Raw genomic sequence first — 108,786 nt, 5'->3', positions numbered from 1 at the left:
AAGGACGCCCGACGGGCGCCGCGAAGCGGACCGAGCGAAGCGAGGGTCCTTGACGGCGGGGGGCGGCCGGCTAAGCGCGGCCGCCACCGCAACCCAGCTCACCGGCCACCCTGCGACCTCGACCCAGGAAACCTGCACCCTCGGCGCAGCAACCCCGCAACCTCGGCGCAGCAACCCGCGCACTTTGTGCCAGCAACCCTGCAACCTCGGCGCCGGAACCCTGCGACTTCGGCGGGGGTCACATGCGGGCCATGCGGGCGTGGGCGACCGCCTCGGCCTCCTCCGGCGAGAGCTCCTGGTCGCCGGCCCAGCCGGCGACGGACTTGGCGTAGGTCCGGGCCTCGTTGCGGCCGCGGATGGAGGTGAGCACGACCCCGTCCCCCGCGTCGTCCAGCAGCGCGAGCGACCACGACAGGCGTCCGCCCATCTCGTCGAAGGCGTCGTACCGTACGACGGCCAGGTGCCGCAGCGCGCCGGCCGCCTCGGCCCGGAGGGCGGCGACCTCGCGGCGCAGGCCGGCGGCGTCGGCGGGGAGGTCGTGCCCCACCTCCGCCGAGGTACGACGGCCGTTGCGCAGGGCCACGGCGAGGGCCGCGGCGGCCAGCAGGAGAGCGAGGAGCGCGAGGACGACGGCCATGGGTCCGACGGTAGTCAACGAGACGCCGCCGAGCGCGGCCACGCGCCGCCACTACGCTGGGCGCATGGTCCGTATCGCGTACCAGGGGGAACCCGGCGCCAACTCGCACATCGTGTGCAAGCAGCACTACCCGGAGGCGGAAGCCGTGGCGTGCGCGTCGTTCGAGGACGTGTTCGCGGCGGTGAGCAGCGGGGACTGCGACCTGGCGCTGATCCCGATCGACAACTCGATCGCGGGACGGGTGGCCGACATCCACCACTTCCTGCCCGACTCGGGCCTGCACATCATCGCCGAGCACTTCCTGCGCATCCAGTTCCACCTCATGGTGAACCCGGGGGCGACGGTCGACACGCTGCGCACCGTGCACAGCCACGTCCACGCGCTGGGTCAGTGCCGCAAGATCATCCGCGAGCTCGGCCTGACGCCGATCATCTCCGGCGACACGGCCGGGGCCGCGCGCGAGGTCGCCGAGGCGGCCGACCCGACGCAGGCCGCGATCGCGCCGCCGCTGGCCGCGGAGATCTACGGGCTCGAGATCCTGCGTGAGGACGTCGAGGACGAGGACCACAACACGACGCGGTTCGTGCTGCTCTCGCCGGAGTTCATCCAGGCCCCCCAGGGCAACGGTCCGGTCGTGACGAGCTTCGTCTTCAACGTCCGCAACCTCCCGGCCGCGCTCTACAAGGCGCTCGGCGGGTTCGCGACCAACGGCATCAACATGACCAAGCTCGAGAGCTACATGGTGGGCGGGCACTTCGCCGCGACCCAGTTCCTCGCCGAGGTCGACGGCCACCCCGACGACCCCGGTCTCAAGCGGGCGCTCGAGGAGCTGACCTTCTTCACGACCGACATCAAGGTTCTCGGGGTCTACCCGGCCGACCCCACCCGAGGCTGACCGGGCGGTCGGGCCACGCCGCCTAGGGTGGGGCCATGGCGAGCCCAGCGAGAGCCGGAGCCGACAGCGAGGTCGGGCGGCTGCGCACCGTCCTGCTCCACCGGCCCGGACCCGAGCTCGAGCGGCTCACCCCCCAGAACCACGACCGGCTGCTGTTCGACGGCATCCCCTGGGTGGGCCAGGCGCAGGACGAGCACGACGCCTTCGCCGCGGCGCTGCGCGAGCGCGACGTCGAGGTGCTCTACCTGACCGAGCTGCTCACCCAGACCCTCCAGTACGACGACGCGCGGGCCGCGATCGTCGAGACCACCCTCGCCGGCCGCAACGCCCGCGACCTCGGCGACGCGGTCCGCGACCACCTGCGGGGACTGTTCCTCGACGCGGCTCCCGAGGACCTGACCCGGCTGCTGACGGCCGGGGTGCGCAACGACGAGGTGCGCGCGGGGATCCGCGGGACGCTCGTCACCTCGCTGCTGGCGCCGGACGGCTTCCTCCTCGACCCGCTGCCCAACCTGCTCTTCACCCGCGACTCCTCGGTGTGGCTGCGCGACCGGGTCGCGGTGACCTCGCTGGCTACCGAGGCCCGGCGGCGCGAGGCCCACCTGACCGGGCTGATCTACCGCCACCACCCGCGCTTCGCGGGCGCCGGCCTGCTCCACGGCCACGACCGCGAGCCGGTCGAGGGCGGCGACGTGCTCCAGCTGGCGCCGGGGGTGCTCGCCGTCGGCGTCGGTGAGCGGACCACCGCGGCGGGCGCGGAGCGGTTGGCCCGCGAGGCGTTCGCGGCGGGGGTGGCGACCACGCTGCTCGCCGTACCGATCCCGCGCGAGCGCGCCACCATGCACCTCGACACGGTCTGCACGATGGTCGACGTCGACCGGGTGGTGATGTACCCCCACGTCGCCGACACCCTCACCGCCCATGCGATCACCGAGGCCGAGCCGGGCACGGGCGTGCTGCGGGTGGCCCCGCCCGAGCCCTTCCTGGTGGCCGCGGCCGCGGCGATGGGGATCGACGTCCTGCACCGGATCGAGACCGGGCTCGACCCGGTCACCGCCGAGCGCGAGCAGTGGGACGACGGCAACAACACGCTCGCCCTCGCACCCCGCCTGGCGGTCGCCTACGAGCGCAACGACGCGACCAACGCGTGCCTGGAGGCGGCCGGCATCGAGGTGATCCGGATCGCCGGGTCGGAGATCGGATCGGGGCGCGGCGGACCGCGCTGCCTGAGCTGTCCAGTGGTGCGCGACCCGCTCGTCGTACCGGGGGGATAACGCGACTTACCGGGACACGTTGTTGCAAGTAGGTCTCCCCAGCCGCCGCCGATCACACTAAGGTCGACGGGACGGCCGAGCGAAAGGGTCAGCATGGCAACGTTCTTCGAGCACTTCTCCCCCCAGGAGATCGCGCGGATCAGCGCGACCGGTCGGCGGGTGAAGCTCCCCGAGGGCTGGTCGCCGATCTGGGAGGACACCCCGGCCGACAAGGCCTACGTCCTCCTGTCGGGCACGGTGTCGGTCCGTCGAGACGGCGCGGAGATCGCTCAGCTCGGCCCCGGCGACATCGTCGGCGAGGCCGCGATCGTCGGCAAGAAGCTGCGCAGCGCGACCATCGTGGCGCTCACGCCGCTCGACACGATCCACCTGACGGACGAGACCCTGCGCGAGCTGGACGCCGAGTGGCCGGCGTTCCACGAGGCGCTCGTCGAGGTCGCGCAGTCGCGCCTCGGCAACGCGGGCTGATCGTCTCGTGACCTCGACGCCTGACCCCGCCGGCGACGGCGGGGTCATCGGCGCGCTCGAGGACCACCTCCTCGGCGAGCGTCCCGCGCTGACCCAGCAGGAGGTCGCGGCCCAGGCCGGCGTACCGCTGGAGACGGCGAACGAGCTGTGGCACCTGCTCGGCTTCGCGCACGTGCCGGACGACGAGGCGGCGTTCACCAGCGCCGACGTCCGCGCGCTCCAGCTGACCAACGACCTGATCCGGCTCGGCGTGCTGAGCCAGGAGCGCCAGGACGGCCTGGTCCGGACCTGGGGCCGCAGCTTCGCCCGGCTGGCCGACTGGCAGGTCGCGCTCCTCGCGTCGGTCGCCGAGGACCTGGGTGCGGACCCGACCGAGGGCCTGCTCGCGGTCTCCGACGAGGTGATGCCGCGGGTCGAGGAGCTCCAGAGCTACGTCTGGCGCCGGCACCTGCTCAGCGCCGCCGCGCGCCTGCTCGCCGAGCGGTCGTCGGGACCGTCCGTGCCGCTGGCGGTGTGCTTCGTCGACATCGTCGGCTACACCTCGCGCTCGCGGACCCTGTCCGATCGCGAGCTGGTCGGCTGGCTGGAGTCCTTCGAGTCCACCGTGCTCGGCCTCACCGTCGACCGCGGCGGCCGGATCATCAAGAACATCGGCGACGAGCTGCTCATCGTCGCCGACTCCGCCGAGGCGCTGACCGAGGTCGCCCTCGAGCTCACCCGCCGCGGCGCCGACCCCGAGGACCCGTTCCCCGCGGTCCGCGCCGGCCTCGCGTACGGCGACGTGGTCACCCGTCTCGGCGACGTCTTCGGCCCCGTCGTCAACATCGCCGCCCGGCTCACCTCGGTGGCCCGGCCGAGCACCGTGCTGGTCGACCTCGGCGCCTACGAGGCGCTGACCGGCCGCGCGGACGACTCCGCCGACAAGGCCGAGGACACCGAGGACGCCGACGAGCACGCCGGGACCGGCGCGTACCGGTTCCGGCGGCTGCGCCGGGTCTCGGTCAAGGGCTACTCCCGGCTCAAGGTCTGGGCGGTGCAGCCCCGCGACTGACCCGCCGCGCGGGGTGCCGGGTCAGCGGATGGTGACCTGGCGGTTGGCCAGCCCGTTGCGGGCCGAGCGCTGCTCGGTGGTCAGGTCGGAGGTGTCGGCGAGGGCCGCGTCGAGCTTGGCCTTGAACGCGGCGGCCGGCTGCTCGAGGGCCTCGGCGCCGGTGCCGACGGGGAGGTCCCAGACCGGGGCGAGCAGGCCGTGGGCGCGGAACATGCCGACGAAGCGGGCCTCGGGGACGATCACGTCGTCGCCGGTCACGTGCAGGCGGGCGAGGGCGTCGAGGAGGGCGTCCTCGGGCTCGGGCATCACCCAGCGCAGGTGCTCCTTGGCGCCCATCCGGGTCCAGTACGCCGCGGTGACCTCGGTCAGCCGGGCGGTCGGGGCGGCGGCGCCGTCGGCCTGCTCCAGGGCCTGGGCGAGCTCGGAGCTCGGGTCCATGTCGGAGACCCAGTAGTCGAAGCCCTCGTGCACCTCGACCGCGAGGTCGCCGTCGGCGACGAGGTCCTGGAGGCGAGGGCCGGCTCCCGGCGGGTCGGTCAGGCCGACCATGCCGGCGCCGGGCTCGGCGGCGAGCGCCTCGAGCAGGACGGCGCCGAGGTCGCGGGCCGGGTCGCCGAAGCCGTGCTGGACCTGGAGGCCGAGCCAGACCTCGCCGCTGTCGCGGACGAGCGCGGGCGCCGCCATCGGCAGCAGGGTGCAGAGCTTGACCACGCGGTCGGCGTGCTCACCGGTGAGGGTCAGGGGCGCGGTCGCGGCGGGGACCAGCTCGCGCAGCGCGACGATGTCGCACTCCGACGGGAGCCCCTCGAACGGGCGCTTGACGAAGATCTGGGCACCGCCGGGCGCGCCGTGGCACGCCTTGTAGCGCTTGCCCGAGCCGCAGGGGCAGGGCTGCCGCGGGCCGACCTCGCCGGCCGGGGTCTCGGACGCGGACTTGGTGCGGTTCTTCTTCGCCATGCGGCAGAAACTACTGGTCGGGCCCGAACCGCTCGTCCAGCAGGTCGAGCATCAGGCGCGGCCGGTCGCTGATGACCGCCTTGACGCCGAGGTCGAGGCAGCGCTGGAGGTCCTTCTCCTTGTTGACCGTCCAGACGTGGACGTCGCGCCCGCTGCGGGCGATCGAGTCGGCGACCCGGGGGTGGTCGCGCAGCATCTTGATGCCGGGGCCCACGATCCAGTCGCGGCCGACCACGCGCTTGAGCATCGGCCAGTAGTTGGGCTTGTCGACCAGCTGCACGAGGCGGACCTCGGGGGCCAGCCGCTCCACCCGCTGGAGCGCCGTGAACGAGAAGCTCATCACCCGCACCGGCGCGCCCTCGCGGTCCCAGCCGAAGTCGCGGAGCATCTCGACCAGCCGCTTCTCGACCAGGCCGCCGAAGCGGGTCGGGTGCTTGGTCTCGATCGCGACCTCCACCCGGCGGTCGTAGTCGGCGACCGTCTCGAGCAGCTTGCGCAGGGTGAGCACCCCGCGCAGCGCCTCGTCCTCCTCGGCCGCCTCGTCGTCGAGGTCGGCCCAGGGGTTCTTCCAGGCGGCGAAGTCGAGCTCGGAGAGCTCGGCGAGGTCCATCGTCGAGACGAGCCCCTTGGTGGCCGCCGTACGCCGCAGGTCGCGGTCGTGCACGCACACCAGGTGGCCGTCGGCGGTGAGCCGCACGTCGCACTCCAAGCCGCCGGCGCCGGTGTCGAGCGCCTTGAGGTACGCGCCGAGGGTGTGCTCGGCGAGCTCGTGACTGGCGCCGCGATGGGCGACCACCTGTGGTCGGTGGGTGGGCACAGGACAAGTCTGGCAGGGCCCCCGCGGCGTGCGTCTCAGGGTCGGGATCCGGGACCGACCAGGGGCGTTCCCCGATGTCCGGAGGCCGCGCACCGGGCACCGTGGAGGCATGAGCAACTACGACAGCTACCCGAACCGTCCGGCCTCCTCGACCCGCCGGCTGACCCGCCGCCAGGACAACAAGATGGTGGCCGGCGTCTGCTCCGGCATCGCCGACCACTTCGGCGTCGACCCGACCCTGGTCCGGATCCTGCTGGTCGCGGCCGTCGTCTTCGGCTTCGGCACCGGGATCATCCTCTACCTCGCCGCGTGGTGGCTGATGCCGGAGGCCTGAGCCCACCGGTACGGCCCTACGCTGGCGCCGTGCCCGACCTCGTCACCCGACTGAGCGCCGCCGGCTGCGTCTTCGCCGAGGACGAGGCCGCGCTGCTGGAGGCGGCCGCCCGCTCCCCCGAGGAGCTCGAGGCGCTGACCCTGCGGCGGATCGCCGGCGAGCCCCTGGAGCAGGTCGTCGGCTGGGTCGCCTTCGACGGCGGCCGGGTCGCGCTCGACGCGGGCGTGTTCGTGCCGCGGCAGCGCACGGCGTACCTGGTCGAGCTGGCGGCGCAGCGGCTGACGCCCGCGAGCACGGTCGTCGACCTGTGCTGCGGCAGCGGCGCCCTGGGCCTGGCCCTCGCCCGGCGGCACCCCGGCCTGACCGTGGTCGCGGCGGACGTCGATCCGGTGGCGGTCGCGTGCGCGGCCCGCAACCTGGCCGCGGTCGGCGGGACCGCCGTGGCCGGCGACCTCGATGCCCCGCTCCCGGACGCACTGCGCGGCCGGGTCGACGTCATCGTCGCCAACGTCCCCTACGTGCCGACCGACGCGGTCGCGCTCATGCCGCCCGAGTCCCGCGACCACGAGCCGCGGGGCACCGTCGACGGCGGCGCCGACGGACTGGACCTCCTGCGCCGGGTCGCGGCGCTCGCGCCGGCCTGGCTGCGCCCGGGCGGCACGGTGCTCTCCGAGGTCGCCGAGGGCGCCCAGGCCGAGACCGCCCGGACGGCGTACGCCGCGGCGGGCCTCGACGCCCGGGTCGACCACGACCCGGAGCGCGAGGCGACCGTCGTCAGCGGGCGGTGGCCCGGCGGAGCAACGCCCCGTCGAGGCTGAACCGGCCCGCCCCGATCGCACCGATCGCCAGCACCACCGCGGCGATCACCATCACGAGCTCACCGCCGCCCTCGGTGACGAAGATGCCCGCGTCCCGGTGCGCGAAGTACCAGGCGCCGGCCATGTCGAGGGCGACGAGCAGCGCCGCGACCGGCGTGAGCAGCCCGACGATCAGCAGCGCGCCGCCACCGACCTCGACGAACGCCGCGAACGTCGCCGCCGCCCGCGCCGCGGGCACGCCCATGTCGTCGAAGCTCGCGGCGGTGCCGGCGAGGGTGTACTCGTCGAGCTTCTGCCAGCCGTGCGCGATGAGGACGACGCCGACGAGGAGCCGTGCCGCGAGCAGCGCGGAGTCCTGGGCGAGCGCGGGCAGGGGATGGAGGAGACGCTTCATGAGAGACCTTTCCGGGGCCGTGTCGGCCCGGTCCGAGAACAGGTTGCCGCGTCAACCTCATCAGCCGAACCTCAACGGAGCCCCTGCCAAAGCCTCAGAGGAACCTGAGAATCGCGCTCAGCCCTCGTCGTCGCGCAGGAAGCGCGGCGCGAGCCCCGCGCCGACGCCGGCGAGGTGCTCGACCAGCTCGTCCGCGTCGACCTCGACGAGGCCGGAGCGCCAGGCGAGGACGGTCTCGACGAAGCCGCCGATGCCCAGCAGCACGCTGATCCGCAGGCCGGTCTCGTCGGCGTCGGGGCGCAGGTAGGGGCGGGCGAGGTCGATGAGCAGGTCGACCGAGAGCTGGATCGTCTCGCGCCGGCGCTGCTCCAGGATGGCGCTGCCGGCGTGGTCGCCGAAGACGATCTGGGCGCGGTGCGGCTCGTCGCCGATGTGGTGGACGACGGCCGCGAGCGCCGCTCGGAGCTGGACCAGCGGGGCGTCGTCGACGTGGGGGGCGATGGCGCCGAGCATCATGGCGAGGGTCTCGTCGCGGACCTGGTCCCAGATGGCCGCGAGCAGGGCGTCGCGGTCGGCGAAGCTCTCGTAGAAGTACCGGTCGGTGAGCCCGGCGCGCGCGCACACCCCGCGCATGGTGACCGCGGCCCAGCCGCTCTCCTGCCAGATCTCCTGGGCCGCGACGAGCAGCGCCTCGTGGCGCTCGGCGCGGCGCTGCTCGGCCGACTTGCCGCCGTAGCGACGGCGGGGCGCGGCGCTGGTCGCGGCACTCTTCGCCCGGGCGGCATCCATACGAACATCTTGACGGCACCCGCCCTCAGAATGCAATGTGAGGGCATGCGCCTTCACAATGATGTGAGCACCGGGCGCGGCTCCCTGCGCAGCCGGCTCGCCGCCGACCTGACGTCGGTGACGCTGCGGCCGCTCACCGCGGTGATCCCGATGAACCCCACGGGCATCCGCTTCTCGCGCCGGCTCGTGGCGAGCAGCCTGTGGGCGTTCGGCCCGCCGCTGCGCGGCAGCCGGGTGGTGCGGGTCGAGCACGCCCAGCTCGCGCCGGCCGGGCCCACGGCGCGGGGCGAGTGGGTCCGGGCGCCGCGCGCCGAGCGCGACGACGCGGTCGTCCTCTACGTGCATGGCAGCGCCTACACGATCTGCTCCGCGCGCACCCACCGCGGCATCACCACCCGGCTCTCCGCGCGCACCGGGCTGCCGGTGTTCGCGTGCGACTACCGGCTCGCCCCCTCGCACCGCTTCCCGAGCGCGGCGGACGACGTCCGCGCGGCGTACGAGTGGCTGCTCGGCGAGGGCCACGACCCGGCCCGGATCGTGCTCGCCGGCGACTCGGCCGGCGGCCACCTGTGCGTCGACCTCGCGCTCGAGCTGATCCGCGAGGGGCGTCCGGCCCCGGCCGCGCTGGTCGCCTTCTCCCCCGTGCTCGACCTGACCATGTCGCTGGCCGCCGCGCGCGAGCGGATGCGCCGCGACCCGATGATCTCCGCGGCCAAGGCGGCCCGGATGCTCGACCTCTACCTCGCCGGGCACGACCCGCAGGCGCCCCGGCTGCGGTTCTCGTTCGACGGCGCCGACCGGTTCCCGCCGACCCTGGTCCAGGCCGGCGCCCGGGAGATGCTCGCCGCCGACGCGATCGAGCTGGCCCGCGGCCTGACCACCGCCGGCGCCGACTGCCGGCTGGAGGTCTGGCCCGACCAGATGCACGTCTTCCAGGCGCTGCCGCGCGTCGTACCGGAGGCCGAGCAGGCGCTCGACGCCGCCGCGGCCTTCGTCGACGAGCAGCTCGAGATCCAGCGCCGGCGCGGCGCCCTGACCCTCGTTCCCCCCACGATCTCCCAGGAGGCCTGACATGGCCCGACGTACCAAGGACGCCGACGCCGTCGTCACCGGCGCCGGCAGCGGCATCGGCCGGGCGTTCGCCCGCGAGCTCGCCCGCCGCGGCGGCCGCGTGGTGTGCGCCGACATCGACGAGGCCGGGCTCAAGGAGACGGTCGCCGCCATCGAGTCGGCCGGCGGCCGGGCGCTCGCCGTCGACTGCGACGTCGCGGACGTCGCCCAGGTCCAGCGGGTCCACGACACCGCGCTCGACTGGCTCGACGGCCCACCCCGGATCGTCGTCAACAACGCGGGCATCGGCGCCGGCGGCCGGGTCGTCGGCGACGCCGCGCTGAGCGACTGGCAGCGGACCATCGGCATCAACCTCTGGGGCGTCATCCACGGCTGCCACGTGTTCGTGCCGACGCTGCGCACCGCGGGCCGGGGCGGCGTCATCAACGTCGCCTCCGCGGCCGGCTTCACCGCCGCCCCGCGGATGGGCGCCTACAACGTCAGCAAGGCCGGGGTGGTCAGCCTGTCCGAGACGCTCGCCGCCGAGCTCGCGGGCGCCGGTGTCGCGGTCACCGTGCTGTGCCCGACGTTCGTCAAGACCAACATCTTCGACGGCGACCTGATCGACCCCGGCGCGGCGGGCCTGGCCCGCAAGATCGCCGGGATCGCGGGCTTCTCCGCCGACCGGGTCGCCCGCACGACCCTCGACGCCCACGACAAGGGACGCCTGTACGTCGTCCCGCAGCTCGATGCGCAGCTCCTCTGGCGCACCAAGCGCCTGCTCCCCGCCCCCTACACCCGCGTCGCCGGCCTGCTCGGCCGCTTCGCCCCCGACCCCGAGGAAGGTACCGACCGATGAGTACCACGACCTTCGACTTCGACCAGATGCTGCAGACCATCAAGGACAAGCAGTGGTCCCTCGCCGACATCGACTGGGACGCCCCCGGCGCCGAGACGATGACCGACGCGCTGCGCGCCAAGATGCAGCCGTTCATGGCCGACCTGGTGTGGATCGAGCACGTCGGTGCGCGCGGCTTCGCCTCGCTCGCCAAGAAGGCGCCGACCCCGACCATCAAGCGGATCTACGAGTACTTCCACGCCGAGGAGCAGAAGCACGCCAACGCCGAGCTCGCGCTGATGAAGCGCTGGGGCATGCTCGACGCCGAGGGCAACCCGCCGGAGCCCAACGTCAACGTCAAGCTCGCGATCAAGGTGCTCGACGACTACGGCGACACGATCCCGCTGACCGGTCTGGCCACGCTGATCCCCCTCCTGGAGTGCGCGCTCGACGGCGCGCTCGTGAAGTTCCTCCTCGAGGAGGTGACCGACCCGGTCTGCCACGAGGTCTTCCGGCACATCAACTCCGACGAGGCCCGGCACATCACCGTCGACTTCCAGGTGCTCGAGCTGATCGGTGCGGGGCCGCTGCACAAGCTGATCATCGAGTCGGCCGCGCTGCTGCAGCCTCAGGTGATCATCGGCCTGATCGTCGTGTTCACCCCGCTCATCAACAAGATGCGCGACAACATCGTGGCGATGGGCCTGCCGGAGCAGAAGCTCTACAACGCGGTGAAGAGGTTCGCCACGATCGGCTCGCGCGGGCCGCACACGGCGCGCATCCCGGCGTACCACGTGCTCAAGGCGCAGGCCGGGATGATCATCGACCGCACCTCGCCGTACCACCGGCTGCTGGCGGACCCGATGGTCAGGCTCACCTCGCTGGTCCCGGCCAAGGTGCTCGGCCGGCCGCAGGCCTGGGTGGACGAGCTGACCCACGAGCCGATCGCCTCATGAGCCGGTACGACGGCGAGGTGCTGCGCGGCACCGCCTGGCGAGGTCGCGCGTTCACCGGCCAGAGCGTCGCCGTGATCGCCCCCGGCCGCGAGGCGGCGCTGATCGTGCCCGAGGTGGTGCGCACGGCGCGCGCGGTCAAGGTGTTCCAGGAGGAGCCCGACTGGCTGCTCCCGGTCCCCCTCCCGCTGCCGCGCGTCCTGACCCGGCCTGCCGCCCGGCTCAGCCTGCGCCTCCAGGTCCGCGACCCGTGGACCCGTCGCCGGCTCACCCCGGACGCCCGCTTCAACCGGCACCGCCCGCGGGTCGACGGCCGCTACTACGCGGCCCTCCAGGAGCCCCACTGCACCCTGATCTCGTGGCCCGTCTATGCCCTGGTGCCCGGCGGGATCCGCAGTGCCGAAGGCATCGAGCACCACGTCGACTGCATCATCCTCGGCGAGTCCGCCGCCCAGCGACAGGACCTCTGCGCATGACCGTGCTCCCCCAGCCCGACCACGAGGTCGTCATCATCGGCGGCGGCTTCTCCGGCATCGGCGCCGCGATCCTGCTCTCCCGGGCGGGCTTCGACGACTACCTGCTGCTCGAGGCCGGCGACGGCCTCGGCGGCGCCTGGCACTGGAACACCTATCCGGGCGTGGCCGTCGACATCCCGTCGTTCAGCTACCAGTTCTCGTTCGAGCAGGTCGCCGGCTGGTCCCGGGTCTATGCGCCGGGGCGCGAGCTCAAGGCCTACGCCGAGCACTGCGTCGACAAGTACGACGTGCGCCGCCGTACCCGCCTGCGCACCACCGTCACCGCCGCGACCTTCGACGACGAGGCGCACCTGTGGCGCCTCGACCTCGCCGACGGCGCCCCCGTCACGGCCCGCCACGTGGTCAGCGCGACCGGCGTCCTCACCCAGCCCAAGACCCCCGAGATCGACGGACTGGCCGACTTCGCCGGCACCGTCATGCACACCGCGCGCTGGGACCACGCCGTCGACCTGACCGGCCGCCGGGTCGCGGTGATCGGCACCGGCGCCTCGGCCGTGCAGGCGATCCCCCACATCGCGGAGCAGGCGGCCCACCTGACGGTCTTCCAGCGCACGCCGATCTGGTGCCTGCCCAAGCCCGACGTACCGCTGCCGGGCCTGGCCCGCGCCGCGCTGCGCGCCGTCCCGGGCGCCCGCCGGGCGACCCGGCTGGCCAGCCAGACGTTCGTCGAGGCGACCTTCCCGGTCGCCGCGCACTTCGCCGGGCTGGTCCCGGTCGCGTCCGTCGGCGAGCGGATCGGCCACGCCTACCTGCGCCAGGCCGTGCGCGACCCGGAGGTCCGGGCCCGGCTGACACCGGCCTACGCGCTGGGCTGCAAGCGGCCGAGCTTCTCCAACGCCTACCTCCCGACGTTCAACCGGGCGGACGTGACGCTGGAGACCGCGGGCATCGCCACCATCACGCCCGACGGCGTCCGCACGGCCGAGGGCGTCGAGCACGCCGCCGACGTCCTGGTGCTGGCGACGGGCTTCAAGGTGTTCGAGAAGGGCAACATGCCGCCGTTCAGCGTGCGCGGCGCCGAGGGGGCCGACCTGGAGAAGTGGTGGGAGGAGAACCGCTTCCAGGCCTACCAGGGCGTGAGCGTGCCGCACTTCCCCAACTTCTTCACGATCCTGGGGCCCTACGGCTACAACGGCTCGTCGTACTTCAACCTGATCGAGACGCAGAGCGCGCACATCGTGCGGGCACTGCGCCAGGCCCGCAAGGTCGGCGCGACCCGGGTCGAGGTGACCGAGGCCGCCAACGCGCGCTACTTCGCGAGCGCGCTGGGGCGGCGCCGGCACCAGGTGTTCTTCCAGGACTCGTGCGGGCTGGCCAACAGCTACTACTTCGACGACAACGGCGACGTGCCCTTCCGGGCGGCGACGACGCTGGAGACGATGTGGGCGGCGAAGCGGTACCCGCTCGACGCCTACGCGTTCACCGGCTGAGCGCGGCCTCGACCGTGACCTCGTCGAGCATCGCGGTGAGCCCGTCCTTGTCGGCCCTCCGCCCGCTCACGGAGACCTCCAACGACGCCTTGCCCTGCTTGTCCGGGAGCCAGCGGAAGAAGTTGAAGCGGGTGCGGCCCTCGCTGTCGCTGAAGGTGAAGTAGAGCGCATCGGGCGTCGTCTGGTAGACGTCCACGTCCTTGAGGTCGGGCGACTCCGTGACCTGCTTGGCCTTGAGCGCGACCTGCTCGGCCAGCGTGTTGGTCGGCTCGAGGACGCGGGCCCGCAGGCTGTAGCCGCCACGCACCGGTTCGTCCGGCGGTCGCCACAGGACCTGGGCGCGCTGGTCGACCTGATCGGCGGCCAGGAGCCCGGCGGCACTGCCGTCGGGGGCGAAGCCGTAGGCGGCCCAGCCCTGAGGCACCGGGTAGGTCCACACCACGCCGTTGGACCGGACCTGGTGGGTGTCGTAGGCGCGGTTCGCGTCGACCACCAGCGCCGGGTACGTGATGTCGGCGGCCGGTGTGGCACGGCCCGACGGCTCGCCCCCGTCACCGCGGACCACCCGGGTCGCTCCGTAGGCGACCACGAAGGCCACCACGAGCACGAGCAGGGCGAGGAGCAGGGGCCGGAGCCACCCGCCGCGGCGTCCGGGCGCGGGCTCGGGCGCCGACTCGACCGGATCCGTCGGCGGGGGCGGCGGGGGCAGCGGGGCACCCAGCGCCTTGGTGGTGAGGTCGCTCGCGGACCGCAGCCCGCCCAGGAACGTCGGTACGTCGGGCCAGCGGTCGTCCGGGTCGAGCTGGAGCGCGCGGAGCAGCGGGCCGTCGTACGCCGCCGGGACGTCCGCGATCCGGGAGGGCGCGGGCGGCAGCTCGGGAGTGGCGAGCGCACCGATCCCGCCCTCGCGGACGAGGTGCCCGGTGAGCAGGTGGTAGCCGACCGCGCCGAGCGCGTGGACGTCGGCACGCAGGTCGAGCCCGACACCGGTTGCCTGCTCGGGCGCCATGTAGCTCGGGGTTCCGACCACCTGGGTCAGGCCGCTCGCGTGGAGCATCGCCTTGGCGACCCCGAGGTCGGCGACGAGCACCCGCTCGCCGCCGTCGGGGGTGGAGCGCAGGAGCAGGTTCTGGGGCTTGATGTCGCGGTGGATGACGCCGTGCCGGTGCAGGACGGCGACGCCCTCGCCGGCCTGGCCGAGCAGGTCGACCATGCGCTCGGGCGCGACGGGGCCGTCGGCGAGCAGGTCGGCGAGCGAGCCGCGGTCGGCGTACGACATGACGAAGTAGGGCGTCCCGTCGACCGCGCCGATGTCGTAGACCCGGACGACGTGGTCGCTGTCGGCCCGGCGCAGGATGCGCGCCTCCTCGAGGAAGCGGTCGCAGACGTCGGTGCGCTGCGCCCAGTTGTCGGCGAGCGCCTTGACCGCGACGGGCGAGTCCAGCTCGTCGTCGTGGTAGAGCCAGACGGTCGCGAAACCACCGGCTCCGATCCGGTCGATGCGGCGGAGCCTCCCGAGTCTTTCCGGCAGGGACACGGTGCGTATTGTGCCCGAGAGGTCAGGATTCACTCGGGGAGGCAGGCCATGGACGAGGCGATCGATCTCGACGAGCTCGCGCTGCGCGCCGCGGGCGGCGACGCCGCCGCGCTCGAGGACCTGCTCTCCGCCATCCAGCCGCGGGTACGCCGGATCTGCGGGCGGATGCTCCTCCACCCCCAGGACGCCGAGGAGGCCACCCAGGACGCGCTGCTCCTGGTCGCCACCAAGATCGGGACGTTCGCGGGCCGCAGCCGGTTCACGACCTGGCTCCACGCGGTCGCGTCCAACAGCGCCCGCTCCACCTACCGCTCGCTCAAGCGCCGGGCCCACGAGCACAGCGTCGACGAACTACCGGTCCACGCCGACCCGCGGACCACGAGCGTCATCGCCGGCAGCCGGCTCGACCTGCTCGAAGCGCTCGAGGTGCTCGCCTCGACCCGGCCCGAGCTGGTCGAGCCCCTGGTGCTGCGCGACATCCAGGAGCTCGACTACAACGAGATCGCCCAGCTCCTCGACACCCCGCTGGGCACGATCAAGTCGCGGATCCACCACGCCCGGCAGGCCGTACGGCCGCTGCTGCGGGTCGACGAGGGCTGAGCATCCCGGGCCCGGCCGGCGAGCGCCCTAGCGCGAGCCGCCGAGGACGCCGACGCCGCGCGCCGTGCCCTGCTCGGTACAGCTCCCGCCCAGGTCGCAGGTGCGGACCGTGGTCGTCTGCGCGCCGTCGGGCCCGGACACGCTGAGCACGACGAGCTCGTCGTCGGACAGCATCGCCACGTCGAAGACGTCGTCGGGCAGCGGCACCTCGGCGACCTGGCGGCCGGTCGCGGGGTCGAGGACCTTGGCCCAGGTCGGCAGCCCCTCGCCCACGGTGTCGTGGCCGATGGTGACCAGACGCTTGCCGCTCGGCGCGTACGGCGACCCGCTCGGCAGCGCGCCGGGGCACTCCTTCCAGGGCGTGGCGTCCTCGTCGGCGGCGCCGCCGAGCACGCAGTCCTCGCCGAGACCGACGCGGAGGCCGACGTACTGCGTGCGGTCGGGGGAGAACCGGGCGTCGAGGAGGTTGCGGCCGACGATGGCGAGGTCGTCGCCGTCGGGCGTGGAGCGGTAGTACGTCGTCCCGCTCGGCGACCAGCCGGTGATCACGTGGGCACCGTCGGCGCCGTCGAAGAGCGCCGTGCCGTCGGGGTTCCCGGCGTCGGGCGCCGGCGGCACGCGGGTCGACCGGCCGCTGCCGAGGTCGGTGATCGCGTAGCCCTCGCCGCGCGGGCCGAGACCGACGTGCCGGGTGCCGTCGTCGCTGATGTCGCCCAGGCCCTCGACCTCGGCGAGGACGACGACCCGGCCGTCGCGGTCGACGCGCAGCACCCGCGGTGAGGAGTCCGCCGCGTCGGGCACGTCCTGGACGATCCAGTGGTCGCCGACCCGCTCGACGCCGGTGACGAAGTCGACGCCGGTGAGCGGGACGACGGTGTCGCCGTCGTGCAGCTCGTCGGAGGTCATCCAGAGCGGCCCCGGCGCGGGTGCGGGCGGGGGCGCCGACGTGGCGGCGGGGTCGCGGGACGCGGGCGGGGCCGAGCCTCCGGCATCGAGCGCCACGCCGACGCCGGCTACGGCACCGACGACCGCGGCGACCGAGACCGCGGCGAGCATCCGCCGGTCCATCAGCTGCCCCCGAGCACGAGGTTGCCCTGGGCCTCGACCTGCGGCGTGCAGCGCCCGGTCGTCACGAGGCAGCGGCTCAGCGCGACCTCGGCGGTGTCGTCGCGGCCGGTGACGGTGTAGACGGTCGTGTCGTCGCCGCCCCAGGCCGCACCCGAGCGGTAGCCGCCCGGGTCGATCCGGTGGAGCACCTTACCGGTCGCGGGGTCGCGCACCTGGAGCTCGGACGGCGCCGGGCCGTCCCCGACCGTGGTCTCGGTGAGGAGCAGCTCCCCCGAGGGCGCGTACGGCGAGCGCGAGGCCGCGCCTGTCGAGCACTCCGCCCACCACGAGCCGGTGTCGGCGAGGGCACCGCCGGTGAGGCAGCTGCCGACCGGCGTGGTCGGCCCGGTGTCCGGGTTGGGCCGGCTCTCGACCGCGAACCGGCCGTCCGCGGAGACCGACCGCACCTCGCCGCCCGGCGTGCCCAGCTCGCGCGGGGTCCACGGGTCGGCGGCGGTGAGCGGGTGCGTCGTACCGTCGGCGAGGACGGCGACCTGCCAGGTGCGGCTCCCGTCGCCGTAGGCGAGGCGCTCGCCCGCGGGGTCGAGGTGCCAGGGCCCGCGCAACGGCCCGATCTTGGAGGTCGCGCCGCCGGGGGTGAGGTAGAGCGCGGTCTGCTCGTCCTCGTGGTCGCCGTAGTAGACGACGAGGTAGCCGCCCTGGGCCCGCTCCAGCGAGAACACCAGGTCGGCGTCGATGCCGGGCACGGCGACCTCGGTGTCGCCGTCGTGGATCGTGCCGTGCAGGAAGTAGAACGGGCCGCTGCTCGCCGCGGGCTCGGTGGTCCCGGTGGGCCCGGTGGGGTCGGGGGTCGGGTCCGTCCGGCGCTCCCCCGGGCCGTCGGTGGCGGTGTCGGTGCCGGTGCCGGTGCCGACCGCGTAGGCCACACCGCCCGCGGACCCGAGGGTGGCGGCGAGGGCGAGGGAGACGACGGTCAAGCGGTTCATGAGAGGCACCTTGTCGATGGACGATCCTGCCCTATGGGATGCCGCGGGAGCCCGATCGGTTCACTCGGCGCGCAGGTGCGTCGTCGCGCCGTCCCAGCGCCGGCGCAGCCAGCGGTCGTGCGAGGCGACGACGACCGTGCCGGGGCTCGCGCCGATGGCCTCCTCCAGCTCGCCGACGAGGGCGAGCGAGAGGTGGTTGGTGGGCTCGTCGAGGAGGAGCAGGTCGGGCTCGGTGGCGACCGCGATCGCCAGGGCGAGCCGGCGGCGCTGACCGACCGAGAGCAGGACGACGGGCTTCGGGTGCTCGCGCGGGTGGAGCAGGCCGAGGCTCCGTAGCGGCCGGCGTGCGGCGAGCTCGGGCCCGACCGCCGCGTCGTAGACGGCGCGCGCGGGGGCGGTGAGGTCGGGGAAGACCGGGTCCTGGGTGAGCTCGGCGATGCGGTGCGCGCCGACCTGGACGGTGCCGCCGGCCGGCCGGATCCGGCCGGACAGGACGCCGAGCAGGGTGGACTTGCCGGTGCCGTTGGCGCCGGTGACGAGCAGGTGCTCGCCGGACTCGACGTCGAGCCGGTCCAGGTGCAGCCGGCCGGGGACGGTGAGGTCGCGGACGGTGACGACGCGCCCGCCCGTCGTACCGGCGCCGGTGAGGCCGGTGGCCAGCCGCAGAGGTGCGGGCGGCTTGCGGACCTGGTGGCGCTCGGCCTCGTCGAGCCGCCGCTCGGCGTCGCGCTTGCGCCGGGCCACGGCGCGGTCGACGTTGGCGCCCTTGAAGGCGTGGATGAACTTGTCGTTGTCCCGCGGGCCCCGGCCGGGCGCGATGCTGCGCTGGTCGACCCGGGTCGCCTCGCGGAGCCGGTCGAGCTCCTCCTGCTGGGCCGCGTAGGTCTCCTCCCACCGGCGCCGGGCGGCGGCGCGCGCCTCGGCGTACGCCGTCCAGCCGCCGCCGTAGCGGCGCCCACCCCGGCCGTCGGTGCCCATGCCGACCGGGTCGAGGTCGACGAGGTCCGTGCAGACCTCGTCGAGGAAGACCCGGTCGTGGCTGGTCAGCAGGACGACGCCCGGCAGGTCGCGCAGGAAGGCGACGAGCAGCGCCACCGCGTCGTCGTCGAGGTGGTTGGTCGGCTCGTCGAGCAGCAGGCACTGCGGCCGCCGGGTCATCAACGTCGCCAGTGCCAGCCGGGTGCGCTGGCCGCCGGAGAGGCTGCCGACCCGGCGGTCCTGGTCGAGGTGGTCGAGGCCGAGCTGCTCGGCGGCGAGCAGTGCGCGGCGGTCGGCGTCCCAGGCGTCGTGGGCCAGGGCCAGGTCGAGCGCGGCGGCGTACTGCTCGGCGACGGCGGGGTCGTCGAGCCGGTCGGCCAGAGCCTCGACCGCGGCGACCGCGTCGCGCAGCGGGCGCAGCGCCGTGGCGAGCACGTCGGCGATCGTGGCGCTGTCGGCGAACGGCGGCTCCTGGGTGAGGAACGCCAGGTCGTCGGGCCGCTCGATGCTGCCGGTGACGTGCGCGGTCGTGGGCAGCAGACCGCTCACCGCGCGCAGCAGCGTCGACTTGCCGGCGCCGTTCTCGCCGATCAGGCCGATCCGCCGGCCGGGCTGGGCGACGAGGTCGATCCCGTCGAGCACGGTACGACGGCCGAACGTGACTCCCAGGTCGCGGACGACGACCGGGGCGAGCGAGGAGGTGGGGGATGCGGACATGACGGGGCGCCTTCGGACGGAGGGACCCACCGGGCTGGTGCCGCGGACGTGGGCCGGGTCAGGCGTCGATCAGCATGATGCGCCCAGCCTACGAGAGCCCGGTCGCCGGCGCCACCGGATATCCGGTGGCCCCGCCCCGTCGTCCGCCGCTACGGTCGGCCTCATGACCCGGCCCGCGCCGAGGACGCCTCGTGGCGTGGCTCGGAATCCCGACCCACGCCGGTAGCACCTGACGCTGCCGGGCCCGAGGCGCACTCGGCCTGCTCCTGCTTTGTCATCACCAAGGAGCAAGGAGAAACCGGGTGTCCGACACCTTCACCTGCGTGCGTTGCGGCCTCGTCGTCGTCACGCTCGCCCCCGACGACGTACGACGCAACCACTGCCCCAGCTGCCTCAGCTCACGGCACACGATCGACCAGGCCGACGGCGGCGCGTCCGACTGCGACGGCCGGATGGCGCCGCTGTCGATCGCCGTGCAGCGCGACGGTTCCTGGTCGCTCGTGCACCGCTGCACGCGCTGCCGCGAGCTCGCGCTGCACCCGACCGCACCGGACGACAACCAGCTCATCCTGATGCGGCTGGCCGTGCGTCCGCTCGCGGAGCCGCCGTTCCCCCTCGACGTCTTCAGCACCCTCTAGGGGGAGGGAAGCCGAGGAGGAGGACGCCGGTCCGGCGTACCCAGCGGCGCAAGGACGTGCGCCACCGCACCGGCGCCGGTACCGGCGACGCGTTCCGCTGCGTCGGCTGCCGGCTCAGCGTCCCGGTCGTCGCGCCCGGCACGGCGCACCGCAACCACTGCCCGAGCTGCCTGGTCAGTCGTCACGTCGACGGCGGGGTCCCGGGCGACCGCTCGTCCTCGTGCGGCGGGCGGATGGTCGCGGTGAGCCTGTCGGCACGGCCGGACGGCGAGTGGCTGCTCGTGCACCAGTGCACGGGCTGCGGCACGCTCAAGCTCAACCGGGTCGCGGGCGACGACAACGCGCTGGCCCTGGTCCGGCTCGCGGTACGTCCGCTGGCCGACCAGGGGCTGGGGCTGCGGGCGCTCCGGGCGCTGTGAGCGGCTGAGCGTCCTAGCGGTCGGTGGTGGCGAGCTTGGCGGCGAGACCGACGAACGCGACCGAGAAGGTCCGCTGCATCCAGCGCACCACCGCCGGCCGCTCGATCACGTGCCGGCGTGCGGCCGCGGCGAACCAGCCGTAGGCCGCGAACACGACGAACGTCATCACCATGAACACCCCCGACAGGCCGAGCATGTGCACGAGTGCGTTGTCGGAGCCGGGCGTGACGAACTGCGGCAGGAAGGCGAAGAAGAACAGCGTCAGCTTGGGGTTGAGCAGGTTGGCGAGGACGGCACTGAGGATGACCCGCCCGGTGCCGGCCTCGCTCTCCGCGTCGCTGTCGGCGGTGAGCAGCCCGGTGTCGCGCCAGGTCGCCCAGGCCATGTAGAGCAGGTAGGCGATACCGAGCACCTTGAGCACCTGGAACGCCGTCCCGCTCGCCTGGAGCAGCGCCGCGGCGCCGGTCACCGCCGCGGCGAGGTGGGGGACGATGCCGAGGGTGCAGCCGAACGCGGTCACCATCGCGAGCCGGCGACCGCCGCGCAGGCCGGCGGCGATGCTGAGCAGGGCGCCCGTACCGGGCGTGGCGACGATGACCAGGGCGGTCAGCAGGAACGTGGTGCTCATCAGATCTCCCCCAGGATGCGGGCGCGGGCGGTGTCGTACTCGTCGCGGCTGATCAGGTCACGGGCGAGCAGGGAGTCGAGCTCGGCGAGCCGGTCGGCGGCGCTCGCTCCGGCGGCCGGCGCGCCGGTCGCGACGGCGCTCGGCGCCACGACGGGCGCCTTGGCCCAGTCGATCTCCCACTCGTGGGTCTCGGGGTCGACGAGCACCGGGAGGTCACCGCCGTAGAGGAGCGGGATCCGGATCTCCGGGATCACCAGGCGGCTCTCGACGTCGAACGCCGCGACGTCGCGGCCCTCGATCCGCATGCGCACGTTGACCAGCGGCTGCTCGTTGACCCGCACGTTGGTCTGCTCGAACGACAGCACCTTGCCCCGGGCCGGGCGACCCCGGCGGCTCAGCCGGTAGCTGCGCTGCCGGTTGAGGTAGCGGCCCCGGCCCAGGAGCAGACCGATCACCACGTCGAGCGCGGTGACCCCGATACCGGTCGGCAGCAGCCAGCCGGTGCCGGGCTCGGAGGGGTCCATGACCAGGCCCATGATCAGGAAGATCGGGCCCACGACGCCGCACAGGAGCATGAAGAGGACCGGCGGCAGGACGCTGCCCACCAGCGACGGCGGCCGCGGCTGGTCCTGGGGAGTGACCGTCATGGGGTCAGCGTAGGGCGCGTGCGGCTCCCGGCGCCGCCACGTTACGGTCAGGCCCGTGTCCACCGTCGAGGCCCTGGAGCGGCACCAGGTCGCGATCTACCTCGGCGGCCTGGGCGCCGGCGCCGCCGTCGGCCTGGCCTGGCCGGACGCCGCGGGCCCGCTCGAGCGGGCGATCTACCCGGCGCTGGGCGCGCTGCTCTACGCGACCTTCCTGCAGGTGCCGTTCACCAAGGTGGCGGCGGCGTTCCGGGACGGGCGCTTCCTCGGCACGGTGCTCGCGGTCAACTTCGTGGTCGTCCCGCTCGTCGTCGCCGGCCTCACCGCGGTGGTCTCGCTGGAGCGGGCGGTGCTGCTGGGCGTGCTGCTCACCCTGCTCACGCCGTGCATCGACTACGTGATCGTGTTCTCCGGCCTGGCCGGCGGCGACAGCCGGCGCCTGGTCGCGGCGGCACCGCTGCTGATGCTGGCGCAGGTGCTGGCGCTCCCCCTGCTGCTGTGGCTGTTCGTCGGACCCGAGCTCGCCGACGTCGTCGAGGCGGGGCCGTTCCTCGAGGCGTTCGGGTTGCTCGTCGTGCTGCCGCTCGCGCTCGCGTGGGCGACCGAGGCGCTCCCTGCCGGAGCCGCGGTGAGCCGCGCGGCGAGCGCCGCGATGGTGCCGCTCATGGCGCTCACCCTGCTCGTCGTGGTCGGCAGCCAGGTCCCCGCCCTCGACGGCCGGTACGACGACATCGCCGCCGTCGTCCCCGTCTACGCGGCGTTCCTCGTCGTGATGGCGCTCGTCGGCGTCGCCGCGGTCCGGCTCTCCGGCCTGGACGTCGCCGGCGGGCGGGCGCTCGTGTTCAGCGGCGCGACACGCAACTCGCTCGTCGTGCTGCCGCTCGCGCTCGCCCTCCCCGCGGCGTACGCCGTCACGCCCGCGGTCGTCGTCACCCAGACCCTGGTCGAGCTGGTCGGGATGCTCGTCTACGTGCGGGTGGTGCCCCGGCTCGTCAGCGAGCCGGGAACACCTCGGCGTTGACCTCGCGGACCCAGGCCGCCTTGACCGCGCGCCACTCCTCGTCGTCGTGGCCCCGGCGCCAGTAGGGCGAGCAGGACAGCTTGTCCTCGGCGACGATGGCCTCGCCGAGCAGCACCCGGCGCACGGCCCGCGTCGACGCGGCCTCACCGTGCACGAAGGCGCTCACCGTGCCGGCCGGCCGGGGCAGCGCGGCGACGGCCTCGGCGAGCAGACCGGCCACCGCGTCGTCGCCGGTCCGGCCCGCGCGGTGCACCCAGTGCACCTCGAGCGCGCCCGGCGAGCTGATCGCGATCTCGTCTTCGGTGTCCTCGACCTCGGCCACCACGACCACGGGCCGGCCCGCGGGGACCGCCTCGGCGCACGCGGCAATGGCCGGCAGGGCGCTCTCGTCGCCGACGAAGAGATAGCTGTCGGCGTCGGCGTGGGGCCGGTAGCCGCCGCCCGGTCCGCGCAGCTGGAGCCGGTCGCCGGGCTGGGCGTGGAGCGCCCAGCGCCCGGCGTAGCCGACCTCGCCGTGGGTGGCGATGTCGAGCGTCAGCTCGCCGCGCTCGGCGTCCCAGCGGCGCACGGTGATCCGGCGCGCGAAGGGGCGCTGCGCCCGGGGCAGGTCGCGGGTCGCGTCGTCCTCGAAGGGCACCGGGTAGGGCGCGTCCTCAGGCAGGAAGAAGCAGTTGACGTACTCGTCGGCGTCACCGGTGGAGGTGAGCCCCTCGAGCCCCGCTCCCCCGAGCACCACCCGCACCAGGTGGGCGCTGAGCCGCTCGGTCGAGATGACCTCTCCGTACATGCATCGCTCCTTGCTCGATCCTGTTCCTTAGGTGACCCTAACTCAGCGGGGGTGACGCTCATTCCGCCGGCGTCGGATCCACCACCCGCGGGAGCACCTCGACCCAGGTGAGCCGGCGGCCCTCGACCTCGGCGACGCGCAGGACGGCGTCCGGCAGCTCGACGCTGTCGTCGACCTCGGCCAGGCGGCCGAGCCGGGCGATGACGTAGCCCGCGACCGTCTCGTAGTCGCCGTCGGGGACGACGACCCCGGTCTCGTCCGCGAAGTCCTCGATGGTGAGCCCGCCGGAGACCACCACGGCACCGGAGGGGCCGCCGCGGCCGCCGCCAGGAAGGGTGCGCGGGTCGGGCTCCTCGTCGTACTCGTCGCGGATGTCGCCGACGATCTCCTCGACCAGGTCCTCGAGCGTGACGATGCCGTCGGTGCCGCCGAACTCGTCGACGACGATCGCGACGTGCGCGCCCTCGTTGCGCAGCAGCACCACCGTCGGCAGCACCGCGTTGGTGCCCGGCAGGTGCAGCACCTCGCGCTGGACGTCGGCCACGGTCCGCCCGGCCGGGTGCTCGCCCAGCAGGTCGCGGACGTGGACGAAGCCCGTCACGTCGTCGAAGTTCTCGCCGATCACGGGATAGCGCGAGTACGGCTGGTCGGCGACCCAGGTCGCCGCCTCGGCCAGCGGCAGCGCCCCGGCCACGAAGACCACGTCGCCGCGGGGACGCATGACCTCCTTGAGGTTGCTGCGCGTCGCCGCGAACACGTCGGAGAGGATCTGCCGCTCCTCGTCGGCCAGACCCTCGTGGCTGGTGACGATGTCGCGCAGCTCCTCGCGCGAGACCTCCTCGGAGGTCGCGTTCGGGTCACCGCCGAGCAGCCGCACCAGCGCGTTGGTCGAGACCGACAGCAGCCAGATCACCGGCCGCATGAGCGTCGCGAACCGGTCGAGCACCGGTCCGGTCAGCATCGCCACGCCGGCCGCGCGCTGCAGCGCCAGGCGCTTGGGCACCAGCTCGCCCAGCACCAGCGACAGGTACGCGATGACCAGCGTCATCACGATGAGCGCCGCCGTGTCCGCCGAGTCGGCACCCATACCGAGGTCGACGAAGTACGGCGCCACGTCGGGCGCGAGGGTCGAGCCGCCGTACGCGGCGGAGAGGAAGCCGGCGACGGTCACGCCGATCTGGACCGCCGACAGGAACCGGTTGGGATCGCGGGCGATCGCCGCCACGCGGGCACCGCGGCCGCCGCGCTTCTCGAGCTGGTTGACCTGGGTGTCGCGCAGCGAGACCAGGGCCAGCTCGGTGGCGGCGAAGACGCCGCCGACGAGCACGAACAGCACCACCAGTGCGAGGTTCAAGTAGGTCTGTGAGTCGATCACGCCCGTTCACCTCCCCACAGACGCAGAGGTGAACGGAATCGACTTCGTGGTTCGTCCATGCGCAGATCCTAGAAGAACCGCACCAAGCGCGCGCTACCCGCGGCGGCGCTCGCCCTAGGCCTGGGTGCGCAGGTAGCGCCCGAAGTGCGGCACCGTGAACGCGATCCGGCCCCGCTCGCCCGAGTAGATGAGCCCCTTCTTGAGCAGCGAGTCCCGCGCGGGCGAGAGCGACTGGGGCTTCTTGCCCAGGACCGCGGCGACGTCCGCGGTGGCGACCGAGCCGACCGGGTCCTCGACGCCGTCGTCGGAGGCGGCGACCGCGGCATCGGCCATCGCCCGCAGGTAGTCGCGCTCGGCGGGGGTCGCCCGCTCGTAGCGCGAGCCGAAGAAGCCGACCGCCAGCTCGGTCTCGGCCTCGGGTCCGGCCACCGCGACGTCGTCGCCGGTGATCGGGGTGCGCGGGGCGAGGTCCCACACGGAGCGGCCGTAGGCCTGGATGAAGTACGGGTAGCCGCGGGTCGCGTCGTACATCGCGGCGAGGGCGTCGGCGGTGAACTCGGCGTCCTCCTCGGCAGCGGGGGCGACGAGCGCGCGGTCGGCGGCCTCCCGGGAGAGCCGGTCGATGCGCTGGTACGAGAACAGCCGCTCGGAGTAGGACTTGCTCGCCGACAGGACCGCCGGCAGGTGCGGCAGACCGGCCCCGACGACGATCACGGGCAGCCCGTTCTGGCTCAGCTCGTGGCAGGCCGCGCAGAGCGCCGAGACGTCATCGGCGCCCAGGTCCTGCATCTCGTCGATGAACACCGCGACGCCCTTGCCGACGTCCGCCGCGAGCCCACCGACGTCGGTGAGCAGCTCGACGAGGTCGATCTCGACGTCCCCCGAGTCCGCCCGGCCCCGGACGACGGGCGCGTTGATCCCCGGCGACCACTTGTCGCGCAGCTTGGCGTCGGTACCCGCCTCGCGCTGCGCGAAGGAGCGGATCACGCCGAGCACGTAGTCGGCCTCGGCCGGCTCGGGGTGCCCGAGCTCGCGCACCGCCTGGTGCAGCGCCGAGGAGAGCGGACGCCGCAGTGACTGGTCGGGCCGCGCCTCCAGCTTGCCCGTGCCCCAGCCCTTGCGGACCGCGGCCGAGCGCAGCGCGTTGAGCAGCACCGTCTTGCCGACCCCGCGCAGCCCGGTCAGCACCAGCGACCGCTCCGGCCGCCCGCGCGCCACCCGCTCCAGCACCACGTCGAACGCCGTGAGCTGCTCGTCGCGACCGGCCAGCTCGGGCGGGCGCTGCCCGGCGCCGGGGGCATACGGGTTGCGGATCGGGTCCATGATGCGACGCTATCGGCGTCTCTAGCGGTTCCCCTAGATTCGCCTAGCGTGTCGGATCGACTGCTCCCGCGGTGAGCGCCGCCAGGCGCGCCCCGACGTGCGCGGCGAAGGCCTCGTCGCCGTCCCAGAGCTCGACGATCTCGCGCTCCTCGGCGTCGGCGTCCCGGATCCGGGTCAGCCAGTCGACCAGCACCGCCGTGCCCTCGGGGGTGCGCTCGAACGTCGTGGCACCGAGCGTGTCGGGGGTGAGCTGGTCGGTGTCGCCGGTGAGGATCTCGGCGAGGCCGAGGGCGGTCACGTCGTACAGGTACTCGTCCTCGGCCGGGTCCTCACCGAGGAAGCCCTCCGTACGCAGCGCGGCGACCAGCTCGTCGGCCGTCACCGCCGCCCGGCCCGCGGCCAGCTCGCGGACGGCGTTGAGCACGTCCAGCCCGTTGTCGCTCTCCAGCGCCTTCACTCCCCAGGAACCCATGGGCGCAGGGTAGCCGCGGGCCGTCAGCTCTCCCAGGCGACCTCGCGGACCGTGCGCTCGGGGCCGAACTTGAGGCACAGGACCTGGTCCGAGTGCTCGGCGTCCAGGGTCAGGTCGAGCAGCTCGGCCGGGTCGCCGCTCGCGCGGAAGCGGGCCTCGGCTCGGCGGAGCAGGCCGTCGGGGTCCAGGTCCGGAGCCAGGTCCGGGTCGAGGTGGGCCGCGACGAAGCCCGGGAGCTCGGCGAGCAGGAGCGGATCCGCCGCCACCTCGGCGGTGACGTCGAGCCAGAAGGTGCGCCCGGTGGCCGCGACCCCGTCGTCACGGGGCCACTCTGGCGCGCCGACCGCGCACCAGCAGCGACCCGGCAACCAGGCAGCCCGCGCCGAGGGCGACGAGCCACGGCGGGACCGGCGTACCGGTGGCGGGGAGGGTGCGGGCCGAGCCCGCGCTCGACGCGGCCGGCGCGGTTGCACGGACCGGCGCGGCTGCGCGGACCAGGGCGGCCCGGTCGGCACCCGTGGCCGGCGCCCCCACTCCTGCGCCGGCCACGGTGCCGCCCTCCCGGTCCCGGCACGCCTTCGTCGCCGCCTGCCCCGGGACGACGATGAAGTCCTCCACCCACGCAGGGACCACCTCGACGACCCGTTCGGGGGTGATCACGAGCTCGACCTGCGAGTCCGGGACCACCGTCCAGCCCTCCCCCTCGGGCGCCGTGGCGCTCGCCGCGGACGTGCTCTCGACGACCGGTACGCCGGCGCGGGTCGCGCCCGTCGCGGCGTACCCCTCCGGGACCGGTACGCCGTCGACCAGCCACACCGTCTCCGACCCCTCCGGTACGGCGTACTCCCGCTCGGTCGTCGGCACCGAGCGCTCCCAGCGCCACCCCGGCTCGGTCACCGCCGGCTCCGTCTCGGTGACGGCGGGGTGCTCGATGCTCGTGTAGACGGGCGGGATCTCGGGACGGCCGCACCCCCGTCCCCCATCGGCGGAGGTCGCGGCACCCGCGGCAGCGGCGGAGGGAGCGACGCTCACGACCGCCACCAGGGCGATCGAGGCAAGGGTGAGCTGCCGCAGGTGCATGGCGAGACCTTCGCGAGAGGGGGTACGGCCGTTCCCGAGCGGCCCGATGCACCCTCAACGCGACGGCTCCGGAGCGGTCACTGCCCCGCGCCCGAATCAGGACGAAGTCCCGGACGCCCTCGTCCGTTCGGCCCATCCGTCGGATCCACCGCCTACGCTGGGCCCGTGCCCGAGCTGCCCGAGGTGGAGGCGCTGGCCCTGGACCTGCGGGGCCGGCTCGACGGCCGCGCCATCACCCGCGTCCACGTCGCCGCCTTCAGCGCGCTCAAGACCTACGATCCCCCGCTGTCCGCCGTCGAGGGGACGCTCGTCGACGACGTCCGGCGCCACGGCAAGTTCCTCGACATCGAGGCCAGCGGCCTGCACCTCGTGCTCCACCTCGCCCGCGCCGGCTGGGTGCGCTGGAAGGACGAGGTCCCCGCGCTGCCCCCGCGTCCCAGCACCAAGTCCACGCTCGCGGTCCGGATCGTCCTCGACGAGCAGGACGGCGTCTCCCCCGGCCTCGACATCACCGAGGCCGGCACCAAGAAGTCCCTCGCGCTCTACCTGGTCCGCGACCCCCTCGACGTCCCCGGCATCGCCAGCCTGGGCCCCGACCCGCTGACCGACGACTTCACGCCCGAGCGCCTCGCCGGCATCCTCGCCGACGCCGGCCGCAAGCAGCTCAAGGGCGTCCTGCGCCACCAGGGCACCATCGCCGGGATCGGCAACGCCTACTCCGACGAGATCCTCCACGCCGCCCGGATGTCGCCCTTCAAGCCCTCCGACAGCCTCACCGACGACGAGCTCGCCACGCTCTACGCCGCCGTCCGCGACACCCTCGGTGACGCGGTCGAGCGCTCCCGCGGACTCGCCGCCAGCGAGCTCAAGAAGGAGAAGAAGTCGAACCTCGCGGTCCACGGCCAGACCGGCAAGCCCTGCCCGGTCTGCGGTGACATCGTGCGCGAGGTGTCGTTCGCGGACTCCAGCCTGCAGTACTGCCCGACCTGTCAGACGGGCGGCAAGCCGCTCGCCGACCGGCGCATGAGCAAGCTGCTCAAGTAGGGCCGCACCCGCGCGGGGCGCGCCGGCCGCGGCGGTCCCGCCGCGGGCTGGCGCACCAGCACCACCGCCGCGAGCACGAGCGCGCCGCCCGCGACCTGCACCGCGGTGAGCAGCTCGCCGAACATCACGGCGGCGCTCACCACGGTCACGACCGGCTCGAGGATCGACAGGATGGCGGCGGTGGACGGCCCGACCCGGGCCATGCCGGCGAAGAACAGCAGCACCGCGCCGACCGTGCTGACCAGGGCGATGGCGACGAGCCAGAGCCAGCCGGTGGCGGTGAAGTCGAGCGAGGTGCCGCCACGCACACCGCCCACCCCGACCAGCGCGAGCGTGGCGCCGGAGCAGATGACGGCGGCCAGCGCGACCGGTGGGGCGCCGTCGGTGAAGCGGTCGCCGACCACGATGTAGCCGGTGTAGGTCAGGGCCGCGCCGAGCGCGAGCAGGGCGCCACGAGGGTCGAGGCCGCCGGACGCCGCTCCGGCGCCCACCAGGACCAGGCCGATCCCGGCGAGGGCGACCGTGAGGGCCGCGACCCGGCGCCGGGAGACGCGCTCGCGGCCGGTGAGGACGGCGACGAGCATGACCAGGGCCGGGTAGATGTAGAGGATCAGCGCGACGAGCGAGGCGTCGAGGTGGCGCAGCGCGGAGAAGTAGAAGCTCGCCTGGACGGCGTACCCGAAGACGCCCATGCCGAGCCCGACCAGGGCCGCGCGCCGGGTGAGCCGGCGCAGCGCACCGGTGGCGCCCGCGACGGCGAGGAGGACGACGGCCGCGAGGCCGAAGCGGACCACGAGCAGACCCTCGACCGACACGCCCTCGGCGTACGCCGACTTGGCGAACACCGCCATCAGCCCGAAGCCGACGGCGGACAGCAAGCAGGAGAGGCGACCCACGGATCCATGGTCCAGCGCCGAACTGTTCAGGTCCATCACGGCTTCATGCACACGATTGTTCGGATAATCTGAACAGATGCTCGACCTGCACCGCCTCCGGCTGCTCCGCGAGGTGCACGGGCGCGGCACGGTCCACGCGGCCGCCCGCGCGCTCGGCTACTCCCCCAGCGCGGTCTCCCAGCAGCTCGCCGTGCTCGAGCGCGAGGCCGGCACCGCGCTCCTCGAGCGCACCGGCCGCAACGTCCGGCTCACCGAGGCCGGCCAGGTGCTGGTCCGGCACGCGATCGCGCTGCTCGAGGGCGTCGAGGCGGCCGAGGCCGACCTCGCCACCGTCGCCGCCGGCCGCGCGGCGGGCGTCGTCCGGGTCTCGGCGTTCCAGTCGGCCACCCTCAGCCTGGTGGCGCCCGCGGTCCGCGCGCTCGCGGCGAGCGACCCCGACATCCGGGTCGAGGTGGTCGAGGCCGAGGTCGAGCAGGCGGTACCGGCCCTGCGCCTGCACCAGTACGACCTCGCCATCGGCGACGAGTACGACGACCTGCCCCGCCCCGTCCACACCGACCTGCACCGCGAGCGCCTGCTGCGCGAGCGCCTACGCGTCGTCCTCCCCGCGGACCACCCCGAGGCCGGCTCCACCGAGGTCCGCCTCGACCGGCTCGCCGGGCTGGTGTGGGCCGGCTGCCAACCGGGGACCGGCCACCGCGCGATGCAGCTGCGCGCCTGCCGCCAGTACGGCGGCTTCGAGCCCGACCTGCGCTACAGCTCGGACGACTTCCTCATCCAGCTCGAGATGGTCCGGGTCGCGGGGGCGGGCGCGCTGCTGCCGGACCTGGTCCTCGACGAGCGCGGCGCCGGGCTCGCCGTACGGGCGCTGGCGGGGGCGCCGCTGGGCCGCGAGGTCTACCTGATCACCCGCCGGACCCGGACGCCCGCCGTCGCGGCGGTCGCGGCGGCGCTGCACGCGGTCACCGCACGGCTGTCCGCGCTCTCTAAGGTGGACCCATGATCCCTTCGGTCGAGATCGACGGCGTGCCCGACCCGCTGCCCACGGACCTCGTGGTGCTCGACGTGCGCGAGGACGACGAGTGGGCGGCCGGCCACATCGACGGCGCCGTCCACATCCCGCTGATGGAGCTGCCCGCGCGCCTGGGCGAGTTCGTCGAGCTCGAGGCGCCGCAGACGCTGGTCGTGTGCAAGGCCGGCGGTCGTTCGGCCCGCGCGGTGGCGTACCTCGCCCAGCAGGGCTACGACGTGGTGAACCTCGTCGACGGGATGATGGGCTGGGAGCGGGCCGGGCGGGCGATGGTCGCCGACACCGGTCAGCCGCCGCAGGTCCTCTGAGTCGCACCTCGCACCAGCAAGTCCCGCACTTCGTGGGAAAAACCAGACCGGCCGGCGCGCTCCCCGAGGGGAACGGCCGGCCGGACCGGGTCTGCTCAGGACGCGGACGTCGGCAGGTCGGAGAGCAGGCTCTCGAGCTCGGCCGGGTCGGTCGGCAGGTTCGACAGGAGGTCGGACGGCAGCTCCGTCGGCAGGTCCGTCGGGAGATCCGTCGGCAGGTCCGTCGGGAGGTCCGTCGGCAGGTCGGACGGGAGGTCCGGCGTCGGGACGTCGATGGAGTCGGAGCAGGTCTCGGACTCGTACTTCGAGTACGCCTCGACCTTCTTCTCGTCGTCCTTCGAGATCTTGTCCTTGAACGGGTCGGCGCCGTCCTCGGACTCGAACGCCTTCTTGACGTCGTCGCTGTCGATCTTCTTGATCGCGTCGAGCTGGATCTCGAAGCCCTCGCGGGCGTCGTCCGGGATGCCCTTGGGCGTGCCGACCTCTTCGACCTTCTTGGCCTGCTCCTTGAACAGGTCGAGGATCTTGTCGTAGTCCTTGTCCTCGAAGGCCTTGAGGAAGTCGGTGTTGGCGGTGTCACCCTTGACCGCCTTGCAGTAGTCCTTGACGGAGGCGTCGCTCGGGGCGCCGCCACCACAGGCGGTCAGCGAGAGGGCCAGCAGGACGGCGGCGCCGGCGGTGGCCAGCGGGCGCTTGGGGAGAAGCATGATGTCGATTTCCTTCCGTTGGAGCTCGGTCTGGGGGGTGGCCGTGTGGCGGAGGATCAGCTGCCGGAGAGCGCTTCCGCGCACGTGGTGCCGACGTACTTGGTGAACGTCTCGATGTTGTCCTCGTCGTCCTTCGAGACGCCGGGGACCGAGCTCTCGCCGTCCTTGTCGCCGAACGCCTTCTTGGCGTCCTTGTAGTCCAGGTCGGTGATCGCGTCGACCATGGCCTCGAAGCCCTTGCGCTCGTCCTTGCCGATGCCCTTGGGCGTACCGGTGTCGCCCAGGTCGCCGTAGGCCTCCTGGATCTTCTTCCACTCGCCCTCGTTGGGCTCGTCACCCTTGACCGCGGTGGTCGCGGTGACGATGTCCTTGAAGCCGTCGCAGAAGTCGTCCTTCGACGCATCGGTCGGGTAGCTGCCGCCGCAGGCGGTCAGCGTCAGGCCCATCAGGACCGCGGCGCCGGCAGCAGCCAGCGGGCGCTTGATGGAGGTCATGTCGATTCCTTTCCTAGGGTTGCGGCACCTACACGTGCCGCGCGCAGGGCGCTTCCGAGCCTGGCGACCCGAGGGACACCCTGCCCTGTCGCGCTCAGACTATTCACAGCAAAGGCGAACTCCGGATAGCCGGTCCATGACGCGCGAGGGTCCGCGGATGCGGTCAGGACGTCCAGCACGACGCTGCAGGGACGTCGACGAGGCGGGCCAGGCGGCCGACGTACTGGGTGCGGGTGATCTCGCGCACACCTAGACCAGTCAGGTGCCGGGTGGCCCACTGGACGTCGATCAGCCGGCGGCCCGCGGCGCCGTCGGCGTCCCCGGACAGCGCCGCGACCAGGCCGACCAGCGCGACCTTGGAGGCGTCGGTGACGTGGTGGAACATCGACTCCCCGGCGAACAGGCCGCCGACGGCGACGCCGTACAGGCCGCCGACGAGGCGATCGTCCTGCCACGCCTCGACCGAGTGCGCCCAGCCCAGGCGGTGCAGATCGCCGTACGCACGGGCGATGCGGCGATCGATCCACCCGTGCGGGCGCGCCGGGTCGGCGCACGCGGCGACGACCTCGTCGAAGGCGGTGTCGATCCGGATCTCGAAGTCGCGCACGGAGCGGCGCAGCGAGCGCGAGACCCGCAGGCCGTCGAGGGGCAGCACGCCGCGGAAGGCCGGGCACCACCAGCCGACCGAGCGGCCCTCGGGCATCGGGAAGAGCCCCGTGCGGTACGCCGCCAGGAGGGTCCCCGGCGCCAGGTCGGCGCCGATCGCGACGAGGTCGCTGGGGTCGTGGGTGCCCTCGCCGGGGTCGTCCGGCTGGTCCAGACCGCCGGGGTCGAGGACGGGGAGCGCGGCGAGCTCGGCCCGGCTCGGGAAGGCCCAGGGGGACGCGGGCGGCTCGATCGGCAGCATCAAGGCGGTCCTCAGCCCGCCTCGTCGGGGCAGACCCGGCGCAGGTAGGCGTCGTACGCCTCGACCTTCGCCACCTCCGCCTCGCTCAGCCCCGCACGGACCAGGTCCGTTCCGTCGCGCTCGGCCGCCCGGAGCTCGTCTGGTCCGATGCGGTCGAGCTCGCGGAGCGTGAGCCACAGCCCGTCGCGCGTCGCCGCCGGGATGCCGGCCGGCGTACCCGTGGCACGGTAGTCCGCCGCGATGGAGTGGAGCACCCCGGCCAGGCGCGCCCAGTCCCGCGCCGCGTAGGCCGCGTCGAACTCCTTCTCGCGCTCGAGCGAGGTGACGGCGCAGAACTCCGCCACCGGTGCACCGGTCGGCAGGTCGCCGGACGGCCCGGACGGCGTGGAGAGGGCCGGTGAGACCTCGTCCCGGGCACGGGCCCCGTCGCCGCCGGAGCAGCCGCCGAGCGCCGTCGCCGCCAGCACGCCCCACGGCAGGACCGCCGCGACGGACCGGCTGCGCGGGCAGGAGGAGGGAGAGCGCATGGACCGAATCCTAGGATTCACGTATGGCACCGCGTCTCAAGCCGTCCGGACTCACCAAGGGCCTCGCTGTCGAGGCCGCCCGCCAGCTCGCGCCGCGCGCGGTCCAGATGGCGCCCGGGCTGACGCAGTCGTTCGTGCGCGAGGCGCTGCAGCGGGCGATCCAGGGGGTCGGGCCGCTGCCGCCGGCGGCGGCCGCGGCCGAGGAGCAGCTGCGCGAGCAGCGGGGCAATGTGGACAAGGCGATCCGCGAGGTGATCGAGAACCACGTGGCGTACGCCGGCGTCGAGGGCATGGCGACCAACCTCGGCGGGCTGATCACCGCGACGATCGTGGCGCCGGCGAGCATCGCCGGGCTGGCGCTCATCCAGTGCCGGATGGTGGCGGGTATCGCGCACCTGCGCGGGCACGACCTGGACGACCCGCGGGTGCGCAACGCGATCCTGGTCTGCATCCTCGGGGAGGACGTCGTGCGGACGATGGTGAAGAGGCAGCAGATCCCGGCGCCGCCGATGGCGATCGCGACCGCGCCCCACCACGACCCGACGCTCGACCGCACCGTGTCGACGGTGCTGGCCGGCGAGCTGGTCGGTCGGGTGGTCGGCAAGCGGATGGTGACCACGATCGGCAAGCGGGTCCCGCTGGTCGGTGGTGCGGTCGGCGGGGTGGCCGACGCGTGGAGCACCTGGCGGGTGGGGCGCTACGCCGGGCGCGAGTTCTTGCCGCGCGCGGCGCGGTAGGCGCCGAGGGCCTTGCGGCCCGGGGGGCTGCCCTCGAGCCGGTTGACCGTCCACTCCATCGAGCGGAGCAGGCGCGGCGTCCGGGCCCGGACCAGGTCGCGGCGGGCCTCCTCGAGCTTGGCGCGGAGCCGCTCGTTCTCGGTCTCGGTCTTGGCGTTCTCGACGAGCAGCGCCTTGATCGCGTCGACCGCGGCGGCGGCGACCTGACGCTCCGGAGGGGCGTCCGGGTCGACCCAGCGGCGGGTGGGTACGTCGGCGCCGCGGAGGTCGGCAAGGTCGCCCACGACGTCGTACCCGCGCTCGGTGAGCTCGGCGATCCAGGAGTCGGCGAGGGCGTGGACCCACGGGTACTGGTCGGGCGGCAGGCCCAGGCGTGCGGACTTGGTGCGCTTCGACAGCGTCTGGTGGGCGAGCAGCTCGCGGACCAGCGGTCGGTAGTGCTGGGGCGGGAGGTCGCGGGCGGCGACCCGGTTGATCCGGCGCAGCAGCGCCGACTCCGGTACGCCGAGGCTCGGGTTGGCCCGCTCGGTGGTGAGCTCGAGGTCGAGCCGGTCGAGGTCGAAGGCCTCGCTGAAGCGGCGCCAGAGCAGGTCCGGCGGACCGCCGGCCGGCGGCACGGTGACCAGGTGCACCCGCTCGGGCGGCAGGTCGGCACCCCAGCGGGCGAGGATGTCGGGGATCTCCTGGACGCCCCAGAACCACGCACCGACCCGGTGCCCGCGGTCCGGGTCCTGGATGAGCTCGAGGAAGCGGCCGAAGCTGAAGCCGGCGCGGTGCTTGACGTTCTCCTGCCACTCGGCGGGGATCTGGCGGACCAGGTCGCGCACCGAGACGATCAGGTGGACCTCGGTACCGCCGTCGCTGGTGTCGCCGCCGGGGCGGTGGCCGAGCGAGGCGAGCGCGCGGGCGACCTGGGTGCGGGACGCCGTCGCGAGGATCTCGTGGCTGATGATCGAGGTGCCGTCGTGCTCGCGCACCTGCTGGGCGAGCCGGTCCCAGGAGCCGACGGCCTCACCCTCGAGCCCGCCCCAGCGCAGCCGCATGAGGTCGAGCGCGGCCAGGAAGTGGGCGTCGAAGCGGTCGGCCGGATAGCTCACGCCCTGCTTGAGCAGGCGCGGCCGGTTCTGGAACAGCACGTCCTGGAGGTACGACGTACCGGTCTTCGGCGTACCGACGTGCAGCAGGACCCGCCGACTCACCCTTCCTCCTGCACCGGCGCCGTCACGGGGTCGAGGAGCAGCCCCAGCGCCAGGGAGAGCACCTCGGCGTCGACCGGGAACACCCCGTCCGCCCCGAGGGGACGCGGCAGCAGCTGGTCGAGATCGCCGAGCACAGGGTAGCCAGCCGCGGCGATCTCGTGGCGAGTGCGCTCCGCCTCAGAGCTCAGCCAGCCGGACCAGCGCGGCGCGACGGTCGGCGCGGGGCCGCCCTGCCCGGCCAGCCGGAGGGCGAGCGTGTCGTGGAGCAGACCCGGCCGCGCCTCGGCCGACACGAGCAGGCCGAGCGGCTCGCCGACGCGGCGGACGAGGTCGACCGCGTGGGCGCCGAGGTGCGGAGGTCCGGCGATGGCGCGGACGCCGAGCTCGTCGGCCAGCAGCGCGGGATCGAGGACGACGCGGACGTTGTCGGCGCCGTACTTGTGGGCGGCGGAACGGGCCATCCGGGCCAGGTCGGCGCGCGGCGGCAGGTGCCCCGCACCGGCGAACGAGCGCAGGAAGTGGCGCCAGGTCACGCCGCCCTGGTCGAACGAGCGCGCGGTCCAGGCCTGGGCGAGGACGGCGCCGAGGTCGTCGGCCAGCAGGTACGCCGTCGGCCGGCGTCCGCCCGGACGGTGCCCGTGGGCGACCAGCTCGGCGCGGACGGCGTCGGCACGCCACTGCATGCCGACGATGACGAACGAGCGCACCCACGGACGGCGTACCGCCCGGGCGCGGTCGATGAAGGACCGCTCGGGCACCGGCGCACCCGCGGTCGCGGCGACGTCGTCGGCGATGAGGGCCGAGGCCACGCGGAGCAGCTCGTCGTCGGAGAGCGTGTCGGGGTCGACCGGGCGCGGTCCGAAGCGCTCGTCGTCGACACCGGCGATCGGGAGGTCGCTGCGGCCGCGGCCGGAGACGCCGGCCGCGAGGACGCGCTCGGCGACGGTCGCGGGGACCGTGCGTCCGGCCGCGTCGGCGTGCACGTTGAGCCGGCGCAGCAGCGCGAGCTGCTGCGCTCCGGGCAACCGGTCGGCGAAGGCCTCGCCGTCGCCGTCGTCGCGTGCCGCCCAGTCCTGCCACGGGGTCGTGGCGCCACCGCGCAGCGCGGCCGCCCACCCCCAGGCCCGCCCCCGTCCGCTCATGCGGTCAACCGTAAGGGTGGGGGGCGAATCGCCCTCAGGCGGGCGTGCCGCCGAGAGCCCGGACCACGGCTGACGGGCTCGGCCGGCCGAGCTGACCGGCCATCCACACGCTGGTGGCGACGACCGCGTCGAGGTCGACACCGTGCTCGATCCCGAGCCCGGTGAGGAACCAGACGAGGTCCTCGGTGGCGAGGTTGCCGGTCGCGCTCTTGGCGTAGGGGCAGCCGCCGAGGCCGCCCGCCGAGGCGTCGAAGGTCGTGATCCCCGCCTGCAGGCCCGCGTGGACGTTGGTGAGCGCCTGGCCGTAGGTGTCGTGGAAGTGCAGCGCGAGCCGGTCCGGGCCGATCCCGGCGGCACCGAACGCCGCGACGAGCGCGCGCACGTGACCGGCGGTGGCGACCCCGATGGTGTCGCCGAGGCTGAGCTGGCCGACGCCGAGGTCGAGGAGGCGCCGGCCGACGGCGACGACCTGCTCGACGGGGACCGCGCCCTCCCACGGGTCGCCGAAGCACATGGAGACGTAGCCGCGGACGTCCATCCCGGCCGCGAGCGCGGCGGCGATCGTCGGCTCGAACATCTCGAACTGGGACTCGAGGGTGCGGTTGAGGTTCTTGCTCGCGAAGGTCTCGGTCGCCGAGGCGAAGACCGCGACGTGGCGCAGGCCCAGCTCGACGGCCCGGTCGAGACCGCGCTGGTTGGGTACGAGGACGGGCAGCTGGCGGGCGGCGTCACCGAGCTCGGCGGTCAGGCCGGTCATCAGCTCGGCGGCGTCGGCGAGCTGGGGCACCCACTTCGGGTGCACGAAGCTCGTCGCCTCGACGATCGGCAGACCGGCGCCGAGGAGCCGGCGAACGAACTCCGCCTTGACCTCGGTCGGGACGCTCGTCTTCTCGTTCTGCAGGCCGTCGCGGGCGCCGACCTCGTAGATCGTCACCTTCGGGGGCAGTCCCGGCTCGGGGACGACCATCGGCAGCGCGGTCACTCGGCAGCCTCCTCGACGACGAACAGCTCGGCACCGAGGGCGACCTGCTGGCCGGTGGCGGCCGAGACGCTGGTGACGACGCCGGCGTAGGGCGCCTTGAGGGCGAGCTCCATCTTCATCGCCTCGACCACGCCGAGGACGTCGCCCTCGGCGACCTGCTGACCCTCGGCGACGCGTACGTCGAGCACGGTGCCGGGCATCGGCGCGACGACGGTGCCGTCGCCGGCGGCGGCACCGTGGTCGGCGCTGGCGTCGGGGCGCACGAACACGAAGCGCTGGCCCTGGCGGACCAGCTCGACCTCGTGCGCGCTCACCCGGGCGATGGTCCCCTCGGGGACGCGCGCGACCGGCGTGGCGGGCTCGTCGAGCTCGACGACCGGGACGGCGGCGGGCGCCCCCATCCGGAAGCCGTCGCCGGCGAACGGGCCCGATGCGGCCGTGTTGGCGTCGAGCCAGAGCCGCGCCGCGATCGCCCGGGCGGGGGCCGGGTCGGGCCGGGTCAGCTCGGTGCGGTCGAGCCAAGCGGTGTCGATGCCGCCGGGCTCGGCGAACTCCGGGCCGGCCGCGAGCGCGCGCAGGAAGCCGGTGTTGGTGGTGAGCCCGAGGATCGCGGTGTCGTCGAGCGCGGCGACGAGCGCGCGGCGCGCGGCGGTGCGGTCGCGGCCCGAGACGATGACCTTGCCGAGCATCGGGTCGTACGACGTGCTCACGACCTGGCCGCTCTCGAGCGCGTGGTCGACCCGCGCGTGCTCGGGCCAGTGGACGAGCGCGGCGGTGCCGGCCTGCGGCAGGAACCCGCCGAAGGCGTCCTCGGCATAGATCCGCACCTCGATCGCGTGGTCGTAGAACCGCAGCCCGGACTGGTCGAACGGCACCGGCTCCCCCGCGGCCACGGCGAGCTGGAGCGCGACGAGGTCGACGCCCGCGTGGATCTCGGAGACCGGGTGCTCGACCTGGAGGCGGGTGTTCATCTCCAGGAAGTAGAAGTCGCCGGTGCTCGCGTCGAGGAGGTACTCGATCGTGCCCGCGTTCTGGTAGCCCACCGAGGCCGACAGCGCGACCGCGGAGTCGTGGATCCGGGCGCGCAGGTCGTCGTCGAGCGCCGGGGCGGGCGCCTCCTCGATGACCTTCTGGTGGCGGCGCTGCACCGAGCACTCGCGGGTGCCCAGGTGGACGACGGCGCCGTGCTGGTCGCCGAGCACCTGCACCTCGATGTGGCGGCCGCGCTCGACGTACTTCTCGATGAGGATGGTGTCGTCGCCGAAGGCGCTCGCCGCCTCGCGCTTGGCCGCGGCGATCCCGGCCTCGAGGTCGGCCGCCGCGCGGACCACGCGCATGCCCTTGCCGCCGCCGCCGGCGGCGGCCTTGACCAGCACCGGGTAGGCGAAGGTGGCCGGGTCCTCGTCGAGCCCGTACGACGGCACGACCGGCACGCCCGCCGCGACGGCGAGGTCGCGGGCGGCGTCCTTGCGGCCCATCTGCTCGATCACCCGGGGCGTCGGGCCGACCCAGGCGATGCCCGCGCCGGTGACGGCCTCGGCGAAGCCGGCGTTCTCGGACAGGAAGCCGTAGCCGGGGTGGATCGCGTCGGCGCCCGCCTCCTTGGCGGCAGCGAGCACCGCGTCGGCGTCGAGGTAGGACGGGATGCGGATCGCGACGTCGGCGTCGCCCACGTGGAGCGCGTCGGCGTCGATGTCGGTGTGGATCGCGACGGTGCGGATGCCGAGGTCGCGGCAGGTGCGGAACACGCGGCGGGCGATCTCGCCGCGGTTGGCCATGAGGAGCGTGGTGATCATCGGTGACTCACATCCGGAAGATGCCGTAGTTGGGGTCGGGCGTGGGCACCGTCGAGACGACGTCGAGCGCCATGCCGAGCACCCGGCGGGTGTCGGCGGGGTCGATCACGCCGTCGTCCCAGAGCCGGGCGCTGGCGTAGTACGGCGAGCCCTGCCGCTCGTACTGCTCCTTGATCGGCGCCTTGAACTCCTCGTCGTCCTCGCGGCCGGCGACGGTGGCGAGCACGCCGGCGGCCTGGTCGCCGCCCATCACGGAGATCCGGGAGTTGGGCCACATCCACAGGAAGCGCGGGTCGTAGGCGCGGCCGCACATGCCGTAGTTGCCGGCGCCGAAGGAGCCGCCGATGACGACGGTGAGCTTGGGCACGACGGAGCAGGCGACCGCGGTGACGAGCTTGGCGCCGTCGCGGGCGATGCCGCGGTTCTCGTACTCGCGGCCGACCATGAAGCCGGAGATGTTCTGCAGGAACAGCAGCGGGATGCCGCGCTGGTTGCACAGCTCGACGAAGTGGGCGCCCTTGAGCGCGGACTCGCTGAACAGGACGCCGTTGTTGGCGACGATGCCGACCCGGTGACCGTGGATGCGGGCGAAGCCGCACACCAGCGTCTCGCCGTAGAGCTGCTTGAACTCCTGGAACCGGCTGCCGTCGACGAGGCGGCGGACGACCTCGCGCACGTCGTACGGCGTGCGGGTGCTGGTGGGCACGACGTCGTAGAGCGACTCGGGGGGCTCGAGCGGGTCCTCGACCGGCGCGAGGTCGGTGGCGCGCGGCTGGTCGGGCAGCGTGGCGACGATGCCGCGCAGGATGCGCAGCGCGTGGGCGTCGTCGTCGGCGAGGTGGTCGACGACACCGCTCTTGCGGGCGTGGACGTCGCCGCCGCCGAGGTCCTCGGCACTGACGACCTCACCGGTCGCGGCCTTCACCAGCGGCGGGCCGCCGAGGAAGATCGTGCCCTGGTTCTTGACGATGACCGTCTCGTCGGACATCGCCGGGACGTAGGCGCCGCCGGCGGTGCACGAGCCCATCACCGCGGCGAGCTGCGGGATGCCGCGCGCGGACATGTTGGCCTGGTTGAAGAAGATCCGGCCGAAGTGCTCCTTGTCGGGGAACACCTCGTCCTGCATCGGCAGGAAGGCGCCGCCGGAGTCGACGAGGTAGACGCAGGGCAGCCGGTTCTCGGCGGCGACGGTCTGGGCACGCAGGTGCTTCTTGACCGTCATCGGGTAGTAGGTGCCGCCCTTGACCGTCGCGTCGTTGGCGACGACCAGGGTGTTGCGGCCCTCGACCCGGCCGATGCCGGCCACGACACCGGCGGCGGGGACGGCGTGGTCGTCGCCCTCACCCTTGCCGTACATGCCGTACGCCGCCAGCGGCGCGAGCTCGAGGAAGGGGCTGCCGGGGTCGAGCAGGCCGTCGACCCGGTCGCGGACCAGCAGCTTGCCGCGGTCGGTGTGCTTGGTGCGCGCGGCCTCGCTGCCACCCTGGCGCACCCGCGCCAGGCGGTCGCGGAGGTCGGCAGCGAGGTCCCGGAGGGTGGGCTCGGCGTTGTCGGACACGCGCCCCAGGTTAATGATCGTTAACCTGGGGCGCAAGAGCCGCGCTTCCGGTCGTGATGTCAGCGGAGCCGCAGGAGGGCTCCGGGGCCGAACAAGGGGCCCACGACGTAGACATGATCGCTCAGGTCGACGCCGCCGGGAAGGATGAGCTTTCCGGCAGCGAGCTCACGGATCCGCGGGTGGTGTCCGGGACGGCGGACCAGGAACAGGCCGCCCTCCTCCGCGCCGGGCAGACCGAGCTCGAAGCCGAGCCAGCTCTTCTTGGACAGCTCCAGCGCGTAGATCCCCCGTGGGCCGGCCGCCAGGTCGGTGATCGAGGTCAGGCCGTCGGCGTACCGCTTGCAGGCGCCCTTCCACGGGTGGGCGGGGTCGCAGGTGGCGTTGGTCGTGCCGGGCTTGATCCGCCAGATCTGCGAGGTGCCCGGGGTGGCCGGGAAGCCGCGCAGCTCACCGACGTACCAGTAGCCGTCGGCCCCGACCGTCACCGACGTGGCGACCGCCTCGGACAGGATCGGCGTACCGGCGGGCGGCAGCGGGCCACCCTCCTCGGGCGGGACGTCGGGCAGCCCCGCGGGCACCGGCACCAGGCGCGGCAGGAGCCGGGCCACCGTGCGGATCTTGCCGGTCCGCGGCCACACCCGCAGCAGGTCGTTGCCGGCGGCGTCGGAGACCAGCACCGTGCCGTCGCGCAGCGCGACCACCCCGAACGGGTTGCTGTCCTCGGGGAAGCCCTCCTGGTCCGACGGGTCAGGGTCGGTGGCCTGGTAGGCGCCGATGTCGGCCACCGGCTTCGGTGCCGCCCAGCCCGGGCGCCACATGAAGAGCGTCGCCCCGGGCGCCGGATCGGCGGCGGACGCCCGGGCCCGGCCCTGCAGCGGGGCTGCGGAGCGCTCGGCCGGCGGCGGCCCGGAGGCGCCCGTCAGCAGGTAGATGGTGCCGTGTCGCCCCCGGGCGATCGCGGGCGGGAAGTCGGTCGGGAGGTTGCCCAGCCTGATCACCCGGGCCGGCTTGTGCCGGCGCTCGATGACCAGGCTGAAGTCGCCGTTCGTCTCGCTGACCAAGGTGCGGCCGTGGCCCAGCGCGTCGATACCCCGAGGGCCGTTCAGCGGCGTGATGGTGCGCAGTGCGTGCCCGGTGGCGCGGGCGCCACCGGCGGACCCACCGGTGTCGCCCGCCAGGGCCGGCGTGGTCGCCGTGGCGAGGGCGACGGCGATCACCCCGATCCCTATCCGGGCCGTGATCTTCCACATGTCGTCTCCTAGGTGGTTGCGGTGCGATTCACATGCCCCCGACCCGTCCTAGCAGCGCCCGCTGACCGGGTCATGACCAAACTGGGCGATACTCGGGCGCATGCGGAGCCCCCACGCAGCCCTCCTCGCCGTCCTGCTCTCGGTGACCCTCGCCGCCTGCGGCGGTACCGACAGCACTCCCGAGGCGAAGGCCACCGCGGAGTCCCCCTCGCCGGCTCCCCCGGCCGCGGCCCTCTCCGACGTCGACGGCGTGGCCGCCCAGTCCGGCTTCGCGATGGGCGCCGACGTCGCCTCGTTCTGCACCGCGATGCAGGACGCCGACGACACCGTCGACGGCGCCCGGCCCGGCAACACCGGCGACTGGCAGGAGGTGCTCACCGCGCTCGACAAGATCTACGAGGTCGGCGTCCCCGAGGACTTCCCCCCGGCCGCCCTCACCGAGCTCGACACCCTCGACCGCCTGGTCCGGCAGAGCAAGACCGTCGACCAGCTCGCCAAGGCCGCCAAGAAGGAGCAGGTCGGCACCAGCTCGATCGACGACTACCTCACGTCCGCCTGCACCGGGTGATCCCGCGGACGCCACCTCGGCCGTGCCCTAACCTTCGGGGGTGACCGAGACCAGCCGCCGGGAGCAGATCCTGGCCACCGCGGCCGAGATGTTCGCCGCCCGCGGGTTCCACGGCGTCTCCGTCGCCGACCTCGGCGCCGCCTGCGGCATCTCCGGCCCGGCGCTCTACAAGCACTTCTCGTCCAAGCAGGCGATGCTCGCCGAGATGCTGACCTCGATCAGCGAGCACCTGCTCTCCGTCGGCCAGGAGCGCGTGCGGGCCGGCGCCGGCGACCCGGCCGCGGCCCTGCGCGGGCTCGTCGACTGGCACGTGGAGTTCGCGCTGTCGCACCGGCCGCTGATCGTCGTCCAGGACCGGGACTGGGAGTCCCTGCCCGCCGACGCCCGCGAGCAGGTACGCCGCCTCCAGCGCTCCTACATCACCCTCTGGGCCGACCAGCTCCGCACGCTGCGCCCCGACCTCGACCGGGCCAGCGCCCACGCTGCCGCCCAGGCCGCCTTCGGGCTGCTCAACTCCACGCCCCGGGCCGGCCACGCGATCCCCGACGGGGCGCTGCGGGACCTGCTGGCGTCGATGGCGCTGGCCGCGCTCGACGTACCGGCGGCCTGAGGGGGGCACTCGCCGCTCCCGGCTCCCGCTTCCCGAGGTGCGGGGGCGCGCGGCGTACGGGGAGGTACGGGCGCGGCCCCCGCGCGGAGCGGTCCGGACCGGAATTTAGGGGACACCGCCCGGACCTGCGGCAGCCGGCGATCGAGCGCGGGAGAGCGCAACTCGGGCCGGCCACCCTCCGGGACAGGAGACACCGCAGCGGGCCGATTCTTACGGGCGCGGCCGGAGAAATCGGGTCAGAAGCCGGGCTCGGTGCGCTCCAGGATCGGGGCGAGGTCGAGGCCGGCCGGCATCGTGCCGAAGGCGCTGCCCCAGTCGCGGGCCAGGCGGGTCGCGCAGAACGCGTCGGCGACGGCGGTCGGGGCGTAGCGGATGAGGAGGCCGGCCTGGAAGACGACGGCGATCTGCTCGACCAGGCGGCGGGCGCGCAGCTCGATGTCGTCGAACTGGGTGAGCTCCTTCTTGAGCGAGGTGACCGCGTCGTCGTAGCGGGCGTCGGTGCCGAGGGCGAGCTCGGCCTCGCCGAAGAAGGCGTCGAGGGACTCGGGCTCGCGGCCGATGGCGCGCAGGGCGTCGAGGGCGGCGACATTGCCGGAGCCCTCCCAGATGGAGAGCAGGGGGAGCTCGCGGTAGATGCGGGCCAGGTCGAAGTCCTCGATGTAGCCGTTGCCGCCGAGGCACTCGAGGGCCTCGTTGGCCAGGACCGGGCCACGCTTGCAGACGTAGTACTTCGTCGCGGCGAGCGCGAGGCGGCGCAGGGCGCCCTCGCCGGCGTCGCCGTGGATCGCGCGGTCGTTGGCGCCGGCCAGGCGCATCATGGCGGTGGTGGCGGCCTCGGACTCGACGGCCAGGTCGGCCAGGACGTTGCGCATGAGCGGCTGGTCGATGAGGAGCTTGCCGAAGGCGGCGCGGTGCCGGGCGTGGTGGGCGGCCTGGACGAGGGCGCTGCGCATGCCGGAGGCGCTGCCGATCACGCAGTCGAGGCGGGTCATGTTGACCATCTCGACGATCGTCTTGACGCCCTTGCCCTCCTCGCCGACGAGCCAGCCGACGGCGTTGTCGTACTCGATCTCGGACGAGGCGTTGGACTTGTTGCCGAGCTTGTCCTTGAGCCGCAGGAAGCGGATCGGGTTGGCCTCGCCGCCGGGCAGCACGCGCGGCAGCAGGAAGCAGGACAGGCCGCCCGGCGCCTGGGCGAGGGTGAGGAACATGTCGGACATCGGCGCCGAGGTGAACCACTTGTGGCCCACGATCCGGTAGGTCCCGTCGGGCTGCGGGGTCGCGGTCGTGGTGTTCGCCCGGACGTCGGAGCCGCCCTGCTTCTCGGTCATCGACATGCCGGCGATGAGACCGCGCTTGGTCGCGGGATCGCGCAGGCCGAAGTCGTACTCGCGGTTGGTCAGCAGCGGCTCGAAGCGGGCCGCGAGCTCGGGGTTGGCGCGCAGCGCCGGGACGACGGCGTAGGTCATCGAGATCGGGCAGCCGTGGCCCGCGTCGACGTTCCAGGCGTAGAACTTCGCCGCGCGCGCGACGTGGGCGCCGGGCCGGTCGTCGGCCCACGGGGCGGCGTGGATGCCGTGACCGACGGCGGTCTCCATCAGCCGGTGGTACGCCGGCACGTACTCCACCTCGTCGACCCGCCGCCCGTAGCGGTCATGGGTGTGCAGCCGCGGCGGGACGCGCTCGGCGAGCCGGCCGAGGTCGATCGCCTCGGCGGTGCCGGCCAGCCGGCCGACCGTGCGGATCTCGTCGAGGGCCCAGCCGGCGCCCTCGCGCTCGACGCCCTCGAGCAGCGCGGGGTCCGCGGCGGTGTCGTGACCGACCAGCGGGGGGACCTGGTTGAACACCTCGTGCGTCGCCATGGGATCGATATTACGATTTGCTCCACAACCGTGTCTAGATGTGTAGCATGACCGACGTGGAGGAAGCGCTCGCGCCGCTGTCGGCCCGCTCGGTGATGCTGAGCATGCTGCTCGGCTCGCACCCGGACCGGATGTCGGCCGCCGAGCTGGTCCGCGCCGGCGAGCACTTCGGCATCCCGGCGGCGACCAGCCGGGTCGCGCTGACCCGCGCCGTCGCCGCGGGCGACCTCCAGCGCGACGCCGGCGACTACGTGCTGGGCGAGCGGCTGGCCGCGCGCCAGCGCCGCCAGGACGAGGCGGTGCTCGACGCCGAGACCGGCTGGGACGGCACCTGGGAGATGGCGGTCGTCGTGGTCGCCGGACGCACCGGCGCCGAGCGGGCGGCGCTGCGGGACCGGCTGGCGTCGTACCGGCTGGCGGAGCTGCGCGAGGGCGTCTGGACCCGGCCGGCCAACCTGCGCCGACCGACGGAGTACGCCGACGAGGAGGTGCTGAGCACCTTCGCGGTCCGCCCGGACGAGGACGCCGCCGCGCTGGCCGCGCGCTTGTGGGACCTCGACTCCTGGGCGCACCAGGGACGCGCCCTGCTGACCCGCCTCGCGGCGACCACGGACCCGGCCCTGCGGCTCGCGGTCGCGGCGCACGTCGTCCGGCAGCTGGCGGCGGACCCGCTGCTGCCGGCCGCGCTGCTGCCCGGCGACTGGCCGGCGGCGGCGATGCGGACGGCGTACGCCGGCTATCAGGACGAGCTGCGCTCGCTGTCGGTCGGCGTCGGCGCGGCGTCCGGCGTGCGCTGACGCGGCGTCAGCAGCTCCCAGAGCGGCCCGAAGATGAACCAGAGGCCGACCAGGGTCCACGGCGGGCGGATCCACGCGATCAGACCGGCGTCCTGGCTGTCGTCGGCGACGAGCAGGACCAGCCCGAGCATGACCACCGAGGCGATGACCGCGGCGAGGACGACGCGGAACCACTCGCGCCACAGGTAGGCCATCCGCTCGGGTCCGTGCTTGGCGATCTTGACCGGCGCCGGTCCGCCGGCGAAGCGGTGCGCGAAACGGACGTCGGCCCAGCGCACGATCGCGGGGCCGAAGGCGAGGGAGAAGCCGAGGTAGAGCCCGGCGATCCCGTGCGTCGTACCGGCCTCGGCGCCGCGGTGCAGGTCGACCGCGACGGCGCCGACGAGCAGCGCGTCGAGGACCGGGATGAGCGCGAGCGTGATCGTGCTGGCCCGGCGCCGGCGGAAAAGGTAGCGCAGCGCGAGCCCGAGCCCGAGCAGCACCCAGAGACCGATCTCGGAGGCGGCGATGAAGGCGGCGACGAACACACGACGGACCGTAGCACAGTCGTGCTAATATCCGACTGTGCCGCGGACGATCGATCATGAGGCGCGGCGCGCCCGCATCGGCGAGGCCGTGTGGCGCCTGGTGCTGCGCGAGGGCGTCGGCGCCGTCTCGCTGCGCTCGGTGGCCGCCGAGGCCGACCTGGTGCTCGGCTCGCTGCGGCACAGCTTCCCGACCAAGGCCGAGCTCCTGGCCTTCGCGATGAGCCTGGCCCACGAGCGCGCCGCCGCCCGCGTCGCCCGCCACGGCACCGAGCCCGACCCGCGCCGCCGCGTCGACGGTGCCCTCCACGAGCTGCTCCCCCTCGACGACGAGCGCACCGTCGAGATGCGCGTCCACCTCGCCCTCATGGCCGAGGGCCCCCGGCACACCGAGCTGACCGAGCTCTCCGATGCCGCCCACGACGCCATTGCCGGGCTGTGCCTCAGCTGCGTCCACGAGCTGCGCGCCGCGGGCCTCGTCGCTGAGCGGCGCGACCTCGACCGCGAGGCGCTGACCCTGCACGCACTGGTCGACGGGCTCGCGCTCCACGCCATGCAGGACGCGGGGCGCCGGGCGGGCGTCGTACGGGCGCTGGGGGAGCACCTGGACGCGTTGGCCGACTAGCGGGCGCCGTAGCGGTAGGAGAAGGTGATCGGCTGCGGCCGATCCGCCTTGTCCTGGCGGCGGCCGGTCGTCTGGCCGGTCCGCACGATCCGCTCGAACTTCCGGTACGCCCACTCGCGGTAGACGATCAGCCCCGCACCCCGGACGCCGAGGTGCTGCTGGCCGGCCAGGCCGCGCGGCGGCAGGAGGATCTCGGGCAGCGTTCCCGACCAGCCCCGCTCGGTCAGGCCGTCGTGCACACCGGCGGCGGTCTCGTCCCGCGCGATCAGGCCCGTGAGGTGGAAGGCCTTGGGGTCGAGCAGCTTGAGCGGGCTCATCATCACCAGGCCCAGGAGGAATCCGACATCGCGCAGCGCCGCGGCCACGTCGGGATCCTCGATCTCGTCGCCGAGCAGGACGTCGTGCAGCGCGCGCCGGTCGAGGTGCCGGACGCGTGCGGCGACCGCCGTGTCGGAGGCGTGGGCCTGGAGGTGGCCCAGCGCCCCGCAGAAGCACTTGCGGTCGGCGTCCATCGGCGCCACGTCCGCATGGGCGGAGCGCTGGTTGATGGTGGGGAACCACTGACCGGACAAGGGCAGGTGCGCGATCTCGCCGCCCATGGAGTGACCGCCGGAGAGCAGCCGGCTCTCGACGAAGCCGAGGCGCGTCCCCGGCCGTCCGGCGACCCGCTCGGCCGCGAGCAGGACGACGCCCGCGCTGATCACGCCGCCGAGGTGCAGGGTCAGCGAGAGACCCTCGCGGTAGCCGGGCCCGGACTCGTCCCCCTGGCTCTCGCGTGGGCGCTGGAGGCCGAGCGCGGTCAGCTCGCGGGAGCGGTCGTGCGCGGTCGCGAGCGCGTGGACGTGACCGTCGTTGATGACGTGGACCCGCTCGACCGGCGCCGACAGCGCCTCGGCGAACGCCCGTGCGAGCGGCTTGGTCCGCCGCGCGTTGCGCCAGTCGGCGTGCATCGACTGCCCGGCGGGCCGGCCGCTCTGGCGCAGCGGGCTCGGCAGCACGACGGCGATGCCGATGAGGTCGACCGGGCCGCTGCGCCCCCGCCCTCGGGTCCGGGTCGCGAGGAGGCGCCGGACCAGGACCTGGACGTGCTCCAGCAGGTCGGACGGCGCAAGCGCGCGGAGGTTGCTCACCTCCCGCCCCTGGACGCTGTGCACGACATTGCCGTGCGGATCGATCAGGGCCGCGTGCGAGGTCTGGCTCCGGATGGCGACGACCAGCGCGTACCCGAACGCCGACCCCAGCACCCGCGCCGGACCGGCGTCGAGGAGGCGATCGGTCCGCAGCGCCGCGAGGTGGTGGTCGAGGGTGCGCAGGCTGACCTCGGCCACGCTCGCGAACTGCTCACGCGTGAGGTAGGTCGGCGCGGTCGCCACCGCGGCATGAAGGATCCGGACCCGCGAGTCGACCGCACGTTTGTCCACAAAGTCCTCTCGAACAATCGATGGAAAGAACGGAAATTACTGCACCTAAAACTCCTTCACAACGGGAGATGCTGCCTCCGATTTCGCTGGACCCGACTTTCTCCGGCACAGCACGCTGGGACCCGCAAGAACACCTGGAAATGAACGGAGAAAGCACATGAAGAAGTCCATCGTCGCCACCGCTTTGACGGGGGTGGTGGCCCTGGGAGTCTGCGCGACGTCGGCGCCCGCGGCTCAGGCCGCGCCCGCGCCGGCGTCCGTGACCGCCTCGGCGTCCGCGCCGGTCGCCGGCCTCGGCCAGACCGGCGGGCTCGCGACGCTCGTCCTGGCGCAGCCGGCGCAGCGTCCGGCACCGGTGACGTCCGTGCCGGGCCGGCTCAAGGCCAACCCGGCGGCCGCGCTGATCGGGTACGCGGTGTACCTGATCGTCCGGTTCGGTATCCCGTGGCTGGTGCGCTACGCGTCCGACGTGCTGACCAAGGTGATGGCCAGCCAGTTCATCCGCACCCAGGTCTGCCGTGAGCTTCGCAAGAAGCACAACGGCTGGGGCTGGAGCGGGTACTGCCGGGGCACGTAGACCGGACCAGATCGGTGCGAAGGAACCTCCGGGTGGGGCGTGGCTTTGTCGAAGGGGCTCACGTCCGACCCGGAGGTTCCAGGTCCGACGATATTCCCTGACGGCCTAGAGCAGGCCCTCAGGCAGCTCGGCGCCCGCCTCGAACAACGGCACCAGCCGCTGGGCCCGCAGCGCGGCCTCGACCACGAGCTCGACGTCGTCCGCGAGGTCGGCGGTGGTCGGGGTCGCGGTCGCGGTGGTCGCGGTGCCGGAGACGGCGGCGACCGTGCGGGCGTGGAGGGCGGCGAGCAGCGCTTCGCGGTCGAGGCCGCGCAGGGCGAAGAGCACCAGCGGATCGGCGTCGAGGAGCCAGCCGGTCTGGATGAGCAGGGCCAGGGCGTGGGCGCAGGGTGCGAGGTAGTGCGGGCAGGTGCAGGTGGCGACCAGCTCGCCGCCGTAGGGCAGCAGCTCGACGCCGACCTCCTCGGCGTGCTCGACGAGGTCGTGCGGGAGGTTGCCGGCGAGCAGCTCGGCGACCCGGCCGGACTCCGCGGCGACCACCTCGACCAGGGCGGCGCGGGTCTCGTCGTCGAGGGTGGGTACGGCGACCTCGACGGTCCACGCGTCATCCCCCTCGCGTACGGCGGCCAGCAGGCTGCCGCTGTCGACGCTGATGCCGCCCACGTCACCACGGCGGGCGGCGGCGCGTCCGGGGCGCAGCTCGGCCTCGGAGTAGGCGGCCTCCTCGACCGCCCGCTGCCACGCCTTGCCCCACCACGAGCGGATGCCGCGCGAGGGTTGGGTCTGGCGGGCGAAGGTGGTACGCATCAGTCGCCCGCCTCGTCCGCGGCCGCGGCTTCCTCGCGCTGCTGGCGGCGCAGGGTGACCAGGTCGCGCAGCTCCTCGTTGCTGAGCTCGGTGAGAGCCGCGTCGCCGCGGGCCAGGACGGCGTCGGCGAGCTGGCGCTTGCGGTCGAGCAGCTGGGCGACGCGCTCCTCGATGGTGCCGCGGGTGACCATCCGGTGCACCTGGACCGGGCGGGTCTGGCCGATCCGGTAGGCCCGGTCGGTCGCCTGCTCCTCGACGGCCGGGTTCCACCAGCGGTCGACATGGATGACGTGGTCGGCGCGGGTCAGGTTGAGGCCGGTGCCGCCGGCCTTGAGCGAGAGCAGGAAGACCGGGACGGCGCCGTCCTGGAAGCGGCGCACCATCTCCTCGCGCCGGCCGACCGGCGTACCGCCGTGGAGGAACTGGTGCGGCACCCCGATCGCGGTGAGGTGCTGCTCGATCAGGCGGGCCATGGCGACGTACTGGGTGAAGACGAGGACCGCGCCGTCCTCGGAGAGGACGGTGGCGACCAGCTCGTCGAGGAGCTCGAGCTTCTCGGAGCGACCGGTCAGCCGGACCGCGCCGGACTGCTTGAGGAACTGCGCCGGGTGGTTGCAGATCTGCTTGAGGCCGGTGAGCAGCGCGAGGACCAGGCCGCGGCGGGTCTCCTCGTCGGCGCGCTCGATGCGCTCCATGGTGTCCTTGACGAACGCCTCGTAGAGGACGACCTGCTCGCGGGTCAGCCCCAGCAGGTGGTCGGTCTCGGTCTTGGGGGGCAGCTCGGGCGCGATGCCCGGGTCGGACTTGCGCCGGCGCAGCAGGAAGGGGCCGATCAGGTCGGCGAACTGGCGCGCCTTGGTCGGCTCGGTCCCGGACTCGATCGGCGCGCCCCACACCCGGCGGAACGCCTGGCGGCTGCCGAGCAGGCCCGGCACGCACCAGTCGAGGATCGACCAGAGCTCGGTGAGGTCGTTCTCGACGGGGGTACCGGTGAGCGCGACCCGGGCCCGGTCCGGGAGCTGGCGCAGGGCGCGGGCGGTCGACGTACGGGAGTTCTTGACGTGCTGGGCCTCGTCCGCGACGACCAGGTCCCAGGCGACCCCGGCCAGGGTGGCGACGTCGCGGCGCAGGGTGCCGTAGGTGGTGAGCACGAACCCGCCGCCGTCCTGGACGTCGTCGAGGTCGCGGGCGCCTCCGTGGAAGCGCCGGACCGGTACGCCGGGCGCGAACCGCTCGATCTCGGCCTCCCAATTGCCGAGCAGGCTCGCCGGGCACACGACGAGCGTCGCGCCGTCGCGGGTGGCGGTCTGGGCGCGGCGGTGGAGGTGGAGCGCGATGAGGGTGATCGTCTTGCCCAGGCCCATGTCGTCGGCCAGGCAGGCGCCGAGACCGAGGCCGGTGAGGTCGGCGAGCCAGGTGAGGCCGTGGCGCTGGTAGTCGCGCAGGGTCGCCGCCAGGCCCGCGGGCTCGGGCAGCGGGTCCCGGGTCGCCGCGGCCAGGATCTGCTCGCGGACCCGGAGCAGGCTCGCGCCCACGATCACCTCGGCCGAGGCGGGCTCACCGGGGCTCGCCGTGGTGGTGGCGGCGGTGGTCGCCGGTACCTCGGTGACCCCGGTCAGGGCGGCGGCGAGCGCCTGGGCACCGGTCGCCTTGCGGATGAGGCGCTTGCGGGCGCGCTGGGCCGTCGTCGGGTCGACCACCGTCCAGGCTCCGCGGAGCTTGATGATCGGGCTCGCCGCGTGGGCCAGCTCAGACATCTCCGCCTCGCTGAGCGCCTCCCCGTGCAGCGCGACCTGCCACGAGAACGAGAACAGTCCCGCCGCCGAGAACGGGCTCTCCTGCAGCGGCAGCTCCGCGCCCCGTCCGCCGCCGTCCTGGTCCCCCTCGGTCCGCCGGTCGAGGACGGCCCGCGTGGTCAGCTCGGGGCCGAGCGCCCGCGGCCAGTGCACATCGACGCGTACTTCGCGCAGCGCCCCGACGTGGTCGAGCAGGCTCACGATGTCGGCACCGTCGAGCACCAGCTGGTCGGGGACCGCGAGCGCCAGCAGCCGGTCGAGCACCGGCCAGGCGTCGGCGGCCGCGCGCAGCGCGATGCTGGCGTGGATCCGTGCCCGGCTCCCGAACCCGTGGTCGGCCGGACCCCCGGTCCACAGCAGCGCCGCGTCGCAGACGTGGAGCGGGTCGCGCTCGTCGTGGACCTGGAGCACGATCCGGACCGCGCCCGCGATCAGCTCCTCCTCGTCGGCCTCGACCCGCAGCGAGATGCTCACCAGCTCGGGCAGCACCGGGTCGCCGCCGTCGCGGCCCGGGTGCGACCGGACCCGGTCGGCGAGCCGGCGCCGGACCCGGTCGGCGAAGTCCTCGGGAGTACGCGCCACCGGCGCGGGCGGCGGAGCCGGCGCCGCCCGCGGCAGCGTGGCGGCCACCGCGTCGAGCACCTGGCGGACCAGGACGACGGCGTCGGCGGGCGGCAGCCCGTCGTACGCGCGGGCGTGGGCGAGCCGCTCGACCGCGTCGGTGTCGCGCTCGTCGAGTCCGTCGACGCGCCAGGTCGCTGCGGGACCGGCCGCGATCTTGCCGGCCGCGACCAGGCGCAGCCCCAGGAGCGCCGCTCCGCCGAGCAGCGCGACGCTGGGATGGACCGGCTCCGCGCCCGCCGCAGGGGCCTGGCTCCGGCTGCGGCTCCGGCTCAGGACCGGGAGCGCGGCGGCCATGGGCAGCGCGACCCGGCGGCTTCCGGCGACGTCCGTGAACTCGATGGTCGTCGGCTCGCCGTCCCTGACCTGCAGGGTCGCTGGTCCGGTGACGGGAACGAAGCTCACATGGGGACGCTAACGGCCGGCGCCGACACGGAGTTCCCCGCGTCGGTGTTCCGGCCCTCGCCGGCGCTCGCGGCCGCTCAGCAGGCCGCTGGGCAGCCGGTCAGCAGGCCGGTCAGTAGGCCGGTCGGGCGAGCGCCCGGCCGCGTCGCCGGGCGAGCAGCACGCCGCCGAGGAGCAGGATGCCGCCGCCCGAGGCCAGGACCGCCGACCACCAGGTCGGGTGCTCCACGGCCAGGACCGCGCTGGCCAGCGGCGCGATCACGACCGGGGTGGCGAGGGCGAGGAGGGCGAAGCCGGAGTGGTTCGAGACCGCGGCGGCCAGCGCCCAGCCGAGCGCCAGGACGCCGGCGAAGCCGACGGTCCACCAGACGTCGGACTCGCGGTAGGCGCCGGTGACCGCGAACCAGCCGAACTCACCGGACCCGCCGCCGTCCGGACCGCCCGCACCGCCCGCACCCGGGAACAGCCCGCCGCCGAGCCCGCCGAAGAACTCCCCGATCATCCGCAGCGCCAGCATCATGAGCAGCATCCCGGCGTAGGCCACCAGGCCGACCACACCCACGGCGACCCCCGAGATCGCCCGGCTGGGCAGCACCCAGCCGAGGATGGTCACGGCGACGACGAAGACGCCGACCGCGGCGCCCATCACGACCGGGGCGTTCGCGTCGCTCACGTTGTCGGCGACCAGGTCCTCGAAGCCGAGGGCGTAGAGGATCCCCAGGCCGGCGATCGCGGTCACCACGAAGGCGGCCCGGCGGCTGATCACATAGCCGATCGCGGCGAGGACGACGACCACGGCGCCGATCAGGTACCCGATCCCGTGGCCCTTGCTGTCGATGCCGACGTCGAGCATGAGGGCGACGCCGAGGATGCCGGCCACGCCGGGCCAGGTCACCAGGTCCGTCCGGGCGCGGCTGCCCTCACGGCGGCCGGCCGTGGTGGCGCCGACGAGCGCGATGAGCAGCAGGACCGCGGTGGCGCCGAGGCCGACGCCGAAGTTGGACCAGTCGAGCTCGCCGTCGGACCGGCTCCGGACCCGGGCGATGACCACGGCCGCGCCGAGCAGACCGGCGCCGACGGCGGCGAACGCGCCGGTCGCGCCGGTACGTCCGGCCTTGGCCGCGGCGGCCGGGTCGGCGGGTCCGGGCGCGTCGAGGGCGGCGCCGGGCGGGGCCGGCGGGCCGCCGTACCCCTGGCCGCCGGGCAGGTGCTCCGGCGCGGTCGCGACCACCGTGCCGCCCGGGGGCGGCGCGGGTTCCGGGGCGGGATCGCGCGGGCGCCGTACGGTCTGGTCGGGCTGCGGACCGTCGCCCGGCTGGTCCGGAGTGTCCGGGGTGCCGGTCGCGGAAGCGTCGTCGGTCATGTTCGGACTGTAGGACCGATCACGACCCGATCGCGGGAGGTGAGCGCCTCAGGCGCGGATCCGTCCGGTGATCGGCGGGAGGTCCGCGAGCGTGACGATCCCGGGCTCGGCGGCCACCACGAAGGGCACCGCGTTGGTCACCGGCAGCGCCGTGTAGATCATGCCGAGGCCCATGTAGCCGGGCTCCGTCCAGTCCTTCGGGGGCAGGCACTGCACGACCGTGCGCATGTTGGGCCGGCCGAACACCTGGATCACGTGGCCGTGGGCCAGGGGCTTCGGCGGGTCGACGTGGCTGCCCATCGTCCAGTTGAACCCGACGCTGACCACGTTGCGCTCCCCCACCCAGCCGCGGTGGTAGCCCATCACGCCGGCCACCGTGCCCTCCGGGATCGTCATGAACCCGAGGTCGGAGTCGCCGGTGGCGGCCGTGAACGTGACGTCGAAGGTCATCCGGTCAAGCGTCGCGCCCATCGCGTCGGCCATCATCGCCGCGGACTCGGCGAAGACCTCGCTCTCGCGGCGGACCGACTCGGCCAGGCCGGGCGTCGCCGGGTCCAGGGAGAAGCCCATCGCGATCTGCGTCCCCGCCGACTCGTACGTCGAGCAGTCGACCGACTCGGTGATGCGCACCTCGTCCACGTGATCGCACGAGCCGCTCAGGGCCATCCCGATCAGGTTGGTCATCCCGGGGTGGGCGCCGCTGCCGAAGATCGAGGCACCCCCGCGGGCGCAGGCCTCCTCGATCCGGGCGCGGTCGGCGGGCGTCTGCTTGGCGCCGGTGATCCAGGCGGCGCTGGTGCAGACGTTGACGCCGTTCTCGAGGAGCGTGACGAGCTCGTCGACGTCCGGCCAGAGCGGGTTGTAGCAGCAGGCGTCGGGCTCGAGCGCGAGCAGCGCCGCCACGTCGTCGGTCGCGTGGACGCCGGTCGGCTCGGGCCAGCCGCAGAGCTCGGCGGCGTCCTTGCCGATCTTGTCGGCGCCGTGGGCGTAGACGCCGACCAGCTCGAGGTCGGGGCGGGACAGGATCGCGTGGGCCGATCTCCGGCCGATATTGCCCGTCGTCCACTGGACGACGCGGAGGGGACGGTCGAACCGGGGTGCGCTCATGCGGGCGAGACTAGAACGCGTTCTATTTTGTTGTCGAGGGGTTGCTCGCGGAGGTCAGCTCATCCGCTCACCCCCAGCACCAGCGGAAGGACGGCGGCCGCACCCGCCGCGTGGAGCGCGTCGGCGCCGAGTGTCAGCGACCAGCCGGTGACGAGCCGGTCGTCGACCAGCAGCACCCGGCGCTCCCGGACCGCATCAGGATCGTCGAGCTGGAGCGCGCAGCGCCGGGTCACCGCGGCCACCCGCTGCGCGGAGTTGGTCGCGCCCCGGTCGGGGCCGACGGAGAGGTCGACGACAGCCCAGCGGCCGACCACGGGGACGCCGAGGAACCGGGACAGCCCGGCAGCGAGGTCGGCCACCAGCAGGGGCTTGCGCTCGGACTCAGCGACGACGATCGCGTCGATCGCGGGCTGCCAGTCGTGGAGCATCGTCACCATCGCCTGGGCCAGCGGCACCGGGACCGGGCCGTCGACGGCGTCGGCCGCGAAGAGCCCGCGCAGCGCGGCGCCGTGGCCGAGGTCGGTGAGCCGGGCGATCGCCCGTCCCTCGCCGGCCGGCTGCTTGATCTTGCCGGAGCGGCTGACGCCGATCGCGGCGAGTCCGGTGGGCCAGAGCTTGCGCGGCTCGATCGGTACGCCGGGCCGCGCCAGCCGGTCGGCAGCCTGCTCGATCGCCTCGGCCGAGACCGCCGTCGGCAGGTCGAGCCCGCCGCAGTTGTCGCACCGCCCGCAGCGCCACCCCGCATCGGCCAGCACCTCGGGGTCGTCGAGCTGAGCGCGGAGGTAGCGCATCCGGCACTCGCTCGAGGACAGGTAGTCGAGCATCGCCTGCTGCTCCGCCGCCCGGGAGGCGGCGACGCGCGCATAGCGGTCGGCGTCGTAGTCCCACGGCTGCCCGGTGGACTCCCAGCCGCCCCGGACGCGTCGTACGGCACCGTCGACGTCGAGCACCTTGAGCATCGTCTCGAGCCGGGTGCGGGAGAGGTCGACGCGCGGCTCGAGCGCGGCCGTGCTGAGCGCGCGGCCCTCGTCGGCGAGCGCGGCGAGGGTCTCGCGGACGACCTCTTCGCGCGGGAACGCGAGCGAGGCGAAGTAGGCCCAGATGTCGCGGTCCTCGGTGGCCGGCAGCAGCACCACCGAGGCACCCCCGGCGGGCAGGTCGTGACCGCGGCCGGCACGACCGACCTGCTGGTAGTAGGCGACCGGGCTGCTGGGGGCGCCGAGGTTGACGACGAAGCCGAGCGAGGCGTCGAAGCCCATGCCGAGCGCACTGGTGGCGACGAGTGCCTTGACCTCGCCGTCGATGAGCGCCTGCTCGAGCGCGAGGCGTTCGGTCTGCTCGGTCTGGCCGGAGTAGGCCGCGACCTGGTGCCCGCGCGAGCGGAGGTAGTCGGCGACCTCCTGGGTGGCGGCGACGGTGAGGCAGTAGACGATGCCGCTGCCCGGCTGCTCGGCGAGGTGGTCGGCCAGCCAGGCCAGCCGCTGCTCGGCCGTCTTGAGACGGACCACGCCCAGGCGCAGAGACGCTCGGTCGAGGCTGCCGCGCAGCACCAGGGTGTCCTTTCCGAGCTGCTCCGCGACGTCGTTCGTCACGCGCTGGTTGGCCGTGGCCGTGGTGGCGAGCACGGGGATGCCGGCGGGCAGGTCGTCGAGCAGCGTGCGGATGCGCCGGTAGTCGGGGCGGAAGTCGTGACCCCAGTCGGAGATGCAGTGGGCCTCGTCGACCACGAGCAGGCCGCAGGTCTCGGCCAGCCGCGGCAGCACCTCGTCGCGGAAGCCCGGGTTGTTGAGCCGCTCGGGGCTGACCAGCAGGACGTCGACCTCACCGGCGGCGATCGCGCGGTGCACCTCGTCCCACTGCTCCATGTTGGTGGAGTTGACCGTCACCGCCCGGATGCCGGCCCGCTCGGCGGCGGCGATCTGGTTGCGCATCAGGGCGAGCAGCGGCGAGATGATCACGGTCGGGCCGGCCTGCTCGGCGCGCAGCAGCAGGGTCGCGACGAAGTAGACCGCGGACTTTCCCCACCCCGTGCGCTGGACGACGAGCGCACGGCGCCGCTCGACGACGAGGGCGGAGATGGCGGCCCACTGGTCGTCGTACAGCCGGGCGTCGGGGCGCCCGACCAGGGCACGCAGGTGCTCCTCGGCGCGGGCGCGGACGGCTGCGTCGGTGGGTGCCTCGGAGGTCATGTCGTCGTGTCTACCAGCGGGGGCCGACGCAACCTTCGGACGCCCCGGCACAATCGGGGTCATGACCGACCCGAGCGCCCCGCCCGAGGCGCCCGAGCCGCTGGAGCCGCTGGAGCCGCCCGCGCACGTCCTCGTGCGCTGGCCGGCCCGCGTGGTCGCGGTGCTCGTGGTGCTGCCGGTGCGCGCGCTGTGGGACGGCTTCGGCGCGGCCGCCGGCCTGGTCGAGCGGTTCTGGGACGGCGTCGTCGTCCGGCCGTGGGTGGCGTTCTGGCGCTGGGTCGGCCGGCTGCTCCGGCCGTTCGGCCGCCTCCTCGCGGTGCCGCTGCGCTGGTTCCTGGCGTACGTCGCCCGCCCGGCCGGGCGCGTCCTCGACTGGTGCTGGCAGTACCTCGTGCTGACACCGACCCTGTGGCTGTGGCGGGTCCTGGTGGCGCCGTTCGGTCGCGGGATCCTGGCCCCCCTCGGCCGTGCCCTGCGCTGGGCCTGGCAGGTCGCCGGCGTCGCACTGCAGGCGGTCGGCGGGGCGCTGGCGGTGCCCTTCCGCTGGGCTCACCGGACGCTGGTCGCGCCCGCGCTGCGGTGGGCCGGACGCACGGTGGTCGCGCCGGTACGCCGCGCCTGGCGCGAGGTCCGGACGCAGGTCCGCCGGGCGCTCGGTCGCTCAGCTCGCTGAGCCGGCCGGTCCCAGGGCCGAGCCCGCCCACCAGATCCGGGCGATCTCGAAGCGCGAGCCCGCTCCCCAGCGCAGCAGCACGTCGCCGACGTGCTTCTCGACGCCCTTGACCGAGATCCCGAGGACCTCGGCGATCTGCTGGTTGGTCCACCCCGCGGCGACGTGCCCGGCGACCTCGGCCTGGCGCGGGCTGAGCGGCGCGGCGGCCGGCGCTCCGGGGACGGTGCGGTCGGGCGCGGCCCCGCCGACGGCGGCGAGCAGCCCGACCCGGGTCGCGACGCCGAAGGCGCACAGCACCCGCGAGACGTGGGCCCGGACCGTGCTCGGCGAGAGGAACAGGCGGGCCGCGATCTCGTCGACCTCCAGGCCCGCGAGGATCGCCCGGGCGACCTCGGCCTCGCGCTCCGACAGGACGTCCCAGCCGGCCCCGGCGACCGGGGGCAGCCGACGCCCGGAGGCGGCGAGGACGGCACCCGCCGCCCGCCGTACGGCGGCGTGGCCGGAGCGGTCGCTGTCGGCGACGAGCTCGCGCAGGGTGCGGGAGGCGGCGCCGAGGTCGTGCTCCTGGATCCGGGCCCGGGCGAGCAGGATCTGGCCCTCGGCGGCCTCCACGCCCCGGTCGTCGGCGAGGCAGCCCTCGATGCTGCGGGTGAGCAGGTCGATCGCGGTGGCGGCGTCCCCGGTCATCAGCGCGGCCCGCCCCCGCGCCCGCAGCACCGACGGCGCCGTGACCGGGTGCGCGGCGAGTGCGGACAGCGCGGTGAGCCAGACGCCGGCGGCGTCCTGGTCGTCGGCGAGGAGCGCGGCGTGGAGCAGGGTCTCGAAGGAGAGCGCGCGGTCGATGAGCGTGCAGCGGCTGAGCGCCTCGTCGGCGCCGGCCCGGAAGACGAGCGCCGAGGCGGCGGCCACGTCGTACACGGCGATCGCGCCGTAGGCGAGCAGCAGCAGCGCGCCGCGGTCGATGAAGTCGCGGGGCGCGGGCGGCACGTGCCGGGCGATCTGCTCCGCGACCAGGCCCACCTCGGCGTCGCCCGCATTGCCCTGGACCAGGACGGCGACCGCCTCGACCACCGGCGCGACCCGGCTGCCCGGCACCACGGACGCACGCACCGCGCCGAGCACCTCCTGGGCGCGCTCGATCCGCCCGGAGAAGGCGGCGATCCGGGCCTGGCAGACCCACATCAGCGGCGCGAAAGGATGACCCGCCCAGGCCGCTCCCGCAGGCGGGCCGGTGGCGTCGATCGCCGCAGCCTCGCCGATCCGGGCCGAGACGAGGGCGGCCTCGGCGGCGACGTACCGGACCGCGGACCACCAGCGCGAGCCCGGCTCGTCGGCGTCCGCGAGCAGCCGGCCCAGGAGCGCGCGATCGGGCGGCGGGGCGTCGAGGTCCCCCGCCGCAGCCAGGACGGCGACCGCGAGGCACCAGGCCCGCGTGCGGTCGTCGTCCGCGGCAGCCATGCCCGCGGCCGCCTGCGCGGTCGCCTCGGCGAAGTCGCCGAGCCAGAAGCCGGCCAGACCCGCCAGGCCGTACGCCGCCGGGTCGCCCTCGCGCGCCGCCGCGGCAGCGACCGCGCAACCCACCTCGGCCGTCCCCTCGGCGAGGTGACCGAGCACCTCGGCCAGCAGCGCCTCGCGGTCCATGAACCGAACATTCCCACGCGGGAGCGCGGTACGCGTGGATTACGCACGATCCCTACCGACGCGGGCCGCTCCGGTCGGGGAGAGTCCGGTGCTGTGACTGCCTCCCGCGCCCGTACCGCCCTCGCCGGACTCGTGCTGGTCCTCGCGACCGCCGCCGGCTGCGGGAACGACGACCCGGAGCCGGCCACCGGCAGCACGGTGGACAGCACCGACAGCACCGACAGCACCGCCAGCACCGCCGACAGCACCGAGCCGGCCGCGCTCCCCCGGTTCTGCGACCTCGTCACGCCCGAGGAGGTCACCGCGGCCGTGGGGGCCGCGGTGACGCTCGAGGCCGGTCCGCTGGACAGCTGCGAGTTCGGCCAGGAGGACCCCCGCGCGCTCAGCGGCTCGCTCGGCGCGGTCGAGGTGGACAACGGCAACGGCGGGTTCGCGGCGTACCGCTCCGGCAGCAGGTCGACGCTCGACGACGGCGTCGACCACCCGATCTCGGGGGTCGGCGACGAGGCGTTCGTCGCGACGGGGACGTTCGCGGGCGGGGAGAACCTCCAGGGGGCCGGCGCGGTGCTCGTCGGCGGGACCGCCTACACGCTCGCTCTCGCGCAGGGCTCCGGCCTCAGCGAGGAGGAGCTCGTCGCGATCGGCGAGAAGCTCCTGCGGCTCATGGCCGACGCGGCCTGACCACGCGCCCGACACGTCCGGAGGGGCCGTCGCCGGGGCGCTCATCACCGGCAAGCAGATCCCCGGGTTCTTCTGCGTGACCGTGACCGGGCGGACCGCGTCCGCTCAACCCCGGGACCGCCACGCTCATCGCGTCGCCGGACTACACGCTCGACTCGACCGCCGTCGGCGCGGACCGCAACACCCATGGAGTCGCTGACCCAGAAGGGCGCGCCGACCTGCCCGAAGGGCTTCCGGGTGGCGACGTTCCTCCGCACCGGCGCCGACCTGGCGTTCGACCCGGAGCCGTTCGTCTTCCAGATCGACTGACGCCGAGGCTCGCCCCGCCGGCTCAGTGCGGGCGGGGCTCCTCGCCGAGCGCGACGCACGCGGCGTCGTACAGCGCGACGACCTCGCGGCGGATCTCGGCCCGCTCGGTGATCGGGCCGCCGGGCCAGAGGATGCGGCGCTCGCCGACCGGGCCCTCGGGGCCGATGACGGTCCAGCTGCCGGCCTCGCCGTCGGCATCGCTCATCGACGCGGCGACCGCCTCGGGGACGGCGTGCGCGCGGACGATGAGCAGGTTGTCGTCGAGGTGGTCGCTGTTCATGTGCGCAAGCACCGCGTCGACGACGGACGGGGCGAAGGTGTGGACCACGGGACGGTTCCTCTCGGTTCTTGGGGGAGTCAGTTGGGCAGGCGCAGCGAGCTCAGCACCAGCTCGTGGAGCGGTCGCAGGACGGTGGACTCCTCGTCGTCGATCGCGGCGGTGCGCCCGACGATCACCCCGTCCGGGCCGGCGGCGAGGAAGAGCCGGACCTGGAAGAGCCCGCCGACCGGTGTGTACGTCGCCTCCACCACGTCGACGCCGGACTTGGACGCGGTCCTGGTGGCCGGGATGGCGGGCTGCTCATCGATCGCCGAGGCCACGGCCCCGAGCAGCTCCTCGGGGTCTTTCGCGGCCAGGGCAGCGGGACCGGTGAACACCCGCAGGTAGCTGAGCTCGGTCTCCGACCTGATCTCGCAGGCGATCCGCATCCCGCTGGGGAAGTTGGCCCCCTGGTCGAAGCCCTCCGCGGCGAGCTCTGCCGCCTCCTCGTCGGTGACCCGGTCTGCCGACCAACCGTCCAGGACGTCGAAGGTCACCGGCAGCGGGCACTCGGAGTCGTCGGGACCGACCACCGTGCTCCCGGCTTCGTCCGAGCCGGACGAGTCCTCGCCGGAGCACGCCGCCAGCCCCAGCACCGCCGCCAGCGCGAACGGTACGACGCGCAGCATCACCAGATCCGGACCCGCTCGTCCGGGGCCAGCCAGAGCCCATCACCGGGCGCGGTCGCGAACACCTCGTGGAACTCGTCGAGGTTGCGCACGATGTTGGCGCGGAACTCCGGCGGGCTGTGCGGGTCGATCGTCAGGTACTGGCGCTCCTGCTCCAGGCGCCGCTTGGTGCGCCAGACGTAGGCCCAGTTGAAGAACAGGTGCTTGCGGTCCTCGGCCGACGCCTCGCGCCCGGCCGCAGCCTCCGCGATGAGGTACGCCGTGTGGGCGATCGTGAGCCCGCCCAGGTCGCCGATGTTCTCACCGACGGTGAGCGCGCCGTTGACGTGCTCGTCGGGGATGTTGCGCGGCGCGAAGCCGTCGTACTGGGCGATGAGGGCCTTGGACTTCACCTCGAAGGCGGCCTTGTCGTCGGCGGTCCACCAGTCGTTGAGGTTGCCGTCGCCGTCGTACTGGGCGCCCTGGTCGTCGAAGCCGTGGCCGACCTCGTGGCCGATCACCGCGCCGATGCCGCCGTAGTTCTCGGCCGCGAGCGCGTCGGGGCTGAAGAACGGCTTCTGCAGGATGCCCGCGGGGAAGCAGATCTCGTTGGTGCCCGGGTTGTAGTAGGCGTTGACCGTCTGGGGCAGCATGAACCACTCGTCGCGGTCGACCGGCGCGCCGATCTTGGCGAGCTGGCGGTCGGTCTCGAAGCCCGCCGCGGCCTGGGCGTTGGCCACCAGGTCGTCCGGGACGACGACGAGCGCGCTGTAGTCGCGGAACTTCTCGGGGTAGCCGATCTTGGGCCGGAAGGTCTCGATCTTGTCGTAGGCCCGGCTCTTGGTCTCGTCGGTCATCCAGTCGAGCTTGCTGATCGACTGGCGGTAGGCGGCGAGCAGGTTGGCGACCAGCTCGTCCATCATCGCCTTGGACGTCGGCGGGAAGTGCCGCGCGACGTACTCCTTGCCGACGGCCTCGCCCATCGCGCCCTCGACGAAGGAGACCGCGCGCTTCCAGCGGGCCCGCAGCTCCGGCGTACCGGACAGGGTGCGGCCGTAGAAGTCGAAGTTGGTCTGTACGAACTCGTCGGACAGGTAGGGCGCCGCCGAGCGCAGCACCCGCGAGAGGAACCAGTCGCGCCAGCTCTCGACCGGCGTCGCCTCGAGGACCCCCGACAGGTGCTGGAGGTACGACGGCTGGCGCACGACGACCTCGGCGATCGTCGCGTGGTCACCGTCGACGTGGCCGCCCAGGTTGGTGATGTAGGCGTCCCAGTCGAACGCCGGGCAGAGCTCCTTGAGCTCATCGGCAGTCAGCAGGTTGTAGGTCTTCTGGACGTCGCGGGTGTCGGCGCGCTCCCAGTGGCCGCGGGCGAGCTCGGTGTCGAGCGCGAGGATGCGCTGCGCCGCGCCGGCCGGGTCGGCGTGAGCGCCGAGCGTGAGCAGGCGGGTGAGGTAGCCGACGTACGCCTCGCGGATCTCGGCGAACTTGTCGTCGCGGTAGTACGACTCGTCGGGGAGGCCGAGCCCGCCCTGGACGAGGTGGAACAGGTAGCGGTCGGACTGCCGGTCGTCGGAGTCGACGTAGGACCCGAACAGGCCGTAGCCGCCGATCCGCTCGAACTCACCGAGGAACGCCGCCACGTCGCGGACGTCGCGCAGCCCGGCGACCGCGTCGACCAGCGGCCGGGCCGGCGCGAGACCTGCGGCCTCGACCCGGTCGGTGTCCATGAAGGAGTTGAACAGGTCGGCGATCTTGCGCGCGTCGACGTCGCCCGAGGTGGCGGCGGAGGCGGCCAGCTCGGTGATGATCGTCTTGACGTCCTCCTCGGCCTGGTCGGCCAGCTGGACGAAGGGGCCCCAGCTCGACCGGTCGGAGGGGATCTCCGCCTCGGTCAGCCAGGTCCCGTTGACGTGACCGAAGAGGTCGTCCTGGGGACGGATGTCGGGGTCCATGCCCGGGCGGGCGTCGTCGAGGATGCTCACGGGACGAGCCTAGGGCGTGGGTCAACGGGCGGGACTTCGGTCCTGATTTCGCGCCGGGGGCTTGGATCCGCTAAGGCGCCCGCCGATTCCTGGTCCATGAAGCCCTCTCTCGGACTCCTTCCCGGGCTCGCCCTGTGCCTGACCTTGGGACTCACCCTGAGCCTCGGCCCCGGCGCCCCCGCACCCGCGAGCGCCGCGACCGTCTCCACCACGCCCGGCGTCCCGGCGCGGCTGCTCGTGCAGCGGCTCCTGGAGGACCGGGTGCTTGCGCTGACCAACCAGCAGCGCCGCAAGCACGGCTGCGGCGCGCTGCGCGGCTCGGCGGCGCTCCGCAAGGCCGCGCGCGGCCACACCGTCAGCATGGCGCTGGCGGGCTCGATGTCCCACCAGCTGCCGGGTGAGGCCCGGTTCTCGAGCCGGATCACGCAGGCCGGCTACCGGGGCTGGCGCCTGGTCGCGGAGAACATCGCCCGCGGGTTCTCCACGCCGAACGACGTGGTCACCGCGTGGATGCGGAGCCCGAGCCACCGGCGCAACATCCTCAACTGCCGGCTGCGTGACCTCGGGGTGGGCGTCGTGCTCCAGAACGGCCAGCTCTGGTGGACCCAGGACTTCGGGGTCCGCTGACCGGACGCCGTCTTGTGATGGTTCATGGGGACTAGCCGACCTCGCCCGGAGCACCGGCGCGCGCGGAGCACCTGAGATCCCAGGATGGCTCGCATGCTCCGCCGCCGCCGCACCCCGCTCCTGGGAGGAGTCCTCGGGCTGCTGGTCGTCCCCGTCCTCGTCCTCGCCGTCGACGGGCCCGGGAGCGCTGCGACACCCGGCCCCGCGGCGGTCCCGACGGTCCCGGCGGTCCCGGCGGTCCCGGCGGTCCCGGCAGCCGAGCGGGCGGTGATCAGCACGCTCTTCGAGGCGCGGGTGGTCACGCTGACCAACCGGCGCCGGGCCCGGGCGGGGTGCCGGCCGGTCCGGGTCGACGTACGGCTGCGGGAGGCGGCGCGGGCGCACAGCACCGCGATGGCGCAGGCGGGCCGGATGGCGCACACCCTGCCCGGCGAGCCGGGGCTGGTGCGGCGGATGACGCAGGCCGGATACACCGGGTGGCGCCGGCTCGCGGAGAACCTCGCGGCCGGGTTCGTGACGCCCGCGGGCGCCGTACGGGCGTGGCTGGCGAGCCCGGGGCACCGCCGCAACATCCTGGACTGCCGGATGCGCGAGATCGGGGTCGGCGTGGTCGTCGAGGGGACGCAGCTGTGGTGGACCCAGGACTTCGGCCGGCGATGACACCGGGGCTACCGCCGGGTGCGCGGGACCGCCATGATGCAGCCGTGCGTCTCGCCGCCCTGCTCCTGACCGCGTTCACCGCGGCCGTGCTCCTGGTCCCCACGCTTCCCCTCTCACCTGCCGCCGCCGGCACCAGCGCCAGCACCGGCGCCGGCCTCGGCCTCGGCGCCGGCCCGGTCGCGACCGGCGTCACCCCCGTCGAGCAGCGCCTCGCGAACCGGGTCAACCGGGTACGCGCCCAGCACGGCTGCGGCGCGCTCCAGCACCGCGCCGCCCTGCACGGCACCGCCCGTACCCACAGCGCGCTGATGGCCCGGCACCGCCGGCTCGCCCACCAGCTGCCCGGCGAGGCCACGCTCAGCAGCAGGCTCGCCGGCGCCGGCTACCCCGCCAGCCGCCGGATGGGCGAGGTGATCGCGGCCGGGGCGATGGGGCCGAAGCGGGTCGTGCGGATGTGGCTCGGCAGTCCGTCGCACCGGCGGCTGCTGCTCGACTGCCGGTTCCGGCAGATGGGCGTCGGCATCGCCGAGAGCGCGCCCGGGCAGCGCTGGTGGACCGTCGACCTGGTCCGTTGAGCCTGGTCCGCTGAGCCTGGGCCGGCCGAGCCTCGGCTAGTCGGCGAACCGCTGCGCGGAGTAGTGCTCCTCGGCGATCCGCCGCAGCACCAGCAGCAGCTCGCCGTAGACGACCTGGCCGACGACCATCCGCTCGACCAGCACGTCGCGGTCGGCCTCGTCCGGCCCGGCGAACGCGCCGATCTCGAAGCGCGCCAGCTCGTCCACCAGCCGCAGGTACGTCGCGGCGCCCTCCTGCGCGCTCTCGTCCTGCCCGCCGCCGAGGTCGAGGATCGTGCCGACCAGCGCCGCGAGGTGGTCCCGGTCGGGTGAGCCCGGGCGGACCCGGTCCCAGCCGGCCTGCTCGATGAGGGCGTCGGCCATCGCGCGCAGGTCCGGCCCGGTCTCCGGCGGCGCGCCGTGCAGGGCGTCGCAGGCGACCCCGAAGACGTCGTGCACCGAGGCGTCGGCGTCCTCGACCGCCTCGACCAGGGAGCGCAGCCGCTCGACGGGGACCTCGCCGACCTCGCGCAGCACGCGCAGGAGGCGCAGCCGGCGCAGGTGCGTGTCGTCGTACTCGGCGAGGCGGGCGGCGACCTTGCGGGCGGGCGGCAGCAGGCCCTCGCGCTGGTAGTACTTCAGCGTAGCGACGCTGACGCCGGCCGCGTCGGCCAGCTCGGAGATCCGCACGTGCGCCTCGATTCCCTCTTGACGATCCAGTCGGATAGTCGCACTATCTAACTAGAAAGCGCAACTATCCAAGGAGCCGTCATGAGCCAGCCCGCCGCCTACCGTGCCGCCGCCGAGCACGCCCCCGCCGGCGTCCGGCCCGGCATGAACGCCGTCCGGCTGGACCCCGGTCAGGACGAGGTCGTCGTCTTCCTGATCGGCATGCGGGTCAACCGCTGGCGCCGGCTGCGCAGCTGGCTCCCCGTCCTGGCCGCGATGCCGCGGATGCTGCGCCAGCTCCAGAAGGACCCCGACCTCGGCCTGCTCCGCGCCGACCTCTACGCCAACGGCCGCAACTTCGTCGCCATCCAGTACTGGGCCACGTCGGCCCAGCTCTACGCCTTCGCCCGGGCACCCGAGCTCACCCACGCCCCGGCCTGGGGCCGGTTCAACCGCCGGGCGGCGGGCACGGCCGACGTCGGCGTCTGGCACGAGACGTACGTCGTCCCGGCCGAGGCCGTCGAGGCCCGCTACGGCAACATGCCGCCCTTCGGGCTGGGTCGTGCGTTCGGTGTCGCCGAGGGACGGGTCAGCGCACGCTGACGACGAGCTTGCCGAGCGCGGCGCGGGCGTCCATGTCGAGCAGCGCCTGGCCGAACTCCTCGAGCGGGTAGACCTTGCCGACCGGCGGCTTCACCGCGCCCGACGCGATCATCGGCACCAGCTGGGCCCACTGCTGCTGCAGGTAGCCCGGCCGCACGAAGGCGTAGGCACCCCAGCCGACCCCGCGCACGTCGACGTTGTTGAGCAGCAGCCGGTTGACCTTGACCTCCGGGATGCCCTCGCCCGCCGCGAACCCGACCACCAGGAGCCGGCCCTGCGGGGCGAGGCTGCGCAGCGAGTCGGTGAACGCCGAGCCGCCGACCACGTCGAGGACGACGTCGACGCCCTTGCCGCCGGTCAGCTCGGCGACCGCGTCCTTGAAGCCGTCGAAGAGGACCACCTCGTCGGCACCGGCCGCCTTGGCGAAGGCCGCCTTCTCCTCGGTGCTGACCACCGCGATCGTCCGGGCACCGAGCCCGCGCGCGACCTGGAGGGTGGCGCTGCCGACACCGCCGGCCGCACCGTGCACGAGCACCGTCTCGCCCGCGCGTACGCCGCCGCGCTCGTCGAGCGCGAACAGCGCCGTCAGGTAGTTCATCGGCAGTGCCACGGCCTCCTCGAACGTGATCGAGTCGGGCAGCGCGAACACCGCATCGGGGTGGCCGACGACGAGCTCGGACGCGCCGCCGTACCCACCGACGCCGGCGACGCGCTGGCCCGGCTCGAAGCCGGGCCCGGACACCACGACACCGGCATAGTCGACGCCCAGCGTGAACGGCGTCTCGGGGCGCAGCTGGTACTCGCCGCGGCTCAGCAGCAGGTCCGGGAAGGACACGCCGACGGCGTGCACCTCGACCAGGATCTCGCCGGGACCGGGCGTGGGGTCCGGCACCTCCTGGACGACGATGTCGGCGGGACCGGTGGTGGTGACGACCTGGACTGCGCGCATGGCGGGCAGGCTACGCCCGTCCGTTTCATCCCGGTCCGGCGAGGGCAGGGAACCTGCCGTGAGCGACTGGACGGACTGGAAGCAGAACCGACGCCTCGAGGAGGCCGAGGCGCAGCTCGACGCCGAGCGCAGCGCGCGCAGCCGCCTCGCCGACCAGATGCGCACCCAGCAGGGCAACCTGCAGGGCCAGATCGACCGGCTCACCCGGGCCTTCGTCGCGCTCGTCGAGCACGAGGACATCCGCGCCGAGCTCGGCCAGTACGCCGACGCCGCCGCTTGCCGGCGCTACGCCCGCGAGGTGGTCTCGACCGTCGTCGCCACCGGTGCCGCCGCGCTGCGCGGTGCGGCGGAGCCCGAGGACGTGCCCGGCTACTGGCTGGCCCCGGCCGCACGGGGCATCGTCCGGATCGCCCAGGGCGAGACCGGCGGACCCGAGCTCCTCGCCGAGGCCGCGCACCGCGACCCGCGCCGGACCACGCTGCTCCTCACCCTCCTCGGTGCGCTCACCCGCGACCCCCGCTGGAGCGCCGGGACCGACCTCGCCCGGGTGCTGCCGGACCGGCCCGAGGTGACCTACGCCCAGCACCAGGTGTGGCTCGCCGTCGCCGAGGGACGCCTGGCGCCCGACGGCGACGCGCTCGCCACCGCGCTCCGCGCGCAGGTCGCGGCGACCGGCAGCGCCGGGCTCGACGAGGTCTCCTCGTGGCTCGAGGGACTCGAGGGGACCGGCCGCGGGCTGCCGGCGGAGCGGGCGACCGCGCTGCTCGAGACACTCCAGCAGGTCCTCACCACCGGGGGAACGGCCGCGGCTGAGGCCGAGGCTGAGGCCGAGGATCCGCTGGCCGACTGCGTGCGCTCGCTGGTCGACGAGGGCTCCCCCGGCGAGTCCGAGATCCTCGACCGGATGGCGGTGGTCCGCGCCGACCTCGGTTTCATCGACGAGCGGGCCGCGACCCAGGCGCCCGCGTGGTCCGCGACGACGGGCGACGTGGTGCGGCTGCTCCTCGACGACCTCGCCCAGCCGGCCGGCAGCCCGCGGCACGCCCTGGCCCGGCAGGCGCTCGCGCCCACGCTCGGGACGATCGGCGACGAGCTCGCGGCGCAGGCCGCCGTACCGCCTCCGGAGACGCGGACCCTCCAGGTCTTCGGGGAGGAGCTCACCATCACCCGCGACGGCGGACCCTCCGGGTGGCGCCCGCTGGTCGACGCCGCCGTCGTGCGGCGGCACCCGGTCGACCGCCGGCTGCTGCCCGGCGGCGCCGTGCTGCTGGGGCTGGCCGTGGTGCTCGCCGGACTGGGCTTCGTGGCGAGCGCCTGGTTCGTCCTGGCCGGCGCGGCTCTCGTCGCCGGCGGCGCGCTGGTCGGCACGGCGCTGGCCAAGCAGCGCGAGCTGACCCGGCTCCGGGCCTCGGCGCTCGTCTCGACCGAGCGGCAGATCGGCGAGGAGCAGGCGGTGCTCGACGACCAGCGCGAGCGCAGCATCACCGCCTCGACCCGGGCGCGCGAGCTGCACCGCGGGGTGGGGACGGCCGCGCTCAGCTCGTGAGCCGGGCGTGCTCCGCGACCAGGTCGGCGTACCAGCTGAAGGAGCGCTTGGGCGTGCGCTTCTGGGTCTCGTAGTCGACGTGCACGAGCCCGAACCGCTGCGTGTAGCCCTCGGACCACTCGAAGTTGTCGATGAGCGACCACGCGTAGTACCCACGCACGTCGACCCCGCGCTCGATCGCCTCGGCGACGGCGGTGAGGTGGAGCGCGTGGTAGTCGACGCGCTGGTGGTCGTCGACGACACCGTGCTCGTCCGGCCCGACGCCGTAGGAGCAGCCGGACTCCGTGATCACGATCGGCGGTACGGCGGCGCGGAAGCGCGCGCGGAACATGATCAGCCACTCGCGCAGGGCGTCCGGTACGACGGGCCAGCCGAAGTCGGTGACCGGGTAGCCCAGCACCTCGCGGAACTCGAAGGGCAGCTCGGCGTTCTCGTCGGCCGCGGCGATCCGCATCGGGTTGTAGTAGTTGACGCCGTAGAAGTCGAGCGGCTGGCGCATGGTGGCGAAGTCGCCGTCGCGCACGTGCGGCTCGAGCAGCATCATCAGGTCGTCGGAGTAGCGGCCGAGCAGCATGCCCTCGAGGTAGTGCCCGTTCCAGAGCGCGTCGAAGAGCTTGGCGGCGCCGACATCGGCCGGGTCGTCGCTGGCGGGCCAGATGGGGGCGTGGTTGTTGGCGCACCCGATGCTGGTCGCACCGGCCGCGCGCAGCGCGATCGCGGCGCGGCCGTGGGCGACGAGCAGGTGGTGACCGACCGGCAGCGCGTCGAACATCAGCGAGCGGCCGGGCGCGTGGAACGGGACGGCGTACCCCATGAGGGTGACGACGCTCGGCTCGTTGACCGGCACCCAGTCGACGACGCGGTCGGCGAGGCGCTCGCCGACGATGGCGGCGTAGTCGGCGAACCGGTCGATGGTGGCCCGGTTGAGCCAGCCGCCGTCGTCCTCGAGGGGCTGGGGCAGGTCCCAGTGGTAGAGCGTCGCCATCGGCTGGACGCCGGCCGCGAGCAGTCCGTCGACCAGCCGGTCGTAGTAGTCCAGGCCGGCCTGGTTGACCGCGCCGCTGCCGGTCGGCTGGATCCGCGGCCAGGAGATCGAGAAGCGGTAGCCGGAGGCGCCGAGGCGCCGCATCAGCTCGATGTCCTCGGGCCAGCGGTGGTAGTGGTCGCACGCGACCGCACCGCTCGAGCCGTCGACGATCCGCCCCGGCTCCGCGGTGAACGTGTCCCAGATGGATCGGCCTCGGCCGTCCTCGTCGACCGCACCCTCGATCTGGTACGCCGCCGTGCTGGTCCCGAACCGGAATCCGGCCGGGAACCGACCAGCGAGATCTCCCACCCTGTCTCCCACAGGCTCACCCTCGCATGCCGCAGTGCGCTGACACCGGCACAATCTGCCACGTGAGTGTGGAGATCCGCAGAGGTTCGGCCAGGTTCCTCGAACGCGCGCCCGGTCGGCTCAGCCACCACGGGTTCTCGTTCGGCCCCCACTTCGACCCCGAGCGACTCTCGTTCGGGCCGATGGTGTGCCACGACGACCACGTGCTTGGCCGGGGCACCGGCTTCGAGGAGCACCCCCACGAGGCACAGGAGATCGTCACCTGGGTGGTCTCCGGAGCGCTGGTGCACCGCGACGCGACCGGCACCGAGACGGTCCTCGGCGCCGGCGAGTGCGGCGTGCTGTCGGCGGGCTCCGGGGTGCGTCACTCCGAGGTGGCGAGCGAGGACGGCCCGGCACGCTTCGTGCAGGTGTGGCTGACGCCGGACGACGCCGCGGTCGACTCCGCGCCGCACTACGCCCGGACAGCGGTCGACGCGGCGCCCGGCTCCGGACCGGTCCGGGCCGCGGGGACCGACGCGCCGCTGGCGCTCGGGGTGCGCGGCGCGGCGCTGGACGTCGTACGGCTGGGGGCGGGCGAGAGCGTCACGCTGCCGGCCGCGGCGCGGATGCACGCCTTCGTCACCACCGGCGCGCTGCTGCGCTCGTCGCTGGCCGAGCCGCTGGCGGCGGGCGATGCGTTCTGCATGACCGACGAGGGTCCGCACGACGTCACGGCCGCCGTACCGACCGAGATCCTGGTCTGGACCTTCGCCTGACCCGCTCAGCCCTCGCCGAGCTCGTCGATGCCGCCGACCAGCGCGCCGGCGATCTCGCCGAGGCTGCGCACCTGCTCGGGGGTGAGCCGGTCGAAGACCAGCTCGCGCACCTGGGCCAGGTGCCCCGGCGCGATCTGCTGGAGGAGCGCGAAGCCCTCGTCGGTGAGCACCGCGAACTGGCTGCGCCGGTCGTCCGGGCACTGCCGGCGGGTCACCCAGCCGCGCCCCTCCAGCACGGAGATCGCGTGGGTCAGGCGCGACGGGCTCGTCGCCGTCAGCCGGGCCAGCTCACCCATGGTGAGGGTGCGGTCGGGCTGGCTGGAGAGGTTCGCGAGCATCGCGTAGTAGGTGTGCGTGATGCCCGCCTCCTCCCGCAGCCGCCGGTCGAGCGCCTGCGGCAGCGCCTGCACCAGCCGCACCAGCGGCAGCCACGCCGTCAGCTCGTCGTCGTCCAGCCAGCGCGGCTCGCTCACGCGATGTCCAGGTCCAGGGTGTGCGCGGTGTGGTCGCGCTTGACCGTGAGGTAGCGCCGGTTGGCCGCCGACAGGTGGACCCCCGTCGGCACCCGCTCGTCGACCGCGACCCCGTGCTCCTCGAGCTGCGCGGCCTTGTCGGGGTTGTTGCTCAGCAGCCGGATCCGGTCGGCGCCCACCGTCAGCAGCATCTGGACGGCGGCGCGGTAGTCGCGCTCGTCCTCACCGCGGCCGAGAGCCCGGTTGGCGGCGTACGTGTCGAGGCCGGCGTCCTGCAGGGCGTAGGCGTCGAGCTTCTCGTACAGCCCGATACCCCGACCCTCCTGGCGCAGGTAAAGCAGGAAGCCACCCTCGGCAGCGATCCGCTCGACCGCCTCGCGCAGCTGCGGACCGCAGTCGCAGCGCTCCGAACCGAACACGTCCCCCGTCAGGCACTCGCTGTGCGGCCGCACCAGCGGCGCCTCGCCCCCGAGCGGCAGCTGCGCGATCCGGGCCCGCCAGTCGCCGAGGCCGAGCAGCAGGTGCTCCTTGCCGTCGAGGAGGTGGTGGAAGGTGAGCACGTCCGCGGTCGTCGCGTAGCCGTCGGGGAAGCGCAGCGGGATCACGACCTGGGTGCGCACCTCGGCGCGCGGCAGGCGCGCGGCGTCGGGGCGCAGGAGCTGGAGGCAGTCAGTGGTCATCGTCGGTCCTTTGTTTCAAGTTTGAAACGATGACTGCTTCAAGGCGCTCGGGGGGCGGGGTATTCCGGTGGGCGGGAGGTTTTTCCAAGGCGCCGGGACGCGGTCGGCCTGCACGGCACCCCATGCCATCAACCAATCGCGGCGATGCAGAGAGCTGCCCCATGTCATGTCGAGCCGAACAACAGTCATGACTAGGCGCGCAACGCGTGTCCACAGTCCGGTCTTGCCATTGACCTCCCTTGGAGGTCCGCCGACTATTTCCGAACCTCGGAGCCGAGGGATTCTTCTTGACCGAAAGAAGCGCCACCAGGCGAATCACGGCGCCGCCGCACGATGAAAGGACTGTGCGTCTTGTTTACGATTGTCCTCGACATCTTCTCGGGCGTTCCCAATCCGGTGTGGACGTTGAGCCCTTCTCAAGGAGCGTCACTGAGAGAGCAGATTGCCGACGGAGCGGCGCCAGTTGTCGGGATCGATCAGGTTGAGACCCGTCTGGGATACCTCGGCTACATCGTCCACGCCACCGGCGATGACGCCGACGCGCTGTCCAAGATGGGGCTGCCGAATCTGTTCCGCCTGAGCTCGGAGGCAGCTGGCCGCCTCAGCAGAGCCGAAATCGAGCGGGAACTGGCCCGGGATGCACGCGGAGCTACCCTCAACGAGCCTGCTCAGGAAGCCCTGTGGGAAGCCGTGGACTCCGAGGCGGTCGAGCCCTTCTCCCAAGTCGAGCCCTCCTCCCCGGGAAAACTCGCAGCCGCGGCGTGCAACCTGCAAGGGACTTCGTTCAGCAACTTCTCCTTCTGGAACGGCGTGTACTGCACCCGCGTCCGGAACAACTGCTACAACTACGCGACGAACGACCGCACCGACAACTTCGCTCAGCCCGGCTATCGAAGCAACACCGGCTTCGGCGGTCACTACCCCAACGTGCCGGCACCGACCGTGACGAACATCCGGAACGGGGCTCTTGGCGACGGGCTCAAGATGTCCTGCTCCGGAGACAAGCTCCGAGTGTGGTTCGCCGTCTGGCCGGGCACGGATTACCACTGGTGGCGCCTGAACAAGAACGACGCTGGTACGAACCGGTGGTGCCACAAGCGCGGAACCTCTCCGGCCACGAACAAGGACCAGAACGGAGACTTCATCGTCAACGTCAAGAACTCAGCACGCTGGAACTACAGCGTCGATGGGGAGTTCATGTTCGTCAACAGTCCGCAAGGCAACGTGAAGGGATGGGGAGGTCCTCTTGACTACCAGTGCTAACCGGGGTCTCAGCCGGCGGGCAGCAATCGGAGGCGTGGCGGCCCTTGGGGCCACCGCCGTCATCGGAGGCAAGAGCTCATCTCGAGCGGCGGCCGCCGTCCCCCTCGTCGCTGCTCCCACCGATCCCGCCGATTCCGGCTCACCCGAATTCGAGAGCTGGCTCCTCGAAACGTGCCCTGACCCGGAGGTCAGGCTCAGTCTCGCCGACGTTGTCACAACGTAGTCTGGGCGGCAGCGAAACTTCGCTCCGCAATGGGAACCTTTCTTGTGGTTCCCGCCCTCTTAGTGTTGTGGGACCAAGGACTAGGTCGTGGCAGCAGTGACCACCGACTTCGATGACTTCGTAGGCTCGCGCCACCAGCGGTGGGTGCGGGTCGGGGTGTTGGCGGGCTGGCCCCAACAAGACGTCGAAGACGCGGTCCAGGCTGCTCTGTCGACGTTGTGGCGACGGTGGCGACGGGTATCGGCGTTCGACAACCCAGACGCGTACGTGATGAAGGTTGTGATCAACAGCCTCAAGAAGGACGCCACCCGGCGAGCCCGCCGAGCGAGGCGAACGGCCGGAACAGAGTCGCGGACGAGACAGAGCGAGGCCACCGACAACGACCCGCAAGAGCAGGTCGCCAGGTCGGCCCTGGTTCGCGCGGCGCTCTCGGACTTGCCGCCCGACCAAAGAGCAACGATCGTCCTTCGATACTTCCTCGACCTGTCCGAGAAGGACACTGCCGACGTGCTGGGAGTTGCGGCCGGGACAGTCAAGAGTCGCACGTCGCGGGCACTCGCAGCACTCGCGGCAAACGGCCACCTCAAGGAGTACCAGGAACGATGATGGACACCGACAGGCTCTCGGAGATTCTTCGTGAATCCGCAAGCGACATCACCCCCCGCCCGCCAGTCATGCCCGCGGGTCCGCCGCCTCGCCGACGCTGGATCCTCACCGTCTCCGCGCTCGTCACCCTCCTTGCCGTCGGTACCGCCGCGGGAATGATGCTCTCGAACGACGAGCCAGGCGATGGCGTGGATTCCGCTGCAAGCGACCGATCGCCTTCGCCCCAGGCATCGTCAGCCAAGTTCGACCGCGTAGACCGCAACGGGGTGAGCATCGAGGTGCCGGCGTCCTGGGACGTGGTCGAGGCAAACGACTGTAGCGAAGGCGGGCTGTCCACGAACGCAGTCGTGAAGCTGGCTGGGCCTGTCGAGGAATGCATGGGCTACCGCGCGACAGCTGCCAACCGTGTGTACCTCACGGATCTCAGGAGGCCTCCCTATGGAGAGCCCTGGGATGGGATCACAGAGGATGCCCGGTCCTCCAACGGCGTGCAGATCCGCCGGGTGACGTCAGGCAGCCTGGTTGGAATGAACTCGGCCGCGACTCTTGCCATCACCGTTCCAGAGCGCGACGTCGCCATCATCGCGACCGGCCCGAACATCGACCTGACCATACGGATCATGGAAAGCGTCCGGGTCGACTGAATCTGGCTGAGCAGTCGCGCCTGACGGTACGGGCACCCGGCGTCACCCGTTCTGCCGGCGGCACTCTGCGTGTGGGGAATGCGGCCGACCCTCAGGCCAGCACCCGGACCGCCGCCGGCATCAGCTCGACCGTCAGCGGCTGACCAGCGCCGGCGGGGAGTACGCCGAGCGCCTCCCCGTCGGCGCCGACCGGTACGGCGGCACCCCCACGGTGCCGCCCGGAGAGACGCACCTGCCGGCCGGTCAGGACGGTGACCTCGTCGAGCGCGACGTGGCTGCCGTCGTACACCTTGGGCAGTGAGCGGATCAGGTCCAGGTGCGAGGCGGCCTCGATGACGATGACGTCGAGCAGGCCGTCGTCGACGACGGCGCCGGGCGCGATGGCCATGCCCTTGCCGTAGTAGGCGGAGTTGGCGATGACGACGGTGGCGGCGCGGTGCTCGCTGCGGGCGCCGTCGACCTCGACGACGCACTCCACCGGTCGGTACGTCGCCAGGGCGCGCACCGCGGCATAGGGGTACTGCAGGGTCGAGGGCAGCCAGTGGGAGCGGTCGACGATCTCGGCGGCGCGCGCGTCGACGCCCGCGTAGACCGACCCCGCCACGACGTACGACGACCCGTCGGCCTGGGTCACCCGGAGCAGGTCGATGGCCCGCTCGGCGCCCGAGAGCAGCAGCGCGGCCTGGGCGGCGGTGTCGTGGGGGATCTCGAGCATCCGGGCGAAGTCGTTGCCGCGCCCGGCCGGGACCATGGCGAGCACGCCGCCGAGGGCGGCGACCGAGCCGGCGACCGAGGAGAGCATCCCGTCGCCGCCGACGGAGACCACGACCGCGCCGTCGGCGACGGCCGCCGCGACGAGGTCGGGGGTCTCCGCGGCGGAGGTGGTGTAGGTGACCTCGACCTCGGCGCCCGCCTCGCGCAGCGCCCGCGCCAGCGGTACGACGACGCGCGGCGCCGCGCCCCCGCCGGAGCTCGGGTTGACGAGGAAGGCGAAGGAGCGGGTCACGGGATCAGCACCCCGGGGTTGAGGATCCCGGCGGGGTCGACCGCCTGCTTGACCGCGCGCAGCACCGAGGCGCCGACGGTGCCGATCTCGGCGGCCAGGTAGGGCTTGTGGTCGGTACCGACCGCGTGGTGGTGGGTGATCGAGGCGCCGGCGGCGACGATCGCCTCGCAGGCGGCGGCCTTGGCGGGCAGCCAGGTGGCGAGCGGGTCCGCGCCGCCGGGAGCGGCGACGGTGAAGTAGAGCGAGCACCCGGTCGCGTACACGTGCGAGATGTGGCAGAGCACCATGGCGCCCTCGCCGAGGGTCTCCTGCAGGGCGGACTTGACGCGCGTGTAGAGGTTCTCCCGGTTGCTCCAGAAGGTGACCGTCTCGAGCGTCTCGACCAGGACACCGACGTCGAGCAGGCTGTCGCGCAGGTACGGCGCGTTGAACCGGCCGTGCGCCCACGCCTCACCCGGTCCGGATCCCTGGGGAGCGCCGCCGAGGTCGGTGAGGGCGGCGGTGACGGCGGACTTCTTGGCAGCCACCGCGGCGGGCGTGCCCTCGTAGCCGACGATCATCAGGCAGCCGGCGTTGCCCTCACCACCGATCGACTCGGGGTCGGCGAGGTTGATGGCGGTCTCGTTCTCGTCGGAGAGCCGGATCACCGTCGGCAGCAGGTCGGACTGGGCGAGGGCGCGGATCGCGTCGGCGCCGGCGGCGAAGGACTCCCAGCGCCAGCCCTCGTACTCCTTGACCTCGGGCAGCGGGCGGACCCGGACGGTCACCTCGGTGATCACGCCGAAGGCGCCCTCGGAGCCGAGGAACAGCTCGCGCAGGTCGGGGCCGCTGGCGTTCGCCGGCGAGGCACCGAGCCGGACGTCGCCGACGGGCGTGGCGACCCGGAGCGCGACGACCATCGCGTCGAAGCGGCCGTAGCCGGCGCTCGACTGGCCGCTGGAGCGGGTCGCGGCGAAGCCGCCGATGGTGGCGTACTCGAACGACTGGGGGAAGTGGCCGAGCATCAGGCCGTGCTGGGCGAGGAGCGCCTCGGCCTCGGGGCCGCGCAGGCCGGGCTCGAAGGTGGCGGTCGAGGAGACGGGGTCGAGCGCGAGCAGGCCGCGCATCCGGCCGAGGTCGAGGGAGAGCACCCCGGTCAGGCCGGCGGGGTCGGCGACCAGGCCGCCGGTGACCGCGGTGCCGCCGCCGAAGGGAACGACGGCGATGCGCTGCTCCGCGGCGTACGCGAGGACGGCGACGACCTCGTCGTGCCCGCCCGGCCGGACGACGACGTCCGGCGCGTCACCGAGGTCGCCGGCCCGCTGGCGCAGCAGGTCGGGCGTGGACTTGCCGCGCGTGCGCTGGCGGCGCAGCCCGTCGTCGAGGACGACGTTCGCCTCGCCGACGAGGGCGCGCAGGCCGTCGAGCTGGTCCGCGGAGAGTCGCGAGGCGGGCACCGCGACGTCGCTCCGGGCGGGCGTGTCCTGGATCGGGAAGACCAGGCCGACGAGGTCGCGCACACCCTCGGGAAGGCCGGTGGCGTGGGCCGGGTCGCCCCAGCGCGTGGCGGGCATCTCGGGCTGCAGGGCGGCGGGGCGCTCGGTGGTCATGTGTTACAGTGTTACACATGACGTCACATCGTCACAACGGCGAATCCGAAAGCCCCGGGAGCACCGAGAGCACCCCACGCGACGGCTACCTCGATGCCGCCCGCGAGTGCATCCTCGACGTGGGCTGGCGGCGCACCACGCTGACCGAGGTCGCCCGGCGGGCGGGCGTCTCGCGGATGACGATCTACCGCGCGTGGTCCGACATGCCCGCGCTCCTGGCCGACCTGATGACCCGTGAGTGGGGCTCCCTGGTCGCCGGCCGGGTCGACGCGGCGACGCCGCCCACCCCCGGCTCGATCGCCGACACCGTCGTGGCCACCGTCGGAGCACTGCGCGAGAACGAGCTGTTCACCCGGATCGTCGAGCTCGACCCCGAGCTGATCCTCCCCTACCTGCTCGCCCGCCGCGGCCGCTCGCAGGAGCTCATCCTCGAGGTCCTCGGCGCCGCGATCGCGACCGGCCAGGCTGACGGCGCGATCCGCGCCGGCGCACCCGCGGCGATCGCGCGCGGGCTGCTGCTCGCGGCCCACGGCTACGTCCTGTCGGCACACACGATGGTCGACGACGTGGTCGACGAGTCGGCCCTCGAGACCGAGCTGCACACCCTCGTCGTCCGGAGCCTCCAGCCATGACCAGCCTCACCCCCACCAGGATCACCCCGGGCCTCACCACCGTCCCGACCACGGTCGACGTGGTCGTCATCGGCCTCGGCATCACCGGCGCCGGCGTCGCCCTCGACGCGGTCGCGCGCGGGCTGAGCGTGCTGGCGGTCGACGCCCACGACCTGGCGTTCGGTACGTCGCGCTTCTCGTCCAAGCTGGTCCACGGCGGGCTGCGCTACCTCGCCTCCGGCCAGGTCGGCATCGCCCACGAGAGCGCCGTCGAGCGCGGCATCCTGATGGAGACCACCGCGCCGCACCTGACCCGGCCGCTGCCCTCGATCATCCCGCTCGCCGCCGGCGTCAGCCGGCCGATGGGCACGCTCGCCGGAGCCGGCTTCCTCGGCGGCGACCTGCTGCGCCGAGCCGCCGGGACGAGCAGCGACACCCTCCCCCGGCCGCGCCGGCTCAGCGCCGCCGAGACCCGGCGGCTCGCGCCGCCGCTGCGGACCGACGGACTGCGCGGCGCCTACCTCGGCTGGGACGGCCAGCTCGAGGACGACGCCCGCCTGGTCACCACCATCGCCCGTACGGCGGCCGAGCGCGGCGCCCACGTCCGCACCCACGCCCGCGTCGTCAGCGCGACCGGCCAGCAGGTCGTCCTGCGCGACGAGCTCACCGGGACGCAGGTCGAGGTCAGCGCCCGCGCGGTCGTCAACGCGACCGGCGTCTGGGCCGGCGAGCTCGTCGACGACGTCCGGCTGCGCCCCTCGCGCGGCACCCACCTGGTGCTGCGCGGCGAGGCGCTGCCCGGTCTCGACGTCGCCGTCTTCGCCCCCATCCCGGGCGAGACCAACCGGTTCGTGCTCGTGCTCCCCCAGCCCGACGGCCAGCTCTACGTCGGCCTCACCGACGAGCCCGTCGACGGCCCGGTCCCCGACGTCGCCGAGCCGACCGAGGTCGAGATCGGCTTCCTGCTCGACGTCGTCGCGGCGTCGTTCGCGCGGCCGCTGCGCCGCTCCGACGTAGTCGGCGCCTTCGCCGGCCTGCGCCCGCTGCTCGACGGCGGCGACGACGCGACCGCCGACCTGTCCCGCAAGCACGCCGTGCTGACCTCGCGCACCGGCGTCGTGACGATCGTGGGCGGCAAGCTCACCACCTACCGCCGGATGGCCGAGGACGCCGTCGACGCCGCGGTCGCCGCCGCCGGCCTGGGCGCGAGCGCCGGGCCGTGCGTGACCGCGACCCTGCCGCTGGCCGGCGCCGCCCCGCGCGCGGCGCTCGCCGACGCGGCGGCCCGCGCCGAGCACCCCGGGCAGGCCCGGCTCATCCGGCGCTACGGCGCCGACGCCGACCTCGTCCTGTCCGCCGCCGTCGAGGCGAGCGGCTGGAGCACCGCCGACCTGCTCGCGCCGATCGCCGAGGGCGTGCCGACAGTGGGGGCCGAGCTGTTCTTCGGCGTCACCCACGAAGGCGCCGCGGACGTCGCCGACCTGCTCGACCGCCGCACCCGGATCGGGCTCGTCCCGGCCGACCGGGCGCTCGCCGTACCGGCGGCGGAGCGGGTGCTGGCCGCGACGCGGACCCAGCCCGCCTAGCCCGCCCTGCCTGCCTCGCCCGCCGCGCGGGCCAGCGCGGTCATCTGGTCGACCACCATCCCCCGCCGTACGGCGGCCGATGCGGGATCGCTCAGCACCACCTCGGTGAGCCGGGACAGGCTCCACCACCCCACGACCACCGAGATGGCGCTCAGCAGCAGGTGCTCCGCCGCCGCGCCGCCGAGGCCGCCGACGGACGCGCAGATCCGGGACGCGTTGACCGCGCAGGTCGGCTCGCGGCTGTCGACGGCGACCGGAGCGTCGAGCTCGAGGCTCTCCCAGACCAGCAGCCGCGGGAGCTCGGGGCGGGCCAGGCAGCGGTCGAACATCCGCCCGGCGAACTCCCCGATGCCCTCGGGCGTCGTGTCCTCGATCTCGAGGCCGTCGAAGAAGGCGCCGAGCTCGTGCTCGAGCACCGCCGCGAAGAGCCCCTGCTTGTCACCGAAGTAGCGGTAGACCCGCTCCTTGTTGATCCCCGCGTCGCGGGCGATCGCGTCGATCCGGGCCCCCGCGAAGCCGAGCGCCGCGAACTGGCGGACCCCGGCGTCGAGCAGCCGGGTGCGGGTCCCCTCGGTGTCCCATGCCACGGCGTCAGCGTAGCCGACTCCAACTATCCGTTTGGAATTGCGCCGGAGCCTCGCTACGGTCATCTCCAACCAAGTGTTTGGAGTTTCGATGCACCCGTTCCCCCACCCCTCCCCCCGGACCTCACGATGAAGGCCCTCGTCCTCGGCGCCCGCGGCGCGGTCGGCCGCGTCGTCGTCGCCGAGCTGCGCCGCCGCGGCCACGAGGTCACCCCGGCCGGACGCACCGCGCCGCCCGACGGGGTCGCGGTCGACCTGACCCGCCCCGAGGACGACGCCGCCCGGCGCGCGCTCGCCCGTGCGGTCGAGGGGCACGACGTCCTCGTCAACGCGGCCGGCGTCGAGAGCACCGTGGTCGCGGCGGCGGGAGCACCCGTCCTCGTGGACATCTCGGCGACGAGCTCCTACCTGGCCGCGCTGCGGGAGGCGGCACCGGCCGCGGCGACCGTCGTCCTCGGCGCCGGGCTCGCCCCGGGACTGAGCACGGTCCTGGTCGCGGCGCTCGACGTCCGGCCCGACGACGAGATCGACGTGGGCGTCCTGCTCGGGACGGCCGAGCGCCACGGCGACGCGGCCGTGCAGTGGACGGCGGACCTGGTCGGCGCCCCGGTCCACGCCCCGCCGGAGGGCGGCCGGGTGCGCAACCTGCGCGACCGGCGGCGCCTGACCGGTCCGGACGGGCGGACCCGGACCTACCTGCGCGCGGACTTCCCCGACCACGTGCTCGTCGGCGAACGGCTCGGCGTCGCGATCCGCAGCCACCTCACGCTGAGCAGCCGGGCCGCGACGGTCGCGCTCGGGCTCGCGGCGCGGACCGGCGCGGGCGGCCTGCTGCGCCACTCGCCGCACATCGGCTCGGCCGCCTGGCAGGTGGTCGCGGTCAACCGTCGTACCGGCCAGGCGCTCGGCGCGAGCGGCACCGGCCAGTCGCACGCGACCGGCGTCCTCACCGTCCTCGCGGCCGAGCGGGCCGTGGCCCGGCCGGCGCTCGGGCCGGTCACGATGGCCGACCTGGTCGACCGGACCGAGGCCCTCGACCGCCTCGTCCCAGGATCCGCGCCGCAGCACCGATGAGTTTCGCCCCTGCCCCTGGTCGGACCCTTCAGGCAGACTGACGAGCACCAGGGGCGGCGGCGATGACGATGGCGATGGGACACACGGTGACGGAGCAGACGCAGGCGACGGCGACGACGGCGAGCGACGAGCTCGCGGACTTCGACACGCTGACCGGGCGCTACCAGCGCGAGCTGATGGCGCACTGCTACCGGATGAGCGGTTCGGTCCACGAGGCCGAGGACCTGGTCCAGGAGACCTTCCTGCGCGCCTGGAAGGCCTCGGCCAACTTCCAGGGCCGCAGCTCGGTCCGTACCTGGCTCTACAAGATCGCCACCAACGTGTGCCTGACCAACCTCGAGAGCAAGCCGCGCCGGCCGCTCCCGACCGGTCTCGGCACCGCCGACTCCGCACCCTCCGACGAGCTGCTCGAGGACCACGAGGTGCCGTGGCTCGAGCCGATCCCGGACGCCGCCGTCGAGGTCGCCGAGCGCGACACGATCCGGCTGGCGTTCGTCGCCGCGCTCCAGCACCTCCCGGCCCGCCAGCGCGCGGTGCTCATCCTGCGCGACGTGCTGCGCTGGTCGGCCGCCGAGACCGCGACGGCCCTCGACACGACGACCGCCGCGGTCAACTCCGCGCTCCAGCGCGCGCACGCCCAGCTCGCCGAGCGCGGCCTGACCCCCGACACGGTCGAGCCCGACCTCGACGCGGCCCAGCGCCAGCTCCTCGACGCCTACCTGGCGGCCTTCTGGCGCAAGGACATCGACCAGATCGTCCAGCTCCTCAAGTACGACGCCACCTGGGACATGCCGCCCTTCCTCAACCACTACCGCGGCGCCGCCGCGATCGCCGAGCTCATCGGCACCAAGTGCCCCGGCGGCTTCAACGACATGCCGATGGTCGAGACGATCGCCAACGGACAGCCCGCGTTCGGCCTCTACATGCGTCACCCCGAGGGCCACTTCGAGCCGTTCCACCTGCAGGTCCTCCAGATGACCGGGTCCGGCGACGACCTGCGCGTCGAGCACGTCACCGCGTTCTTCGACGCCCGGCTCTTCGCGCGCTTCGGGCTGCCCGAGCGGCTGCCGGCCGACTACGTGCCCGTCCCGGACGCCCCCGCCTGCGCGGGGTGAGCCCGATGACCGCCGAGCCGACCCCGGCCGGGCTGGTCGCGGGGCTCGACGTGCTGCAGCGCGCCCTCGACTACACCCGCGCCGCGCTGGGCACGATCACCTGCGCGGACGTCGACCGTCCGACCCCCTGCGCCGGCTGGGACCTCGCCGACCTGCTGGCCCACATGGAGGACGCCCTCGACGCCTTCGCCGAGGCCGCCGACGGCACGATCGGCCTGCGCAGCGCGGCCCCGGCCCCGCTCGAGGCGCGCGTCACCAGCCTGCAGACCAAGGCCTGCGGCCTGCTGGCCGCCTGGATGCGCGCGAGCTCGCCGTACGTCGACGTCGGCGGCCACCCCCTGCCCGTCGACGCGGTCGCCCGGCTGGCCGCCGTCGAGATCGCCGTGCACGGCTGGGACGTCGGCCGTACGACGGGCCGCGGTACCCCCCTGCCCGAGCGGCTCGCCGCCGAGCTGCTCCCCACCGCGCTGCGGATCGCGCTCGAGGGCGACGACCGGTTCGCCCCGCCGGTCCCGGTCGCCACCGAGGCTCCCGCGGGCGAGCACGTGCTCGCCCTCCTGGGCCGGCGTACCTGAGCGCTGTCCCCGCGCGGCTTGCGAGCCACCGCGGAAGTGCTGCCGGCGGCGACGGAGGAGCTCCGTCGCCGCCGGCAGTCGGGGACCTGGATCCACGAGGTGTGGGGATCTCGTGGGCCTGACGTCTGTCCCCGCCCGTCCACCGGGCACCCCGGAGGGGGATGGGGAGAGCGTGGCCGATCCGACCGGGCCTGGGTGGAGAAGTCCGCGGATTTTCCGCAGATGACACCCGATCGGGGGCCTACGTGTCAGTCGATCGGCACCGCCGTCACCACGACGTTCTGGCGGTAGTGGAACCCACCGCCCGGCGTCGTCGTCCGGCCGGTGCAGCTGATCAGGACCAGGCGGTGCTCACCCGTGGTCGAGAAGAACCGCGCGGGCAGCTTCTTGGTCCGCGAGAACCGCTCGATGCCGGTCACCCGGTAGCGCAGCGTCTTGCCGCCCTGCACGACCGTGACCACCTTGCCCTTGCGGATCTTGGAAAGCTTCCAGAACGCACCCGGCCGGTCGTGCCGGTCGGACACGTGGCCGGCGATGACCGTCGTACCGATCAGGTCGCCCGCCGCGGCCGACTGGGTGAGCTGACCCGTACGGGCCACGTTGCCCGGCACCTGCATCTGGCCGCGCGTGATGCCGACCAGCGAGCTGGCCGCGTTGACACCGAGCGAGGGGATCCGGATCCGGCTGACGCTGCGACGCGCCGACGGGTCCCATCCGTCCGTGCTGAACCCGGTACCGACGACCGGAGCGGCGTACGACGGCTTGCGCACGATCGTCGTCTCCGCCACCAGGCCACAGGCGTGGGTCGCGGCGGTGTTGCGGCTGTCGGCCGTGGTCGAGGCCACCCAGGTGTAGTAGCCCGTGCGGTTCACGTGCACCGACGGCGTTGTGATGGTGCCGTTGGCCGGCGCGAAGGCCACCGTGCGCACCGCAGTCGCCGGCGTGCAGGTGATGTCGGCCCGGGAGGCGAACGGTCCGTACAGCGTGGCCGAGCCGGTCGCGCCGTGGCCGGGGACGAAGCCCTTGATCGTGACCTTGTCGAACACCGCGGTGCCCGGCTTGACCGTGCGCTGCGAGGCCTCGGTCGTCAGGGAGACCTTCGCCTGCCCCGGCAGGACGGGGCTCTTCACGTCGGTGGTCTCCGTGGCCAGACCGCACGCGTGGCTGGCCGCGGTGTTGCGGTCGTTCGCGCTCAGGTGGACCTGCCACGTGTACAGCCCCGGCTGGTCGACCGTGATCGTCGGCGTCGAGATCGTCCCGTTGGCCGGCGTGAAGGTCACCGAGCCCACCGCGTTGGCCTCGGTGCACACCGACGCGTCGACGCTGCTGAGCGGTCCGTACAGCGTGGCCGTGCCCGTGCTCGCCGGAGCGCCGCCCGGGACGAGACCGGTGACGGTCACGACGTCGTGCAGCGCGACGCTGCCGCCCTCGAGGGTGATCGTGGCCGCGCTGGCCTCGGTGGTCACCGTCGGCGCGGCCTTGTCGACGGACACCGTCTGGGCGATGTCGTTGATGTCCTCGTGCGAGGCCACCACCGGCGCCTGGCCGGTGACCTTCAGCTGCTCGAAGGCGACCAGCGACTGCCCGGCGTACCCGGCAGGAACCGTGAACTCCACCTCGACCGTGCCGTTGGCCGAGGCCGGCGTGAAGGTCTTCGAACCCGTGATGCCGGTGGCCGAGCCGTCCGACTTCTTCATCAGCTCACCCGTGACCGTGTACGACGTGCCGGGCACGAGGTTCTGGTAGGCGATGGTGTCGACGACGGTGCCGCCGCCCGCGGGGATGGCGTGGTCACCGTCGGCCTTGTCGGTCAGCGTGGTGCCGATGCTCGGCGCCGGCGCCACCGTGACCGTCTGGGCGGTGTCGTTGATGTCCTCGTGCGAGGCCACCACCGGCGCCTGACCGGTGACCTTGAGCTGCTCGAAGGCGACCAGCGACTGCCCGGCGTACCCGGCAGGAACCGTGAACTCCACCTCGACCGTGCCGTTGGCCGAGGCCGGGGTGAAGGTCTTCGTGCCCGTGATGCCGGTGGCCGAGCCGTCCGACTTCTTCATCAGCTCACCCGTGACCGTGTACGACGTGCCGGGCACGAGGTTCTGGTAGGCGATGGTGTCGACGACGGTGCCGCCGCCCGCGGGGATGGCGTGGTCACCGTCGGCCTTGTCGGTCAGCGTGGTGCCGATGCTCGGCGCCGGCGCGGCGGCCCAAGCGGCCGCGGCCGTACCGGTGGTGGTGGCGGTGCTGGCGGCGACCAGGACCATCGACTGCCGGTGGCTGCCGGCGGTGGGCGTACCACCGCTGGTCGTCGGCACCGAGATGACCGTGCCGGTGCCGCCGGAGCCCTGGGCGGTCACGGTGACCGTGGCCGAACCAGCGGTCGTCGAGCCGCGCAGGTCGAGGTAGATCTCCTGACCGTCGACCACGGACGCCGCGTTGATCGGCGCGCCGGCGCCGTCCGTCAGGGTCACGCCCGGCGCGACCGAGACGCTGACCGTCGGCTGGTTCGTGTGCACGGTGAACGGGCCGACCAGGGTGCCGGCCTGCTGGGCACCGGCGGGAGCGGTCACCGACGCGGTGACGGCGGGGCTGGCCGCCAGGGTGTTGCCGGCGTTGATCTTGCCGATGAGGTACCAGTACGCGGCCTCCGCGTTGGCCTCCGAGTCGGAGCCCGCCCAGTTCCAGTTCGAGTCCCAGCCGACGTCGGTGTAGCGCCAGATGGCGTACTGGACGGCCTCGACGGCGTCCTTCTGCGACAGGCCCGGGACGCCCGCGGCGGTCGCGAAGTCCGCCAGGCTGAGCGCCGGGTAGCTGTTGGCGAGGATCCACAGCACCTTGCCGGGCACCGTCGGGTCGGTGTCGTACAGGTTCGCGCCCAGGAAGGACGAGACGTCGCCGGCGACCGCGGTGGTGTTCGTCTTGGCCGAGACGTTGTGCTCGATGCAGTACGCCCAGAAGTCCGGGGTGCCCGGGTTGGCGGTGTCAGCCGGTACCGGGCTGTAGACGGCGTGCATCGACGATCCGCTGTGGCCCTGGGTCAGGGACCCGATCCAGACGGTGTCGCCAGGTGCCGGTGTCGTTCCCGCGGACGCCGACGGCGTCCACGGCGACACGACGGCGGCGCAGAGGGCGAGCGCCAGGCCCACCACCCACGCTCGCCATGCAGGATGGCTCGAAGTCGAGCTGCTCATAGACCTGTCCCCTTCATCTCGGCGCCGCCCCTGGAGTGCCCAGCGCGGCTTGTTCGTTCGTCACGGGTGCCCGTTGCTCCCCCCGGGCCCACCGGCAGCCCCCACGGCACGTCGGTGTGCGGCGTACGGGGGGCTGATCGGCGCGATCTCCCGTCACTTCGAGAACGACCTACCGGGCGATCGGCGCTGGCTCCGGGCCCAGATGACCCCCATTCGGGGGTCATCTGTGATACGGTTCCAAGGTCACGCTTCTGTAGCGCGATCGGCGTTCTCATGTACGTCGGACGCCGCTGGCGACCGTTCCTTACGCCGATCGACCCCACAATCTTTCTCGCGCGTGTCGGCACGCGCCCGGTCGGCAAGCCCGCAGATCGCGGCCTAGACTCCCGCGCATGTCCGAGCAGACCGCCGTTCCGAACGTCCGTCACCGCACCCGTCGGATGCTCGGCCGCGATCCGCACGAGGGCCACCGGGCCGCGACCCCCCTCGAGCTGCTCTTCGACCTGACCTTCGTGGTCGCCTTCGGCACCGCCGCCAACGAGCTGGCCCACGCGGTCGCCGAGGAGCACGTCTGGGCGGGCATCCTCGGGTTCTGCTTCGCGACGTTCGGTGTCTCGTGGGCGTGGATCAACTTCACCTGGTTCGCCTCGGCCTATGACACCGACGACTGGATCTACCGGCTCACCACCATGCTCCAGATGATCGGCGTGCTGGTGTTCGCGATCGGCCTCAAGCCGATGTTCACCTCCATCTACGAGCACGGCGAGACGCTCGACAACGACGTCATGGTCTGGGGCTATGTCGTCATGCGGGTCGCGATGGTCCTGCAGTGGTGGCGCGCTGGCCGGCACGACACAGCACGGCGACCGGCCTGCCAGGCCTATATCATCTCGATCCTCGTCGCCCAGGTGTTCTGGTGCGCGCTCGCCCTGGTCGACCTGCCGGTCGGGACGACGTTCGCGCTCATGGTCATCCCGTTCCTGATCGAGATCGGCGGCCCGGCGTACGCCGAGACCCGCCGCGGCGGGACGCCCTGGCACGCCCACCACATCGCCGAGCGCTACAGCCTCATGGTCATCATCGCCCTCGGCGAGGGGATGATCGGCACGATGGCCGCGATCAGCGAGCTCTCCACCGACGGCCTGACCTGGGACATCGCGTGGCTCGCCCTGGCCGGGATCTCGCTGACCTTCGGCATCTGGTGGAGCTACTTCGTGATCCCGTTCGCCGACATCCTGCATGCCCACCGCGAACGCTCGTTCTCGTTCGGCTACGGACACATGCCGCTCTTCGGCAGCATCGTCGCGGTGGGCGCCGGCCTGCACGTGGGCGCCTACTACCTCAGCCACGAGTACCACATCGGTCTGGTCGGCTCGGTGCTCTCCGTGGCGATCCCGGTCGCGCTGTTCACCGCCTTCCTGTACGCCGGCTACACCGTGCAGACCCGCAGCTTCGACTCGCTCCACGTGGTCCTGCTGGCGATCTCGGCCGCGCTCGTCGTCGGCTCGGTGCTGCTCGCCGCCGCGGGGGTCGCGCTGGTCTGGTGCCTGCTGGTCGTGGCGCTCACGCCGTGGGTGACGGTCGTCGGCTACGAGCTCCGGGGCTACCGGCACAACCTCCGGGTGCTCGGCTCACTCGACGGCTGAGCGCCGCGGGGCGAGTACCACGCAGACCGCCAGGGCCAGCGCCAGCAGGCAGCCCGCGACCAGGAAGCCCCGTGCGTAGCCCGCGTTGAGCGCGACCAGCGGCGGGCCGCCGTGGTCGCGGGTCGTGCTGTCGGCGATGGTGACCAGGATGGCCAGGCCGATGCTGCCGCCGATCTGGCGCGCCGCGTTGAGGACGCCGCTCGCCAGGCCCGCCTCCGCCGGGTCGACCCCGCTCGTGCCGACCATCGTGGCGGTCACGAAGCACGCGCCCAGGCCCACGCTGGCCACGATCGACGGGCCGAGCAGGTTGCCGACGAAGCCACCGTCGACGTCGATCGTCGCGAACCAGCCGATCCCGATCGCGGTCAGCGCCAGCCCGCCCACGAGCGGCCAGAAGGGCCCGCGGGCCGCGGCGACCCGCATCCCGACCATGGTCCCGGCGACGGTGCCGATGCTGAACGGCACGAACGACAGCCCGGCCTGCAGCGGCGTGTAGCCCAGGACGTTCTGGAGGTAGAGCGAGGCCAGGTAGAACGCGCCGAACTGGCCGAGGGCGATGAAGAAGATCAACGTCCCCGCCACGGCCAGCGAGCGCTGGCGGAACAGCCCGAGCCGGACCAGCGGCTCGCGCGCGACCCGCGCCTCGACGTACACGAAGGCGAGACCGAGCAGCACGCTCAGGCCGAGCAGCCCCAGCGTGTGCGCCGAGCCCCAGGAGTAGCGGTCGGTGCGCACGACGGCGTACACGAGCAGCGAGGTCGCCGCCGTCACCAGCACCGCGCCCAGGAGGTCGAGCCGGGGCCGGCGCCGCGGCAGGTCACGGACGGCGACGAGCGCCAGCGGGATGGCGAGCGCCGCGATCGGCAGGTTGACGAAGAACACCCACGGCCAGCTCAGCGCCTGGGTCAGCGCGCCGCCGAGCAGGACGCCGCTGGCGCTGCCGAAGCCGGCCACCATCGACCAGATCCCGAGCGCGCGACGGCGCTCGGGCCCCTCCGGGAAGGTGGTCGTGATGATCGTCAGGCTGACCGGGAGGAGCACGGCGCCGGCGATGCCCTGGATCGCGCGGGCGGCGATCAACTGACCGGGGTCCTGGGCGAGCCCGGCCGCGAGCGAGGTGATCGCGAAGATGCTCAACCCGAGCAGGACCGCCTTGCGGCGCCCGAACAGGTCGGCGATCCGGCCGCCGAGGAGCAGCAGTCCGCCGAAGGTCAGCGTGTAGGCGTTGACCACCCACTGCAGGTCCGCGGAGGCGAAGCCGAGGTCGTCGCGGATCGAGGGCAGCGCGACGTTCACCACCGTGATGTCGAGGACGACCATCAGCTGGCACAGGCAGACCACGGCCAGGACCAGGCCGGGACGGCGCTGGGCGGCGGCCGTCGGGGCCTCCGGTGACGTGGCGAGGGGGGCGGGGGATGACATGCGAACTCCCTCTTGGACAGTGTCCAATAAGGTAACCCTAAGTTGCTGGCGTGCCAACCCATTTATGGCACGGTGGTCCCGTGTCCGCCCGTCCCTCCCGCTCGCCGGTGACTCCCGAACGGGTCGTCACGACCGCCCTCGAGCTCACCCGGGAGCACGGCATCGACGGCTGGAGCCTGCGCGACCTGGCCACCGCCCTCGACACCTGGCCGAACACGATCACCCACCACGTCGGCACCCGCGAACAGGTCTGCGTCGCGGTCGTCGACCGGGTCGTCGCGGAGATGACGAACCCGCCGGCGGACCTGCCCTGGCAGGAGTGGTTCCGGACCTTCCTGACCGACGGCCGCACGGTGCTGCGCCGCTACCGCGGGGTCGCGCTCCGGCTCAGCCGCGACGGCGCCGGCGTACCGGCCGCGATGCCGATCATGGAGCGCGGGGTGACGCTGCTCCTCGACGCCGGCTTCGGCGCGGACGCGCCCCGGGCGTACTCGCTGCTGCTCAACAGCGCCATCCTGCTCGTCGCGCTCGGCGACGAGCGGACCGCGGCGGGGGTCGGCGCGGGCGACGTACCGGCGCGGATGCGCAAGGTCGCCCCCGCCCCCGGGACGGCGCCCGCCTGGGAGGCCATGCACGCCTACTTCGACACCTGGTCGGAGGACGCCGAGGCGGCGTCCGCCGCGGTCTTCGACTTCAACCTCGACCGGGTGCTCGCCGGCCTCGAGGCGAGCCTGCCGACCACCGGCTGAGGCTCACCCCTCGTCGCGCAGCGGGTGCGCGATCTCGTCGGCGGGCAGCCGCGCCGCGACCACCGCGACGATCGCGACCACGACGGGGACGACGGCCGCGATCGTGAACGTCGCCTTGAGCCCGATCAGCTCGGCGACCGGTCCGGCGAGCGCCATCGAGACCGGCATCAGGCTGATCGAGACGAAGAAGTCGAGCGAGGCCACCCGGCCGAGCAGCTCGGGCGGCACCCGGCGCTGGAGCAGCGTCCCCCACAGCACCATCGGCGCCGCGAACAGCGCACCGATCACCGCCGCGGCCGCGACCACCTGCCAGACCGCCGTCGCGAACCCGACCGCCAGGAACGGCAAGCAGCCCGCGCCCCACATCAGCATCATCCAGGTCAGGTAGCGCCGCGGCATCGGCCGCGAGGCCGTCACCAGCGAGCCCACCGCGCCGCCGAGGCCGAAGCCCGCCATCACCAGCGCGTGGTCGCGCGGACCGCCGCCGAGGTCGTCCTTGATCAGGAACGGCACCAGGACCTCGAGCGGCCCCATGATCACCAGGATCATCACCGACGCGAACAGCAGCGAGGCCAGCAGCCACGGCGTCCGCACCATGTAGGCGAAGCCCTCGCGGATGTCGGCCAGCGCGGTCGCCAGCGCCGCCGCCTCGGTGCCGCTCTCGGTCGGGGCCGGCTTCTCCCGGCGCACCGCCGTCAGCGGCACCAGGGTCAGCACCAGCAGCCCGGCCAGGTAGGCCGCCGCGGCCACTGCGATCGCTGCCGACGAGGACGCCGCACCCACCACCGCGCCGGCCACCGCGGGCCCGAGCGCCTGGCCGATCGTCGGGCGGACCATGCCCTCGAAGCCGTTGACCGCGAGCAGGTCCTCCTCGGGCACCAGCGCCGGCAGCCAGGCCGAGTAGGCCGGGTAGTAGAACGCCATCGCCATCCCGGCGCCCGCCGCGACCACGGCCAGGTGCCACAGCTGGGTCAGGTCGGCGAACGACAGCACCGCGACGAGCACCATCCCGGCCAGCTCGACCGAGGTGGTCACCAGCAGGATGAGCTTCTGCGGCACCCGGTCGGCCACCACGCCGCCCAGCAGCGCCGGCACCAGGACGCCGACCGCGCCCGCCGTCGTCACCAGCGACAGCGCGCTGGCGCCGCCGCCGATCCGGATCACCTCCCAGACCAGCGCCACCACCCAGACGCCGCCGCCGAAGCTGGTCAGCACCAGCGACGACCCGAGCCGCCGGTAGGACGCGTGCCGGAACGGCCGGAAGGCCCGCAGCCACCCCCGTGGGGCGGGCGTCAGCGGGGTGAGCTGCTCGGTCACGTCACCGGCAGTGCGACGTACGTCGTGTCGAGGTACTCCTCGATGCCCTCGAAGCCGCCCTCGCGACCGAACCCGCTCGCCTTGACGCCACCGAACGGCGCGGCCGGGTTGGACACCAGACCGGTGTTGATGCCGAGCATCCCGGTCTCGAGCCGCTCCGCCAGCCGGATGGTGCGGGCCAGGTCGCGGGTGTAGGCGTAGGCGGCGAGGCCGTACTCGGTGGCGTTGGCCAGCCGGATCGCCTCGTCCTCCTCGGTGAAGGTCGTGATCGGCGCGACCGGTCCGAAGATCTCGTTGCGCACCGCGTCGGCGTCCGCCGGCACGTCGGCCAGCACCGTCGGCGGGTAGAAGAAGCCCGCGCCACCCTCGGGCGCCTGTCCTCCCGTGAGCAGCCGCGCGCCACGGTCGACGGCGTCGTCGACCAGCGCGGCCACGGAGGTGACCGCCTTGTCGTCGATGAGCGGACCCACCTGGACGCCGACCTCCTGGCCGCGCCCGACCTTGAGCGCACCCATCCGCTCGGCGAGCCGGGTCCCGAACTCCTCGGCGACGCTCGCCTCCACCAGGAACCGGTTGGCCGAGGTGCACGCCTCGCCCATGTTGCGCATCTTCGCGATCATCGCGCCCTCGACGGCCGCATCGAGGTCGGCGTCGGCGAACACCAGGAACGGCGCATTGCCGCCCAGCTCCATCGACACCCGCTGGAGCTGACCCGCCGACTGCTCCACGATCCGCTTGCCCACCGACGTCGACCCGGTGAAGCTCACCTTGCGCAGCCGCGCGTCCGCCTGGAGCGTGCTGCTCAGCCCACCCGAGTCGGTCGTCGTCACCACGTTGAGGACGCCGGCCGGCAGCCCCGCCTCCTCGAGCAGCGCCGCCAGCAGCAGCATCGTCAGCGGCGTCTGCCCCGCGGGCTTGACCACCATCGTGCACCCCGCCGCGATCGCCGGCCCGATCTTGCGGGTGCCCATCGCCAGCGGGAAGTTCCACGGCGTGATGAACAGGCACGGCCCCACCGGCTTGCGCACGGTCAACAGCCGGCTCCCACCCGCCGGGTTCTGCATCCACCGGCCATGGATCCGCACCGCCTCCTCGGAGAACCACCGCAGGAACTCGGCGCCATAGGTCACCTCACCCTTGGCCTCCCCGATCGGCTTGCCCATCTCGAGGCTCATCACCAGCGCCAGGTCGTCGGCATGCTGGGTCACCAGCCCGAACGTCCGCCGCAGGATCTCGCCCCGCTCCCGCGGCGCCGTCGCCGCCCACGCCTCCTGAGCCCCCGCCGCCGCATCCAGCGCCGCGCGGGCGTCGTCCAGCGTGCCGTCGGCGACATCGGCCAGCACCGACCCGTCCGCCGGATCGAGCACGTCGAACCGCGCCCCGCTCCCGGACGGCACCCACGCGCCCCCGACGTACAGCTGGCGGCGCGACTCGGGCAGCAGGTGGTGCAGGCGCTCACGGAAGCTCATGCGCCCACTCTTGCACTCCGCTCCTCGACGAGGCAGGGGCAACGACGCGGGATCCGGTCCGTTACGCCGGACGCCGAGAAAATCGTCGATTCGGCTTTGACCCTCACGACCCACGCGCTATCGTGAGTCCAGTCGTACTTCGGAGGGAGCACCGATACGACATGAGCCCCTTGTCGACCCCATGCGATGAGGGGCTCGCTCCGTTTTCCGCACCGTGACCAGTCGTTCTGCGCACAGCTCGACCCGTTCCGTTGTGGCTCGCCCGACACCGTGCTTGCATGCCGGGCTATGACTCGGACTCTCGGACTCTCCACCCTGGCCCTGCTGACGGCCACCGCGCTGGGCGCGAGCCTCGCCGCGCCGACCTCGGCCACTGCCGACTACCACCCCGCCGCCGACGCCGCCGCGCGGGTGACGTCGGCGGCCTCGACCACGTTCAAGGTGACGACCTACAACATCAAGACCAAGGACGCCGCCCATCCGTGGAAGAAGAAGCGCGCGCAGGCGTTCCAGGACCAGATCGAGTTCCTGGCCCCCGACATCCTCGGGCTGCAGGAGGTCAGGAAGAAGAGCAACGAAGAAGAGCAACAAGGACCTCGACGCCAGGCTCGCCGGCACCTACAGCGTCGTCCGGGCGAACCTGCAGGCCAAGCTGTCGATCTACTTCCGGGACGATCGGTTCAAGAAGATCGACCAGGCCACGGGCAAGCTCACGGACGGCTCGAAGGCCTGCCCCGGCGCTCGCTACATCCGGGCGGACCTCCAGGACCGGACGACCGGGAAGGTCTACTCGGTGTGGTCGGTCCACTTCACCGCGTTCGACTGCCTCAAGAGGAGGATCGAGCAGGCCAAGAAGGTCCGGGCCCTGGTCGCGCAGCGGCCGACCGGGGCGATCCCGATCGTCGTCGGCGACCTGAACAACACCACTCCGAAGTGCTCGTCACCGAAGAAGAAGGGCAAGCCGATCCGGCTGCTCGACCTGGCCAGCTCCGGGGCAGGGGCGTTCGACCTCAACCCGACGGTCGCGATGAAGGCGGCCTGCAGCTCGGCCAACGCGACCTTCAACACGGGCTGGAACACCCGCCGCAGCGATGACCGCAGCCGTTGGGACTACATCTTCGCCGATCAGGGCCTGACCGTCTCCGGTGTGGACATCCACAAGCAGTGGTACGACCTCGGCAGCGGCACGACCTCGCCGTCGGACCACTACGCGGTGTCGGCGGTCCTCGCCGCTCCGTGATCCGCAGCTACCGGCGAGCGGGGCCGGACCTTCAGCGGGCGCCGCGCAGGAAGGCCTCGAGCAGCGGGCCCGCGGTCTGGGAGCCGGACTGACCGGTCTCGACGAACACCGCGACGGCGAGGTCGCCCTGGGCGGCGATCATCCAGGCGTGGGTCTTGATGGTGCCGCCGTCGGCGTACTCGGCGGTGCCGGTCTTGGCGATCACCTCCGGCCCCGGTACGTCGAGCAGCCCGCGCCCGCTGCCGCCGGTGACGACCCCGCGCAGCATCGCCTTGACCTGGCGGGCCTCGGCGGCGGTGAGCGGGGTGGTGGCGGAGGGGACCGCGACCTTGACCTGGTCGACGAGGCGGGGGACGACGGTCTTGCCGGCCTGGATGCTGGCGATCACGGTGGCCATCGCCATCGGCGAGGCGAGGACCTTGCCCTGGCCGATCAGGTCGGCCGCGCCCTCGGTCTCGCTGACGGGCTTGGCCGGCACCTCCCCGAAGTACGACGGGAACCCCAGGTCGTGGTCGACCCCCAGGCCCAGCGTGGCCGCGGCCCCCGACAGGTCGCCGTCGGACAGGTCGGCGCGCTGGTTGATGAGCGCGGTGTTGCACGACTGGGCGATCGCCTCGCGCAGCGGGATCGTGCCGATCGCGGAGCCCGGGTAGTCGGAGTAGTTCTTGAACTGCTTGCCGTTGACGGTGACCGTCGGGGTGCAGCGCACGGTCGTGTCGGGGGTCAGGCCGGCGCGCAGGAGAGCGAGCGAGGTGACGGCCTTGAAGGTGGAGCCGGGGGCGAACTGGCCGAAGGTGGCGTAGTTCTGGCCGCCGGTGCCCGACCCGTTGGCGGCGGCGAGGATCGAGCCGTCGCTCGGGCGGATCGCGACCAGGGCACTGGCCGGACCGACGTCGGCGAGGACCTGCTCGGCGAGGGTCTGGAGGCGCTCGACCAGGGTGATCGCGAGGCTCTTGCCGGCGACGGCGTCGTGGCGGTAGAGCTCGCGGCTCTGGGCGTCGTCGGCGGCGGGCACGGCGCGGACCACTCGTCCGGGCGTGCCGCGGAGCTGGTCGTCGTAGCGGGCCTGGAGGCCGGAGATGCCGGCGACATCGCCGCTGCGGTAGGCGTCGGGGTCCTTCTCGACCATCTCGGCGGTGACCGGGCCGACCCGGCCGAGGATCGGCGCGGCGAAGTCGCGCGAGGGGCCGAGCGAGAGCTGGGCGCTGACCTGGTGGGCGCCGGTGATGGACGAGATGCGCTCGCGCACCCCCTGCGGTACGGCGTCCGCGCGGTAGGTGATCGCCTCGACGAACGCGCGCGGCCCGGCGTCCTTGACCGCCTTGACGAACGGCGCCACGTCGATGCCGACCAGCCGGGCGAGCGCGCGGGCCGAGGCCGGCGCGTCGGCGACGGGCACCCGGATCCGGTCGATGCCGACCCGGACCACCGAGCGCTCGGTGACCAGCACCGAGCCGCCCGCACCGGTGATGTCACCACGATCGGTCGGCAGGGTGACCGCGTCGAGCGTGTCGCCCTCGGCGAGGTCGGGCGCGACGAGGTCGGGCGCCCACGTGACCGACCAGCGGTCGCCGTCCTGGACGAGTCCGACGGTGGTCTCGTAGGTCCACGGGTCGACGCCGTCGACCACCGGCCAGGACCAGGCGAGGGTGGCGGTCGGCTTCGTCGCCTCGTCGTCGACCTCGCGGACGGTGACCTTGGGGGCGATGCCGTCCATGCCGGCCACGAGGTCGGCGTACGCCTTGCCGACCTTGGCGCCGTCGGCACCGGCGAACGGGACGGTGGCGAGCGGGTCGGGGGCCGGGGAGGCACTCTTGTCGCCCTCGACGGGGGTCGCGGCGACCGTCAGCGCACCGGCGAGCTGGGCGACGACGGCCTGGGCGCGCTTGCCGGAGTCGTCGCCGGAGCAGGCGCTCAGCGCACCCGCCAGGACGAGGAGGGTGCCGAGGGCTGCCGAGGATCGCCGCATGCGACGGTTCTACCAGCCGGGCACGACGGAACCGGAACGCTCAGCCGACGAGCAGCCCCGCGACCAGCGGCTGGTAGCCGGAGGAGTGCCCGAGCCGGTTGGGGTGGTAGCTCTCGCTGATCGGGTTCGACAGCCCGTTGAGCCACTCCGGCGCGTCGCAGACCGCGTGCCCGGTGAAGCGCGAGGTCGGGTTGGCCCACTTGAAGCCCTTGGCGCTCGCCGCCGCGGACAGCTTGGCGTTGAGCAGGTCGGCGGTCGCGTTGAGCCGGGTCTCCTCGGCGGGCGAGAAGAAGGTCGCCGCATTGCAGTCCTCCCCCATGAACAGCCGCGGGTAGCCGACCACGACCACCACCGCCGTGGGCGCCTTGGCCTTGATCGCGGCGTACAGCGTCGCGAGCCGACCCGGCAGGGTGCCGTTGATGAACGCCTGCGCCTTGTCGATCGCCGCATTGCAGTTGGACATCCAGCCCGGCTTCGCGCACTCGGTGAGGACCCCGGTGAAGCCCGCGTCGTTGCCGCCGACGGAGATCGACACGTAGTCGGTGCCGCTCGACAGCACGCCGAGCTGGCCGCTCGTCACGGTGCTGACGGTCGCGCCCGAGCAGGCCTGGAAGCTCAGCGCGTAGCCCTTCTGGGCCGCCACCAGCCGCGGATAGGCGTACGACGAGCGCTGGCAGCTCGTCCCGTCGCTGAGGTAGCTGCGGGTGCCGACGCCGGAGGAGTACGAGTCCCCCAGCGCGACGTACGACGGCGCGGCGGCCTGAGCCGGACCGGGGACGCCGACGACGGAGACGAGCGCGGCCGCGAGACCGGCGCCGAGGGAGAGCAGTGCACGAGCGGTCCGAGACATGACGCCGCCTTCACGGGAGCGGAATGTGAGCCAGGTCACTCCATCACGAGTGACGGACTCCTGACAACGGCAGCCCCCGCCGGGTGCCCTCGACCACGTCGGAGACGTGCGCACGGAAGCCCGGGCAGGTTGCGATGTCGTGCGCGCGACACTCCAGCGCGTGCTCGGTCATGTGCCGCGACCGCTCGAGCTCGGCCTGCCGGCGGTCGAGCTCGGCCAGGTGCTGCCGGAGCGCGTCACGGCGCCCGTCGGCGGTCGCGTCGACGAGGACCCGGATCTGGTCGAGACTCATCCCCGAGGCCTTGCTGACCAGGATCACCGCGACCCGGTAGGCGTCGTCCTCGACGTAGACCCGGCGCCCGGCGCTGTCGCGCTCGGGCTCCAGGAGACCCTTGTCCTCCCAGTGGCGCAGCACGTGGGGCTCCAGCTCGAACCGCTCCGCCAGCTCGCCGACCGACCACTTGACCTCACGACTTGACTTCATGTTGACATGAAGTCACAGGCTGTTGACCTGCGCAAGTCCACCATCTCGTGCGAAGGAGATCCTCATGAACGCAGCACAGCCCTCCGAGCGGTATGACGTCGCCGTGGTCGGCGCCGGTTCGGCCGGCCTGCAGGCCGCCCAGACCCTCGGCCGGATGCACCAGCGCGCCGTCGTGCTCGGCACCGACCGCTACCGCAACGATCCCGCCATCCACATGCACAACTTCCTCGGCCACGACGGCGAGCCGCCCGCCGAGCTGCGCGTCGCGGCCCGCAAGGACGCCGAGCAGTACGACGACGTGGAGTTCCGCGACGTCGAGGTCCTCCGCGTCTCCGGCGAGCTCGGCGACTTCACCCTCGACCTCGCCGACGGCACCCACCTGCGGGCCACCCGGGTGCTGCTCGCCACGGGCGTCACCGACCACCTCCCCGACGTCCCCGGCGTGGCCGAGCAGTTCGGCGACCTGGTCGCACACTGCCCCTTCTGCCACGGCCACGAGTTCGCCGGCCGGACCGTCGGCATCCTCGGCGCCGGCCCGCAGGCCGCCCACTTCGCCGGGATGCTCGCCCCGATCGCCGGCGACCTCGTCGTCCTGGCCGACGGCGCCGACCTGGACGAGGCGACCACCGCGGCGCTCGCGCGGGTGGGGGCCCGGGTCGTCGGCGAGCCGGTGCGCGCGGTGCGTCGTACCGAGGTGGGGTTGGCGGTCGACCTCGGCGACGACACCTCGCTCGACCTCGGCGGCCTCTTCGTCAAGACCGAGTGGACCCAGGCGACCCCGTTCGCCGAGCAGCTCGGCCTCGACGTGACCGAGCTCGGCGCGGTCGTCGTCGACGTCCTGGGCCGCACCAGCGTCCCCGGCGTCTTCGCCGCCGGCGACCTCGCCGCCCCCGCCGGCCTGCCCATGCCGATGGCGTCGGTGCTCATCGCGGCCGCGGCCGGGATGGCGGCTGCGGCTGGGTGCGTGGCCGACGCGGCGGTCGCGCGCACCGGGCACTGACCTCGGCCCGTTCCGGGCACACGCCCGGGGAATCGGTGCCAGGCTCACCCCGGGAGTGGAGCACCGCGGGAGGGCAGCGAGGGTGGAGCGAAAGACGATCGGCGTGGTCGCGGTGGTCGCCGTGCTCGCGAGCGGGGCGGTGGCGACCGCCGGACTGCTCGCGCCGGGCACCGGCCGTGTGGACGTGCCTGACGAGGTCTCCAGCAGCCGGCCCGCGCCGTTCTACATCGCCGACGGCGTGATCCACGACGGCGACCGCGAGGTCGACACCGGCGACGCCATCATCGGATTCGCCAACTCACTGGAGCGGGTCGCGGGCGGCTGGCTGCTCGGCAAGTGGGAGGACGACACGAACGACGCCTACCTGGTGAGCGAGGACGGCGGTGTCCGCAAGGTCGCCAGCCTCCCGTACGGGACAGTGTGGGACGTCCACGCCGCTGGTCGGCGCCTGGCGTTCGTGCACGGCCGGCGCTACCAGTGGCTCGACCTGACCGATCCGGCCGCCCGGGCGCGGGACTTGCCGCTCCGTCCGGCCGGCCGGCCGACCGGGGACATCGGCTGGTCCGGCGACGATGTCATCGCCGGCTGGCTCCCGGCCGGCAGCAAGCAGCCCGCGCTGGTCGTGCATCACACCGACGGGAGCACCGAGGTGATCAGCAAGGGCGCCCCGGTCGACCAGATCTCCGCGTCGCCGGACGGTGCGTACGTCGTCGGCACCGACCGCGAGGCCGAGGGCGACCCGTTCTCCTGCCTGGCCGGCCGCCCGGTCGCCGATGCGGAGAACCGGTGGCCCCGCCGGATCTGCGACGAGTACATCATCAGCACCTCGCCGTACTCGCCGGACGGCACGCGGTTCGTCAGCGTGGCGTGGGCCCTCAACGCGGATGGGGCTTCCGCGGTCGTCGTCCGCGCCGCCGACGACGGCCGGAGGCTCAGCCGGTTCGCCACCGGTTCGCTCACCAACGACGTGACCTGGGCCGGGCCGGACACGATCGCGTTCGTGCACGACCGGACCCTGCAGTACTGCTCGACGGACGGGTCCTGCGCGCAGGTCGCCAACGCCGCGGAGTGGCTGACGGCGGGCACCGACACCGGCGTCACGCGCTGACGCGCAGGACTGCTCAGTACCAGCCGACCCGCTCGGAGTGCTCCCACGCCTTCTGCGCGCTGCCGTAGCGCGCGGCGATGTAGGCCAGCCCCCAGCGGATCTGGGTCTCCGGGTTGGTCCGCCAGTCGCTGCCCACGACCGCCATCTTGGACGCCGGGAGCGACTGCGGGATCCCGTAGGCACCCGAGCTGGGGTTCTCGGCGAGGTGGTTCCAGCCGGACTCGCGCGCCCAGAGGGCGTCGAGGTAGCGCCACTGGTCAGCGGGGAAGCCGAACTCCAGCAGGAGCTGGTAGCCCAGCGCCCGGTTGGTGCCGCGGTCGATGCCGGCCGGGACGGGTGCCTGCGGGAGGCGCTTGGCGATCCGCTCGGCCCGGCGGGCGAGCTGGGCCATGATCTCCACGGTCGGTACGTCGGCGCGGGCGCCGGAGTCGCGGGAGACCTCCGTCGGCCGGTCCACCTGGGTCGGCGACGCCGACGCCGACGGGGACGCAGAGCCGGGCAGGCCGGAGGGGGTGACCGCTGCGGGATCCGCGGCGCCCGCGGGCGTCGTACCGCTGCTGCCGCCGCAGGAGGACGCCAGCAGCGCGACCGCGGCACAGGCCGCGGTCGCGAGCATCCGGCGCGGACCCCCCATGGGGCCCGACCCTAGGTCAGTCCTGGGGCTTGCGCGAGCGCTTCGGCGGGCCGAAGTCGCGCGCGAGCTCGATGAGCTTGCCGCTGATCCGGGTCGACTTGAGCTTCTCCCAGGCCTCGGGCGGGAGGTTCGCGGGGAGCTCCACGATGGAGTAGTCCGGCCGGATCGTGATCTTGCCGAAGTCGCGCCGGTCGAGGCCGCCCTCGTTGGCGAGCGCGCCGACGATCTGGCGGGGCTCGACGCGGTGGCGCTTGCCCACCTGGATCTTGTACGACGTCAGGTGGGCGCCCGAGCGCGAGCCGCGGTCGCGACCCCGGCCACCGCGGTCGCCGTCGTCGGAGCTCCAGTCGCGCTTGCGGTGGTCGCCCCGGTCGCCCCGGTCGCCTCGGTCGTCGAACCGGCCGCGGCGCGGCTCCGGCTCGGGCTCGAGGAGGAGCGGGGTGTCGCCCTGCATCGCGATGGCGAGGGCGGCGGCCACGTCGACCTCGGGCACGTCGTGCTCGCGGATGTAGTGACCGACGACGTCGCGGAAGAACTCGATCTGCGGCGACTCGAGGGCCGCGGTGATCTGGTCGTCGAAGCGGGCGAGGCGGGTCACGTTGACGGCCTCGACGCTCGGGAGCTGCATCTGGTCGAGCGTGGAGCGGGTCGCCTTCTCGATGTGCTTGAGGAGGTAGCGCTCGCGCGGGGTGACGAACGAGATCGCGTCACCGCTGCGGCCGGCCCGGCCGGTCCGGCCGATCCGGTGCACGTAGGCCTCGGTGTCGGTCGGGATGTCGTAGTTGACGACGTGGCTGATCCGCTCGACGTCGAGGCCGCGGGCGGCGACGTCGGTGGCGACGAGGATGTCGAGCTTGCCGTCCTTGAGCTGGTTGACGGTGCGCTCGCGCTGCTGCTGGGCGATGTCGCCGTTGATCGCGGCGGCGCTGTAGCCGCGGGCGCGCAGCTTCTCGGCCAGCGTCTCGGTCTCGCTCTTGGTGCGGACGAAGACGATCATCCCCTCGAAGTTCTCGACCTCGAGGATGCGCGTCAGCGCGTCGACCTTCTGGGGGTAGCTGACGATGAGGTAGCGCTGGGTGATGTTCTCGGCCGTACGCGTCTTGCGCTCGATCGCGATCGACACCGGGTCGTTGAGGTACTTCGACGACAGCGCCTTGATCTGCTTCGGCATGGTCGCCGAGAACAGCGCGACCTGCTTGTCGGTGGGGGTGTCGGCGAGGATCGTCTCGACGTCCTCGGCGAAGCCCATGTTGAGCATCTCGTCGGCCTCGTCGAGCACCAGGAAGCGGAGCTGGCTGAGGTCGAGGGTGCCCTTGTCGAGGTGGTCCATGATCCGGCCGGGCGTGCCGACGACGATGTGGACGCCGCGCCGCAGGGCGGAGAGCTGGACGCCGTAGCCCTGGCCGCCGTAGACCGGGAGGACGTGGACGCCGCGCAGGTCGGCGGCGTACTTCTCGAACGCCTCGCAGACCTGGAGCGCGAGCTCACGGGTGGGCGCGAGGACCAGCGCCTGCGGCGTCTTCTGCGACAGGTCGAGGCGGTCGAGGATCGGCAGCGCGAACGCGGCGGTCTTGCCGGTTCCGGTCTGCGCGAGACCCATCACGTCCCGCCCGTCGAGCAGGTGCGGGATGGTCTGGGCCTGGATCGCCGACGGCGACTCGTAGCCGACACCCTTGAGGGCTTTCAGGATCCGCTCGCCGAGACCGAGGTCGGCAAACGTGGCGGTCTCGTGCTCTGCGGTCTCACTCACCCGTCAAGGGTAGTGCCGTGAGCCTTCTCACCCCTGATCGTCGGCGCGGTGCGCTCAGTCACCCTCGGCCGCGTGGCAGCCCGAAGCACCGGGACCGAGGTCCCGACGCTCACGGAAAGGATGCACCCCGGCCGGTCACGACGTACGGTCGTGTCCGGAGTTTTACCCAAATTTGAGGGAGCACGATCCGGTGACGCGTACGACGAGGACCCCGCTGGCACTGCTGCTGGTCGCCGTGCTGGCGATCTCGGCGAGCCTGGCCGCCCTGACGACCACGCCCGCCCAGGCAGCCGACGTGGCCGCGCGCAAGAAGCCCGCCCCGGTCAGCGCGGTCACCCTCGGCGACGCCCGCATCTCCGGCAGCAAGGCCAACGTCCCCCTGTCGTGGCGCAAGGCCGCCGGCGCGAAGACGTACCAGGTCCTCTGGGCCCCGACCCGGACCATGAAGAAGGCGCGGTCGACGACCGTCCGCAAGCGCTCCGCCACGGTGCGCGGGCTGGCCGTCGGCAAGACCTGGTGCTTCCAGGTGCGCGGGGTCGCGGGCAAGAAGAAGGGCAAGCGCTCGGCACCGGTGTGCCTGCGGGTCGCCAAGCCGGGTCAGTCGACCTCGCCGTGGGTCAAGGCGGCCACGATCACCGGGTCCGGTACGTCCGCCCGCACCCAGCTGACCGTCGCCTGGCGGGCGACCGCCGGAGCCCGGGCCTACGAGCTCGACTACGCGATCACGCCCGAGCCGGTCACCAAGTACCCGCTCTGGGAGAACAAGGCCCGGCGTACCGCCCGGTCCAGCACCAACCAGGTGGTCCTGCCCGGCCTGACGCCCGGCAAGATCTACTGCTTCCAGGTCCGCGCGATCACCTCCGGCGGCACCAGCGACCGCAGCCCGACCCACTGCAAGTACACGATGACCCCGGACCGCCGGAAGCCGTCGACCTCCCAGGAGCTCGACCTCGCGACCTGGAACATCTGCGCCAGCCCGGTCGCGTGCCGCACGCATCCCTTCGACCGGCGGGTCAGCGCGATCGCCGACCGGATCAAGAAGGCGAACGTCGACGTCGCCGCACTGCAGGAGACCCCGCCCGCCGCGGCGAGCGACCTCGCGCGGCTGCTGCCGGGCTACGAGCTGGCCTGCTCCGCCGCGGCCGAGGTCGTGTTCGTGCGGACCTACCGCTACACCGTGGTCGACAGCAGCGACACCACCGGAGGTCCGCGCACCAACCCCGGCGCCTGCTGGGCGGAGGTCGAGCCGGCCAACGGTGGTGCGAACGTCGTGATCGTCAGCCTGCACCTCAAGCCGGGCCCGACCGCGGCCGACGACCGGGACCGCAGGGCCCAGGCGAGCACGCTCGTCAACTGGATCCGGACCCGGTTCCCGAGCACCCCCCTCGTGCTCGCCGGTGACACCAACTCCAACCGCGGCCACGACCTCGACGGGCCCCGCCTGGTGTGGGAGCCCGCCGGACTCATGGACGCCTACGACATCGCCGGAGCCTTCCTGAGCCAGCCCTCGCTGAACTCGATGAACAACTGGGAGACCACCCCGAAGGAGTCCACCCGCTGGGGTGCGCACATCGACCGGGTGTTCTCGTCGGCCGGCATCCACGTGGCGAGCTGGAAGATCGACGAGCCGATCAGCAACGGCCGGTACACCGACTTGCTCTCCGACCACAGCCTGGTCCGCACCGAGCTCGAGATCCCCGTCCGCTGACATGAACGGCGCCTGCTCCCCCGCCCGCACCACCACCCTCGTCCTCGCCGCGCTCGCGATGGCGATCGCCCTCCTCGGCACCCTGCCCCCGCCGGCGGCCGAGGCGGCGCGGGCGGCGCCGCCCGGCAAGGCCAAGCACGTGCGGCTGGTGCAGCCGACGATCTCGGGCGACCGGGCGGGCTTCACGGTCAAGTGGGACCGCGCCAAGCGGGCGCGGACCTACCGGGTGCGGTGGTCGACGTCGCCGACGATGGCCGGCGCCAGCGGTACGTCGACCCGCGGCCGGTCCGTCGTGCTGCGCAACCTCGCCCAGGGGGTGAGCTACTGCGCCCAGGTGCGCGCCAAGGCGGGTTCCCGGAAGGGGCCGTGGTCGCGCCCCGTGTGCCGTACGACGCCCCGGCTCGACCGGGTCGGTGCGCCCTGGGTGTCGGGACAGGTCGTCCAGGGGGCGTCGCCGAGCACCATCGCGGTGACCTTCTCCTGGCCGCGGGTGGCCGGTGCGACCGGCTACCAGGTCGACTACGCGCCGGGCACCGGCGCGGTGCAGTCCAACCGCAAGCGCAAGAGCGTGAAGGCCGACATCTCGGGCTCGCGGACGGTGCGCGGGCTGACCCCCGGCGCCACCTACTGCTTCCAGGTGCGCGCGCTGAGCAAGTGGGGCACCGGGCTGAGCAGCACCACCGGCTGCCGGCTCCTCACCCGCGCCGAGCGGACCCCGCCGCCGCGCGCGTTCGCGCTCGACCTCGCCACCTGGAACGTGTGCAGCACGATGTGCACCAAGCCGTCGTGGGCCAAGCGCCAGACGGCCGTGCGCGACCGGATGCTGCGGATGAACGCCGACGTCATCGCCGTCCAGGAGGCGATCGCGGCCACGCCCTACCTCAACACCAACCTCAGCGGCTACACCCGCGGCTGCCAGGTGGGCGACGGCACCGCCGCCCAGGGCAACACGGTCGGCCGCCAGGCCCTCTACGTGCGCACGTCGACCTACCGCGTGGTCGCGGGAACCAACCAGGGCATCATCTTCAGCCAGGTCGGCGGCATCTACCCGTCCCACGGCGCCTGCTGGGTCGAGGTCCAGGACATCAAGACCGGCCAGCACGTCGTCGTGGCGAGCGTGCACCTGGTGCACCCCATCGGCGCCAAGTACGACAAGGGCCGCGACAAGCAGACCCTCGAGCTGCTCGGCGCGATCGCGACCCGCTACGCCGGCCGCCCGATGCCGCCGGTGGTGCTGGGGGGCGACTTCAACTCCCACCGCCAGCGCGCGTACGACGGCCCGCGGGCGCGTCTGGAGGCCAACGGCTACCGCGACTCGTTCGACATCGCGGCCCGCTTCCTGACGCCGACCTACCGCAATTCCGCGCACGGCTGGGCGACCACGCCGCTGGTCACCCCGCGCACGGGCAACCACCTCGACCGGGTGTTCACCTCGGCCGGTGTCCACGCGGCGAGCTGGCGGATCGACGAGCCGCTGACGGCCGACGGGCGCTACTACGCCGGGCTGCTCTCCGACCACAGCCCGGTCATCACGTCGCTGCGGATCCCCTACTGAGGGACCGGTTCACTCGACGGTGACCGACTTGGCGAGGTTGCGCGGCTTGTCGATGTCGTGACCCAGGCTCAGCGCGGCGTGGTACGCCAGCACCTGCAGGGGGATCGTCAGCAGGATCGGGTCGAGCTCGCGCGCACTCCGGGGTACGTCGATGCGGGCCGCGCTCGCCCCGGCATCGCCGAGGTCGACGCCCGCGTGGGTGACGACGACGAGCGGGCCGCCCCGGGCGGCGATCTGCTCCAGGGCGGCGACATTGCGCTCGACGAGCTCGTCGTCGGGGACGATCGCGACGGTCGGCACCTGGGAGGAGATCAGCGCGAGCGGACCGTGCTTGAGCTCGCTGGTCTGGTAGGCCTCCGCGTGGCGGTAGCTGATCTCCTTGAACTTCTGGGCGCCCTCGCGGGCGACCGGGAATCCGCGCACCCGGCCGACGAAGAACAGGCTCTCGGCCTCGGCCAGCCGCTTCGCGACGAGCGCCAGGTCCTCCTCGGTGGCGAGCACCTGCTCGATCTGGTCGGGGAGCGCGGTGAGGGCCGCGATGAGGCGCTTGCCGTCGGCGATCGAGAGGTCGCGCACCCGGCCGAGCTGGATGGCGAGCATCGCGAACGCGAGGTACATGTTGGTCAGCGCCTTGGTCGAGGCGACCGCGACCTCCGGGCCGGCGTGCAGGTAGATGCCGCCGTCGACCTCGCGGGCGATCGCCGAGCCGACGACGTTGACGAGGCCGATCACGCGACCGCCCTTGCGGCGTACCTCCTGGACGGCGAGGAGGGTGTCGATGGTCTCGCCGGACTGGCTGACCGCGACGTAGAGCGTGTCGGGCTCGATGATCGGGTTCCGGTAGCGGAACTCGCTGGCCGGCTCGGCGTCGGCAGGCACCCGGGCCAGCTCCTCGATCAGCGAGGCGCCCATCTCACCGACGTAGTACGCCGACCCGCAGCCCAGGATCTTGACCCGCCGGATCGCGCGCAGCTCGCGCGCGTCGAGGTTGAGCCCGCCGAGGTGACCGGTGCCGAAGCGCTCGTCGAGCCGTCCCCGCAGTACCGCCTCGGCGCGGGCGGGCTGCTCCCGCATCTCCTTGTGCATGAAGGAGTCGTGCTCCCCCGCGTCGTACGCCGTGGGGTCGATGTCGACCTCCTTGGCCCGGCGGTCGGTGGCCGAGAGCCCCGACGGGTCGATCCGGTAGGTCGTGAAGCCGCTCGCCGTCACGGTCGCCATCTCGCCGTCGTCGAGGTGCGCGACGGTCGTGGTGTAGCGGACCAGCGCGGCGAGGTCGGAGGCGACGTGCATCTCCTTGTCGCCGACGCCGATGATGAGCGGGCTGCCGTTGCGGGCCACGACGAGCCGGTCGGGGAAGTCGGCGTGCGCGACCGCGACGCCGTAGGTGCCCTCGACCCGGGCCAGCGCCTCGGCGGTCCGCTGCTCCAGGGTGGCCTCGGTCGAGCGGGCGACGAGGTGGGCGAGCACCTCGGTGTCAGTGTCGGAGACCAGGACGACGCCAGCCTCGGCGAGCTCGGCGCGCAGCGCCGCGGCGTTGTCGATGATCCCGTTGTGCACGACCGCGACCCGGCCGGCCGTGTCGGAGTGCGGGTGGGCGTTGGTGTCGTTGGCCGGGCCGTGGGTGGCCCAGCGGGTGTGCCCGATCCCGATCTTGCCGCCGAAGCGCTTGGGCAGGGTCTCGGCGAGGTCGCGCACCCGGCCGGCGCGCTTGGCCACCTTGAGCCCGCTGCCGCCGAGGACGGCCAGGCCCGCCGAGTCGTAGCCGCGGTGCTCGAGGCGGGTCAGTCCCTCCACGAGCACGGGGGCCGCCTGCTGGGCGCCGATGTAGCCGACGATGCCGCACATGGTCTTCTGGTTCTCCCTCAGCCGTAGATGATCCGTCGCAGCTGCCGCTCGGAGAGGTCCGGCGGGGCGACGACGGTCGCCCGGAGCTCCTCGCGGAGCCGGGTGAAGATCTGCTCATTGCGCGCGCCGTAGGTCTTCAGCTCGCGGTGCCGGCGACGGACCCACTCCTCGACGGGCTCGTCGTGGAAGGCCAGCACGTCCTGGATCAGTCGCGCCGCCTCCGCGGCGTCCATCCCGCTGCTGTCCTGGACGTGGCGCAGCAGCCGCGGGTCGACGTACACCCGGAGGAGCGTGCCGGATCGCGGGACGTTGTGCAATTTCCTGCCCGGAATCGGGCAAGAAGCAGACCCCTTCGACGACGTCTCACCGGCGAGATGCGCTCAGTGGAGGACGAGCGCCGTCTGGCGGCCGATTCCAGGGGTCGAGGTGGAGCGTTGGAGCCGGTCCGAGCCGTTTTCTGGCCCGCGGAGTGGAGGGCGTGCTATCTTGGTGAACACAAGGTGAACAGGAGGTGACCCATGACCAACACCAACGTGACCACTCATCTCGAGATGCGCTGGCTGCCCGTGACCGGCGCTGACGGCCGCACGCGGATGGAGGCTGTCTGGGTCGAGGTCGGCCAGCCCGTGGCCGCGCACTCGCACGCAGCCTGACGCAGCTCGACTCGTACCGACGACGAAGGCCCGCCCCCGACGACCGGGGGCGGGCCTTCGCACGTGCTCAGTCGAGGACCGCGAACGCGCCGACCTTGAGCCGCCCGTGCACCCGGACCACGTGGATCTCCGCGCCCGCGCCGGCGTAGCAGACCACCGCGGAGCGCTTCCACAGCGAGCGCTCACAGCTCCCGGCGCTGGCCAGCGCGCCGTACCGGTCGCCGCCGTAGGTGCGCTCGTACCACTTGACCTCGCTCAGCGCGACGCCGTGCGCGCCGCCCACCGAGCGGGCGCGCACCTGGCGCCAGCGACCCTGGTCGGCGAGCCGACCCCAGGCGCGGGCGAAGCGCTGCGCCGTACGATGGTCGATCGGCCGCGCCGTGGAGGCGGCCGGGACGGCCAGGCCCGCCGCCGGGGCAGGTGCTGCCGCAGCGACCGGCGCCGCGAGGACCGGCGGCGGGACCGCGACCGCGAGGCCGGCGAGCAGCACGGCGAGAGCGACGAGTCGGGGGATCGCGGTCACGTCCGGAACCTACCGAACCGGGGCCGCATTTCTCTGCACGTTCATCTTTGTGACCCAGGACACGCCTTGCCGGGGAATGGTTGACGTGTCACCATTGGTTCCATAGTCGTTGACGATTCAACGAACCTCGCCACCACCAAGGAGCCCAGCACCATGACCGAGTCCGCAGCCCTCACCGACATCAGCGGCGACTACACCCTCGACACCGCCCACAGCCGCCTCGGCTTCGTCGCCCGCCACGCGGTCGTCACCAAGGTCCGCGGCCAGTTCACCGACTGGACCGCCACCGCCCACATCGACACCGCCAACCCCGCCGCCTCCTCGGTCACCCTGACCATCAACCCCGCCAGCGTCAGCACCGGCAGC

At 73.4% G+C, this 108,786-nt stretch carries 110 protein-coding genes; 50 read left to right on the top strand and 60 right to left on the bottom strand.

The features are described from left to right. Positions 1 to 238 precede the first annotated feature (238 nt). Positions 239 to 637: a DUF4446 family protein gene (locus CCO04_RS24375; RefSeq protein WP_215816772.1), complete on the bottom strand. Its 399-nt coding sequence runs from the start codon at positions 635 to 637 to the stop codon at positions 239 to 241. Positions 638 to 701: 64 nt separating this feature from the next. Between CCO04_RS24375 and CCO04_RS24370 the strand changes: the two genes are divergently transcribed. From CCO04_RS24370 to CCO04_RS24355, 4 genes are all read left to right on the top strand, one after another. After that, a complete protein-coding gene (locus CCO04_RS24370) occupies positions 702 to 1,532 on the top strand; it encodes a prephenate dehydratase (protein WP_215816771.1) in 831 nt (276 codons plus the stop codon). Positions 1,533 to 1,567: 35 nt separating this feature from the next. Further along, positions 1,568 to 2,806: an arginine deiminase gene (locus tag CCO04_RS24365; protein WP_215816770.1), complete on the top strand. Its 1,239-nt coding sequence runs from the start codon at positions 1,568 to 1,570 to the stop codon at positions 2,804 to 2,806. A 93-nt stretch (positions 2,807 to 2,899) separates the two neighbouring features. Continuing rightward, on the top strand, positions 2,900 to 3,274 hold the full coding sequence (locus tag CCO04_RS24360) for a Crp/Fnr family transcriptional regulator (RefSeq protein ID WP_215816769.1): 375 nt from the start codon (positions 2,900 to 2,902) through the stop codon (positions 3,272 to 3,274). 7 nt (positions 3,275 to 3,281) lie between these two features. Continuing rightward, on the top strand, positions 3,282 to 4,325 hold the full coding sequence (locus CCO04_RS24355; RefSeq protein WP_308281503.1) for an adenylate/guanylate cyclase domain-containing protein: 1,044 nt from the start codon (positions 3,282 to 3,284) through the stop codon (positions 4,323 to 4,325). A gap of 21 nt (positions 4,326 to 4,346) precedes the next feature. Here CCO04_RS24355 and CCO04_RS24350 read toward each other — a convergent pair whose 3' ends face one another. Then, positions 4,347 to 5,282 carry a DUF5926 family protein gene (locus CCO04_RS24350; protein WP_215816768.1) on the bottom strand — a complete coding sequence of 312 codons (936 nt, stop codon included), beginning with the start codon at positions 5,280 to 5,282 and terminating at the stop codon, positions 4,347 to 4,349. A gap of 10 nt (positions 5,283 to 5,292) precedes the next feature. Next, the gene (locus CCO04_RS24345; protein ID WP_257753403.1) at positions 5,293 to 6,099 is read right to left on the bottom strand and encodes a glycerophosphodiester phosphodiesterase family protein; all 807 of its coding nucleotides are present in this window, start codon (positions 6,097 to 6,099) and stop codon (positions 5,293 to 5,295) included. A gap of 109 nt (positions 6,100 to 6,208) precedes the next feature. Here CCO04_RS24345 and CCO04_RS24340 point away from each other — a divergent pair, with 109 nt between their 5' ends. Next, positions 6,209 to 6,433 (top strand): PspC domain-containing protein, encoded by a 225-nt coding sequence (locus CCO04_RS24340; protein WP_215816766.1) that lies wholly within the window; start codon positions 6,209 to 6,211, stop codon positions 6,431 to 6,433. 29 nt (positions 6,434 to 6,462) lie between these two features. Then, positions 6,463 to 7,251: a putative protein N(5)-glutamine methyltransferase gene (locus tag CCO04_RS24335; protein WP_215816765.1), complete on the top strand. Its 789-nt coding sequence runs from the start codon at positions 6,463 to 6,465 to the stop codon at positions 7,249 to 7,251. Here the strand turns inward: CCO04_RS24335 and CCO04_RS24330 are convergent. Together CCO04_RS24330 and CCO04_RS24325 are read right to left on the bottom strand one after the other, a co-directional pair. Then, on the bottom strand, positions 7,208 to 7,645 hold the full coding sequence (locus tag CCO04_RS24330) for a DoxX family protein (protein ID WP_215816764.1): 438 nt from the start codon (positions 7,643 to 7,645) through the stop codon (positions 7,208 to 7,210). The genes CCO04_RS24335 and CCO04_RS24330 overlap by 44 nt on opposite strands. Before the next feature lie 117 nt (positions 7,646 to 7,762). Next, a complete protein-coding gene (locus CCO04_RS24325; RefSeq protein ID WP_215816763.1) occupies positions 7,763 to 8,434 on the bottom strand; it encodes a TetR/AcrR family transcriptional regulator in 672 nt (223 codons plus the stop codon). Between the two features lie 45 nt (positions 8,435 to 8,479). Between CCO04_RS24325 and CCO04_RS24320 the strand changes: the two genes are divergently transcribed. From CCO04_RS24320 to CCO04_RS24300, 5 genes are read left to right on the top strand one after another with little or no spacing between them, the layout of a single operon-like run. Beyond that, entirely contained in the window at positions 8,480 to 9,505 is a 1,026-nt protein-coding gene (locus CCO04_RS24320; RefSeq protein ID WP_215816762.1) for an alpha/beta hydrolase, read from the top strand. Position 9,506: 1 nt separating this feature from the next. Further along, on the top strand, positions 9,507 to 10,343 hold the full coding sequence (locus CCO04_RS24315) for an SDR family oxidoreductase (protein WP_215816761.1): 837 nt from the start codon (positions 9,507 to 9,509) through the stop codon (positions 10,341 to 10,343). Beyond that, on the top strand, positions 10,340 to 11,278 hold the full coding sequence (locus tag CCO04_RS24310) for a ferritin-like domain-containing protein (RefSeq protein WP_215816760.1): 939 nt from the start codon (positions 10,340 to 10,342) through the stop codon (positions 11,276 to 11,278). The genes CCO04_RS24315 and CCO04_RS24310 overlap by 4 nt, the downstream gene beginning before the upstream one ends. Beyond that, positions 11,275 to 11,751 carry a hypothetical protein gene (locus CCO04_RS24305; protein ID WP_215816759.1) on the top strand — a complete coding sequence of 159 codons (477 nt, stop codon included), beginning with the start codon at positions 11,275 to 11,277 and terminating at the stop codon, positions 11,749 to 11,751. The genes CCO04_RS24310 and CCO04_RS24305 overlap by 4 nt, the downstream gene beginning before the upstream one ends. Continuing rightward, entirely contained in the window at positions 11,748 to 13,241 is a 1,494-nt protein-coding gene (locus CCO04_RS24300; protein WP_215816758.1) for an NAD(P)/FAD-dependent oxidoreductase, read from the top strand. The genes CCO04_RS24305 and CCO04_RS24300 overlap by 4 nt, the downstream gene beginning before the upstream one ends. Here the strand turns inward: CCO04_RS24300 and CCO04_RS24295 are convergent. Beyond that, positions 13,231 to 14,778, bottom strand: a complete 1,548-nt coding sequence (locus CCO04_RS24295; protein ID WP_215816757.1) for a serine/threonine-protein kinase — start codon at positions 14,776 to 14,778, stop codon at positions 13,231 to 13,233. The genes CCO04_RS24300 and CCO04_RS24295 overlap by 11 nt on opposite strands. 48 nt (positions 14,779 to 14,826) lie before the next feature. Here CCO04_RS24295 and CCO04_RS24290 point away from each other — a divergent pair, with 48 nt between their 5' ends. Continuing rightward, positions 14,827 to 15,378, top strand: coding sequence for an RNA polymerase sigma factor (locus tag CCO04_RS24290; protein ID WP_215816756.1), 552 nt, complete (start codon positions 14,827 to 14,829; stop codon positions 15,376 to 15,378). A gap of 27 nt (positions 15,379 to 15,405) precedes the next feature. Here CCO04_RS24290 and CCO04_RS24285 read toward each other — a convergent pair whose 3' ends face one another. The 3 genes from CCO04_RS24285 to CCO04_RS24275 are packed head-to-tail and all read right to left on the bottom strand — an operon-like array spanning position 15,406 to position 19,127. After that, positions 15,406 to 16,446: a hypothetical protein gene (locus CCO04_RS24285; RefSeq protein ID WP_215816755.1), complete on the bottom strand. Its 1,041-nt coding sequence runs from the start codon at positions 16,444 to 16,446 to the stop codon at positions 15,406 to 15,408. Further along, complete coding sequence (locus CCO04_RS24280) at positions 16,446 to 17,432, bottom strand: hypothetical protein (protein ID WP_215816754.1); 987 nt, start codon at positions 17,430 to 17,432, stop codon at positions 16,446 to 16,448. The genes CCO04_RS24285 and CCO04_RS24280 overlap by 1 nt, the downstream gene beginning before the upstream one ends. Before the next feature lie 60 nt (positions 17,433 to 17,492). Next, on the bottom strand, positions 17,493 to 19,127 hold the full coding sequence (locus CCO04_RS24275; RefSeq protein WP_215816753.1) for an ABC-F family ATP-binding cassette domain-containing protein: 1,635 nt from the start codon (positions 19,125 to 19,127) through the stop codon (positions 17,493 to 17,495). A 302-nt stretch (positions 19,128 to 19,429) separates the two neighbouring features. On the opposite strand from CCO04_RS24275, the gene CCO04_RS28895 reads away from it, so the two are divergent. Then, a complete protein-coding gene (locus CCO04_RS28895) occupies positions 19,430 to 19,765 on the top strand; it encodes an RNHCP domain-containing protein (protein ID WP_308281502.1) in 336 nt (111 codons plus the stop codon). Between the two features lie 56 nt (positions 19,766 to 19,821). Next, positions 19,822 to 20,184, top strand: coding sequence for an RNHCP domain-containing protein (locus CCO04_RS29990; protein ID WP_215816752.1), 363 nt, complete (start codon positions 19,822 to 19,824; stop codon positions 20,182 to 20,184). A 13-nt stretch (positions 20,185 to 20,197) separates the two neighbouring features. On the opposite strand, the gene CCO04_RS24260 is transcribed toward CCO04_RS29990, so the two are convergent. Together CCO04_RS24260 and CCO04_RS24255 are read right to left on the bottom strand one after the other, a co-directional pair. Next, positions 20,198 to 20,812, bottom strand: coding sequence for a LysE family translocator (locus CCO04_RS24260; protein WP_215816751.1), 615 nt, complete (start codon positions 20,810 to 20,812; stop codon positions 20,198 to 20,200). Then, positions 20,812 to 21,459: an SHOCT domain-containing protein gene (locus CCO04_RS24255; protein ID WP_215816750.1), complete on the bottom strand. Its 648-nt coding sequence runs from the start codon at positions 21,457 to 21,459 to the stop codon at positions 20,812 to 20,814. The genes CCO04_RS24260 and CCO04_RS24255 overlap by 1 nt, the downstream gene beginning before the upstream one ends. Before the next feature lie 55 nt (positions 21,460 to 21,514). On the opposite strand from CCO04_RS24255, the gene CCO04_RS24250 reads away from it, so the two are divergent. After that, on the top strand, positions 21,515 to 22,477 hold the full coding sequence (locus tag CCO04_RS24250; RefSeq protein ID WP_215816749.1) for a bile acid:sodium symporter: 963 nt from the start codon (positions 21,515 to 21,517) through the stop codon (positions 22,475 to 22,477). Here the strand turns inward: CCO04_RS24250 and CCO04_RS24245 are convergent. The 6 genes from CCO04_RS24245 to CCO04_RS24220 all read right to left on the bottom strand — a co-directional run bounded on the left by CCO04_RS24245 (position 22,449) and on the right by CCO04_RS24220 (position 27,514). Beyond that, positions 22,449 to 23,264: a siderophore-interacting protein gene (locus CCO04_RS24245; protein WP_215816748.1), complete on the bottom strand. Its 816-nt coding sequence runs from the start codon at positions 23,262 to 23,264 to the stop codon at positions 22,449 to 22,451. The genes CCO04_RS24250 and CCO04_RS24245 overlap by 29 nt on opposite strands. A 58-nt stretch (positions 23,265 to 23,322) precedes the next feature. After that, positions 23,323 to 24,639, bottom strand: coding sequence for a hemolysin family protein (locus CCO04_RS24240; protein WP_308220346.1), 1,317 nt, complete (start codon positions 24,637 to 24,639; stop codon positions 23,323 to 23,325). A gap of 114 nt (positions 24,640 to 24,753) precedes the next feature. After that, positions 24,754 to 25,962: an ATP-binding protein gene (locus CCO04_RS24235; RefSeq protein WP_215816747.1), complete on the bottom strand. Its 1,209-nt coding sequence runs from the start codon at positions 25,960 to 25,962 to the stop codon at positions 24,754 to 24,756. 43 nt (positions 25,963 to 26,005) lie between these two features. Continuing rightward, positions 26,006 to 26,434 carry a DUF4259 domain-containing protein gene (locus CCO04_RS24230; protein ID WP_215816746.1) on the bottom strand — a complete coding sequence of 143 codons (429 nt, stop codon included), beginning with the start codon at positions 26,432 to 26,434 and terminating at the stop codon, positions 26,006 to 26,008. Positions 26,435 to 26,457: 23 nt separating this feature from the next. Beyond that, a complete protein-coding gene (locus tag CCO04_RS24225) occupies positions 26,458 to 26,802 on the bottom strand; it encodes a hypothetical protein (RefSeq protein WP_215816745.1) in 345 nt (114 codons plus the stop codon). Beyond that, positions 26,753 to 27,514: a hypothetical protein gene (locus CCO04_RS24220; RefSeq protein ID WP_215816744.1), complete on the bottom strand. Its 762-nt coding sequence runs from the start codon at positions 27,512 to 27,514 to the stop codon at positions 26,753 to 26,755. The genes CCO04_RS24225 and CCO04_RS24220 overlap by 50 nt, the downstream gene beginning before the upstream one ends. A gap of 165 nt (positions 27,515 to 27,679) precedes the next feature. Between CCO04_RS24220 and CCO04_RS24215 the strand changes: the two genes are divergently transcribed. Then, positions 27,680 to 28,558: an Fpg/Nei family DNA glycosylase gene (locus tag CCO04_RS24215; RefSeq protein WP_215816743.1), complete on the top strand. Its 879-nt coding sequence runs from the start codon at positions 27,680 to 27,682 to the stop codon at positions 28,556 to 28,558. Here CCO04_RS24215 and CCO04_RS24210 read toward each other — a convergent pair. Continuing rightward, on the bottom strand, positions 28,504 to 29,454 hold the full coding sequence (locus CCO04_RS24210; protein WP_215816742.1) for a DMT family transporter: 951 nt from the start codon (positions 29,452 to 29,454) through the stop codon (positions 28,504 to 28,506). The genes CCO04_RS24215 and CCO04_RS24210 overlap by 55 nt on opposite strands. A gap of 76 nt (positions 29,455 to 29,530) precedes the next feature. Between CCO04_RS24210 and CCO04_RS24205 the strand changes: the two genes are divergently transcribed. Both CCO04_RS24205 and CCO04_RS24200 read left to right on the top strand, forming a co-directional pair. Beyond that, complete coding sequence (locus tag CCO04_RS24205; RefSeq protein ID WP_215816741.1) at positions 29,531 to 30,457, top strand: LysR family transcriptional regulator; 927 nt, start codon at positions 29,531 to 29,533, stop codon at positions 30,455 to 30,457. Beyond that, positions 30,454 to 30,792, top strand: a complete 339-nt coding sequence (locus tag CCO04_RS24200; protein WP_215816740.1) for a rhodanese-like domain-containing protein — start codon at positions 30,454 to 30,456, stop codon at positions 30,790 to 30,792. The genes CCO04_RS24205 and CCO04_RS24200 overlap by 4 nt, the downstream gene beginning before the upstream one ends. A gap of 95 nt (positions 30,793 to 30,887) precedes the next feature. On the opposite strand, the gene CCO04_RS24195 is transcribed toward CCO04_RS24200, so the two are convergent. The 4 genes from CCO04_RS24195 to CCO04_RS24180 form a co-directional block, all read right to left on the bottom strand. Beyond that, entirely contained in the window at positions 30,888 to 31,499 is a 612-nt protein-coding gene (locus CCO04_RS24195) for a PT domain-containing protein (RefSeq protein ID WP_215816739.1), read from the bottom strand. 56 nt (positions 31,500 to 31,555) lie between these two features. After that, positions 31,556 to 31,993 carry a hypothetical protein gene (locus CCO04_RS24190; protein WP_215816738.1) on the bottom strand — a complete coding sequence of 146 codons (438 nt, stop codon included), beginning with the start codon at positions 31,991 to 31,993 and terminating at the stop codon, positions 31,556 to 31,558. Positions 31,994 to 32,156: 163 nt separating this feature from the next. Then, a complete protein-coding gene (gene aat / locus CCO04_RS24185; protein ID WP_215816737.1) occupies positions 32,157 to 32,900 on the bottom strand; it encodes a leucyl/phenylalanyl-tRNA--protein transferase in 744 nt (247 codons plus the stop codon). 11 nt (positions 32,901 to 32,911) lie between these two features. Then, complete coding sequence (locus CCO04_RS24180; protein WP_215816736.1) at positions 32,912 to 33,427, bottom strand: hypothetical protein; 516 nt, start codon at positions 33,425 to 33,427, stop codon at positions 32,912 to 32,914. Positions 33,428 to 33,450: 23 nt separating this feature from the next. Between CCO04_RS24180 and CCO04_RS24175 the strand changes: the two genes are divergently transcribed. Further along, entirely contained in the window at positions 33,451 to 34,164 is a 714-nt protein-coding gene (locus CCO04_RS24175) for an EcsC family protein (protein ID WP_215816735.1), read from the top strand. On the opposite strand, the gene CCO04_RS24170 is transcribed toward CCO04_RS24175, so the two are convergent. From CCO04_RS24170 to CCO04_RS24145, 6 genes are read right to left on the bottom strand one after another with little or no spacing between them, the layout of a single operon-like run. Continuing rightward, positions 34,125 to 35,363 carry a hypothetical protein gene (locus tag CCO04_RS24170; protein WP_215816734.1) on the bottom strand — a complete coding sequence of 413 codons (1,239 nt, stop codon included), beginning with the start codon at positions 35,361 to 35,363 and terminating at the stop codon, positions 34,125 to 34,127. The two genes, CCO04_RS24175 and CCO04_RS24170, sit on opposite strands and share 40 nt — an antisense overlap. After that, positions 35,360 to 36,505 carry a hypothetical protein gene (locus CCO04_RS24165; protein WP_215816733.1) on the bottom strand — a complete coding sequence of 382 codons (1,146 nt, stop codon included), beginning with the start codon at positions 36,503 to 36,505 and terminating at the stop codon, positions 35,360 to 35,362. The genes CCO04_RS24170 and CCO04_RS24165 overlap by 4 nt, the downstream gene beginning before the upstream one ends. A gap of 34 nt (positions 36,506 to 36,539) precedes the next feature. Then, complete coding sequence (locus CCO04_RS24160) at positions 36,540 to 37,472, bottom strand: hydroxymethylglutaryl-CoA lyase (RefSeq protein ID WP_215816778.1); 933 nt, start codon at positions 37,470 to 37,472, stop codon at positions 36,540 to 36,542. Between the two features lie 11 nt (positions 37,473 to 37,483). Beyond that, positions 37,484 to 39,283: a biotin carboxylase N-terminal domain-containing protein gene (locus CCO04_RS24155; RefSeq protein WP_215816732.1), complete on the bottom strand. Its 1,800-nt coding sequence runs from the start codon at positions 39,281 to 39,283 to the stop codon at positions 37,484 to 37,486. Between the two features lie 7 nt (positions 39,284 to 39,290). Continuing rightward, the gene (locus tag CCO04_RS24150; RefSeq protein ID WP_308281500.1) at positions 39,291 to 40,841 is read right to left on the bottom strand and encodes a carboxyl transferase domain-containing protein; all 1,551 of its coding nucleotides are present in this window, start codon (positions 40,839 to 40,841) and stop codon (positions 39,291 to 39,293) included. A gap of 59 nt (positions 40,842 to 40,900) precedes the next feature. Then, positions 40,901 to 42,091, bottom strand: coding sequence for a ScyD/ScyE family protein (locus CCO04_RS24145; RefSeq protein WP_215816730.1), 1,191 nt, complete (start codon positions 42,089 to 42,091; stop codon positions 40,901 to 40,903). A gap of 100 nt (positions 42,092 to 42,191) precedes the next feature. Here CCO04_RS24145 and CCO04_RS24140 point away from each other — a divergent pair, with 100 nt between their 5' ends. Both CCO04_RS24140 and CCO04_RS24135 read left to right on the top strand, forming a co-directional pair. Continuing rightward, positions 42,192 to 42,659, top strand: coding sequence for a hypothetical protein (locus CCO04_RS24140; RefSeq protein ID WP_215816729.1), 468 nt, complete (start codon positions 42,192 to 42,194; stop codon positions 42,657 to 42,659). 40 nt (positions 42,660 to 42,699) lie between these two features. Then, positions 42,700 to 43,269: a TetR/AcrR family transcriptional regulator gene (locus CCO04_RS24135; protein ID WP_257753372.1), complete on the top strand. Its 570-nt coding sequence runs from the start codon at positions 42,700 to 42,702 to the stop codon at positions 43,267 to 43,269. 236 nt (positions 43,270 to 43,505) lie between these two features. Here CCO04_RS24135 and CCO04_RS24130 read toward each other — a convergent pair whose 3' ends face one another. Further along, the gene (locus tag CCO04_RS24130) at positions 43,506 to 45,131 is read right to left on the bottom strand and encodes an acyl-CoA dehydrogenase family protein (RefSeq protein ID WP_215816728.1); all 1,626 of its coding nucleotides are present in this window, start codon (positions 45,129 to 45,131) and stop codon (positions 43,506 to 43,508) included. Positions 45,132 to 45,178: 47 nt separating this feature from the next. On the opposite strand from CCO04_RS24130, the gene CCO04_RS24125 reads away from it, so the two are divergent. Beyond that, entirely contained in the window at positions 45,179 to 45,928 is a 750-nt protein-coding gene (locus CCO04_RS24125) for a PaaX family transcriptional regulator C-terminal domain-containing protein (RefSeq protein WP_215816727.1), read from the top strand. On the opposite strand, the gene CCO04_RS24120 is transcribed toward CCO04_RS24125, so the two are convergent. Further along, the gene (locus tag CCO04_RS24120; protein ID WP_215816726.1) at positions 45,871 to 46,455 is read right to left on the bottom strand and encodes a hypothetical protein; all 585 of its coding nucleotides are present in this window, start codon (positions 46,453 to 46,455) and stop codon (positions 45,871 to 45,873) included. The genes CCO04_RS24125 and CCO04_RS24120 overlap by 58 nt on opposite strands. 37 nt (positions 46,456 to 46,492) lie before the next feature. On the opposite strand from CCO04_RS24120, the gene CCO04_RS24115 reads away from it, so the two are divergent. Then, positions 46,493 to 47,077, top strand: coding sequence for a TetR/AcrR family transcriptional regulator (locus CCO04_RS24115; RefSeq protein WP_215816725.1), 585 nt, complete (start codon positions 46,493 to 46,495; stop codon positions 47,075 to 47,077). On the opposite strand, the gene CCO04_RS24110 is transcribed toward CCO04_RS24115, so the two are convergent. Then, the gene (locus CCO04_RS24110; protein ID WP_215816724.1) at positions 47,074 to 48,498 is read right to left on the bottom strand and encodes an ROK family protein; all 1,425 of its coding nucleotides are present in this window, start codon (positions 48,496 to 48,498) and stop codon (positions 47,074 to 47,076) included. The two genes, CCO04_RS24115 and CCO04_RS24110, sit on opposite strands and share 4 nt — an antisense overlap. A gap of 157 nt (positions 48,499 to 48,655) precedes the next feature. On the opposite strand from CCO04_RS24110, the gene CCO04_RS24105 reads away from it, so the two are divergent. Continuing rightward, entirely contained in the window at positions 48,656 to 49,075 is a 420-nt protein-coding gene (locus tag CCO04_RS24105; RefSeq protein WP_215816723.1) for a hypothetical protein, read from the top strand. Positions 49,076 to 49,180: 105 nt separating this feature from the next. On the opposite strand, the gene CCO04_RS24100 is transcribed toward CCO04_RS24105, so the two are convergent. The 5 genes from CCO04_RS24100 to CCO04_RS24080 all read right to left on the bottom strand — a co-directional run bounded on the left by CCO04_RS24100 (position 49,181) and on the right by CCO04_RS24080 (position 57,363). After that, positions 49,181 to 49,882, bottom strand: coding sequence for an SWIM zinc finger family protein (locus tag CCO04_RS24100; RefSeq protein WP_215816722.1), 702 nt, complete (start codon positions 49,880 to 49,882; stop codon positions 49,181 to 49,183). After that, positions 49,882 to 52,704: a DEAD/DEAH box helicase gene (locus CCO04_RS24095; RefSeq protein ID WP_215816721.1), complete on the bottom strand. Its 2,823-nt coding sequence runs from the start codon at positions 52,702 to 52,704 to the stop codon at positions 49,882 to 49,884. Before CCO04_RS24095 ends, CCO04_RS24100 begins: the two co-directional genes overlap by 1 nt. A gap of 112 nt (positions 52,705 to 52,816) precedes the next feature. Next, complete coding sequence (locus CCO04_RS24090; RefSeq protein WP_215816720.1) at positions 52,817 to 54,067, bottom strand: hypothetical protein; 1,251 nt, start codon at positions 54,065 to 54,067, stop codon at positions 52,817 to 52,819. 48 nt (positions 54,068 to 54,115) lie between these two features. Further along, a complete protein-coding gene (locus tag CCO04_RS24085; RefSeq protein WP_215816719.1) occupies positions 54,116 to 55,174 on the bottom strand; it encodes a hypothetical protein in 1,059 nt (352 codons plus the stop codon). Positions 55,175 to 55,233: 59 nt separating this feature from the next. After that, positions 55,234 to 57,363: an ATP-dependent DNA helicase RecQ gene (locus CCO04_RS24080; protein WP_215816718.1), complete on the bottom strand. Its 2,130-nt coding sequence runs from the start codon at positions 57,361 to 57,363 to the stop codon at positions 55,234 to 55,236. Positions 57,364 to 57,424: 61 nt separating this feature from the next. On the opposite strand from CCO04_RS24080, the gene CCO04_RS24075 reads away from it, so the two are divergent. Then, positions 57,425 to 58,036, top strand: coding sequence for a hypothetical protein (locus CCO04_RS24075; RefSeq protein WP_215816717.1), 612 nt, complete (start codon positions 57,425 to 57,427; stop codon positions 58,034 to 58,036). Here CCO04_RS24075 and CCO04_RS29530 read toward each other — a convergent pair. Then, complete coding sequence (locus CCO04_RS29530) at positions 58,025 to 59,677, bottom strand: helix-turn-helix transcriptional regulator (RefSeq protein ID WP_215816716.1); 1,653 nt, start codon at positions 59,675 to 59,677, stop codon at positions 58,025 to 58,027. The genes CCO04_RS24075 and CCO04_RS29530 overlap by 12 nt on opposite strands. Before the next feature lie 93 nt (positions 59,678 to 59,770). Between CCO04_RS29530 and CCO04_RS24065 the strand changes: the two genes are divergently transcribed. Continuing rightward, positions 59,771 to 60,358, top strand: coding sequence for a hypothetical protein (locus CCO04_RS24065; RefSeq protein WP_215816715.1), 588 nt, complete (start codon positions 59,771 to 59,773; stop codon positions 60,356 to 60,358). A 186-nt stretch (positions 60,359 to 60,544) separates the two neighbouring features. Then, entirely contained in the window at positions 60,545 to 60,667 is a 123-nt protein-coding gene (locus CCO04_RS29380) for a hypothetical protein (RefSeq protein WP_256448646.1), read from the top strand. A 22-nt stretch (positions 60,668 to 60,689) separates the two neighbouring features. Here the strand turns inward: CCO04_RS29380 and CCO04_RS24060 are convergent, their stop codons facing one another. Genes CCO04_RS24060 through CCO04_RS24050 form a run of 3 tightly spaced genes read right to left on the bottom strand, consistent with a single transcriptional unit; the run spans position 60,690 to position 63,579 of the window. After that, a complete protein-coding gene (locus CCO04_RS24060; protein WP_308281498.1) occupies positions 60,690 to 60,995 on the bottom strand; it encodes a DUF2470 domain-containing protein in 306 nt (101 codons plus the stop codon). A gap of 29 nt (positions 60,996 to 61,024) precedes the next feature. Then, the gene (locus tag CCO04_RS24055) at positions 61,025 to 61,615 is read right to left on the bottom strand and encodes a lipoprotein (protein ID WP_215816714.1); all 591 of its coding nucleotides are present in this window, start codon (positions 61,613 to 61,615) and stop codon (positions 61,025 to 61,027) included. Further along, positions 61,615 to 63,579 carry a M13-type metalloendopeptidase gene (locus tag CCO04_RS24050; RefSeq protein ID WP_308281496.1) on the bottom strand — a complete coding sequence of 655 codons (1,965 nt, stop codon included), beginning with the start codon at positions 63,577 to 63,579 and terminating at the stop codon, positions 61,615 to 61,617. The genes CCO04_RS24055 and CCO04_RS24050 overlap by 1 nt, the downstream gene beginning before the upstream one ends. A gap of 96 nt (positions 63,580 to 63,675) precedes the next feature. On the opposite strand from CCO04_RS24050, the gene CCO04_RS24045 reads away from it, so the two are divergent. From CCO04_RS24045 to CCO04_RS24035, 3 genes are all read left to right on the top strand, one after another. Continuing rightward, entirely contained in the window at positions 63,676 to 64,206 is a 531-nt protein-coding gene (locus tag CCO04_RS24045) for a CAP domain-containing protein (protein ID WP_215816713.1), read from the top strand. A gap of 93 nt (positions 64,207 to 64,299) precedes the next feature. Next, entirely contained in the window at positions 64,300 to 64,866 is a 567-nt protein-coding gene (locus tag CCO04_RS24040) for a CAP domain-containing protein (protein WP_215816712.1), read from the top strand. Between the two features lie 44 nt (positions 64,867 to 64,910). After that, positions 64,911 to 65,441, top strand: a complete 531-nt coding sequence (locus CCO04_RS24035) for a CAP domain-containing protein (RefSeq protein WP_215816711.1) — start codon at positions 64,911 to 64,913, stop codon at positions 65,439 to 65,441. Positions 65,442 to 65,477: 36 nt separating this feature from the next. Here the strand turns inward: CCO04_RS24035 and CCO04_RS24030 are convergent, their stop codons facing one another. Further along, positions 65,478 to 66,110, bottom strand: coding sequence for a MerR family transcriptional regulator (locus tag CCO04_RS24030; protein WP_215816710.1), 633 nt, complete (start codon positions 66,108 to 66,110; stop codon positions 65,478 to 65,480). Between the two features lie 81 nt (positions 66,111 to 66,191). Here CCO04_RS24030 and CCO04_RS24025 point away from each other — a divergent pair, with 81 nt between their 5' ends. After that, positions 66,192 to 66,692, top strand: coding sequence for a DUF4188 domain-containing protein (locus CCO04_RS24025; protein ID WP_215816709.1), 501 nt, complete (start codon positions 66,192 to 66,194; stop codon positions 66,690 to 66,692). On the opposite strand, the gene CCO04_RS24020 is transcribed toward CCO04_RS24025, so the two are convergent. Further along, on the bottom strand, positions 66,679 to 67,641 hold the full coding sequence (locus CCO04_RS24020) for an NADPH:quinone oxidoreductase family protein (RefSeq protein ID WP_215816708.1): 963 nt from the start codon (positions 67,639 to 67,641) through the stop codon (positions 66,679 to 66,681). The genes CCO04_RS24025 and CCO04_RS24020 overlap by 14 nt on opposite strands. A gap of 58 nt (positions 67,642 to 67,699) precedes the next feature. Between CCO04_RS24020 and CCO04_RS24015 the strand changes: the two genes are divergently transcribed. After that, positions 67,700 to 69,187 carry a hypothetical protein gene (locus CCO04_RS24015; protein WP_215816707.1) on the top strand — a complete coding sequence of 496 codons (1,488 nt, stop codon included), beginning with the start codon at positions 67,700 to 67,702 and terminating at the stop codon, positions 69,185 to 69,187. On the opposite strand, the gene CCO04_RS24010 is transcribed toward CCO04_RS24015, so the two are convergent. Next, positions 69,177 to 70,523 (bottom strand): GH1 family beta-glucosidase, encoded by a 1,347-nt coding sequence (locus CCO04_RS24010; RefSeq protein WP_215816706.1) that lies wholly within the window; start codon positions 70,521 to 70,523, stop codon positions 69,177 to 69,179. The two genes, CCO04_RS24015 and CCO04_RS24010, sit on opposite strands and share 11 nt — an antisense overlap. A 62-nt stretch (positions 70,524 to 70,585) precedes the next feature. Here CCO04_RS24010 and CCO04_RS24005 point away from each other — a divergent pair, with 62 nt between their 5' ends. Beyond that, positions 70,586 to 71,281: a pirin family protein gene (locus CCO04_RS24005; protein WP_215816705.1), complete on the top strand. Its 696-nt coding sequence runs from the start codon at positions 70,586 to 70,588 to the stop codon at positions 71,279 to 71,281. 5 nt (positions 71,282 to 71,286) lie between these two features. On the opposite strand, the gene CCO04_RS24000 is transcribed toward CCO04_RS24005, so the two are convergent. After that, complete coding sequence (locus CCO04_RS24000; protein WP_215816704.1) at positions 71,287 to 71,754, bottom strand: MarR family winged helix-turn-helix transcriptional regulator; 468 nt, start codon at positions 71,752 to 71,754, stop codon at positions 71,287 to 71,289. Beyond that, positions 71,751 to 72,434 (bottom strand): GTP cyclohydrolase II, encoded by a 684-nt coding sequence (gene ribA / locus CCO04_RS23995; RefSeq protein WP_215816703.1) that lies wholly within the window; start codon positions 72,432 to 72,434, stop codon positions 71,751 to 71,753. The genes CCO04_RS24000 and ribA overlap by 4 nt, the downstream gene beginning before the upstream one ends. 351 nt (positions 72,435 to 72,785) lie before the next feature. Here ribA and CCO04_RS23990 point away from each other — a divergent pair, with 351 nt between their 5' ends. The 3 genes from CCO04_RS23990 to CCO04_RS23980 all read left to right on the top strand — a co-directional run bounded on the left by CCO04_RS23990 (position 72,786) and on the right by CCO04_RS23980 (position 75,170). Then, on the top strand, positions 72,786 to 73,697 hold the full coding sequence (locus CCO04_RS23990) for a hypothetical protein (RefSeq protein ID WP_215816702.1): 912 nt from the start codon (positions 72,786 to 72,788) through the stop codon (positions 73,695 to 73,697). A gap of 310 nt (positions 73,698 to 74,007) precedes the next feature. Next, entirely contained in the window at positions 74,008 to 74,526 is a 519-nt protein-coding gene (locus CCO04_RS23985; protein ID WP_215816701.1) for a sigma-70 family RNA polymerase sigma factor, read from the top strand. Continuing rightward, positions 74,523 to 75,170 (top strand): hypothetical protein, encoded by a 648-nt coding sequence (locus tag CCO04_RS23980; protein ID WP_215816700.1) that lies wholly within the window; start codon positions 74,523 to 74,525, stop codon positions 75,168 to 75,170. The genes CCO04_RS23985 and CCO04_RS23980 overlap by 4 nt, the downstream gene beginning before the upstream one ends. 91 nt (positions 75,171 to 75,261) lie before the next feature. Here CCO04_RS23980 and CCO04_RS29985 read toward each other — a convergent pair whose 3' ends face one another. Together CCO04_RS29985 and CCO04_RS23970 are read right to left on the bottom strand one after the other, a co-directional pair. Next, the gene (locus tag CCO04_RS29985; protein ID WP_215816699.1) at positions 75,262 to 76,176 is read right to left on the bottom strand and encodes a diacylglycerol kinase family protein; all 915 of its coding nucleotides are present in this window, start codon (positions 76,174 to 76,176) and stop codon (positions 75,262 to 75,264) included. Continuing rightward, a complete protein-coding gene (locus tag CCO04_RS23970; protein WP_252373830.1) occupies positions 76,173 to 77,765 on the bottom strand; it encodes an FAD-binding oxidoreductase in 1,593 nt (530 codons plus the stop codon). The genes CCO04_RS29985 and CCO04_RS23970 overlap by 4 nt, the downstream gene beginning before the upstream one ends. A 17-nt stretch (positions 77,766 to 77,782) precedes the next feature. On the opposite strand from CCO04_RS23970, the gene CCO04_RS23965 reads away from it, so the two are divergent. Together CCO04_RS23965 and CCO04_RS23960 are read left to right on the top strand one after the other, a co-directional pair. Further along, positions 77,783 to 78,397, top strand: coding sequence for a TetR/AcrR family transcriptional regulator (locus tag CCO04_RS23965; RefSeq protein ID WP_215816698.1), 615 nt, complete (start codon positions 77,783 to 77,785; stop codon positions 78,395 to 78,397). Further along, complete coding sequence (locus CCO04_RS23960) at positions 78,394 to 79,962, top strand: glycerol-3-phosphate dehydrogenase/oxidase (protein ID WP_215816697.1); 1,569 nt, start codon at positions 78,394 to 78,396, stop codon at positions 79,960 to 79,962. The genes CCO04_RS23965 and CCO04_RS23960 overlap by 4 nt, the downstream gene beginning before the upstream one ends. Here the strand turns inward: CCO04_RS23960 and CCO04_RS23955 are convergent. Beyond that, entirely contained in the window at positions 79,959 to 80,549 is a 591-nt protein-coding gene (locus CCO04_RS23955; RefSeq protein ID WP_215816696.1) for a TetR/AcrR family transcriptional regulator, read from the bottom strand. The two genes, CCO04_RS23960 and CCO04_RS23955, sit on opposite strands and share 4 nt — an antisense overlap. A 126-nt stretch (positions 80,550 to 80,675) precedes the next feature. Here CCO04_RS23955 and CCO04_RS23950 point away from each other — a divergent pair, with 126 nt between their 5' ends. From CCO04_RS23950 to CCO04_RS23940, 3 genes are all read left to right on the top strand, one after another. Beyond that, a complete protein-coding gene (locus tag CCO04_RS23950) occupies positions 80,676 to 81,620 on the top strand; it encodes an NAD-dependent epimerase/dehydratase family protein (RefSeq protein WP_215816695.1) in 945 nt (314 codons plus the stop codon). A gap of 86 nt (positions 81,621 to 81,706) precedes the next feature. Beyond that, a complete protein-coding gene (locus tag CCO04_RS23945; protein WP_308281491.1) occupies positions 81,707 to 82,735 on the top strand; it encodes a sigma-70 family RNA polymerase sigma factor in 1,029 nt (342 codons plus the stop codon). Between the two features lie 5 nt (positions 82,736 to 82,740). Then, positions 82,741 to 83,310 carry a TIGR03086 family metal-binding protein gene (locus CCO04_RS23940; protein ID WP_215816693.1) on the top strand — a complete coding sequence of 190 codons (570 nt, stop codon included), beginning with the start codon at positions 82,741 to 82,743 and terminating at the stop codon, positions 83,308 to 83,310. A gap of 248 nt (positions 83,311 to 83,558) precedes the next feature. Here the strand turns inward: CCO04_RS23940 and CCO04_RS23935 are convergent, their stop codons facing one another. Then, complete coding sequence (locus CCO04_RS23935) at positions 83,559 to 86,498, bottom strand: VaFE repeat-containing surface-anchored protein (protein ID WP_215816692.1); 2,940 nt, start codon at positions 86,496 to 86,498, stop codon at positions 83,559 to 83,561. 392 nt (positions 86,499 to 86,890) lie between these two features. Between CCO04_RS23935 and CCO04_RS23930 the strand changes: the two genes are divergently transcribed. Further along, complete coding sequence (locus CCO04_RS23930; protein WP_215816691.1) at positions 86,891 to 88,144, top strand: low temperature requirement protein A; 1,254 nt, start codon at positions 86,891 to 86,893, stop codon at positions 88,142 to 88,144. Here the strand turns inward: CCO04_RS23930 and CCO04_RS23925 are convergent. Beyond that, positions 88,130 to 89,566, bottom strand: coding sequence for an MFS transporter (locus CCO04_RS23925; protein WP_215816690.1), 1,437 nt, complete (start codon positions 89,564 to 89,566; stop codon positions 88,130 to 88,132). The two genes, CCO04_RS23930 and CCO04_RS23925, sit on opposite strands and share 15 nt — an antisense overlap. A gap of 80 nt (positions 89,567 to 89,646) precedes the next feature. Here CCO04_RS23925 and CCO04_RS23920 point away from each other — a divergent pair, with 80 nt between their 5' ends. Then, positions 89,647 to 90,315 carry a TetR/AcrR family transcriptional regulator gene (locus CCO04_RS23920; protein ID WP_215816689.1) on the top strand — a complete coding sequence of 223 codons (669 nt, stop codon included), beginning with the start codon at positions 89,647 to 89,649 and terminating at the stop codon, positions 90,313 to 90,315. Positions 90,316 to 90,318: 3 nt separating this feature from the next. Here CCO04_RS23920 and CCO04_RS23915 read toward each other — a convergent pair whose 3' ends face one another. Both CCO04_RS23915 and CCO04_RS23910 read right to left on the bottom strand, forming a co-directional pair. Beyond that, entirely contained in the window at positions 90,319 to 91,632 is a 1,314-nt protein-coding gene (locus CCO04_RS23915; RefSeq protein ID WP_215816688.1) for an MFS transporter, read from the bottom strand. After that, positions 91,629 to 93,101, bottom strand: coding sequence for an NAD-dependent succinate-semialdehyde dehydrogenase (locus tag CCO04_RS23910; protein WP_215816687.1), 1,473 nt, complete (start codon positions 93,099 to 93,101; stop codon positions 91,629 to 91,631). Before CCO04_RS23910 ends, CCO04_RS23915 begins: the two co-directional genes overlap by 4 nt. A gap of 793 nt (positions 93,102 to 93,894) precedes the next feature. Between CCO04_RS23910 and CCO04_RS23905 the strand changes: the two genes are divergently transcribed. Continuing rightward, the gene (locus CCO04_RS23905; RefSeq protein WP_215816686.1) at positions 93,895 to 94,341 is read left to right on the top strand and encodes a hypothetical protein; all 447 of its coding nucleotides are present in this window, start codon (positions 93,895 to 93,897) and stop codon (positions 94,339 to 94,341) included. Positions 94,342 to 94,372: 31 nt separating this feature from the next. On the opposite strand, the gene CCO04_RS23900 is transcribed toward CCO04_RS23905, so the two are convergent. Genes CCO04_RS23900 through CCO04_RS23890 form a run of 3 tightly spaced genes read right to left on the bottom strand, consistent with a single transcriptional unit; the run spans position 94,373 to position 97,644 of the window. Next, a complete protein-coding gene (locus tag CCO04_RS23900) occupies positions 94,373 to 96,310 on the bottom strand; it encodes a penicillin-binding transpeptidase domain-containing protein (RefSeq protein ID WP_215816685.1) in 1,938 nt (645 codons plus the stop codon). A gap of 40 nt (positions 96,311 to 96,350) precedes the next feature. Then, on the bottom strand, positions 96,351 to 97,160 hold the full coding sequence (locus CCO04_RS23895; protein ID WP_215816684.1) for an SGNH/GDSL hydrolase family protein: 810 nt from the start codon (positions 97,158 to 97,160) through the stop codon (positions 96,351 to 96,353). Positions 97,161 to 97,203: 43 nt separating this feature from the next. Then, on the bottom strand, positions 97,204 to 97,644 hold the full coding sequence (locus CCO04_RS23890; protein WP_215816683.1) for a MerR family transcriptional regulator: 441 nt from the start codon (positions 97,642 to 97,644) through the stop codon (positions 97,204 to 97,206). 64 nt (positions 97,645 to 97,708) lie between these two features. Between CCO04_RS23890 and CCO04_RS23885 the strand changes: the two genes are divergently transcribed. Then, complete coding sequence (locus tag CCO04_RS23885; RefSeq protein ID WP_215816682.1) at positions 97,709 to 98,644, top strand: NAD(P)/FAD-dependent oxidoreductase; 936 nt, start codon at positions 97,709 to 97,711, stop codon at positions 98,642 to 98,644. An 82-nt stretch (positions 98,645 to 98,726) separates the two neighbouring features. Then, positions 98,727 to 99,752, top strand: a complete 1,026-nt coding sequence (locus tag CCO04_RS23880; protein ID WP_215816681.1) for a hypothetical protein — start codon at positions 98,727 to 98,729, stop codon at positions 99,750 to 99,752. A gap of 13 nt (positions 99,753 to 99,765) precedes the next feature. Here the strand turns inward: CCO04_RS23880 and CCO04_RS23875 are convergent, their stop codons facing one another. Beyond that, a complete protein-coding gene (locus tag CCO04_RS23875; RefSeq protein ID WP_215816680.1) occupies positions 99,766 to 100,386 on the bottom strand; it encodes a transglycosylase SLT domain-containing protein in 621 nt (206 codons plus the stop codon). A gap of 16 nt (positions 100,387 to 100,402) precedes the next feature. Further along, complete coding sequence (locus CCO04_RS23870) at positions 100,403 to 102,136, bottom strand: DEAD/DEAH box helicase (protein WP_215816679.1); 1,734 nt, start codon at positions 102,134 to 102,136, stop codon at positions 100,403 to 100,405. A gap of 190 nt (positions 102,137 to 102,326) precedes the next feature. On the opposite strand from CCO04_RS23870, the gene CCO04_RS23865 reads away from it, so the two are divergent. Further along, entirely contained in the window at positions 102,327 to 103,844 is a 1,518-nt protein-coding gene (locus tag CCO04_RS23865) for a fibronectin type III domain-containing protein (RefSeq protein WP_215816678.1), read from the top strand. A 1-nt stretch (position 103,845) separates the two neighbouring features. Beyond that, entirely contained in the window at positions 103,846 to 105,399 is a 1,554-nt protein-coding gene (locus tag CCO04_RS23860) for a fibronectin type III domain-containing protein (RefSeq protein WP_215816677.1), read from the top strand. Positions 105,400 to 105,408: 9 nt separating this feature from the next. Here CCO04_RS23860 and glmS read toward each other — a convergent pair whose 3' ends face one another. Both glmS and CCO04_RS23850 read right to left on the bottom strand, forming a co-directional pair. After that, a complete protein-coding gene (gene glmS, locus CCO04_RS23855) occupies positions 105,409 to 107,244 on the bottom strand; it encodes a glutamine--fructose-6-phosphate transaminase (isomerizing) (protein ID WP_215816676.1) in 1,836 nt (611 codons plus the stop codon). A gap of 17 nt (positions 107,245 to 107,261) precedes the next feature. Next, entirely contained in the window at positions 107,262 to 107,525 is a 264-nt protein-coding gene (locus CCO04_RS23850; protein ID WP_308281490.1) for a hypothetical protein, read from the bottom strand. A 237-nt stretch (positions 107,526 to 107,762) separates the two neighbouring features. Between CCO04_RS23850 and CCO04_RS29370 the strand changes: the two genes are divergently transcribed. Beyond that, positions 107,763 to 107,897, top strand: a complete 135-nt coding sequence (locus CCO04_RS29370; RefSeq protein WP_255319147.1) for a hypothetical protein — start codon at positions 107,763 to 107,765, stop codon at positions 107,895 to 107,897. Positions 107,898 to 107,964: 67 nt separating this feature from the next. Here CCO04_RS29370 and CCO04_RS23845 read toward each other — a convergent pair whose 3' ends face one another. Then, positions 107,965 to 108,420, bottom strand: a complete 456-nt coding sequence (locus CCO04_RS23845) for a hypothetical protein (protein WP_215816675.1) — start codon at positions 108,418 to 108,420, stop codon at positions 107,965 to 107,967. 153 nt (positions 108,421 to 108,573) lie between these two features. Here CCO04_RS23845 and CCO04_RS23840 point away from each other — a divergent pair. Continuing rightward, positions 108,574 to 108,786: YceI family protein (locus tag CCO04_RS23840; protein WP_215816674.1), on the top strand; the 213-nt coding region annotated here is incomplete at its 3' end.

Source organism: Pimelobacter sp. 30-1 (assembly GCF_018831735.1).
Lineage (GTDB): Bacteria > Actinomycetota > Actinomycetes > Propionibacteriales > Nocardioidaceae > Nocardioides.
Note: the sequence above shows the minus strand (reverse complement) of the source record. Positions and strands in the feature narration are given on the sequence as shown.

Coding starts and splice junctions, on each gene's coding strand:
- CCO04_RS24100 (WP_215816722.1), bottom strand. CDS start 49,882: ATGCGTACCACCTTCGCCCGCCAGACCCAACCCTCGCGCGGCATCCGC.
- CCO04_RS24370 (WP_215816771.1), top strand. CDS start 702: ATGGTCCGTATCGCGTACCAGGGGGAACCCGGCGCCAACTCGCACATC.
- CCO04_RS29380 (WP_256448646.1), top strand. CDS start 60,545: ATGGAGTCGCTGACCCAGAAGGGCGCGCCGACCTGCCCGAAGGGCTTC.
- CCO04_RS24220 (WP_215816744.1), bottom strand. CDS start 27,514: ATGCACCTGCGGCAGCTCACCCTTGCCTCGATCGCCCTGGTGGCGGTC.
- CCO04_RS24375 (WP_215816772.1), bottom strand. CDS start 637: ATGGCCGTCGTCCTCGCGCTCCTCGCTCTCCTGCTGGCCGCCGCGGCC.
- aat (WP_215816737.1), bottom strand. CDS start 32,900: ATGCTGCCGATCGAGCCGCCCGCGTCCCCCTGGGCCTTCCCGAGCCGG.
- CCO04_RS24310 (WP_215816760.1), top strand. CDS start 10,340: ATGAGTACCACGACCTTCGACTTCGACCAGATGCTGCAGACCATCAAG.
- CCO04_RS24080 (WP_215816718.1), bottom strand. CDS start 57,363: ATGACCTCCGAGGCACCCACCGACGCAGCCGTCCGCGCCCGCGCCGAG.
- CCO04_RS24290 (WP_215816756.1), top strand. CDS start 14,827: ATGGACGAGGCGATCGATCTCGACGAGCTCGCGCTGCGCGCCGCGGGC.
- glmS (WP_215816676.1), bottom strand. CDS start 107,244: ATGTGCGGCATCGTCGGCTACATCGGCGCCCAGCAGGCGGCCCCCGTG.
- CCO04_RS24195 (WP_215816739.1), bottom strand. CDS start 31,499: ATGCTTCTCCCCAAGCGCCCGCTGGCCACCGCCGGCGCCGCCGTCCTG.
- CCO04_RS24230 (WP_215816746.1), bottom strand. CDS start 26,434: ATGGGTTCCTGGGGAGTGAAGGCGCTGGAGAGCGACAACGGGCTGGAC.
- CCO04_RS23935 (WP_215816692.1), bottom strand. CDS start 86,498: ATGAGCAGCTCGACTTCGAGCCATCCTGCATGGCGAGCGTGGGTGGTG.
- CCO04_RS24365 (WP_215816770.1), top strand. CDS start 1,568: ATGGCGAGCCCAGCGAGAGCCGGAGCCGACAGCGAGGTCGGGCGGCTG.
- CCO04_RS23940 (WP_215816693.1), top strand. CDS start 82,741: ATGACCGCCGAGCCGACCCCGGCCGGGCTGGTCGCGGGGCTCGACGTG.
- CCO04_RS24305 (WP_215816759.1), top strand. CDS start 11,275: ATGAGCCGGTACGACGGCGAGGTGCTGCGCGGCACCGCCTGGCGAGGT.
- CCO04_RS23890 (WP_215816683.1), bottom strand. CDS start 97,644: ATGAAGTCAAGTCGTGAGGTCAAGTGGTCGGTCGGCGAGCTGGCGGAG.
- CCO04_RS24105 (WP_215816723.1), top strand. CDS start 48,656: ATGAAGAAGTCCATCGTCGCCACCGCTTTGACGGGGGTGGTGGCCCTG.
- CCO04_RS24190 (WP_215816738.1), bottom strand. CDS start 31,993: ATGACCTCCATCAAGCGCCCGCTGGCTGCTGCCGGCGCCGCGGTCCTG.
- CCO04_RS23860 (WP_215816677.1), top strand. CDS start 103,846: ATGAACGGCGCCTGCTCCCCCGCCCGCACCACCACCCTCGTCCTCGCC.
- CCO04_RS24130 (WP_215816728.1), bottom strand. CDS start 45,131: ATGGCGACGCACGAGGTGTTCAACCAGGTCCCCCCGCTGGTCGGTCAC.
- CCO04_RS24350 (WP_215816768.1), bottom strand. CDS start 5,282: ATGGCGAAGAAGAACCGCACCAAGTCCGCGTCCGAGACCCCGGCCGGC.
- CCO04_RS24200 (WP_215816740.1), top strand. CDS start 30,454: ATGATCCCTTCGGTCGAGATCGACGGCGTGCCCGACCCGCTGCCCACG.
- CCO04_RS24155 (WP_215816732.1), bottom strand. CDS start 39,283: ATGATCACCACGCTCCTCATGGCCAACCGCGGCGAGATCGCCCGCCGC.
- CCO04_RS24275 (WP_215816753.1), bottom strand. CDS start 19,127: ATGTCCGCATCCCCCACCTCCTCGCTCGCCCCGGTCGTCGTCCGCGAC.
- CCO04_RS24245 (WP_215816748.1), bottom strand. CDS start 23,264: ATGTACGGAGAGGTCATCTCGACCGAGCGGCTCAGCGCCCACCTGGTG.
- CCO04_RS24125 (WP_215816727.1), top strand. CDS start 45,179: ATGACCGACGTGGAGGAAGCGCTCGCGCCGCTGTCGGCCCGCTCGGTG.
- CCO04_RS23875 (WP_215816680.1), bottom strand. CDS start 100,386: ATGGGGGGTCCGCGCCGGATGCTCGCGACCGCGGCCTGTGCCGCGGTC.
- CCO04_RS23970 (WP_252373830.1), bottom strand. CDS start 77,765: ATGACCACCGAGCGCCCCGCCGCCCTGCAGCCCGAGATGCCCGCCACG.
- CCO04_RS24075 (WP_215816717.1), top strand. CDS start 57,425: ATGACCGACCCGAGCGCCCCGCCCGAGGCGCCCGAGCCGCTGGAGCCG.
- CCO04_RS24285 (WP_215816755.1), bottom strand. CDS start 16,446: ATGGACCGGCGGATGCTCGCCGCGGTCTCGGTCGCCGCGGTCGTCGGT.
- CCO04_RS23960 (WP_215816697.1), top strand. CDS start 78,394: ATGACCAGCCTCACCCCCACCAGGATCACCCCGGGCCTCACCACCGTC.
- CCO04_RS29370 (WP_255319147.1), top strand. CDS start 107,763: ATGACCAACACCAACGTGACCACTCATCTCGAGATGCGCTGGCTGCCC.
- CCO04_RS24260 (WP_215816751.1), bottom strand. CDS start 20,812: ATGAGCACCACGTTCCTGCTGACCGCCCTGGTCATCGTCGCCACGCCC.
- CCO04_RS24175 (WP_215816735.1), top strand. CDS start 33,451: ATGGCACCGCGTCTCAAGCCGTCCGGACTCACCAAGGGCCTCGCTGTC.
- CCO04_RS24325 (WP_215816763.1), bottom strand. CDS start 8,434: ATGGATGCCGCCCGGGCGAAGAGTGCCGCGACCAGCGCCGCGCCCCGC.
- CCO04_RS24055 (WP_215816714.1), bottom strand. CDS start 61,615: ATGCTGCGCGTCGTACCGTTCGCGCTGGCGGCGGTGCTGGGGCTGGCG.
- CCO04_RS24085 (WP_215816719.1), bottom strand. CDS start 55,174: ATGAGCGCACCCCGGTTCGACCGTCCCCTCCGCGTCGTCCAGTGGACG.
- CCO04_RS24300 (WP_215816758.1), top strand. CDS start 11,748: ATGACCGTGCTCCCCCAGCCCGACCACGAGGTCGTCATCATCGGCGGC.
- CCO04_RS23965 (WP_215816698.1), top strand. CDS start 77,783: ATGACGTCACATCGTCACAACGGCGAATCCGAAAGCCCCGGGAGCACC.
- CCO04_RS23950 (WP_215816695.1), top strand. CDS start 80,676: ATGAAGGCCCTCGTCCTCGGCGCCCGCGGCGCGGTCGGCCGCGTCGTC.
- CCO04_RS23900 (WP_215816685.1), bottom strand. CDS start 96,310: ATGCGGCGATCCTCGGCAGCCCTCGGCACCCTCCTCGTCCTGGCGGGT.
- CCO04_RS24025 (WP_215816709.1), top strand. CDS start 66,192: ATGAGCCAGCCCGCCGCCTACCGTGCCGCCGCCGAGCACGCCCCCGCC.
- CCO04_RS24320 (WP_215816762.1), top strand. CDS start 8,480: ATGCGCCTTCACAATGATGTGAGCACCGGGCGCGGCTCCCTGCGCAGC.
- CCO04_RS24255 (WP_215816750.1), bottom strand. CDS start 21,459: ATGACGGTCACTCCCCAGGACCAGCCGCGGCCGCCGTCGCTGGTGGGC.
- CCO04_RS24180 (WP_215816736.1), bottom strand. CDS start 33,427: ATGCGCTCTCCCTCCTCCTGCCCGCGCAGCCGGTCCGTCGCGGCGGTC.
- CCO04_RS24280 (WP_215816754.1), bottom strand. CDS start 17,432: ATGAACCGCTTGACCGTCGTCTCCCTCGCCCTCGCCGCCACCCTCGGG.
- CCO04_RS29530 (WP_215816716.1), bottom strand. CDS start 59,677: ATGGACCGCGAGGCGCTGCTGGCCGAGGTGCTCGGTCACCTCGCCGAG.
- CCO04_RS24160 (WP_215816778.1), bottom strand. CDS start 37,472: ATGGTCGTCCCCGAGCCGGGACTGCCCCCGAAGGTGACGATCTACGAG.
- CCO04_RS24330 (WP_215816764.1), bottom strand. CDS start 7,645: ATGAAGCGTCTCCTCCATCCCCTGCCCGCGCTCGCCCAGGACTCCGCG.
- CCO04_RS24205 (WP_215816741.1), top strand. CDS start 29,531: ATGCTCGACCTGCACCGCCTCCGGCTGCTCCGCGAGGTGCACGGGCGC.
- CCO04_RS24145 (WP_215816730.1), bottom strand. CDS start 42,091: ATGTGGAAGATCACGGCCCGGATAGGGATCGGGGTGATCGCCGTCGCC.
- CCO04_RS23980 (WP_215816700.1), top strand. CDS start 74,523: ATGATGGACACCGACAGGCTCTCGGAGATTCTTCGTGAATCCGCAAGC.
- ribA (WP_215816703.1), bottom strand. CDS start 72,434: ATGACCACTGACTGCCTCCAGCTCCTGCGCCCCGACGCCGCGCGCCTG.
- CCO04_RS23925 (WP_215816690.1), bottom strand. CDS start 89,566: ATGTCATCCCCCGCCCCCCTCGCCACGTCACCGGAGGCCCCGACGGCC.
- CCO04_RS23930 (WP_215816691.1), top strand. CDS start 86,891: ATGTCCGAGCAGACCGCCGTTCCGAACGTCCGTCACCGCACCCGTCGG.
- CCO04_RS24340 (WP_215816766.1), top strand. CDS start 6,209: ATGAGCAACTACGACAGCTACCCGAACCGTCCGGCCTCCTCGACCCGC.
- CCO04_RS24140 (WP_215816729.1), top strand. CDS start 42,192: ATGCGGAGCCCCCACGCAGCCCTCCTCGCCGTCCTGCTCTCGGTGACC.
- CCO04_RS24235 (WP_215816747.1), bottom strand. CDS start 25,962: ATGGACCCGATCCGCAACCCGTATGCCCCCGGCGCCGGGCAGCGCCCG.
- CCO04_RS24045 (WP_215816713.1), top strand. CDS start 63,676: ATGAAGCCCTCTCTCGGACTCCTTCCCGGGCTCGCCCTGTGCCTGACC.
- CCO04_RS23885 (WP_215816682.1), top strand. CDS start 97,709: ATGAACGCAGCACAGCCCTCCGAGCGGTATGACGTCGCCGTGGTCGGC.
- CCO04_RS24090 (WP_215816720.1), bottom strand. CDS start 54,067: ATGACCGACGACGCTTCCGCGACCGGCACCCCGGACACTCCGGACCAG.
- CCO04_RS24360 (WP_215816769.1), top strand. CDS start 2,900: ATGGCAACGTTCTTCGAGCACTTCTCCCCCCAGGAGATCGCGCGGATC.
- CCO04_RS24315 (WP_215816761.1), top strand. CDS start 9,507: ATGGCCCGACGTACCAAGGACGCCGACGCCGTCGTCACCGGCGCCGGC.
- CCO04_RS24020 (WP_215816708.1), bottom strand. CDS start 67,641: ATGCGCGCAGTCCAGGTCGTCACCACCACCGGTCCCGCCGACATCGTC.
- CCO04_RS24165 (WP_215816733.1), bottom strand. CDS start 36,505: ATGAGCGGACGGGGGCGGGCCTGGGGGTGGGCGGCCGCGCTGCGCGGT.
- CCO04_RS23895 (WP_215816684.1), bottom strand. CDS start 97,160: ATGTCTCGGACCGCTCGTGCACTGCTCTCCCTCGGCGCCGGTCTCGCG.
- CCO04_RS24040 (WP_215816712.1), top strand. CDS start 64,300: ATGCTCCGCCGCCGCCGCACCCCGCTCCTGGGAGGAGTCCTCGGGCTG.
- CCO04_RS23910 (WP_215816687.1), bottom strand. CDS start 93,101: ATGAGCTTCCGTGAGCGCCTGCACCACCTGCTGCCCGAGTCGCGCCGC.